At 58.4% G+C, this 115343-nt stretch carries 103 protein-coding genes, 1 tRNA gene, 1 pseudogene and 1 CRISPR repeat array (1 of these 106 running past the window's edge); of the genes and pseudogenes, 40 read left to right on the top strand and 65 right to left on the bottom strand.

Going from position 1 to position 115343, the window contains the following annotated elements; translation table 11 throughout:
- The 8 genes from IPJ12_15070 to rpe form a co-directional block, all read right to left on the bottom strand.
- Nucleotides 1-230, bottom strand: partial view of a sensor histidine kinase gene (locus tag IPJ12_15070; protein ID MBK7648428.1) — the beginning only. Its footprint begins 1636 nt before the window's first position; only the first 230 of its 1866 coding nucleotides appear in the window; its start codon is at nt 228-230; its stop codon lies off the left edge, out of view.
- Nucleotides 231-412: 182 nt separating this feature from the next.
- Complete coding sequence (locus IPJ12_15065; GenBank protein ID MBK7648427.1) at nt 413-1141, bottom strand: amino acid ABC transporter ATP-binding protein; 729 nt, start codon at nt 1139-1141, stop codon at nt 413-415.
- Nucleotides 1142-1164: 23 nt separating this feature from the next.
- Nucleotides 1165-1848 carry a glutamate/aspartate ABC transporter permease GltK gene (gene gltK, locus IPJ12_15060; GenBank protein MBK7648426.1) on the bottom strand — a complete coding sequence of 228 codons (684 nt, stop codon included), beginning with the start codon at nt 1846-1848 and terminating at the stop codon, nt 1165-1167.
- The gene (locus IPJ12_15055) at nt 1848-2585 is read right to left on the bottom strand and encodes an amino acid ABC transporter permease (GenBank protein MBK7648425.1); all 738 of its coding nucleotides are present in this window, start codon (nt 2583-2585) and stop codon (nt 1848-1850) included. The genes gltK and IPJ12_15055 overlap by 1 nt, the downstream gene beginning before the upstream one ends.
- A 63-nt stretch (nt 2586-2648) precedes the next feature.
- Nucleotides 2649-3551, bottom strand: a complete 903-nt coding sequence (locus IPJ12_15050; protein MBK7648424.1) for a glutamate/aspartate ABC transporter substrate-binding protein — start codon at nt 3549-3551, stop codon at nt 2649-2651.
- A 266-nt stretch (nt 3552-3817) separates the two neighbouring features.
- A complete protein-coding gene (locus IPJ12_15045) occupies nt 3818-5293 on the bottom strand; it encodes an anthranilate synthase component I (protein ID MBK7648423.1) in 1476 nt (491 codons plus the stop codon).
- Nucleotides 5294-5415: 122 nt separating this feature from the next.
- Nucleotides 5416-6096, bottom strand: a complete 681-nt coding sequence (locus IPJ12_15040) for a phosphoglycolate phosphatase (protein ID MBK7648422.1) — start codon at nt 6094-6096, stop codon at nt 5416-5418.
- Nucleotides 6096-6797, bottom strand: a complete 702-nt coding sequence (gene rpe, locus IPJ12_15035; protein MBK7648421.1) for a ribulose-phosphate 3-epimerase — start codon at nt 6795-6797, stop codon at nt 6096-6098. Before rpe ends, IPJ12_15040 begins: the two co-directional genes overlap by 1 nt.
- A gap of 40 nt (nt 6798-6837) precedes the next feature.
- On the opposite strand from rpe, the gene apaG reads away from it, so the two are divergent.
- Nucleotides 6838-7221, top strand: a complete 384-nt coding sequence (gene apaG, locus IPJ12_15030) for a Co2+/Mg2+ efflux protein ApaG (protein ID MBK7648420.1) — start codon at nt 6838-6840, stop codon at nt 7219-7221.
- Nucleotides 7218-7811 (top strand): methyltransferase domain-containing protein, encoded by a 594-nt coding sequence (locus tag IPJ12_15025; protein MBK7648419.1) that lies wholly within the window; start codon nt 7218-7220, stop codon nt 7809-7811. The genes apaG and IPJ12_15025 overlap by 4 nt, the downstream gene beginning before the upstream one ends.
- On the opposite strand, the gene ydiK is transcribed toward IPJ12_15025, so the two are convergent.
- The 4 genes from ydiK to IPJ12_15005 form a co-directional block, all read right to left on the bottom strand.
- Nucleotides 7808-8872: an AI-2E family transporter YdiK gene (gene ydiK, locus IPJ12_15020; protein MBK7648418.1), complete on the bottom strand. Its 1065-nt coding sequence runs from the start codon at nt 8870-8872 to the stop codon at nt 7808-7810. The two genes, IPJ12_15025 and ydiK, sit on opposite strands and share 4 nt — an antisense overlap.
- Nucleotides 8872-10098, bottom strand: coding sequence for a bifunctional glutamate N-acetyltransferase/amino-acid acetyltransferase ArgJ (gene argJ / locus IPJ12_15015; protein MBK7648417.1), 1227 nt, complete (start codon nt 10096-10098; stop codon nt 8872-8874). The genes ydiK and argJ overlap by 1 nt, the downstream gene beginning before the upstream one ends.
- Nucleotides 10099-10146: 48 nt before the next feature.
- The gene (gene secA, locus IPJ12_15010; protein ID MBK7648416.1) at nt 10147-12855 is read right to left on the bottom strand and encodes a preprotein translocase subunit SecA; all 2709 of its coding nucleotides are present in this window, start codon (nt 12853-12855) and stop codon (nt 10147-10149) included.
- A 100-nt stretch (nt 12856-12955) separates the two neighbouring features.
- Nucleotides 12956-13822 (bottom strand): M23 family metallopeptidase, encoded by an 867-nt coding sequence (locus IPJ12_15005; protein MBK7648415.1) that lies wholly within the window; start codon nt 13820-13822, stop codon nt 12956-12958.
- A 52-nt stretch (nt 13823-13874) separates the two neighbouring features.
- On the opposite strand from IPJ12_15005, the gene IPJ12_15000 reads away from it, so the two are divergent.
- Entirely contained in the window at nt 13875-14321 is a 447-nt protein-coding gene (locus IPJ12_15000; GenBank protein MBK7648414.1) for a DUF721 domain-containing protein, read from the top strand.
- Between the two features lie 166 nt (nt 14322-14487).
- Here IPJ12_15000 and IPJ12_14995 read toward each other — a convergent pair whose 3' ends face one another.
- The 19 genes from IPJ12_14995 to IPJ12_14905 all read right to left on the bottom strand — a co-directional run bounded on the left by IPJ12_14995 (nt 14488) and on the right by IPJ12_14905 (nt 36195).
- The gene (locus tag IPJ12_14995; GenBank protein MBK7648413.1) at nt 14488-15405 is read right to left on the bottom strand and encodes a UDP-3-O-acyl-N-acetylglucosamine deacetylase; all 918 of its coding nucleotides are present in this window, start codon (nt 15403-15405) and stop codon (nt 14488-14490) included.
- Between the two features lie 83 nt (nt 15406-15488).
- On the bottom strand, nt 15489-16667 hold the full coding sequence (gene ftsZ / locus IPJ12_14990; GenBank protein MBK7648412.1) for a cell division protein FtsZ: 1179 nt from the start codon (nt 16665-16667) through the stop codon (nt 15489-15491).
- Nucleotides 16668-16702: 35 nt separating this feature from the next.
- Nucleotides 16703-17932, bottom strand: a complete 1230-nt coding sequence (ftsA, locus tag IPJ12_14985) for a cell division protein FtsA (GenBank protein MBK7648411.1) — start codon at nt 17930-17932, stop codon at nt 16703-16705.
- A gap of 4 nt (nt 17933-17936) precedes the next feature.
- The gene (locus IPJ12_14980) at nt 17937-18677 is read right to left on the bottom strand and encodes a cell division protein FtsQ/DivIB (protein ID MBK7648410.1); all 741 of its coding nucleotides are present in this window, start codon (nt 18675-18677) and stop codon (nt 17937-17939) included.
- A gap of 8 nt (nt 18678-18685) precedes the next feature.
- Complete coding sequence (locus tag IPJ12_14975; protein MBK7648409.1) at nt 18686-19591, bottom strand: D-alanine--D-alanine ligase; 906 nt, start codon at nt 19589-19591, stop codon at nt 18686-18688.
- Nucleotides 19592-19675: 84 nt separating this feature from the next.
- Nucleotides 19676-21067 (bottom strand): UDP-N-acetylmuramate--L-alanine ligase, encoded by a 1392-nt coding sequence (locus IPJ12_14970; protein MBK7648408.1) that lies wholly within the window; start codon nt 21065-21067, stop codon nt 19676-19678.
- Nucleotides 21068-22126, bottom strand: coding sequence for an undecaprenyldiphospho-muramoylpentapeptide beta-N-acetylglucosaminyltransferase (murG, locus tag IPJ12_14965; protein MBK7648407.1), 1059 nt, complete (start codon nt 22124-22126; stop codon nt 21068-21070).
- Entirely contained in the window at nt 22123-23286 is a 1164-nt protein-coding gene (gene ftsW, locus IPJ12_14960; protein ID MBK7648406.1) for a putative lipid II flippase FtsW, read from the bottom strand. Before ftsW ends, murG begins: the two co-directional genes overlap by 4 nt.
- Nucleotides 23283-24635, bottom strand: coding sequence for a UDP-N-acetylmuramoyl-L-alanine--D-glutamate ligase (gene murD, locus IPJ12_14955; GenBank protein MBK7648405.1), 1353 nt, complete (start codon nt 24633-24635; stop codon nt 23283-23285). Before murD ends, ftsW begins: the two co-directional genes overlap by 4 nt.
- A gap of 3 nt (nt 24636-24638) precedes the next feature.
- On the bottom strand, nt 24639-25742 hold the full coding sequence (locus IPJ12_14950; GenBank protein MBK7648404.1) for a phospho-N-acetylmuramoyl-pentapeptide-transferase: 1104 nt from the start codon (nt 25740-25742) through the stop codon (nt 24639-24641).
- A complete protein-coding gene (locus tag IPJ12_14945) occupies nt 25742-27115 on the bottom strand; it encodes a UDP-N-acetylmuramoyl-tripeptide--D-alanyl-D-alanine ligase (GenBank protein MBK7648403.1) in 1374 nt (457 codons plus the stop codon). The genes IPJ12_14950 and IPJ12_14945 overlap by 1 nt, the downstream gene beginning before the upstream one ends.
- Complete coding sequence (locus tag IPJ12_14940; GenBank protein ID MBK7648402.1) at nt 27112-28599, bottom strand: UDP-N-acetylmuramoyl-L-alanyl-D-glutamate--2,6-diaminopimelate ligase; 1488 nt, start codon at nt 28597-28599, stop codon at nt 27112-27114. Before IPJ12_14940 ends, IPJ12_14945 begins: the two co-directional genes overlap by 4 nt.
- Nucleotides 28596-30347 (bottom strand): penicillin-binding protein 2, encoded by a 1752-nt coding sequence (locus tag IPJ12_14935; protein ID MBK7648401.1) that lies wholly within the window; start codon nt 30345-30347, stop codon nt 28596-28598. Before IPJ12_14935 ends, IPJ12_14940 begins: the two co-directional genes overlap by 4 nt.
- Entirely contained in the window at nt 30347-30631 is a 285-nt protein-coding gene (gene ftsL, locus IPJ12_14930) for a cell division protein FtsL (GenBank protein ID MBK7648400.1), read from the bottom strand. Before ftsL ends, IPJ12_14935 begins: the two co-directional genes overlap by 1 nt.
- The gene (gene rsmH, locus IPJ12_14925) at nt 30631-31557 is read right to left on the bottom strand and encodes a 16S rRNA (cytosine(1402)-N(4))-methyltransferase RsmH (protein ID MBK7648399.1); all 927 of its coding nucleotides are present in this window, start codon (nt 31555-31557) and stop codon (nt 30631-30633) included. Before rsmH ends, ftsL begins: the two co-directional genes overlap by 1 nt.
- Complete coding sequence (gene mraZ / locus IPJ12_14920; GenBank protein MBK7648398.1) at nt 31554-32000, bottom strand: division/cell wall cluster transcriptional repressor MraZ; 447 nt, start codon at nt 31998-32000, stop codon at nt 31554-31556. The genes rsmH and mraZ overlap by 4 nt, the downstream gene beginning before the upstream one ends.
- Nucleotides 32001-32280: 280 nt before the next feature.
- Nucleotides 32281-34158, bottom strand: coding sequence for a diguanylate cyclase (locus IPJ12_14915; protein ID MBK7648397.1), 1878 nt, complete (start codon nt 34156-34158; stop codon nt 32281-32283).
- A 159-nt stretch (nt 34159-34317) separates the two neighbouring features.
- Complete coding sequence (locus IPJ12_14910) at nt 34318-35022, bottom strand: DsbC family protein (protein MBK7648396.1); 705 nt, start codon at nt 35020-35022, stop codon at nt 34318-34320.
- A 9-nt stretch (nt 35023-35031) separates the two neighbouring features.
- Nucleotides 35032-36195, bottom strand: coding sequence for a UbiH/UbiF family hydroxylase (locus tag IPJ12_14905; protein ID MBK7648395.1), 1164 nt, complete (start codon nt 36193-36195; stop codon nt 35032-35034).
- On the opposite strand from IPJ12_14905, the gene IPJ12_14900 reads away from it, so the two are divergent.
- Complete coding sequence (locus IPJ12_14900; GenBank protein ID MBK7648394.1) at nt 36194-36520, top strand: hypothetical protein; 327 nt, start codon at nt 36194-36196, stop codon at nt 36518-36520. The two genes, IPJ12_14905 and IPJ12_14900, sit on opposite strands and share 2 nt — an antisense overlap.
- A gap of 148 nt (nt 36521-36668) precedes the next feature.
- Here the strand turns inward: IPJ12_14900 and IPJ12_14895 are convergent, their stop codons facing one another.
- The 5 genes from IPJ12_14895 to IPJ12_14875 form a co-directional block, all read right to left on the bottom strand.
- Nucleotides 36669-36980, bottom strand: coding sequence for an HU family DNA-binding protein (locus IPJ12_14895; GenBank protein MBK7648393.1), 312 nt, complete (start codon nt 36978-36980; stop codon nt 36669-36671).
- 223 nt (nt 36981-37203) lie between these two features.
- On the bottom strand, nt 37204-37851 hold the full coding sequence (locus IPJ12_14890; GenBank protein ID MBK7648392.1) for a NapC/NirT family cytochrome c: 648 nt from the start codon (nt 37849-37851) through the stop codon (nt 37204-37206).
- Nucleotides 37851-38294, bottom strand: coding sequence for a nitrate reductase cytochrome c-type subunit (locus tag IPJ12_14885; protein ID MBK7648391.1), 444 nt, complete (start codon nt 38292-38294; stop codon nt 37851-37853). Before IPJ12_14885 ends, IPJ12_14890 begins: the two co-directional genes overlap by 1 nt.
- 103 nt (nt 38295-38397) lie before the next feature.
- Nucleotides 38398-40914 carry a nitrate reductase catalytic subunit NapA gene (gene napA / locus IPJ12_14880; GenBank protein MBK7648390.1) on the bottom strand — a complete coding sequence of 839 codons (2517 nt, stop codon included), beginning with the start codon at nt 40912-40914 and terminating at the stop codon, nt 38398-38400.
- Nucleotides 40911-41171, bottom strand: coding sequence for a chaperone NapD (locus IPJ12_14875; protein MBK7648389.1), 261 nt, complete (start codon nt 41169-41171; stop codon nt 40911-40913). The genes napA and IPJ12_14875 overlap by 4 nt, the downstream gene beginning before the upstream one ends.
- On the opposite strand from IPJ12_14875, the gene IPJ12_14870 reads away from it, so the two are divergent.
- The 3 genes from IPJ12_14870 (at nt 41079) to ahpF (ending at nt 43714) form a co-directional block, all read left to right on the top strand.
- The gene (locus tag IPJ12_14870) at nt 41079-41312 is read left to right on the top strand and encodes a hypothetical protein (GenBank protein ID MBK7648388.1); all 234 of its coding nucleotides are present in this window, start codon (nt 41079-41081) and stop codon (nt 41310-41312) included. The genes IPJ12_14875 and IPJ12_14870 overlap by 93 nt on opposite strands.
- 149 nt (nt 41313-41461) lie before the next feature.
- Nucleotides 41462-42025 (top strand): peroxiredoxin, encoded by a 564-nt coding sequence (ahpC, locus tag IPJ12_14865; protein MBK7648387.1) that lies wholly within the window; start codon nt 41462-41464, stop codon nt 42023-42025.
- Nucleotides 42026-42160: 135 nt separating this feature from the next.
- On the top strand, nt 42161-43714 hold the full coding sequence (gene ahpF / locus IPJ12_14860) for an alkyl hydroperoxide reductase subunit F (GenBank protein ID MBK7648386.1): 1554 nt from the start codon (nt 42161-42163) through the stop codon (nt 43712-43714).
- Between the two features lie 122 nt (nt 43715-43836).
- Here the strand turns inward: ahpF and IPJ12_14855 are convergent.
- The 3 genes and pseudogenes from IPJ12_14855 to IPJ12_14845 all read right to left on the bottom strand — a co-directional run bounded on the left by IPJ12_14855 (nt 43837) and on the right by IPJ12_14845 (nt 45340).
- Nucleotides 43837-44505, bottom strand: a pseudogene (locus IPJ12_14855) (IS21 family transposase).
- A 99-nt stretch (nt 44506-44604) separates the two neighbouring features.
- Nucleotides 44605-45087: an integrase arm-type DNA-binding domain-containing protein gene (locus tag IPJ12_14850; GenBank protein ID MBK7648385.1), complete on the bottom strand. Its 483-nt coding sequence runs from the start codon at nt 45085-45087 to the stop codon at nt 44605-44607.
- Between the two features lie 176 nt (nt 45088-45263).
- Nucleotides 45264-45340, bottom strand: a tRNA-Met gene (locus IPJ12_14845).
- 129 nt (nt 45341-45469) lie between these two features.
- Between IPJ12_14845 and miaB the strand changes: the two genes are divergently transcribed.
- The 7 genes from miaB to IPJ12_14810 all read left to right on the top strand — a co-directional run bounded on the left by miaB (nt 45470) and on the right by IPJ12_14810 (nt 53445).
- The gene (gene miaB / locus IPJ12_14840) at nt 45470-46807 is read left to right on the top strand and encodes a tRNA (N6-isopentenyl adenosine(37)-C2)-methylthiotransferase MiaB (protein ID MBK7648384.1); all 1338 of its coding nucleotides are present in this window, start codon (nt 45470-45472) and stop codon (nt 46805-46807) included.
- Nucleotides 46788-47810 carry a PhoH family protein gene (locus IPJ12_14835; protein MBK7648383.1) on the top strand — a complete coding sequence of 341 codons (1023 nt, stop codon included), beginning with the start codon at nt 46788-46790 and terminating at the stop codon, nt 47808-47810. The genes miaB and IPJ12_14835 overlap by 20 nt, the downstream gene beginning before the upstream one ends.
- Nucleotides 47782-48243: an rRNA maturation RNase YbeY gene (gene ybeY / locus IPJ12_14830; GenBank protein MBK7648382.1), complete on the top strand. Its 462-nt coding sequence runs from the start codon at nt 47782-47784 to the stop codon at nt 48241-48243. Before IPJ12_14835 ends, ybeY begins: the two co-directional genes overlap by 29 nt.
- Nucleotides 48244-48248: 5 nt before the next feature.
- On the top strand, nt 48249-49100 hold the full coding sequence (locus IPJ12_14825) for a CBS domain-containing protein (GenBank protein MBK7648381.1): 852 nt from the start codon (nt 48249-48251) through the stop codon (nt 49098-49100).
- On the top strand, nt 49078-50553 hold the full coding sequence (gene lnt, locus IPJ12_14820; protein MBK7648380.1) for an apolipoprotein N-acyltransferase: 1476 nt from the start codon (nt 49078-49080) through the stop codon (nt 50551-50553). Before IPJ12_14825 ends, lnt begins: the two co-directional genes overlap by 23 nt.
- Nucleotides 50554-50705: 152 nt before the next feature.
- A complete protein-coding gene (locus IPJ12_14815) occupies nt 50706-52454 on the top strand; it encodes a diguanylate cyclase (protein ID MBK7648379.1) in 1749 nt (582 codons plus the stop codon).
- A 109-nt stretch (nt 52455-52563) separates the two neighbouring features.
- Entirely contained in the window at nt 52564-53445 is an 882-nt protein-coding gene (locus IPJ12_14810; GenBank protein MBK7648378.1) for a pirin family protein, read from the top strand.
- A gap of 204 nt (nt 53446-53649) precedes the next feature.
- On the opposite strand, the gene IPJ12_14805 is transcribed toward IPJ12_14810, so the two are convergent.
- Nucleotides 53650-54843 carry a hypothetical protein gene (locus IPJ12_14805; GenBank protein MBK7648377.1) on the bottom strand — a complete coding sequence of 398 codons (1194 nt, stop codon included), beginning with the start codon at nt 54841-54843 and terminating at the stop codon, nt 53650-53652.
- A gap of 335 nt (nt 54844-55178) precedes the next feature.
- Between IPJ12_14805 and IPJ12_14800 the strand changes: the two genes are divergently transcribed.
- Nucleotides 55179-55934 (top strand): hypothetical protein, encoded by a 756-nt coding sequence (locus IPJ12_14800; GenBank protein MBK7648376.1) that lies wholly within the window; start codon nt 55179-55181, stop codon nt 55932-55934.
- Between the two features lie 83 nt (nt 55935-56017).
- Here IPJ12_14800 and IPJ12_14795 read toward each other — a convergent pair whose 3' ends face one another.
- The 3 genes from IPJ12_14795 to IPJ12_14785 form a co-directional block, all read right to left on the bottom strand.
- A complete protein-coding gene (locus IPJ12_14795) occupies nt 56018-56275 on the bottom strand; it encodes a MoaD/ThiS family protein (GenBank protein MBK7648375.1) in 258 nt (85 codons plus the stop codon).
- Nucleotides 56276-56287: 12 nt separating this feature from the next.
- Nucleotides 56288-57418, bottom strand: a complete 1131-nt coding sequence (locus IPJ12_14790; GenBank protein MBK7648374.1) for a glycosyl hydrolase — start codon at nt 57416-57418, stop codon at nt 56288-56290.
- A 242-nt stretch (nt 57419-57660) separates the two neighbouring features.
- Complete coding sequence (locus tag IPJ12_14785; GenBank protein MBK7648373.1) at nt 57661-58605, bottom strand: MBL fold metallo-hydrolase; 945 nt, start codon at nt 58603-58605, stop codon at nt 57661-57663.
- A gap of 67 nt (nt 58606-58672) precedes the next feature.
- On the opposite strand from IPJ12_14785, the gene IPJ12_14780 reads away from it, so the two are divergent.
- A complete protein-coding gene (locus tag IPJ12_14780) occupies nt 58673-59509 on the top strand; it encodes an alpha/beta hydrolase (protein ID MBK7648372.1) in 837 nt (278 codons plus the stop codon).
- 9 nt (nt 59510-59518) lie between these two features.
- Here IPJ12_14780 and IPJ12_14775 read toward each other — a convergent pair whose 3' ends face one another.
- Both IPJ12_14775 and msrA read right to left on the bottom strand, forming a co-directional pair.
- On the bottom strand, nt 59519-60208 hold the full coding sequence (locus IPJ12_14775) for a transglycosylase SLT domain-containing protein (GenBank protein ID MBK7648371.1): 690 nt from the start codon (nt 60206-60208) through the stop codon (nt 59519-59521).
- A gap of 366 nt (nt 60209-60574) precedes the next feature.
- A complete protein-coding gene (msrA, locus tag IPJ12_14770; protein MBK7648370.1) occupies nt 60575-61126 on the bottom strand; it encodes a peptide-methionine (S)-S-oxide reductase MsrA in 552 nt (183 codons plus the stop codon).
- 119 nt (nt 61127-61245) lie between these two features.
- On the opposite strand from msrA, the gene glyQ reads away from it, so the two are divergent.
- From glyQ to IPJ12_14730, 8 genes are all read left to right on the top strand, one after another.
- Complete coding sequence (glyQ, locus tag IPJ12_14765) at nt 61246-62178, top strand: glycine--tRNA ligase subunit alpha (protein ID MBK7648369.1); 933 nt, start codon at nt 61246-61248, stop codon at nt 62176-62178.
- Between the two features lies 1 nt (nt 62179).
- Nucleotides 62180-64288 carry a glycine--tRNA ligase subunit beta gene (locus IPJ12_14760; GenBank protein MBK7648368.1) on the top strand — a complete coding sequence of 703 codons (2109 nt, stop codon included), beginning with the start codon at nt 62180-62182 and terminating at the stop codon, nt 64286-64288.
- A gap of 16 nt (nt 64289-64304) precedes the next feature.
- Nucleotides 64305-64856, top strand: coding sequence for a D-glycero-beta-D-manno-heptose 1,7-bisphosphate 7-phosphatase (gmhB, locus tag IPJ12_14755; GenBank protein MBK7648367.1), 552 nt, complete (start codon nt 64305-64307; stop codon nt 64854-64856).
- Nucleotides 64853-65605, top strand: a complete 753-nt coding sequence (locus IPJ12_14750; protein MBK7648366.1) for a 1-acyl-sn-glycerol-3-phosphate acyltransferase — start codon at nt 64853-64855, stop codon at nt 65603-65605. Before gmhB ends, IPJ12_14750 begins: the two co-directional genes overlap by 4 nt.
- Nucleotides 65583-66302: a M48 family metallopeptidase gene (locus IPJ12_14745; GenBank protein ID MBK7648365.1), complete on the top strand. Its 720-nt coding sequence runs from the start codon at nt 65583-65585 to the stop codon at nt 66300-66302. Before IPJ12_14750 ends, IPJ12_14745 begins: the two co-directional genes overlap by 23 nt.
- 194 nt (nt 66303-66496) lie before the next feature.
- Nucleotides 66497-68644, top strand: a complete 2148-nt coding sequence (locus IPJ12_14740; protein MBK7648364.1) for a type I secretion system permease/ATPase — start codon at nt 66497-66499, stop codon at nt 68642-68644.
- Nucleotides 68641-69960, top strand: a complete 1320-nt coding sequence (locus IPJ12_14735) for an HlyD family type I secretion periplasmic adaptor subunit (GenBank protein MBK7648363.1) — start codon at nt 68641-68643, stop codon at nt 69958-69960. The genes IPJ12_14740 and IPJ12_14735 overlap by 4 nt, the downstream gene beginning before the upstream one ends.
- A complete protein-coding gene (locus IPJ12_14730) occupies nt 69957-71741 on the top strand; it encodes a TolC family protein (protein MBK7648362.1) in 1785 nt (594 codons plus the stop codon). The genes IPJ12_14735 and IPJ12_14730 overlap by 4 nt, the downstream gene beginning before the upstream one ends.
- On the opposite strand, the gene IPJ12_14725 is transcribed toward IPJ12_14730, so the two are convergent.
- From IPJ12_14725 to IPJ12_14715, 3 genes are all read right to left on the bottom strand, one after another.
- Nucleotides 71738-73705: a tetratricopeptide repeat protein gene (locus IPJ12_14725; protein ID MBK7648361.1), complete on the bottom strand. Its 1968-nt coding sequence runs from the start codon at nt 73703-73705 to the stop codon at nt 71738-71740. The two genes, IPJ12_14730 and IPJ12_14725, sit on opposite strands and share 4 nt — an antisense overlap.
- Nucleotides 73623-74258: a PEP-CTERM sorting domain-containing protein gene (locus IPJ12_14720; GenBank protein MBK7648360.1), complete on the bottom strand. Its 636-nt coding sequence runs from the start codon at nt 74256-74258 to the stop codon at nt 73623-73625. The genes IPJ12_14725 and IPJ12_14720 overlap by 83 nt, the downstream gene beginning before the upstream one ends.
- A 77-nt stretch (nt 74259-74335) precedes the next feature.
- The gene (locus IPJ12_14715) at nt 74336-80296 is read right to left on the bottom strand and encodes a carboxypeptidase regulatory-like domain-containing protein (protein ID MBK7648359.1); all 5961 of its coding nucleotides are present in this window, start codon (nt 80294-80296) and stop codon (nt 74336-74338) included.
- On the opposite strand from IPJ12_14715, the gene IPJ12_14710 reads away from it, so the two are divergent.
- The gene (locus IPJ12_14710) at nt 80291-80530 is read left to right on the top strand and encodes a hypothetical protein (protein ID MBK7648358.1); all 240 of its coding nucleotides are present in this window, start codon (nt 80291-80293) and stop codon (nt 80528-80530) included. The two genes, IPJ12_14715 and IPJ12_14710, sit on opposite strands and share 6 nt — an antisense overlap.
- Here IPJ12_14710 and IPJ12_14705 read toward each other — a convergent pair.
- Both IPJ12_14705 and IPJ12_14700 read right to left on the bottom strand, forming a co-directional pair.
- Nucleotides 80467-80682, bottom strand: coding sequence for a hypothetical protein (locus IPJ12_14705; GenBank protein MBK7648357.1), 216 nt, complete (start codon nt 80680-80682; stop codon nt 80467-80469). The genes IPJ12_14710 and IPJ12_14705 overlap by 64 nt on opposite strands.
- A complete protein-coding gene (locus IPJ12_14700; GenBank protein MBK7648356.1) occupies nt 80589-83390 on the bottom strand; it encodes a carboxypeptidase regulatory-like domain-containing protein in 2802 nt (933 codons plus the stop codon). The genes IPJ12_14705 and IPJ12_14700 overlap by 94 nt, the downstream gene beginning before the upstream one ends.
- Before the next feature lie 464 nt (nt 83391-83854).
- Between IPJ12_14700 and gloA the strand changes: the two genes are divergently transcribed.
- Nucleotides 83855-84238: a lactoylglutathione lyase gene (gene gloA / locus IPJ12_14695; protein ID MBK7648355.1), complete on the top strand. Its 384-nt coding sequence runs from the start codon at nt 83855-83857 to the stop codon at nt 84236-84238.
- A gap of 282 nt (nt 84239-84520) precedes the next feature.
- Here gloA and IPJ12_14690 read toward each other — a convergent pair whose 3' ends face one another.
- Both IPJ12_14690 and IPJ12_14685 read right to left on the bottom strand, forming a co-directional pair.
- Nucleotides 84521-85651, bottom strand: a complete 1131-nt coding sequence (locus IPJ12_14690) for a glycosyltransferase family 1 protein (GenBank protein MBK7648354.1) — start codon at nt 85649-85651, stop codon at nt 84521-84523.
- The gene (locus IPJ12_14685) at nt 85651-86067 is read right to left on the bottom strand and encodes a diacylglycerol kinase (protein ID MBK7648353.1); all 417 of its coding nucleotides are present in this window, start codon (nt 86065-86067) and stop codon (nt 85651-85653) included. Before IPJ12_14685 ends, IPJ12_14690 begins: the two co-directional genes overlap by 1 nt.
- A gap of 107 nt (nt 86068-86174) precedes the next feature.
- On the opposite strand from IPJ12_14685, the gene IPJ12_14680 reads away from it, so the two are divergent.
- Together IPJ12_14680 and IPJ12_14675 are read left to right on the top strand one after the other, a co-directional pair.
- Nucleotides 86175-86858, top strand: a complete 684-nt coding sequence (locus IPJ12_14680; GenBank protein MBK7648352.1) for a hypothetical protein — start codon at nt 86175-86177, stop codon at nt 86856-86858.
- 91 nt (nt 86859-86949) lie between these two features.
- A complete protein-coding gene (locus tag IPJ12_14675) occupies nt 86950-87324 on the top strand; it encodes a cyclic nucleotide-binding domain-containing protein (protein ID MBK7648351.1) in 375 nt (124 codons plus the stop codon).
- 203 nt (nt 87325-87527) lie between these two features.
- On the opposite strand, the gene IPJ12_14670 is transcribed toward IPJ12_14675, so the two are convergent.
- A complete protein-coding gene (locus IPJ12_14670; GenBank protein ID MBK7648350.1) occupies nt 87528-88709 on the bottom strand; it encodes a glycosyltransferase in 1182 nt (393 codons plus the stop codon).
- Between the two features lies 1 nt (nt 88710).
- Nucleotides 88711-89511 carry a UDP-2,3-diacylglucosamine diphosphatase gene (locus IPJ12_14665; protein ID MBK7648349.1) on the bottom strand — a complete coding sequence of 267 codons (801 nt, stop codon included), beginning with the start codon at nt 89509-89511 and terminating at the stop codon, nt 88711-88713.
- A gap of 244 nt (nt 89512-89755) precedes the next feature.
- On the opposite strand from IPJ12_14665, the gene IPJ12_14660 reads away from it, so the two are divergent.
- Nucleotides 89756-90574, top strand: a complete 819-nt coding sequence (locus IPJ12_14660; protein ID MBK7648348.1) for a PEP-CTERM sorting domain-containing protein — start codon at nt 89756-89758, stop codon at nt 90572-90574.
- Nucleotides 90575-90588: 14 nt separating this feature from the next.
- Nucleotides 90589-91164, top strand: a complete 576-nt coding sequence (locus IPJ12_14655; GenBank protein ID MBK7648347.1) for a hypothetical protein — start codon at nt 90589-90591, stop codon at nt 91162-91164.
- 723 nt (nt 91165-91887) lie between these two features.
- On the opposite strand, the gene IPJ12_14650 is transcribed toward IPJ12_14655, so the two are convergent.
- Complete coding sequence (locus IPJ12_14650) at nt 91888-92730, bottom strand: phosphatase PAP2 family protein (GenBank protein ID MBK7648346.1); 843 nt, start codon at nt 92728-92730, stop codon at nt 91888-91890.
- Nucleotides 92727-94394 (bottom strand): glycosyltransferase family 39 protein, encoded by a 1668-nt coding sequence (locus IPJ12_14645; protein MBK7648345.1) that lies wholly within the window; start codon nt 94392-94394, stop codon nt 92727-92729. The genes IPJ12_14650 and IPJ12_14645 overlap by 4 nt, the downstream gene beginning before the upstream one ends.
- Before the next feature lie 78 nt (nt 94395-94472).
- On the opposite strand from IPJ12_14645, the gene purT reads away from it, so the two are divergent.
- From purT to IPJ12_14620, 5 genes are all read left to right on the top strand, one after another.
- Nucleotides 94473-95672, top strand: coding sequence for a formate-dependent phosphoribosylglycinamide formyltransferase (gene purT / locus IPJ12_14640; protein ID MBK7648344.1), 1200 nt, complete (start codon nt 94473-94475; stop codon nt 95670-95672).
- A 191-nt stretch (nt 95673-95863) separates the two neighbouring features.
- Nucleotides 95864-99235 carry a type II CRISPR RNA-guided endonuclease Cas9 gene (cas9, locus tag IPJ12_14635; GenBank protein MBK7648343.1) on the top strand — a complete coding sequence of 1124 codons (3372 nt, stop codon included), beginning with the start codon at nt 95864-95866 and terminating at the stop codon, nt 99233-99235.
- A gap of 4 nt (nt 99236-99239) precedes the next feature.
- On the top strand, nt 99240-100124 hold the full coding sequence (gene cas1, locus IPJ12_14630) for a type II CRISPR-associated endonuclease Cas1 (protein ID MBK7648342.1): 885 nt from the start codon (nt 99240-99242) through the stop codon (nt 100122-100124).
- Nucleotides 100125-100151: 27 nt separating this feature from the next.
- Complete coding sequence (cas2, locus tag IPJ12_14625) at nt 100152-100460, top strand: CRISPR-associated endonuclease Cas2 (GenBank protein MBK7648341.1); 309 nt, start codon at nt 100152-100154, stop codon at nt 100458-100460.
- A gap of 243 nt (nt 100461-100703) precedes the next feature.
- Nucleotides 100704-101675: direct repeats of the CRISPR family, unit length 36 nt; unit sequence ATTGTAGCCTTCCGGGGTGAGAGAGGGAGCTACAAC.
- A gap of 190 nt (nt 101676-101865) precedes the next feature.
- The gene (locus IPJ12_14620; GenBank protein MBK7648340.1) at nt 101866-102345 is read left to right on the top strand and encodes a bacteriohemerythrin; all 480 of its coding nucleotides are present in this window, start codon (nt 101866-101868) and stop codon (nt 102343-102345) included.
- A 13-nt stretch (nt 102346-102358) separates the two neighbouring features.
- Here the strand turns inward: IPJ12_14620 and phoR are convergent, their stop codons facing one another.
- From phoR to IPJ12_14580, 8 genes are all read right to left on the bottom strand, one after another.
- Nucleotides 102359-103651 carry a phosphate regulon sensor histidine kinase PhoR gene (gene phoR / locus IPJ12_14615; protein MBK7648339.1) on the bottom strand — a complete coding sequence of 431 codons (1293 nt, stop codon included), beginning with the start codon at nt 103649-103651 and terminating at the stop codon, nt 102359-102361.
- A gap of 4 nt (nt 103652-103655) precedes the next feature.
- Entirely contained in the window at nt 103656-104342 is a 687-nt protein-coding gene (phoB, locus tag IPJ12_14610) for a phosphate regulon transcriptional regulator PhoB (protein ID MBK7648338.1), read from the bottom strand.
- Entirely contained in the window at nt 104339-105028 is a 690-nt protein-coding gene (gene phoU / locus IPJ12_14605; GenBank protein ID MBK7648337.1) for a phosphate signaling complex protein PhoU, read from the bottom strand. The genes phoB and phoU overlap by 4 nt, the downstream gene beginning before the upstream one ends.
- Nucleotides 105029-105040: 12 nt before the next feature.
- On the bottom strand, nt 105041-105850 hold the full coding sequence (gene pstB, locus IPJ12_14600) for a phosphate ABC transporter ATP-binding protein PstB (protein ID MBK7648336.1): 810 nt from the start codon (nt 105848-105850) through the stop codon (nt 105041-105043).
- An 11-nt stretch (nt 105851-105861) separates the two neighbouring features.
- Nucleotides 105862-106704: a phosphate ABC transporter permease PstA gene (gene pstA, locus IPJ12_14595; GenBank protein MBK7648335.1), complete on the bottom strand. Its 843-nt coding sequence runs from the start codon at nt 106702-106704 to the stop codon at nt 105862-105864.
- 10 nt (nt 106705-106714) lie between these two features.
- Nucleotides 106715-107668: a phosphate ABC transporter permease PstC gene (pstC, locus tag IPJ12_14590; GenBank protein MBK7648334.1), complete on the bottom strand. Its 954-nt coding sequence runs from the start codon at nt 107666-107668 to the stop codon at nt 106715-106717.
- Nucleotides 107669-107782: 114 nt separating this feature from the next.
- Nucleotides 107783-108829 (bottom strand): phosphate ABC transporter substrate-binding protein PstS, encoded by a 1047-nt coding sequence (pstS, locus tag IPJ12_14585; GenBank protein MBK7648333.1) that lies wholly within the window; start codon nt 108827-108829, stop codon nt 107783-107785.
- Nucleotides 108830-108953: 124 nt separating this feature from the next.
- Entirely contained in the window at nt 108954-109532 is a 579-nt protein-coding gene (locus IPJ12_14580) for a hypothetical protein (protein ID MBK7648332.1), read from the bottom strand.
- A 127-nt stretch (nt 109533-109659) separates the two neighbouring features.
- Between IPJ12_14580 and rpiA the strand changes: the two genes are divergently transcribed.
- From rpiA to IPJ12_14560, 4 genes are all read left to right on the top strand, one after another.
- Complete coding sequence (rpiA, locus tag IPJ12_14575) at nt 109660-110328, top strand: ribose-5-phosphate isomerase RpiA (protein MBK7648331.1); 669 nt, start codon at nt 109660-109662, stop codon at nt 110326-110328.
- A 174-nt stretch (nt 110329-110502) separates the two neighbouring features.
- Nucleotides 110503-111066, top strand: a complete 564-nt coding sequence (locus IPJ12_14570) for a hypothetical protein (protein MBK7648330.1) — start codon at nt 110503-110505, stop codon at nt 111064-111066.
- Nucleotides 111067-111216: 150 nt separating this feature from the next.
- On the top strand, nt 111217-111993 hold the full coding sequence (locus tag IPJ12_14565) for a DUF4239 domain-containing protein (GenBank protein MBK7648329.1): 777 nt from the start codon (nt 111217-111219) through the stop codon (nt 111991-111993).
- Between the two features lie 48 nt (nt 111994-112041).
- On the top strand, nt 112042-113067 hold the full coding sequence (locus tag IPJ12_14560) for a patatin-like phospholipase family protein (GenBank protein ID MBK7648328.1): 1026 nt from the start codon (nt 112042-112044) through the stop codon (nt 113065-113067).
- Between the two features lie 121 nt (nt 113068-113188).
- On the opposite strand, the gene IPJ12_14555 is transcribed toward IPJ12_14560, so the two are convergent.
- Nucleotides 113189-115024: a GGDEF domain-containing protein gene (locus IPJ12_14555; protein ID MBK7648327.1), complete on the bottom strand. Its 1836-nt coding sequence runs from the start codon at nt 115022-115024 to the stop codon at nt 113189-113191.
- 151 nt (nt 115025-115175) lie between these two features.
- On the opposite strand from IPJ12_14555, the gene IPJ12_14550 reads away from it, so the two are divergent.
- Nucleotides 115176-115343: hypothetical protein (locus IPJ12_14550; protein MBK7648326.1), on the top strand; the 168-nt coding region annotated here is incomplete at its 3' end.

Below are 115343 nucleotides of genomic sequence, written 5' to 3'. Positions count from 1 at the left end.
TGCAACGCTGCCTGTTGCCCGGGCGGCGCACGCAGCAGGGCCAGGACATCCGGATTGAGCTCGACGGCACTGGGAATGGAGGCGTGCCGCGTCACCTCGCTGTCGATGGCGGCCGCCAGAATGTCCAGTTGATGGCTTGCCTCGTCGCGCATCTGGTCGAACCCCTGTTTCTCCGACACGCGGTAGGCCAGCAATGCGGTAATCAGGATCAGTGCCAGCATGGCCACCATCACCAGCGGGTGATGGGGCCGGGGCAGGGAAACCGGAATGGGTTGGCGGGTCTCGGGCATGGTCAGCAGTGCCGCAAATGCGTCAGGGAAAAAAGACCCTGACTGCATGGAAGCAGGCCGGAACGGCAGCCTGGCCGGGTCAGTCGGCCATTAGGCATAATCGACAGGCCCCCGGCCGATGCTCAATGGTGCAATATTTTGGCGAGAAACTGCTGCGCCCGCGGGGTACGCGGATTGGCAAAGAAAGCCTCCTTGCCGTCATCCTCGACGATGGCGCCCTGATCCATGAAGATCACACGATCGGCAACGCGCCTGGCAAAGCCCATTTCGTGCGTGACACACATCATGGTCATGCCTTCGTGGGCCAGTTCGGTCATCACGTCGAGCACCTCGTTGACCATTTCCGGGTCAAGAGCCGAGGTGGGCTCGTCGAACAACATGCAGATCGGATCCATGGCCAATGCCCGGGCAATCGCCACGCGCTGCTGCTGACCGCCGGACAGCTGACCGGGGAACTTGTCGGCCTGCGCCTTGAGGCCGACCCGCTCGAGCAACTTGAGGCCCTTCTCTATCGCCTCGTCCTGACTGCGGCCAAGCACCTTGACCTGGGCGATGGCCAGGTTCTGGGTGATGCTCATGTGCGGGAACAGTTCGAAATTCTGGAAAACCATGCCGACCTGGGCGCGCAGCTTGGAGAGGTTGGTTTTCGGATCGCCGACCGAGATGCCATTAACAATGATTTCGCCGGACTGAAAAGGCTCCAGCCCATTGACGCACTTGATCAGCGTCGACTTGCCCGAACCGGAGGGGCCGCAGACGACGATGACTTCGCCCTTGCTGACCGAGGTGGTGCAATCCTTGAGCACCTGGAAGCTGCCGTAATGCTTGCTGACGTTGGCAATCTGAATCATGGGATTTCTCCTGGCGGCGGCCATCAGGCCGTGGTGTATTTATTCTGGAGGCGCTTGACGATCTGCGAAGCGCTGAAGCAGATGACGAAATAGACAGCACCGGCGAAGAGCAGCATTTCAACGAGGCGGCCGTCACGATCACCGACCTTGTAGGCGGCACCGAAGAAGTCGGCGAGCGCAGAGACATAGACCAGCGAGGTATCCTGAAAAAGGATGATGGCCTGCGTCAGCAGCAATGGCACCATGTTGCGGAAGGCCTGCGGCAGTACCACCAGACGCATCGCCTGCGCGTAGTTCATGCCAAGTGCCGAGGCGGCGGAAATCTGCCCCTTCGGCACGCTCTGGATGCCGGCGCGAATGATTTCCGAGTAATAGGCCGCCTCGAACAGCGCGAAGCCCATCATCGCCGAACTCAGACGCAGGTCGCTGCCCGGCGGAAAGTCGAGCAGTGTTTCGATAAAGCGGGGCACGATGAGGAAGAACCAGAGCAGCACCATGACCAGCGGCACAGCACGGAACAGGTTGACATAGCCGGCGGCAAACCATGACAGTGGCTTGATCGACGACAGGCGCATCATAGCCAGTAGTGTTCCCCAGACAACACCGATGACCACTGCCTGCGCGGTGATGACCAGCGAAATCTTCATGCCGTCCCAGAGGAAGGGCAAGGCACCGGGAATGGAGGACCAGTCGAATTCGTAAGTCATTATTTGCCTCCAATGTAGCCAGGAACAGCAATACGCTTTTCGAAGCGGTGCATCAGGGTCATCACGGTGACGTTGATGATGATGTAGGAGAGCGTCACGGCGATGAAGGACTCGTAGGGCTGCGCCGTGTAATCGACCAACTGACGGCCCTGGGCGGCGAGCTCAAGGAGGCCGATGGTCGAGCAGACGGCAGAGTTCTTGAAAATATTGAGGAACTCCGAAGTCAGCGGCGGTACGACCAGGCGGAAGGCCATCGGCAACATCACGAAGCGATAGGTCTGCGCCAGCGTGAAGCCGAGGGCCAGACCGGCATTCTTCTGGCCCTTGGGCAGCGAATTGATGCCGGCCCGGACCTGCTCGGCGACACGGGCGCTGGTAAACAGTCCGAGACAGACCATCGAGGCAAGGAACTGCTGGAACACCGGATTGGACTGCTTGTAGGCATCGCCGATGCTGGCCGGCAACAGTTCCGGCAGCACGAAATACCAGATGAACAATTGCACCAGCAGCGGCACGTTGCGGAACAGTTCGACATAGGCGGTAGCAATGCCGGCTAATGTCTTGTTCGGTACCGTACGCAGGACGCCCATCAGCGCGCCGAGCAACAGGGCCAGCACCCAGGCTGACAGGGACAGCGCGATGGTCATTTTGAAGCCGGTGAACATCCAGCCCAGATAGGTGTCATCGCCGCTCGCGCTCGGCTGCAGGAAGACGCCCCAGTTCCATTGGTAACCCATGATTACTCCTCAGCGACAGTTCACTTTGCTCCCCCCCGGCAAGCAGGGGAGAGATCAGACCTGTTATTCGAAAGGCTTGTCGTTCGGTGCCTTGAAGGCGGCTTTCATTTCATCGGATAGCGGCATGTTGAGGTTCAGGCCCTTGGGCGGAATCGGGTTCATGAACCACTTGGTATAGATTTTCTGAGCTTCGCCCGAGGTCATTGCCTTGGTCAGCGCTGCATCGACCACCTTCTTGAAGGCCGGGTCGTCCTTGCGCACCATGCAGCCATAGGCTTCCTCGGACTGGGCAGTACCGGTGACAATCCAGTCGCCCGGCTTGCGAGCCTTGGCCATCTCACCGTAGAGCAGCGCATCGTCCATCATGAAGGCGACGGCACGGCCGGTTTCCAGCGTCAGGAAGGCTTCGCCGTGATCCTTGGCAGAGATGATATTCATACCAAGCTTCTTGTCTTCGTTCATCTTGCGAATCAGGCGCTCGGAGGTCGTCCCGGCGGTCGTCACCACATTCTTGCCGGCCAGATCGGCGAAATCCTTGATGCCGGAGGTCTTCTTGGTCAGCAGCTTGGTGCCGATGACAAAGATGGTGGTCGAGAAGCCGACCTGCTTCTGGCGTTCAAGGTTGTTGGTGGTCGAACCACATTCGATGTCGACCGTACCATTCTGAATCAGGGTAATGCGATTAGCCGACGTAACCGGCATCAAGCGGGTGTCGATTTTCGCCATCTTCAACTCGCTCTTGATGCCATCGACAACCTTGAGCATCAGTTCATGCGAGTAGCCAATGACTTGCTGCTTGTCGTCGTAATATGAAAACGGAATCGATGACTCGCGATGTCCCAAGGTAATGCTGCCAGTTTCCTTTATCTTTTTAAGCGTAGCGGATTCGTCGGCCTGGACAGGGAAAGTAGCGAGCGCGCCAAAGGCGGTGGCGAGGGCGGCAGCAGTAAAGGCAAAGCGGTTCATGTCATCTCCTGGATCGAAAGAAGCCGTTCCTTGGCTCCGATGACCTCTACTATGCAGCTAGCGTGCCAGAAAAGCGAGGAAGGCGGAAAATCACAGAAGACTGATTTAGCGACTATTTTTTTGTACAACAGTCGAGACGCTGCCGGATTTCCGTCAAGCAGCCGCCAATGACCGTCGGAATTCCGATAGTTTGACTACCTTTGTCTTTCACACAAAAAAGCCGCCTGATTTCAGGCGGCTTCTTCTGGAAGGCAGAGCAATGAGGCTCAGTCTATTCGTGTATCAAGCCCCTGCTCGGCGAGTTCTGCCGCTCGCAACACGGCGCGTGCCTTGTTCTGGGTTTCATCCCATTCCGACTGTGGATTGGAGTCGGCAACGATGCCAGCGCCCGCCTGAACGTAAAGCTGCTGATTCTTGACCACGGCGGTCCGAATAGCGATGGCCAAATCCATGTCGCCCTGGAAGCCCAGATAGCCGACCGCTCCGGCGTAGATCCCGCGTTTGAGGGGCTCCAGTTCGTCGATGATCTCCATCGCCCGCACCTTGGGCGCGCCGGACACGGTGCCGGCCGGGAAGGTGGCTTTCAGTACATCCAGCGCATCCAGTCCCTCCTGCAGCTTGCCTTCGACGTTGGACACGATGTGCATCACGTGCGAGTAACGCTCGACGATCATGTTTTCGGTGAGCTTGACAGTGCCCACCTTGGCCACGCGGCCACAGTCGTTGCGGCCGAGATCGAGTAGCTGAGTGTGTTCTGCGCGCTCCTTGTCGTCGGCCAGCAGTTCGGCGGCCAGCGCGGCATCCTCTTCCGGCGAGGCGCCACGTTTGCGGGTACCGGCGATCGGGCGCACGGTGACGCGATCACACTCCAAGCGCACGAGGATTTCCGGTGAAGCGCCGACGACATGAAAATCCTCGAAGTCGAAGTAGAACATGTAGGGCGACGGGTTCAGGCTGCGCAGGGTGCGATAGAGCGCCATCGGGCTGGCCTTGAAGGGTTTGGTCATGCGCTGCGAGAGCACGACCTGCATGACGTCGCCTTCGGTAATGTAGTCCTTGGCCCGGAGCACGGCATTCTTGAATGCCTCTTCTCCCACCAGAGAAACCGCGGGCTCCGACAGGACCGGCTTTTCTGCAGGAAGCACCACCGGCGTACGCAATTTGGACAACAGCTCCTTTAGTCGCGCCTTGGCCTTCTGGTAAGCGCCAGGGAAACCGGGTTCGGCATAGACAATCAGCATCAGCTTGCCGGAGAGATTGTCGACCACGGCAATCTCTTCGGAGAGCAGCAGACCGATGTCCGGCGTGCCGATGTCATCCTGCTTTTCCGTGCGGCTCAGTTTGGATTCGACGTAACGGATCGTATCGTAGCCGAAGCAGCCGACCAGACCACCGCAAAAACGCGGCAGGCCAGAGCTGGGTGGCGCGCGGAAGCGATCCATGAACTTGCCGATGAAATCGAGTGGATTGGTTTGGTCGTCACGCTCGGCAATGCGGTTGCCGGTCAGCACCAGCACCTGATTGCCATTGACGACAATCCGGGTCTGGGCCGCCAGCCCGATGATGGAATAGCGGCCAAAACGCTCGCCGCCCTGCACGGATTCGAGCAGGTAGGTGTAAGGTGCGTTGGCGAGTTTGAGATAGATCGACAGCGGCGTGTCGAGATCGGCAAACGTTTCCAGCGTCACGGGAATACGGTTATAGCCTTGCGCGGCAAGCGCATTGAATTCGATTTCAGTCATGGGGGAGCCTCGAAAATGACAGGTATTTGCGGTCTGGGTGCGCCGAATTGGCGCAAATGCGGAATGGAATTACCGACGCCAGGGGCGCCAACCTTGCCATTCGTTCCAGAGTCGCTGTGTCGTCATTTGAGATTGAGGTCTTTAAAAGTAAGGGCTTGCTGATAGGCAGCAAGCAGATCGGATACTAGCGCATCGCAATCAGCACTGTCCACCGGCTGCCCTTCGTTGTAGCCGTAGGGCACGGCGTAAGCCTGACAGCCGGCAGCATGAGCCGCGTGGATGTCGTTTTGGGAGTCGCCAATGTGCAGACTGCGATCGGGACGGACGTTGAACAAGCGACAGGCGTGCAGGATCGGTTCGGGGTGCGGCTTTTTGTGGGCGGTCGTATCGCCCGAAACGACGACGTCGAAATAGTCGCTAAGGCCCATGCGTTCAAGCAACACTTCGGTAAACATGCCCGGCTTGTTGGTGACGACGCCCATTTTCACGCCACTGGCTTTCCAGGCATCAAGCCCTTCGATGACGCCTTCGTAAATCTGGCAATATTTCCCGTTGACCGCAGCATAGTGTCGCTTGAAGGATTCGATCGCCTCATGGAGTTTTTCGGCGGTTGGCGGATGCTCGTGGGTCAAACAACGCTCGACGAGTACCGCCATGCCTTTGCCGACGAAGCTGTGCACCTCGGCAGGGGAGCGCGCCGGGGCGCCAATTTCGTCTAGCATCAAACGACACCCTTCGGCGAGATCGGCAATGGTGTCGAGCAGCGTCCCGTCGAGGTCAAAGGTAACGGATTCGAAATACATCAGACTTTGGCCAGTTCGCTACGCAGCGCGCCGATAATCGAATCATAACGATAGTGATCGGTATCCTTGCCGGCGCCATAGACGGCTGAACCGGCGACAAAGGCATCGACGCCGGCACGGGCGATATCGGCGATGTTGGCGACGTTCACGCCACCGTCAATTTCGAGACGGATACGCCGACCACTTTCCCTTTCGTAGGCGTCGAGTTTGGCGCGCGCCTGCCGGGCCTTGGCCAGGGTGCTGGGTATGAATTTCTGGCCGCCGAAACCCGGATTGACGCTCATCAGCAGGATGACGTCGATCTTGTCGAGCACATAATCCATGTAATCCAGCGGCGTCGCCGGGTTGAAGACCAGCCCGCCTTGGCAGCCGGCATCGCGAATCAGCGACAGGCTGCGGTCGACATGATCGGAAGCTTCCGGGTGAAACGTGATGATATTGGCCCCGGCCTTGGCAAAATCGGGGATGATGCGGTCTACCGGTTTGACCATCAGATGAACGTCGATCGGCGCCGCGGTACACGGGCGAATCGCCTCGCAAACCAGCGGCCCGATGGTCAGGTTGGGAACGTAATGATTGTCCATCACGTCAAAGTGAATCCAGTCTGCACCCGAGGCAATGACATTGGCCACCTCTTCGCCTAGCTTGGCGAAATTGGCGGACAGAATGCTTGGCGCGATGACGTAATCTATGACTGACATGAAGTTTCCCTGAACAAGAACAGACAAACGAAATTATCCCATGCCCGACACAGACAAATACCAAATTGAGATTCAACCGATGCCGCAGTTCATTCCGGAGCAGTCCGACCCGGACAACGACCGCTACATTTTCGCCTACACCGTCACCATCAAAAATATCGGCAGCGTGCCGGCGCAGCTGGTTTCACGGCACTGGATCATCACCGACGGCCACAACGAGGTTCAGGAAGTGCGCGGGTTGGGCGTGGTCGGCAAACAGCCACTGCTACAGCCGGGTGAGAGCTTCCAGTACACCAGCGGCTCGTCGCTAACCACACCGATCGGCACAATGAAAGGCACCTATCAGATGGTGGCCGAGGATGGCACACATTTCGAAGCGGAAATTCCCGAATTCGTTCTGGCCAGCCCGCGCGCCCTGCATTGAGCCTCAAGCATACTTACACGCTGATCGCGCCGTTCTACGACGCGGCCATCGACCGCGCCACCCGGGCCTCACGAAAGCGCAGCCTCTCGGCGCTTGGCGAGGTACCTGGCCGTGTGCTGCTGGCGGGCGTCGGTACAGGTCTGGACCTGCCGCACTTGCCACCCACGCATCATTACGTCGGACTGGATTTGAATCAGGCCATGCTGCGCCGCGCCCTGCCACGAGTCGGCAATATTGAATTTCTGCCGATTCAGGGTGACGCACAACACCTGCCTCTGGCTGACAACAGTTTTGATGCAGCCGTCCTGCACCTGATCCTTGCCGTTGTCCCGGAGCCGGCCCGGTGCTTTTCTGAAATCGCCCGGGTCGTCAAACCCGGCGGCCAAGTGCTGGTTTTTGACAAGTTCCTGCGACGTGGCCAGACGGCCTTAGTACGAAGACTGGTCAACCCACTGGTCCGCCGCATCGCGACGCGGCTGGATGTCGTGTTTGAAGACCTGCTTGCCGAAGCTCCCGGCCTTGTTCTTGAACATGACCAGCCAGCATTGGTCGGCGGCTGGTTCAGAATGATCCGCCTGCGAAAACTCTAAACTTCGACATCCTTACCCAGCTCGTCCTCGATCCAGGCCAGTGTCAGTGTGTAAGTCACAGCAAGCACGACCGGGCCGACAAAAATACCAATCAGGCCGAAACTGAGCATGCCGCCGATGACACCGGCAAAGATAAGCAAGAGGGGCAAATCGGCGCCGCGCTTGATCAATATCGGTCTCAGGAAGCTATCCAGGCTGCCAACAATCACGCTCCAGACCAGCAAGGCGGTTGCCCAGCCGGTGTCGCCTGTCCAGTACATCCACCCCACCGCCGGTAACAAAATCAGCATGGGCCCGATCTGCGCGATGCACAACATTAGCATCACCGCCGACAGCAATGAGGCGAACGGCACGCCGGCCAAGGCCAGTCCGACACCACCAAGCACCGTCTGGACGATGGCAGTGACGCCGACGCCCAAGGCTACCCCGCGTATCGCCTGACCAGCCAGAATAATACTGTTTTCACCGCGATCTCCGGCCAGCCGACGGCCGAAACGGCGGGCCAGACGGGCGCCACTTTCGCCACCTGAATAGAGGATGGCGGCGATGGTAACGACCAGCAGAAACTGGATCAACATCCCGCCGATACCACCCACTTGTCCAAGCACCCACTTGCCGGTATCGGCCGCATACGGCGTGACCTTGGCAAAAATTTCCGCCGTTCCTGCGGCATCCAATTGTGCCCACAGAGCAGCCAGGCGCTCACCAACCAGTGGCAGCGTCTTTACCCATTCCGGCGCCGGCGGCAGACCGTCGACCGCGAAAGATTTGCCGGCCGCGGTCAACTGGCCGGAATGCTCAAAAATGGTATCGATCGCCAGCCACAAGGGCAGCACCAACAACAGGAGCATGCCCACCGACATTATCATCACGGCCAGCACGCGCCGATTACCCAGCCGGGCCTCAAGCGATTTGAACAACGGCCAGGTAGCAACCACAATCATCGTCGCCCACACTGCCGCCGCCAAAAAAGGCAGCAACACCCAGACCGACAGGCCAATTAGCCCGACGATGCAGATAATGGCCAGCGTGCTGCGTGCCAGGTCGCGGCGAATGTCCATCAAGACCGGTAGTCTGCGTTGATCTTCACGTAGTCATAGGAAAAATCGCAGGTGTACACACTCGCCTGGGCAGCTCCACGGCCAAGATCGACACGCACGGTGATTTCGGCCTGAGCCATCACTCGGGCACCGTCCTCTTCCTTGTAGGCGGCAGCACGACCACCCTTTTCGGCCACCAACACGTTATCGAGCCAGACCCTGACGCCGTCGACATCAAGATCGCCAATACCGGCGTAGCCTACTGCTGCCAGAATACGTCCCAAATTGGGGTCGGAGGCAAAGAACGCAGTCTTGACCAACGGTGAGTGACCAATGGCGTAACCAACCTGACGGCACTCTTCGATGGTTTTACCGCCCTCGACGGCCACCGTAATGAACTTGGTAGCACCTTCACCGTCACGGACAATCGCCTGCGCCAGCTCTACCGAGACGGCAATGATGGCTGCCTTGACTTCGGGCCACCCAGCATCGGACTCGTTCGCAAATGCTGCGCCGGACTGCCCGGTGGCAACCATCACGTAGGAATCGTTGGTCGACGTGTCGCCATCAACGGTAATGCAGTTGAAGGATGCATCGGCTGCTTCCTTGACCAGTTTATCGAGTAGCGACTGGGCGATCCCGGCATCGGTAGCCAGGAAGCCAAGCATGGTTGCCATGTTCGGCCGGATCATGCCGGCGCCCTTGGAAACTCCGGAAATTGTCACTTTTTTGCCGTTGACCGTGACAATGCGCGATGCGGCCTTGGCAACCGTATCGGTGGTCATGATGCCATGTGCCGCAGCATGCCAGTTATCCGCCTTGAGATCGGCGAACACGGCGGGCAACCCAGCCTTGATCCTGTCGACAGGCAAAAGCTCAAGAATGACGCCGGTGGAAAACGGCAGGACCTGTTCGGCGCCAACGCCTAGCAGTTCACCCACGGCCTCGCAGGTTGCTTGCGCGGCCTGGCGGCCCGGTTCACCGGTACCGGCGTTGGCAATGCCGGTGTTCACCACCAAGGCACGGATTTCCGTGCCGGCGGCTAAATGCTTGCGACAAATCTGAACCGGCGCGGCGCAAAAACGGTTCTGGGTAAACACACCCGCCACCGTGCAGCCGGCATCCAGCGCAACCAAAGTCAGGTCGCGGCGATTTTTCTTGCGGATTTCGGCCTCGGCCACACCGAGACGGACGCCTGCCACCGGAAATAATTGGTCGGCAGCGGGGGTTGCATAATTGACAGGCATTCTCATGGCTCCAAAAGCATCAAGGCACCTCGTGGGTGCCTTGGGGTGTCAGGAAAGTTTTCCGTGGCAGTGTTTGTATTTTTTGCCTGACCCGCAGGGACACGGGTCATTGCGCCCGACCTTGGGCCCGGCGTCTGCAGGCTGTTGCGGCTGCGCCTCGTCATCATCACCCGGCACTTCGTCAAGACCGGCATGCTGATATTGAACGTTGTGCACGTCGGCATGCGGTGCCGTTTCCTCGACATCTTCCGGCGTACGGATTTGCACGGTGAAGACGATTTTGGTCACTTCCTTGCGTACCAAGTCGAGCAGCCCCTCGAACAGCTCGAACGCTTCGCGCTTGTATTCCTGTTTCGGATTCTTTTGGGCGTAGCCACGCAGATGGATACCCTGACGCAGATGATCCAGGGCAGCCAGATGCTCTCGCCAGTGGGAATCAAGGCTCTGCAACATGACATTGCGCTCGAACTGCTGGAAGGACTCGGCGCCGACCAGATCGATCTTTGCCTGGTAAGCGGCATCAGCCTCTTTGGTGATGCGTTCGAGAATTTCCTCGTCAGACAGCGTCGGCTCGTTCTTGAACCACTCGGCAACCGGCGCATTGATCTGCAACTCGGTGGACAATGCTCTCTCCAGCCCTTCCATGTCCCACTGTTCTTCAACTGACTCAGCCGGCACATAAGTACGGAATACGTCGGCGATGACGCTCTGCCGCATGGCAGTGATGGTCTCGGAAATATCATCCGTTTCCAGCAGTTCATTACGTTGCTGGTAGATTACCTTGCGCTGGTCGTTCGAAACATCATCATATTCAAGCAACTGCTTTCGGATATCGAAGTTGCGCGCCTCAACCTTGCGCTGCGCGGACTCCAGCGAACGGGTAACCAGCGGGTGCTCGATCGCTTCGCCTTCCGGCATTTTCAGCTTGTCCATGATGGCGCGCAGACGCTCGCCAGCAAAGATGCGAAGAAGCGGATCGTCCAGCGATAGGTAGAAGCGAGACGAACCAGCGTCGCCCTGACGACCGGCGCGACCACGCAGCTGGTTGTCGATACGGCGGGATTCATGGCGCTCGGAGCCGATGATGTGCAGACCGCCGGAGGCGAGAACCTGGTCGTGTGCTTTCTGCCATTCAGCACGCATTTCGGCGACTTTCGCCGCGCGCTCGGCTTCCGGTAACGATTCGTCGTATTTGATGGCCGAGGAGGCCTTTTCAATACTGCCACCGAGAACAATATCGGTGCCGCGACCAGCCATGTTGGTGGCGATGGTGATAACGCCCGGGCGCCCGGCCTCAATCACAATTTCAGCCTCGCGGGCATGCTGCTTGGCATTGAGCACGTTGTGCGCAAGGCCTTCCTTATCGAGCAGACCGGACAAAAGTTCGGACGCCTCGATGGAGGTAGTACCAACCAGCACCGGCTGCCCGCGTTTGGCGCATTCCCTGATATCGGCAATGATCGCCGTATGTTTTTCGTCTACCGTTTTGTAGACCAGATCGTTCATGTCCTTGCGAACCATCGGGCGATGGGTCGGAATGACCACCGTTTCAAGCCCGTAGATCTGCTGAAATTCGTAGGCTTCGGTATCGGCCGTGCCAGTCATGCCGGCCAGCTTGTTGTACATCCGGAAGTAATTCTGGAAGGTGATCGAGGCCAGCGTCTGATTTTCGGCCTGGATCTGTACACCTTCCTTGGCTTCAACCGCCTGGTGCAGGCCATCGGACCAGCGACGCCCCGTCATCAGTCGACCGGTGAATTCGTCAACAATGACCACTTCACCGTTCTGGACCACGTAATGCTGATCCTTGTGGAACAGCGTCATGCCACGCAGCGCGGCATTCAGATGGTGCATCAACGTGATATTGGCAGCATCGTAAAGACTGGTGCCCTCCTTGAGGAGGCCATACTCGGCAAGCAGTTGCTCGGCGTGCTCATAGCCTGTTTCAGACAGGTGAACCTGATGCCCCTTTTCGTCAACCCAGTAGTCGCCCTCGTCCGTTTCCTCCATCGCACGAGACAAGTTGGGGACGACATCCTTCATGCGCAGATACATATCGGTATGATCTTCGGCCTGACCGGAAATGATCAGCGGCGTACGCGCCTCGTCGATCAGGATTGAATCCACTTCGTCCACGATGGCGAAGTTCAGCGTGCGCTGTACGCGCTCGCCGGCCGTGTAGACCATGTTGTCGCGCAGATAGTCGAAGCCGAACTCGTTGTTGGTGCCGTAGGTTATATCGGCCGCGTAGGCAGCCTGTTTGGCCTCATGGTCCATCTGCGACAAATTGACACCGACGGTCAGACCAAGGAAACGATGCAGACGCCCCATCCAGTCCGAGTCGCGGGTCGCTAGATAATCGTTGACCGTAATGACATGGACCCCTTGGCCGGAAATGGCATTGAGGTACGCCGGCAATGTGCCAACCAGTGTCTTGCCTTCACCCGTGCGCATTTCGGCAATCTTGCCGTCATGCAACACCATGCCACCTATCATCTGGACATCAAAATGACGCATGCCCAGCGCTCGCACGCCAGCTTCACGAACAACGGCGAAAGCTTCCGGCAACAGGGCATCCAGCGTTTCGCCTTGAGCGAAGCGTTGACGAAACTCGTCCGTCTTGGCACGTAATGCCTCGTCGCTCAAGGCCTGCATGGACGGCTCAAGCACGTTGATGCGCTTGACTGCCTGGGAATATTGTTTGATCAGCCGGTCGTTGCGGCTGCCGAAAATCTTTTTGAGTAGGCCGGAAATCATCGCGTTGGAGTGTAAGGTGCGCAGTGCAGCAAAGCGCCGATTCTAACACGCCACCATGACCCGATGATGACGACCCAGATCAAGGGATTGATCAGAACGGTCAGCGAAGCTTTACCGAGGCATATTCATCGCCGCGCTTCAGAAAGTGCGCCGGATTTTGTGCGACACCCAGCATCCGCACCTCAAAATGCAGATGAGGCCCGGTAGACCTGCCGGTGCTGCCCACCGCGCCAATTGTTTCACCGCGCTTGACCAGCGCGCCTGGCGTCACGTCAATTCGCGACATGTGCGCATAGCGCGAGGTCAATCCGCCGCCATGATCAACGTCCACAACATTGCCATAGTCAGGATGGTGACTCGCTGAAAGCACGACACCGTCCGCCGCCACCACTACTGGCGTACCGGTCTCGGCAGCAAAATCTAGCCCTTCGTGCATGGAGCGCAACCCGGCAATCGGGTCGGCACGATAACCGAAGGCAGAGCCCACCACAGCATTCTTGACCGGCAAGGTAGTTGGCATCAGGCGCTCCTTGGCTCGACTTTCAAGCAACCTGAACTCCATGAAAGCGAAATCGTCGCTTCTCTGCTCAACCTGAGCGGAAAGACGATCAATTTCACGCTGCAGTTCATCGGTCGACATGGGCGCCGCCAAGTACGGCCCCCCCTGCCCCGGCGCACCACGCTCGGAGACCCGTTCACGCTTGACGCCGACTAGACCGGATACGCGCTCACCCAGGGTATCCAGCTGCATGACGCGCCCCTGCAACTCGCCGAGCCTCGTGGCCATCAATTGCAAGTTGTTGTTCAGATGATTCTGCGCCTTTGTGGCCTCCTGTTGCTGCAGGGAAACCATCAGATCCTCGACCAGCGGCAGACGAAGATGAACCGACAACCATGAGAACAGCGCCGAGGTTGAAAACACCAGTGCCAGAAAGACGAGAGCCGCAGCCATCAGATGACGAGGCATAATGGTGATTGTCTTCGCTGCCTTCAAATGGCGCGAAACCAGAATAATCTGCATGGAACCTCCTATGTACAACGGGCCTGAGCACTATCTTGACAAAGACGCCGCCGCCGGCAGGGTCATGGCCCATGCACGACTGTTACTCAAGCTTTCGCGTCGCTTCGAAGCGGTTGCCCCGGCAGGGCTGCGCCACTCGGCTCACGTTGCCAATTACAAGTTGGGTACTGTCATTATCCACGCCGATAACGGCGCGGTCGCCGCCAAGATTCGCCAGTTAAGCCAGCGATTGAGCGACGAGTTATCGAAAGGAGGGACGGAGTGTAACGGCATCGAGGTAAAAGTTCAACCCCGCCAAATCCCTTCCCAATCAATGAGTTCAACTCAGAAGCCTCTATCAGGCAAGGCTATCGGGGTCTTGCGCTCGGCCACTGACAGCTTGCCGCAAGGCCCACTCCGGGATGCACTGGACAAGCTGCTGAAGCGAGCAGCTAGCGTGGAATGACGACCAGGCGCTCGAGAAACATCAGCAAGATAATGCGGGGGCGGTCTTGAAAAGGCGTCAGCTCGGTGCCTAATCAAGATTGCCGCTAACGGCGCAGATCAATTAACCGGCAGCTATCGCGACGAAAACAACTGCTGCCAGCAGTCCCAGCGACCACCCGGAAAAGTTACGCGGCCACCTGAGCAAGCCAGCGGGTCACACCGCTCGGCGCATACTCTGCTTGCTCAAAAGTGGCGAACTCCCAAGAATCCTGGTGATTTAGCAGGGCACGCGCCAGTTGATTGTTCATTGCGTGGCCGCCCTTGTGCGAGGAATAAGCAGCCAGCAGCGGATGACCAAGCAAATAGAGATCGCCGATGGCGTCGAGAATCTTGTGTTTGACGAACTCGTCGCCATAACGCAGGCCATCCTGATTCAGGACACGAAATTCGTCGAGAACGATGGCATTTTCAAGCCCGCCACCAAGGGCGAGGCCATTTTCACGCAGATATTCAACTTCCTGCATAAAACCAAAGGTCCGGGCGCGCGCCACTTCGCGAACGTAGGATTGTTCAGCAAAATCGATTTCGGCCGCCTGGGCTGACTTGTCGATGGCCGGATGGTTGAAAACAATGGAAAAAGCCAGCTTGTAGCCCTCGTAAGGCTCGAATCGCGCCCACTTGTCGCCATCCTTGACTTCGATGGTCTTGGTCACGCGAATGAATTTTTTGGCGGCATTCTGTTCCTCGATGCCAGCGGACTGGATCAGAAAAACAAACGGCGCAGCCGAACCATCGAGAATGGGCACTTCGGGCGCATCTAGATCGATCCAGGCGTTGTCGATGCCGAGGCCGGCGAGGGCCGACATCAGGTGTTCGATGGTACCAACCTTCACTCCGTCTTTTTCCAGACAGGAGCACATGCGTGTATCGCCCACCATGAAGGCTTTGGCGGGAATGTCCATCGGCTCAGGTAGATCAACACGACGGAAGACAATACCTGTATCCGGGGCTGCCGGGCGCAGGGCCATGTTGACCTTGACTCCGCCGTGCAGGCCGACGCCGGAGGCGCGAATGACAGTCTTCAACGTGCGTTGCTTGAGCATGCTAAGTGCTTGAATGATTGGGGAAGGTAGCGAATTGTAGCACAATCCGCCACCACCCTTTTTCAGAGAGAGCTTTTGTTACCTCAATCCGCCTGCTTGCGCAGGAAAGCCGGAATGTCGTAACGATCAACACCGCTGTTGGCCAGTGCCTCGACGGTCACATTGCGCTTGCGCACGACGGCCGGCACATCCAGATGAGAGTAATCCGGGGCGCCACCGAAAGCGACAGCATCGTGGGTACCCGTGGCCTGTGCCTGGACCAGAACTGGCTGCGTAAACACTTCTGCTTGACGGTTGCGTGCCGCGGCGACCTGGCCAAGGCCGGTAGCTACCACGGTAACGCGCAGGGCATCGCCCATCAACTCGTCGTAAACCGCACCGAAGATGATGTGTGCGTCATCGGCAGCGAAGGCCTTGACTGTGTTCATCACTTCGTTAACTTCCTTCATCTTCAGGCCACCCTTGGCTGCCGTGATGTTAACCAGCACGCCACGAGCGCCGGACAGGTTGATTCCCTCAAGCAGCGGCGAAGCAACAGCCTGCTCGGCAGCGATACGCGCACGATCAACGCCAGCAGCAGCGGCAGAGCCCATCATGGCACGACCCATTTCACCCATGACCGTGCGGACGTCTTCAAAGTCGACGTTAACCAGGCCTGGATAGGTAATGATTTCGGCGATACCACCGACGGCGTTCTTCAGCACGTCGTCAGCGGCCTTGAAACAGTCGTCGACATCGGCATCTTCACCCATGACTTCCATCAACTTGTCATTGAGGATGACAATCAGCGAGTCGACATGCTTGGCGAACTCGGCGATACCGGCTTCAGCCGACTTCATCCGCTTGCCACCTTCGAAGCTGAATGGCTTGGTCACGACACCAACCGTGAGAATGCCCATTTCGCGGGCGATTTCGGCGACCACCGGGGCCGCGCCGGTACCCGTGCCACCACCCATGCCGGCAGTAATGAAGGCCATATGGGCACCTTCCAGACTGGCACGGATTTCGTCGCGATGGGCCTGAGCAGCTTCCTGACCCTTTTCCGGCTTGGCGCCAGCGCCCAGACCGGTCTTGCCGAGCGACAGCTTGCTCGATGCAGCATTGCGGCTAAGCGCCTGTGCGTCAGTATTGGCAGCTATGAACTCAACACCGCTGACGCCTTCGTGAATCATGTGTTCAATGGCGTTGCCACCGGCACCGCCAACACCGAACACTTTGATGATCGTACCTGCTTCTTCGTCTTTCTCGATGATCTCAAACATGACTACCTCCTCTGAAAAAACTGTTCACAAACAAATCAAAAATTCTTGGCAAACCACGAGCGCATGCCGTCAAAAACATCCTTGAAGCCTTGCTTTTCCTGGATCTTCTGCCCGCGCTTGCGTTGCGCCTGCGCTTCGAGCAACAAGCCATAGGCGGTTGAAAAGCGTGGGTTTTGAACGACATCGGCCAAGCTGCCGGTATATTTCGGATTACCGAGGCGAACCGGCATATGGAAAATTTCCTCGCCCAGTTCGACCATGCCGGGCATGACGCTGGCGCCGCCGGTCAGCACGATGCCGGACGAAAGCACTTCTTCGAAGCCGGCACGACGCAACTCGTTCTGGATCAATTCGTAGAGCTCCTCGACCCGTGGCTGGATGACATCGGCCAGGGCACGACGGCTCAACTTGCGACTCGGGCGATCATCGACGCCGGCAACCTCCATGTCCTTGGCAGCATCGGACAGTTGAGACAGTGCACAGCCGAACTTGCACTTGATGTCCTCGGCTTCACGGGTCGGCGTACGCAACGCCATGGCAATGTCGTTGGTAATCTGGTCGCCGGCGATAGGGATCACCGAGGTGTGGCGGATGGCGCCCTGCGTCCAGACGGCGATATCGGTGGTACCGCCACCGATATCGATCAGGCAGACGCCGAGATCCTTCTCGTCTTCAGACAGTACGGCAAAGCTGGAGGCCAGCGGCTGCAACACCAGATCATTCACTTCCAGACCGCAACGCCGAACGCACTTGACGATATTCTGGGCGGCCGACACCGCACCGGTCACGATATGCGTCTTCACTTCAAGCCGCATGCCGCTCATGCCGATCGGCTCGCGGATGCCATCCTGGCCGTCGATGACGAATTCCTGCGTCAGGATGTGCAGGATTTCCTGATCGGCCGGAATCGGCATGGCGCGGGCGGTTTCGATGACGCGCTCGACGTCGCTCGGCGTCACTTCCTTGTCCTTGATCGCCACCATGCCGTTCGAGTTGAAGCTTTTGATATGGCTGCCGGCGATGCCCGTGTACACATTGCTCACCTTGCAGTCGGCCATCAGCTCGACTTCCTGAATGACGCGGCTAATGGTGTGCACCGTATCTTCGATGTTCACCACGACGCCCTTCTTCAAGCCGCGCGAATCCTGCGAGCCCATGCCGATCACGTTCAGGTTGCCCTCGTTGTTGATTTCGGCCACCAGCGCGACGATCTTCGACGTACCGATGTCCAACCCGACGACCAGATCCTTGTTGTCCCTGCTCATATTCTTACTTTCCCTTCCCCTCGCCCGCCACTCGCATGGCGAAACCATTCGGATACCGCAAATCCACGACTGCCGGCCGTACCGCCTGTCTGGCGACCGTTTCCGGATAAATCTCGATAAACCGCTGCAGACGCACGCCAACCGGCGCCTTCGTCTGCTCGCGACCGATGTCCACCAACATGCCGTTCTGCAATTTCAATTGCCAAGCCAGACGTGGCGACAAAGTCACCTGCACCGGCGTCTCGCCGACGGTCTTGAAGGCCTGTACAAAATTGCCGTAATGGGTCAACACTTCCTGCGCAGTACCATTGGGCCCGAACAGCAAGGGCAAACCGACGCCCTCCTCTTCCGGCAACTGTGCCGCGAAAACCTCGCCGAAGCTGTTGACCAGCTCGCTGCGCCCCTCGCCCCAGCGCGCCACCGGCTTGTGCTCCTCGATACTGATTTCCAGTTTGTCCGGCCAGATCCGACGCACATCCACTTTGCGCACCCAAGGCAAGGTTTGCAGCGAGGCGCGAACGACATCCAGATTCAGGCTGAAGAAATTGCCCTTCAACGAGGCCGGCAAGACCTGTTCGACTTCGCCCCGACGGGTGTGCGGCAACGCCTCGGCAAACATCACCTGCTTGATCGGCAACGCCGGCACGCGCACCAGCCAGACCGCTCCGGCGGCCAGCAACGCAGCCGCAGCGACCAGTACCAGCAGGTCGGCAAGCGCGTTCAGCAGGTGCGGTTTGTTCCACATTCATCGCCTCAGTCGTTGGCGGCCAGTTCGAGCACGCGCCGCACCAGCGTCGGGTAATCCATGCCATTGACACGGGCCGCCATCGGCACCAGCGAATGGTCGGTCATGCCCGGTGCCGTGTTCACTTCAAGGAAGTAGTAATTGCCTGCTTCATCCATCAGAAAATCGACGCGGCCCCAGCCACGGCCACCCAGCACACGGAAGGCTTCCAGCGCGCCCTTGCGGATTTCCATTTCCTTGGCTTCAGGCAGACCGCAGGGGCACAGGTAACGGGTGTCGTCGCGGTTGTACTTGGCTTCGTAGTCGTACCACTCGGTGGCCGGCTCGATCTTGATGATCGGCATCGCTTCGTCGCCGATGATGCCGACCGTGTACTCGCCACCGAGCACGCCCTTTTCGGCGATGACCAGCGGATCGAGTTGGGCTGCAATTTCGTAGGCGGCCTTCAGCGCGCCGCGTTCCTTGACCTTGGTGATGCCAATCGAAGAACCTTCATGGGCCGGCTTGACGAAGAGCGGCAGGCCGAGTTCTTCCTCAATATCGGCGAAGTCGGAATTGGCGGTGAGCAGCGCGTATTCAGGAATAGCCAGGCCGGCAGCCTGCCACATCAGCTTGGTGCGGAACTTGTCCATGGCCAGCGCCGAGGCGAGCACGCCGGAGCCGGTGTAGGGAATGCGCATGACTTCCAGCGCGCCCTGGATGGTGCCGTCTTCGCCATGGCGGCCGTGCAGCGCGATGAAGGCACGGTCATATCCTTTCAGTGCATCGAGGGGCTGCGATGCCGGGTCGAAGGCATGGGCATCAATGCCCTGCCCTTGCAGCGCCGCAAGCACGCGCGAACCACTGTTGAGGGAAACCTCACGTTCGGCGGAGGTTCCACCAAACAGGACGGCGACTTTGCCAAAATCAGACATGCTTTGCTCCAGACAGCTTTTCATTTTTGGGCATTTTTTCCGGTTGACCGTGGGGCCAGCTCTTGTATCTATGGTCGTGGATGTTCATACCTGCCCCGCCACTTTCCCGGGAACGGCGCCAATCGAGCCGGCCCCCATGCACAACACCACGTCACCATCGCGGGCGACATCCATAATCGTTTGCGGCATATCCGCAATATCCTCGATGAACACCGGCTCCACCTTGCCGGCAACCCGCAGCGCACGCGCCATTGAGCGGCCGTCGGCGGCAACGATGGGGGCCTCGCCGGCGGCATAGATCTCGGCCAGCAACAGCGCATCGACCGTGGACAGGATTTTCACGAAATCCTCGAAACAATCGCGCGTCCGTGTATAGCGGTGCGGCTGGAAGGCAAGGACCAGGCGGCGCCCGGGAAAGGCGCCCCGAGCGGCAGCCAGCGTGGCCGCCATTTCGACCGGGTGATGGCCATAGTCATCGACCAGCGTAAAGGAGCCACCGGCCGGCAGCGCCACTTCGCCGTAACGCTGGAAGCGGCGACCAACGCCCTTGAATTCGGCCAGCGCCTTGACGATGGCGGCATCCGGCACCTGCACTTCGGTCGCCACGGCTATCGCCGCCAGCGCATTCAGTACGTTATGCATGCCCGGCGTGTTGAGCGTGATCGCCAAACGCGACGTCGTGCCATTGACGCGGACACAGTCGAAGCGCATCTGTCCATCGGCGGCCACGACGTTTTCGGCGTAGAAATTGCAATTCGGCGACAGGCCGTAGGTGATGATCTGCTTCGGCACCCGCGGCATGATGGCGCGGACGTTAGCATCGTCACCGCAGAGCACGGCTACACCATAGAACGGCAGGCGATTCAAAAACTCGACGAACGCACTCTTCAGGCGCTCGAAGTCATGTCCGTAGGTTTCCATATGGTCGGCGTCGATATTGGTGACGACCGAAATGACCGGGGACAGGAAGAGGAATGATGCATCGGACTCATCGGCCTCGGCCACCAGAAAATCCCCACTGCCTAGTCGCGCGTTGGCGCCGGCTGCATTCAAACGGCCACCGATAACGAAAGTCGGGTCGATACCGCCTTCGGCCAGAATGCTGGCCACCAAGCTGGTCGTCGTCGTCTTGCCGTGGGTGCCGGCGATGGCGATACCGTGCTTCAGGCGCATCAGCTCAGCCAACATCTGGGCACGCGGCACGACCGGAATATGGCGCTCACGGGCGGCCATCACCTCCGGATTATCTTCCTTGACGGCGGTCGACACGACCACGGCATCCGCCCGTGCAATGTTGTCGGCAGCGTGGCCGATCATGACCTTGACGCCCTCGCCCTCAAGCCGGCGCGTCGTCGCACTGGCTGCGATGTCCGAGCCAGTGACGCCGTAACCGAGGTGGGCCAGCACTTCGGCAATACCGCTCATGCCGGAGCCGCCGACGCCGACGAAATGGATGTTTTTGACTTTATGTTTCATTTACTTCGCGCTCTCCGCACAAATATTGGCCACTTCTGCGGTGGCATCGGGCTTGGCCAGGCTGCGCGCCTTTTCGGCCATTTCCAGCAGTTGCCCGCGGGAATAGTTCCGGATCAGCGCAAGGGCTTCCGGCGTCAAGTCTTCTTGAGGCATCAGGAAGGCACCGCCGACATTGACCAGAAATCTGGCATTGCCTGTCTGGTGGTCATCCACCGCGTACGGAAAAGGCACCAGAATGCTGGCCACGCCGGTGGCAGCCAACTCAGCCACCGTCAGGGCACCGGCACGACAGATGACCAGATCAGCCCACTCGTAGGCGCCGGCCATGTCTTCGATGAACGACACGCAATGTGCCTGAACGCCGACCGCGGCGTAATTGGCCTTGAGCAAATCAATATGCTTTTCACCGGCCTGATGGACGATTTGCGGTTGATCGCTTTCAGCCAGCAGGGCCATGCCCTTGGGCACCATTTCATTCAGCGCATGGGCTCCCAGGCTGCCGCCAATGACGAGAATGCGTAGCGCGCCAGTACGCCCGGCAAAACGCTCGGCCGGCGGGGCTATCTTTGCAATCTCCGGACGCACCGGATTGCCAGCCCAAACCCCTTTTTTGAGCACATCCGGGAAGCCGGTGACGATGCGGTCAGCCACCCCGGCCAGCACACGATTGGCCATTCCGGCGACTGAGTTCTGCTCATGCAGCACCAGCGGCACGCCGGTCAGGGCTGCCATCATGCCACCCGGGAAAGTAATGTAGCCGCCCATGCCCAGCACAACATCCGGCTTGGTCTGGCGAATCGCCTTCAAGCCTTGCCAGAATCCGCGCAACAAGTTCATGGGCAAAAGGAGCTTGCGGATCAGGCCCTTGCCGCGCACTGCGCCAAATTTGACCCAGACCATCTCGAACCTGTGCTGCGGCACCAGGCGAGCCTCCATGCCCTCCGGATTGCCCAGCCAGACAACGCGCCAGCCGGCATCGCGCATTGCGTGAGCAACCGCCAGTGCCGGGAAGATGTGACCACCGGTGCCGCCGGCCATGATCATGATGGTCTTGCTCATAGTTTTCCTCCACGCATCAACTGTCTGTTCTCCCAGTCGACGCGAAGAAGAATCGCCAAAGCGACGCAGTTGGCGAAAACACCGGAGCCGCCGAAGCTCATTAGCGGCAGGGTCAGGCCCTTGGTCGGCAACAAACCCATATTGACGCCCATGTTGATGAAAGACTGAACGCCAAACCAGATGCCCATACCCATGGCGACCAGCGCCGGGTAGAGGCGGTCTAGCTGCACGGCCTGACGACCGATGGCAAAGGCGCGCTGAACAAGCAGCGCAAACAAGGCGATGATCGCCACCACGCCGAAGAAACCGAGTTCTTCGGCCACGACGGCGAGCAGAAAGTCGGTATGGGCTTCCGGCAAATAGAACAGCTTTTCAACGCTGGCACCGAGGCCGACGCCAAACAACTCGCCGCGACCAAAGGCAATTAGCGAATGCGACAATTGGTAACCGCGACCATAAGCATCAGCCCACGGGTCCATGAAACCGAACACCCGGTCACGCCGGTAGGGCGAGACGATGATCATCACCGCAAAGGCAATCAGCAGGCCAACAATCAGCAGCGCGAAGAGGCGGGCTTTCAGACCACCCAGGAAGAGAATCCCCATGGCGATCGAAATGATGACCACAAAAGCACCGAAGTCCGGCTCCTTGAGCAGCAGCATGCCGACGATGGCCATGGCACCGAACATCGGCAGGAAAGCCTGCTTCAGGTCATGCATCACGTTGATCTTGCGCACCGTGTAGTCGGCCGCGTAAAGCACGGCAAACATCTTCATCAGTTCGGATGGCTGCAGATTGGCAAAGCCGAGCGACAGCCAGCGGCGGGCACCATTGACGTCGCGACCGATGCCGGGGATCAGCACGAAGGCCAGCAGCGCGACGCCGATCATGAACAGGTAAGGCGCATTCTTCTGCCAAAGCGACAGCGGCACCTGGAAAGTCACCGCGGCGGCGACCAGGCCGATGCACAGGAATACACCGTGGCGCACCAGGTAGTAGGCTGGCTGATGCCCGGTAAAGCGACCACCTTCGGCAATGGCGATCGAGGCCGAATAGACCATGACCAGCCCGGCAAAGAGCAGGATCAAGATGCTCCAAAGCAGCGCGTAGTCGATCTCGGCGACCTGGCGACGTGGGGAGTCGAGGGCGCCGAGCATCATGATGACAAGCCCCTCACCGCGTCAATGAAAGCCTGGGCGCGGTGAGCGTAGTTGCGATACATGTCGAGGCTGGCGCAGGCTGGCGACAGCAGCACGCAATCACCAGATTGAGCCTGGGCAGCCAGCCAGCAGACGGCAGCCTCCATGTCGCCGACGATGCGCGTCGGTACGCCGCTGCCTTCGAGCGCCATGCCGATGGCGGCGGCATCGCGACCAATCAGCGCCACGGCGCGGCCATGTTTTTCCAGCGCTGGCTTGAGCGGCGAAAAATCCTGTCCCTTGCCGTCGCCGCCGAGAACGATGGCAACCTTGCGGCCCATACCTTCGATGGCGGCCAGCGTGGCGCCGACGTTGGTGCCCTTGGAATCATCGACGTAAAGTACGCCGCCGATGTCGGCGACCGTTTCAACGCGATGCGGCAGGCCAGCGAATGATTTGAGCGGCTCAATCAGGCGGGCCGGCTCGATGCCGATGGCTTCGCACAGGGCCAGCGCGGCCATGGCATTGGCGGCATTGTGCAACCCGGAGAGTTTGAGGTCAGCCAGTGCAACGAGTTTTACCTTGCCACGGCAGATGGCTCCGTCGGCAAAGCCATAATCGACGCCGCGCGGCGCTGCGGTCAGGCCAAACGTCACCATTGCGCGACCGCAACGGCCATTGGCCATCGAGTAATCGTCGTCACGATTGAGCACCATGATGCCCTTGCCCTTGAAGACGCGCGATTTGGCGGCGGCATAGTTGGCCAGACTGCCATCGTAACGATCGAGGTGATCTTCCGACACGTTGAGCACGGTCGCAGCTTCGGCATTCAGGTGGTGTGTCGTTTCGAGCTGGAAGCTGGACAGTTCGACCACCCAGACTTGCGGCAAAGTGCCGGCGTCCTGCGCATCCATCAGGGCATCGAGGGCGGACGGTGAAATGTTGCCACAGGCGATGGCCGGCACGCCGGCGCCATTCAGAATGTGCGCGGTCAGCGCCGTGGTCGTCGTCTTGCCATTGCTGCCGGTGATTGCGATGATCTTCGAACCCGGTACCTGCTCACGAACACCGGCGGCAAAAAATTCGATTTCCGACACAATTTTCCGGTCGACCGCAGTAATCACCGGCGTTGCCTTGGGTACCCCCGGTGACAGTGCCACGAGGTCGGCACTGGCAAACGGTGCCTCGGTAAACGGCCCAGCGATCAGTTCGGCACCCGGTGCGACACGTTGCAGGGCATCAACATTCGGCGGGTTGTCGCGCGAATCGGCGACACCAACCAGCGCGCCCTGGCGATGCAGCCACTTGGCCATCGCCAGTCCGGACTCACCAAGTCCGACCACCAGAACGCGTTTCCCCTGAAGTTCCATGTCTTAGCGCAACTTCAACGAAGAAAGCCCGACCAGCACGAGCATGATGGTGATGATCCAGAAGCGGACGACGACCTGCGTCTCCTTCCAGCCGGTTTGTTCAAAATGGTGATGTAGCGGCGCCATGCGCAGAATGCGACGGCCCTCGCCGAATTTCTTCTTGGTGTATTTGAAGTAGCCGACCTGGAGCATGACCGACAGCGTTTCGACGACGAAGACGCCGCCCATGATCAGCAGCACGATTTCCTGACGCAGGATGACCGCCACCGTACCCAGCGCAGCGCCGAGCGAGAGCGCACCGACGTCGCCCATGAAGACTTCGGCCGGATAGGCGTTGAACCACAGGAAGCCGAGACCCGCACCGGCAATGGCGCCGAGCAGGATGCACAACTCGCCAGCACCCGGCACGTGCGGGATAAACAGGTACTTGGCCAGCACAACGTGGCCGGTGACGTAGGCAAAAATCGCAAAGGCCGCTGCGATCATCACGGTCGGCATGATGGCCAGGCCATCGAGACCATCCGTCAGGTTCACCGCGTTGCTGGTGCCGACAATCACGAAGTAGGTCAGCGTGATGAAGCCGACAATGCCCAGCGGGTAGGCGATGGTCTTGAAGAAAGGAACAATCAGTTCGGTCTGCGCACCGGACTTGGCCGAGAAGGCGAGGAACAGGGCGGCGCCAAGGCCGAGCACGGATTGCCACAGGTATTTCCAGCCGGCCGACAGCCCCTTGGGGTCGCGATAGACCACCTTCTTCCAGTCGTCGTACCAGCCGACGATGCCGAAACCGAGCGTCACGATTAGCACGGTCCACACGTATTTGTTGGTCAAGTCGCCCCACAGAAGGGTCGTGATACCAATGGAAATCAGGATCAGCACGCCACCCATGGTCGGCGTGCCCGATTTGATCAAGTGCGTTTGCGGCCCGTCGCTACGCACCGCCTGACCAATCTTCTTGGCAGCCAGCCAGCGAATGACGCTGGGGCCGGCGGCAAACGAAATGAGCAGCGCAGTCATCGTCGCCAGCACCGTGCGCAGCGTGATGTAGTTGAAGACGTTGAAGAAACGAACGTCCTGGGCGAGCCATTGGGCAAGAGCCAGCAGCATCAGTTTTTCTCCTCGACGCTGGCTGGTGCCGCAAGGGCATCCACCACACGTTCCATTTTCATAAAGCGGGAGCCCTTCACCAGAACGGTGGTATCCGGCCCCAATTCCTTGTCGACCGCAGCGATCAGTTTTTCGATGTTGCAGTAATGCTTGGCACCTTCACCAAAGTTGCGCACCGCTTGCTGCGCGGCATCGCCAAAAGCGAACAGCCGATCAATGCCCTGGCTCTTGGCATAGCCACCGACTTCGTCATGAAACTGACCGCTCGCTTCGCCGATTTCACCCATGTCGCCAAGGACCATCAATTTGCGCCCGATCGTTGCGGCCAGCACATCGATACCGGCACGAACCGAGTCCGGATTGGCGTTATAGGTATCGTCGAGAATTTCCGCACCCTTGTTGCCGGCACGGCGCTGCAAGCGCCCTTTGACGCCGGAAAACGCCTCCAGCCCAGCAGCGACGTCGGCCATCGTTACGCCAGCAGCAAGACAGGCGGCGGCCGCAGCGACGGCATTGCGCGCATTGTGACGACCTGGAATATGCAAGGTAATTGCCGCGGCGCCCTCGGCGGCCGACAATTCAATGGCGATTTCGAGACCATGCTGACGAACGGCACCGCGTACATCGGCAGCATGATCGATACCGAAAGTCCGCACGGCATGCACACCGGCCATGCCCCGCCAGAAGTCCGCATAGGTGTCGTCGGCATTGATGATGGCCACACCATTCGGCAGCAAGCCACCAAAAATACTGCCTTTTTCGCGCGCCACTTCTTCCAGATCACCCATGCCTTCGAGGTGGGCACGCTGGGCGTTGGTGACCAGCGCCACCGTCGGCGAACCGATCTGTGCCAGATAGGCGATTTCGCCAGGATGGTTCATGCCCATTTCGATGACAGCGGCGCGATGCGTTGGGCGCAGGCCGAGCAGCGTCAGAGGCAGGCCAATGTCGTTGTTCAGGTTGCCGCGAGTAGACAGTACGGAGGTGCCGAAGGCGACCTTGAGGATAGCTGCAACCATTTCCTTGGTCGTCGTCTTGCCGTTGGAACCGGTCACCGCAATCACCGGCAGCGAGAAGCGAGCCCGCCAGGCAGCAGCCAGGCGACCTAGCGCCAGACGGGTATCGTCACCAACCACAACGGCCGAACATCCTGCCGGCAGCTTGCTCTCGTCTGAAACCAGCAGCGCGGTGGCGCCAGCGGTGATGGCCTGGTCAAGAAAATCATGCGCATCAAAACGTTCGCCGCTGAGGGCGATAAATAATTGCCCATCGGCCACAGTGCGTGTATCGGTCGACACGCCGGTCACTTCGACGTCATTGCCGATCAGTCGACCTTGTGTCGCGTCAGCGACTTGCGAAAGCAGCCACTTCATGCCGCAAACTCCTTGTTTTCCGGACGACGCAAAGCGAGGGCGGCGCCGGCCTGCTCGACATCCGAAAACGGGTAACGAACGCCGGAAATTTCCTGATAGGACTCATGACCCTTGCCGGCAAGCAGGATCACGTCATGCTCGTCAGCTTCGACGACTGCACGACGAATGGCAGCCGCCCGATCCATCTCCACATCGGCGCGCGTCATGCCGGCAACGATGGCATCGACAATGGCTGCCGGCTGTTCGCTGCGCGGGTTGTCGCTGGTGACAATGGCGCGGTCGGCCAGACGCTCGGCCGCCTGGCCCATCTGCGGGCGCTTGCCCGGATCGCGGTCGCCACCACAACCAAAAACAACACTCAAACGACCGCCGCGCGAGGCAGCCACGGCACGCAGCGCAGCCAAGGCATTCTCCAGCGCATCCGGCGTGTGGGCATAGTCGACCACGACCAGAGGCTCACCATTGCCGCCGACCCGCTCCATGCGTCCCGGCGGTGGCGTCAGTTCGGACAGACGATTCGCCACGTCAACGGCCGGCAAGCCGGCATCGTGCAGCACGCCAGCCACGGCCAGCAGATTGGAAATATTGTAGCGACCGACCAACGCCGTATCGACGGTCGCCCGACCATTCGGCAGCACCAGACTAAAGCGCTGGCCGAACGGGGTATCGACCAGATTCTCGGCGCGAATCAGCGCCGGAAAATCTCGTCGCTGCTCGCCGATGCAATAGCCAAGGACGCGCATCGCCGTGGTATCGCGGAGCAACTGGCTACCAAATTCGTCATCCAGATTGATGATCGCGGTACGCAGGCGCGGCCAGAGGAAGAGCTTTCTCTTGGCTTCGGCATAGGACTCCATCGTGCCGTGGTAGTCGAGATGGTCACGCGTAAAGTTGGTGAACACGGCAACATCGACGCGCGCGCCGTTCATCCGTCCCTCTTCGATGCCGATCGAACTAGCCTCCAGCGCACAGGCAGCAGCCTTGGCGGCGCGGAAGCCAGCCAGATAGCGCATCAGCGTCGTTGCTTCAGGCGTCGTGAAGCCGGTTTCAACCAGCGCATCGGGAAAGCCGGCGCCCAAAGTGCCGATAATGGCGCAAGGCTTGGGATAGGCGCTGGCAATGCACTGACTGATTGTCGTCTTGCCGTTGGTACCGGTAATGGCGATCAGCGACAAGCCTTCGCTCGGATAACCATACACAGCATGCGCCAGGGGGCCGGCCAGCGGACGCAGCGACTCCACCGGCAGGTTTGCCACGGTCAACGGGAAATTTTGACCAAAATCGAAATTTTCACCCGGCTGCCAGAGCACAGCGATAGCGCCACGTTCCAGCGCATCACCGATAAAGCGACGGCCGTCGGCCAGATCACCCGGATAGGCCAGAAAAATATCACCCGGCAACACTTGGCGGCTGTCATCGGCAACGCCGGTGGCTTGAATACCCATGGTTTCCAGGTGATTCAGAATTTCGCGCGGCGATGTCACAGCTTCCCCTTTCCGGCAGAAGCAGTCTCAGCCACCTGCAGCGGCGCATCCGGCGGCACACCCAGCGTCCGCAAGGCGCCGCCGACGATCTGCGAAAAAGCCGGACCGGCCACATCGCCACCGTAGTGGGCGCCGCCGGAGGGTTCGTCGATCATGACGGCGACGATCAGACGCGGTTCACTGATCGGGGCGACGCCGACAAATGAAGCAACATATTTGCGGGCATATACCCCACCCTCGACCTTGTAGGCCGTACCCGTCTTGCCGCCCACGCGATAGCCGGCCACGCGCGCCTTGGGTGCCGTCCCTTCCGGCTGGACAGCCATCTCAAGCATTGCTCGCACCTCCCGGATGGTCTCCGGCGAAAAGACGCGAACGCCGTGCGGCGCGGCATCGTCAATCTTGATCAGCGACAGGGGCATCAATTCGCCGTCATGGGCAAAAACCGTATAAGCGCGAGCCAACTGCATCAGGCTGACCGCAATGCCATGACCGTAAGACATCGTCGCCTGCTCGATCGGTCGCCAGCTTTTCCACGGACGCAGACGGCCATTCACTTCACCGGGGAACCCAAGATTCGGCGCCTGGCCAAAGCCGACGCTGTCAAACATTTCCCACATTTCCTTCGGCGAAAAGCCGAGGGCGATCTTGGCGGTGCCGACGTTCGAGGATTTCTGGATGACCTCGGCCACGGTCAGCGCGCCATGCGGATGGGCATCGGAAATCGTCGCGCTGCCAATGGTCATCCGACCCGGGGCGCAGTTGATGACTGTATCAAAACGGACCTTTCCTCTTTCCAGCGCCAGCGCCGCGGTAAACGGCTTCATCACCGACCCCGGCTCAAAAGTATCGGTGATGGCACGGTTGCGCAATTGCGCGCCGGAAAGCCCCTGGCGGTTATTCGGGTTGTAGGTTGGCCAATTGGCCAGGGCCAGAATTTCACCAGTCCGCGCGTCGACAACAATGGCGCCGCCAGCCTTGGCCTTGTTCGCCTCGACTGCCAATTTGAGCTGACTGAAAGCCAGGTATTGGATCTTGGAGTCGAGCGCCAGATGAACATCCTTACCATCCCGCGGTGGCTTGGTGGCGCCAACATCCTCGACAATGCTGCCGCGCCGGTCACGAATCACGGTACGACTGCCCGGATGACCAAACAAGCTGTTCTGGAAGGCCAACTCGACGCCCTCCAGACCTTTGTCATCCACGCCGGTGAAACCCACGATGTGCGCTGTCATGTCGCCGGTTGGATAGAAACGGCGATATTCTTTTTCCTGGTGAATCCCGGGAAACTTCATGGCCGCAATCCGGTCCGCACTTTCCGGTGAAACCTGGCGCTTGACGAACGTAAACGTCTTGTCGGAGGCCAGCTTGCCATCAAGTTCGCGCACACTCTGGTCCAGCAAGGCAGCCAGCTGGCGCTTCTGCTCGGCACTCATCGTCCGCGCATCACCCGGAATCGCCCATATCGTCTTCATCGGCGTGGATACTGCCAACATGTCACCGTTGCGGTCGACGATCTTGCCGCGCGACGCAGAAATCTCGATGTCGCGCAGATAACGCGAATCACCCTTTTGCTGCAGAAAGTCGTTATTGATCACCTGCAGATAAAAGCTCCGGCCAACCAACGCAAGGAAGGCCGCCATCAATAACAACCCGACGGTGCGCGAGCGCCAGCCCTGCAAAGCAAGCTGAAGCAAGGGGCTTTCGGTGAAGCGATGCCCACGCTGCGGGCGGCGACGAACGACCATCAGCGCACCCCCTTGTGTACCGCGGCAGCACCCACCGACGCACGAACGGTCGAGTCCGGCGTCAGCATATGCAAACGCTCGCGGGCAATTTTTTCAATACGGGGATGATTCGCCCAAGTAGACATCTCAAGCTGCAGTTGCCCGTACTCGACATCCAGCTGACGCGCCCGCTCCTGCTCGGCTTCCAGCCCCTGAAACAACTTCCGCGCGCGATGCTGCGAGGTCACCACGCCGAGCGCGCAAATCACCACAACCATAAGGAGGATCACGTTGAAACGGAGCATTACAACTTCTCTGCCACGCGCATCACTGCGCTGCGTGCGCGCGGATTCGCCGCAATTTCCGCTGCTGACGGCTTAAGCATCTTGCCAATCAGGCGCAGCTTCGGCTTCGGCAACTGATCTGCACGCAAAGGCAAGCCCTTGGGCAAATCATCTGCAGCAGATTGCGTACGCATGAAATTCTTGACGATTCTATCTTCCAGCGAATGGAAGGAAATCACCACCAGTCGGCCACCCGGCTTCAGCAAGTCGAGCGCCTGCGGCAGCGCTACCTCCAGCTGGCGGAGTTCTTGATTGATATGAATCCGTAGAGCTTGAAAGCTGCGCGTCGCCGGGTCCTGCCCTGGCTCACGGGTGCGCACGGCCTCGCGTACGATGGCCGCGAACTGACCTGTTGTGACAATTGGTTGTTCGCCCCGAGCAGCCACAACCTTCTTTGCAATCTGGAAAGCAAACCGTTCTTCGCCATAGTTTCTAATGACCTCCGTTATGTCTCTTATTTCGGCCTGCGCCAGCCACTCGGCCGCCGTCTCGCCCTGCGTCGTATCCATACGCATGTCAAGCGGCGCGTCGTAGCGAAAGCTGAAGCCGCGCCCCCAGTCATCGATTTGCGGCGACGACACCCCTACATCAAACAAAACCCCATCCACCGATCCAACACCCGCCTCCGCAGCCGCCTCAGCAAGCTCACCAAACGCGCGATGCACCAACAAAAAACGGGAGTCATGCAGCTCCGCCCCAGCCACAATGGCCTGCGGATCACGGTCGAGCGCTACCAAGCAGCCCTTTTCACCGAGATTGGCAAGAATTCGGCGGCTATGGCCACCCCGCCCGAAGGTGGCATCCATGTAAATGCCATCGGCTTGAATCGCCAGAGCACCCACCGCCTCCTCGAGCAGCACCGTCACATGGGCGGCACCACCGGTCACAGAACAAGGTCTCCGAAGCCCGGGGGAAGATCGCCAGACAGCGCCTCCGCAGCCAGATCGTTTTGCTGCTTCCAGCCAGCCTCACTCCATATCTCGAAGTGCGTTCCCATGCCAACCAGATAGACCGTCTTTTGGAATTGAGCGTATTCACGAAGCTCGGGTGCAATCAGGATACGCCCAGCAGAATCCGGCTCTTCAGTACGTGCATTACCCACCAGAACTCGCTTGATCGACGCAGCACGCGGATCGAGGCTTGACGCCTTCAGGATCTGATCCCGAATGGGCTGCCAGGCAGGTGAAGGATAGAGAAGCAGGCAACGATGCGGATGCGCAGTCAACACCAAACCACCCTCAGCCGCGGCGAGCAGGGACTCGCGGTGTCTTGCCGGTATGGCAAGCCGCCCCTTCGCATCCAGACTGAGTGCAGCTGCGCCCTCAAACATTCCTCTCCACCCCCGTTTACCCACTTTTAGACACGTTTTCCCACTTTAGAACAACAAGTGCTTAGCGTCAATAGAGAAATTCCGATTTTTTCTTATGCAACAAGGACTTACGGACGATTTATTCACTAATTTTTGACGAGTTTTTCCCTTAAAAATCAATGCAAGAACATTGAAACTTAAAGTGACTTGTAAGGAGTGGGGAAAACAGAAGGGAATTCGGCAGCACGCATGCCGACGTGGTAACGACAGCTATCGCCAAGCACCGACTGGCGCCGGCGGATCAGCCGATAAATACGGCGACCTGGTTACGGCCTTCGTGCTTGGCGCGATAGAGCGCCTGATCGGCACACCGGGTCAGGTCGTCCGGTGTCTTGCCATGCTCAGGATAGGCGGCAACCCCAAGGGAAATGGTAAAAGTAATGTTGAAATCGCCCATCGTGACTGACAATTCCTCAACAGCGCTCCGCCATACCTCGGCACGCTGAATGGCAGCGCCCAGCGGCATATTGGGCAAGAGGATGAGAAATTCCTCGCCACCATAACGACAGGCAACATCTTCCGCACGAATATTGGCGAGCAATATCGACGCCAGCATTTTCAAAGCCTGATCGCCCACTTGGTGACCATAGGTATCGTTCACCCGCTTGAAATGGTCAATATCCAGCATGACCAACGATAGGGGAATACCCTCTCTGCGTGCTCGGGAAACCTCGCGCTCCAGCGTTTCATCCAGATAACGCCGGTTATACAGCCCGGTCAAACTATCGCGCACAGCCAACTCCTGAAGCGCAACCTGCAGGCGACCGATTTCTTCGATGCGGGCATACAGCTGTCGATTCGTCTCATGGAGCGCGGCCTCAGCAGCCTTCCTTTCACTCACATTGCGGGTGATCCCGAGTATCGTGTGCGCCACACCGTCAGCGTTCAGCAGATAGGTCGAAACAATCTCAGTCGAGATCACCTGCCCGTTTTTGCAGATTTGCTCCAGCTCATTAACCAGAACATTGGCCGTTTTGTCGCCTGCTGCAATTCTTCGCAGACGCTGATCAACATCTCGCGCAATGCGAGCGGCGGATTCCGGGGTCAAGCGCGAATCCAGCACTTGCCCAACCACCTCCTCCGGCTGATATCCACACATACCAACAATCGAAGGGCTGACGTAGGTATAGCAGCGAGTAGCTATATCGAGGGTCCAGATGACATCGTGACTATTCTCCGCCAACATTCGATAGCGGGCTTCGCTCTCCGCCAGCTTGGCCGCTGTCACCCGCTCGTCCTTTTCTGCACGGAGCAGGCGAACGAGCACCAAAGAAAGCGACAGGAACAGCAGCAGTGCAGACATACCCGCCATCGCCAGCGTTTTCCGCCATTCGGCAAGATAGTCCGCAGTCGCCAGCCCAGCCGCCACATAAAGAGGGAACTCCTCGATACGCTGAAAGGCGTAAATACGTTCGATGCCATCGATGGTCGCCCGAAAACGAATTGTTCCCTGCCGTTCTCCTGACTCCAATCGCATATGCAATGGATTGTTCGTCACCGCATGATTGACCAAGTCCGGCCTTAAGGGTCGGCGAAAAATCAAGCGCGCATCATCAGTCCGCCGCAGGGCAATAACGCCATTCGGCCCAACATTGGTGGTTTCAAAGGCTTGCTCAAGATGAGCAATATCCAGCAACGCAACGATAGCCCCCTGCAAACCACCCTGAGCATCTCGCACAGCAATAGAAACAGGTAACAGTGATCGTCCGGAGCGCCTTTCAATCTCCACTTGGCCAAAATACAGTGAGTGGCTCGCGCTTTCTGAAAGCGCAGATAAATACGAGCGGTCATCAACACTCGCCGTATCTAGCACAGGACTAGAGGCATAGAGGAAAGCACCTGTCGCATCCATGACACGAAAGCCAGCAAGCTCAGGAAAATACCCTCCGTAAAGCGCCAGCTCGCCCACAACCGCCTCACCATATTGTCCAACCATCCCACGCTTGAACGCAGCTCGCGGAAGCGTTGCCACCAAATGATTTAGGTCGCCTTGAACTCGCCGAATCGTTGCAGCCAGCCTTGCCTCAAGCATCCGGGAAATACCAAGCGCCTCGGACTGCGCTGTTCGTTCGGCCTCACGCCGCCCCTCGTTCAGTAGAAAGGCCAGCAAAATCGCCACGCCCAGCCAAGTCAAAGCAAAAAAGAGGACGAGCCGAACACGCGGCGCAAAAACACGAGCAATCCGCTGGCTGGACGAATTACCCATTACAGCATCATATTTTCATGGATTGGAAAGTAGAGATACTGGCGCCGAGGGAAGCGTCCAGCATCATCTGTCTTACCGGACTTGATTCAGCTTTTGCTCGATGCGAGCCAAAGGCACGGCACCAGGAACACGCTCACCATCGGCAAAAAATATAGTCGGCGTCCCTGTAATGTTCAATTTACGGCCAAATTCCTGATTCTTTGTGACAGCACTGACATCACAATCTTCGCGACCAGATGGCGTCTTGGCATCTACCATCCAGTCAGACCATGCCTTGGCGCGATCGGAAGAACACCATATTTGCTTTGACTTATGAACCGAGTCCTCTGAAAGGATCGGCAACAAAAAAGTATATATTGTCACGTTATCCAGCTTTTGCAGCTCCTTGGCCAGACGCTTGCAATAACCGCAGTTGGGGTCTTCGAAAGTCGCCATGACGCGCTTGCCATCGCCACGTACCTGCTTGATGGCACGATCCAGCGGCAATTCGTTGAATTTGATCGCCGTCAGCTTTCTCATTCGTTCGTCGGTAACGTTTTTCATCGTTTTGGCATCGATGAGCTGACCGCCAACCAGAATCGCCGTCATTTTTTCATCAGTATAGAAAATATTGCCATCGGCATAGACTTCATAGAGCCCCAGATAGCCGGACTTGTTCACACTTTCAACCTTGGTGCCAAGCTTCGATTCCATTGATTTCCGGATATCAGCTTCATCCGCCACTGCATTCAGACAAAACGCCGCCAGCAGGGTGAGGGGTAATAATTTCTTCAACACGCGATTCTCCTATAGGACGCCGAGAGCATATCGCACCAAGGCATTTTTCATTAACGGTATACGGTTGCCGAGACTCAGCCCTAGGTTGCGCATCGGGCGCAAGCCCGGCGAAGACGCCCTGAACAAACGACGAAGTGTATCGGTCGTCGTCTGCATCAAGAATGTTTCCTCACGACGCGCGCGCTGATACCGCTGCAAAAAACTTAATTGACCGATATCGTGCCACGGCTTTGTGGCACCTAATTGACTCGCGAGCGCCATTGCATCCTGAAAACCAAGATTAATCCCATGCCCCGAAAGCGGGTGGATTCCATGTGCCGCATCACCAACCAGCGCCAAACGAGGCGCCACAGTCTGTGGAACACGAATGAGCCGCAAAGGAAAGGCAGCGGGGGCGGTAATCAACTCAAGTTGCCCAAGCGCAAAATCTCCAGCTTCGGCAACTCGATGACACAGCGCGCCAGAAGCAAGCGAACACAACTCATCGGCGTTGGCATCTGGCGTAGCCCACACAATGGAAATGCGGTTATCAGGCAACGGTAGATAGGCAAGAACACCATCATCCCTGAACCACTGAAAAGCTGTGTTGTTATGAGGCTTCTCGGCTGAAAAATTGGCGACCACGCCATTTTCACCGTAAGGCGTAGTGATCGACGTCAGGCCAGCAGCCTCTCGCACCCATGAGTCCCTTCCGTCGGCTCCAACCAGCAGCCTAGCCGACAAAACCACGCCATCAGTCAACTGGAGGACAGCAGCATCCTGGCGGAACTCCAGCGACTCTGGCCTAGCCGGGCAAAAAAGCGTGAAGTTACTCTGGCGCTTGGCACTCTCCCAGAATTCACAAGCCATTTGCGAGGATTCAAGAATCCAGCCCAGCTCCGAAACGCCGGTCTCAAATGCGGAAAAATCCAGTTGGCCGGTGCCATCACCATAAATCTGCATCGCGCGAATTGGCGCCATGCGTGATACGTCCAGATGCCTCCAGGCTCCGATTGACTCGAGAAAGCTCGCATTGGCTGGGCTAATTGCGTAAACGCGAGCATCCCAGCCGTCTGGACGACGTGGGGGCTGATTCTCGACCAGGGCGATACGAAGCGGCGTGTCTCGCAACGCAAGCGCCAAACTGGCGCCAGCTAGCCCGCCACCAACGATGATTAGATCAAACTGCTGCATGACGGCAATTATGCCGCTTCAGGAGAATGAAACAAGCAAATCAGGCAGGCGTACCGCCACCACCGGATTGACCACCTCCGGATTGCGGCTTGTTTTGACGTGGGCGGCGATTGTTATTCGTGCGAGGGCGATTTTTCTTTTGCTGCTGGCCAATGCCACCGCCAGCATTGCCACCACTCGACTTGCCGTGCGACATGACATTGTTGCGTCCGGGATTCCCGCCAAGCGGCTCATTGCTCGACATTCGGTTTCCGGGAGCAAGCTGGATTTCCAGCTCGATGATTTCGTCCCACTGCTCATCCGTTCGATCACGCTCGGGGATTGAAAGCAATTCACGCAGGCGTCGACGGTTATCCGGCGGCTGAACGACAGCAACTGGATTCTCAGGCGGATTTTCTGGATTCGGATTGTTCATTGCAACTTAAAAAAAGCGGAGCTTATCAAGGACAAACCCCGCATTCGATAACACCGGATTACTTCTTGGCAGCGGTCTTCTTGGCAGCGGTCTTCTTGGCAGCGACCGAAGCCTTGAAAGCCGTACCAGCAGTAAATTTCGGAACGGTAGTGGCAGGAATCTTCAGCGTAGCACCTGTCTTCGGATTCTTGCCGGTGCGCGCTGCGCGCTGCGCGGACTTGAAGGTACCAAAACCAACGAGAGTAACAGACTCTCCCTGGGTTACGGTCTTTACTACCGCTCCGATAATGGCGGACAGCGCCTTGTCGGCAGCGGCCTTGGTAATACCAGCTTCTTTTGCAGCAACTTCGACCAGCTCGGATTTATTCATCTAAGTGCCTCCTGTTACCCACTAATAGTTTAAGAAAACTGGCCGTTGGAACGGCAGCTCAGTAAAAGTAGCATACCTTTTTGAATAAGTCTTGGCCGAAAAGCGCCTATTTGCAAGCCATCGGGTGAATATTTGTAATTTCTGCACACGCAACAGGCCGGACAGTCAATACAATGACGAACCCGGCGTAGCGCCGGGTTCGTCGTCATACCGTCAACCTAGGTTACTTGCTGGCGGGCTTCGTCTCTTCTGTGGCTGGCTCAGCCGGTTTTTCACCATGAGAAATTGCAACGGCACCATCATTCTGCTTGCCAATATGCTGATCGATCGCTGGTAGCTGATGGGCAATTCCCTTGTGACAATCAATACATGTCTTGCCATCGATGAATGCCTGCGGATGCATGCGTGCGGCACGATTACCCTGCTCCGTGTAATCCATGTAATCGTAGCGATGGCAATTGCGGCACTCCTGAGAGTCATTTGCCTTCATGCGCCGCCACTCGTTCTGCGCCAGCTGCGGACGTTTGGCATTGAATTTCGCTGGCGTATCGATTGTCCCCAAAATCTTGTGCAGCACTTCATTGGAAGCCTGGATCTTGCGAATAATCTTGGGCACCCATTCCTTAGGTACGTGGCAATCCGGACAGGTGGCACGCACCCCGGTGCGGTTCGTGTAGTGGATCGTGTTTTGGTATTCACGGAAGACGTTCTCCTCCATTTCATGACACGAAATGCAGAACGCCTCTTTGTTGGTGGATTCCAGCGCCCAGTTGAAGCCCCCCCAGAAAACGACACCAGCGACAAACAGGCCCAATACAGTGACCAACCCGATACGCTTGACCCATGCGGGCGTGAATTTATCCAGACTCATCATTCCCCCCTCTTGGCGGCCGGCTTATAGGTATTGGCGACGAGCGGCTTTGCGTCGAATTGCGGCACATGGCACTGCATGCAGAAATAGCGGCGCGGAGAAATATTCGCCTGCTTCTTGTCTTCGCGGTCCAGATAGTGCGACTTTGCTACCTTGGTTGCACCGGTTTCTTCGGCACGATCCTTGGCATGACAATCCATGCACTTATTGAAGTTCTGGGTAATGTTGTAACCCTTGATACTGTGAGGAATCAAGGGCGGCTGTTTTTGAAAATTACGCGGAATGACCGTTTGCTCCTTTTCGGGCCGGAACATATCGACTTTCGAGGTGCCTTCGATCGACTCCACGCCGATCTCATTTACTCGAAACTCCTGCGCGGCAACGCCGCCAACTCCCCCGACGAACATGCCGGCGGCCAAGGCCAAGGCAGTGATCAATCTCATATTCATTTCCTCCGATGAACGGCCGGAGACTCACCACCGGCCGCTTTTTCGCTTATTTATTTTGTCGTCGGCCCCTGCGCCAACGATTGTTCCCATGATGGCATCAGGCTCGAGTAACCTTGACTGCGCACTTTTTGTAGTCCGTTTCCTTGGAAATCGGGCAGGTTGCATCCAGTGTCAACTTATTGACCAGACGACTGGCGTCGAAGAAGGGGATGAAAACCAGCCCACGTGGCGGCTTGTTGCGACCACGTGTCTCAACACGCAATTTGATTTCACCACGCCGCGACGCAACCTTGACTTCCATGCCGCGCTGCAGACCACGCGCCTTGGCATCGTCCGGATGCATGAAAACGACAGCATCAGGGAAGGCCTTGTACAGCTCGGGAACACGGCGGGTCATCGAGCCGGTATGCCAGTGCTCAAGGACGCGGCCAGTGGACAACCACATATCGAATTCCTTGTCCGGCGACTCAGCAGGCGGCTGATAGGGCAGCGCAAAAATGACCGCCTTGCCATCCTTGTGGCCGTAGAACTTAACGCCCTCACCTTTCTTGACGTAGGGGTCATAGCCCTCGCGGAAGCGCCATAGTGTTTCCTTGCCGCCAACCACCGGCCAGCGCAATCCGCGAGCCTGATGGTAGGAATCGAACGGTGCCAGATCATGGCCATGGCCGCGACCAAAGGAGGCGTACTCCTCGAACAGCCCCTTCTGAATGTAGAAGCCCAGCAGCTTCGAGTCTTCGTTGTCGAAGCCGGCCGCCGTTTCATTCAGCTTGTACTTGTTGACCACGCCATTGGCGTAGAGCACATCAAACAGGGTCTTGCCCTTCAGCTTCGGCGCCTTGGCAACCAGTTCGGCTGGCCACACATCCTCAACCTTGAAGCGCTTGGAAAACTCCATGAGCTGCCACAGGTCGGAACGTGCCTCGCCCGGCGCCTTGACTTGCTGGCGCCAGAACTGGGTACGCCGCTCGGCATTGCCATAGGCGCCCTCCTTCTCGACCCACATAGCCGTCGGCAGGATCAGGTCGGCCGCCATCGCCGAAACTGTCGGATACGGGTCGGAGACAACGATGAAATTCTCCGGCTTGCGCCAACCAGGATAGAGTTCTTCGTTGATGTTCGGACCGGCCTGCATGTTGTTGTTGCACTGCTGCCAGTAGAAATTGACCTTACCATCCTTCAGGGCGCGCGCCATGGCGACAGCGTGGAAACCCACCTTGTCGGGAATCGTGCCTTCCGGTAGCCCCCACAACTCTTCTGAATGCTTGCGGTGATCCGGATTGGTCACCACCATATCCGCCGGCAGGCGGTGCGAGAAGGTGCCAACTTCACGTGCTGTCCCACAAGCAGATGGCTGGCCAGTCAGCGAGAACGGGCTGTTGCCCGGCTCGGAAATTTTGCCGGTCAGCAAGTGAATGTTGTAACAGAGGTTATTCGCCCAGGTCCCACGGGTATGCTGGTTGAAGCCCATGGTCCAGAACGACACGACCTTGATCTTCGGATCTGCGTAAAGCTCAGCGAGCTCATTGAGTTTCACCACCGGGACGCCGGAGAGCTTGGAAACCTTCTCGGCGGTGTATTCGGCGACAAATTTTTTGTATTCGTCGAAGGTAATGCCTTCTGATTTGCCGGTATCGCCCTTTGGCTTGCCGTCGGCGCCCGGATAACCGTTGCTGGTCGCATCTTTTTCAAGGGCATGGGTCGGACGCAGGCCGTAACCGATGTCGGTCGCACTCTTCTTGAAATTGACATTCCGGTCGACAAAAGCCTGGTTCACTTTGCCGTTCTGGATAATGTAATTTGCGATGAAATTGAGAATTGCCAAATCCGTCTGCGGCGTGAAGATCATCGGGAGGTCGGCCAGCTCGTAGGAGCGGTGCTCGAAAGTCGAGAGTACAGCCACCCTGACGCCCTTGTTGGAAAGCTTGCGGTCGGTGACGCGCGTCCACAGGATAGGGTGCATCTCGGCCATGTTCGAGCCCCACAGCACGAAGGCGTCGGCATGCTCGATGTCGTCATAGCAGCCCATCGGCTCGTCGATACCAAAGGTGCGCATGAAGCCGGCAACCGCCGACGCCATGCAGTGACGGGCATTGGGGTCGAGATTATTGGTACGGAAGCCAGCCTTCATCAGCTTTGCGGCCGCGTAGCCTTCCCAGACCGTCCACTGGCCCGAGCCGAACATGGCAAGACCATTTGGCCCCTTGGCCTTCAGCGTGGCCTTGACCTTCTCTTCCATGATATCGAAGGCCTGCTTCCAAGAGATCGGCGTGAACTCACCATTCTTATCGAACTTACCATCCTTCATGCGCAACAGCGGCGTCTTCAGGCGATCCGCACCGTACATGATCTTGGACAGGAAGTAGCCCTTGATGCAGTTCAGGCCGCGATTAACTGGCGCATCCGGGTCGCCCTGAGTGGCCACAACGCGTCCTTCTTGCGTCCCGACCAGAACACCACAGCCGGTGCCACAAAAACGACAGGCCGCCTTGTCCCAGCGAATTTCGTCCTTGCCTTGCGCCACGGCTGCCGTCGGTGCTGCGGTCAAGCCTGCTGCAGAAATCGCCGCCGCTGCTGCGTTGGCCTTGATGAAATCCCGTCGATTGAGCTTCACGCCTCTACCTCCTCGGTATCTACTGATTCGTCGTCGCTATATTGATAAACCATGGCCACCGATGCGACGCCGGGTACACCATGCAGGGCCACGTATTTGTCTGCAGCCGAATTGACGTTGTCGTCCTCCAGGGTCACGACAACCTTTCCTTCAGGGCTTCGCGCATGAATTTCCACGCCGCCCAATTGAAGAAGTGCCTTACAGGCCTCGTCGAGGCGCTCTGGCGCTATGTACAAAATGGCACTGGATATGTTCATCCGGCCAGTCTCCTAAAGGATCGGCAGCCCAATGCCGCCATGGGAGTCATGATCCCGATCCTGGCGAATATTCAATTGATTTGTATCAATTACATACCGCCGGATGGCGCAAACCACTCCCAACGGCCGAGCAGCACCTAATACTTTAGGACTACCCCGCCCGCAACGCCGACCCAAGCCAGCATAGCCACACCCTATCGCCCATATACCTTCAATCAATTGGCACGATGGACAACCATTCCCTAATATGGCGTTGTGTTCAATTTCCAACACCCACTCAGGAGAAACCAATGTCCCTCATCAATACCCAGGTTCAACCGTTCAAAGTCCAGGCTTTCCACAATGGCAAGTTCATCGAAGTCACCGAAGCCAGCCTGAAGGGCAAGTGGTCTGTGATGATCTTCATGCCGGCTGCCTTCACCTTCAACTGCCCGACTGAAATTGAAGATGCCGCCAACAACTACGCCGAATTTCAGAAGGCTGGCGCCGAGGTTTACATCGTCACCACCGACACCCATTTCTCGCACAAGGTCTGGCACGAAACCTCGCCAGCCGTCGGCAAGGCCCAGTTCCCGCTGATTGGCGACCCGACCCACCAACTGACGCGCGCCTTCGACGTGCATATCGATGCAGAAGGCCTGGCCCTGCGTGGCACCTTCGTGATCAACCCGGACGGCATGATCAAGACCGTTGAAGTGCACTCCAACGAAATCGCCCGTGACGTCTCCGAAACCCTGCGCAAGCTGCAGGCCGCCCAATACACCGCCGCCCATCCGAACGAAGTCTGCCCGGCCAAGTGGCACGAAGGTGATGCCACGCTGGCCCCGTCGCTCGATCTGGTCGGCAAGATCTAAGGCCACGCAAACGATGCCGCTCCCGATCCCGGGAGCGGTTTCCAGAAATTTGGATTTCAGCGGTTTTTTCCGGTTGACCGTGGCAGACACGTCGCCCGCCAAAAACCAGTGCAATTCAGCTCAGAGAGAACAGCCATGCTCGATACCAATATCAAGGCCCAATTGAAGGCCTACCTCGAAAAACTCCAGCGCCCGATCGAACTGGTCGCCTCGCTCGACGACAGCGCCAAGGCGCAGGAAATGCGCGGCCTGCTGGTCGACATCGCCGAACTATCCGACAAGGTCAGCCTGCGCGAAGACGGCACCGCCGCCTTGCGCCCGTCCTTCGCCATCGGGCAGCCCGGCGAAGCTGCGCGCATTACCTTCGCCGGCATCCCGATGGGCCACGAATTCACCTCGCTGGTCCTCGCCCTGCTGCAAACCGGCGGCCATCCGCCCAAGGTTGACGCGTCAGTCATCGAAGCGATCAAGGCCCTGCCTGGCACCTTCAATTTCGAAACCTTCGTCTCGCTGTCCTGCCACAACTGCCCGGACGTCGTACAGGCGCTCAACCTGATGGCAGTGCTCAACCCCGGCGTGACCAGCACGATGATCGACGGCGGCATGTTCCAGGGCGAAGTCGAGCGCCGCAAGATCATGGCCGTACCGACCATGTTCCTGAACGATGCCGAATTCGGCGCCGGCCGCATGACCATCGAAGAAATCATCGCCAAGGTCGATACCGGCGCCGCTGCCCGCGATGCTGAAAAAATTAACGCCAGAGAAGCCTACGACGTGCTCATCGTTGGCGGCGGCCCGGCCGGCGCTGCGGCAGCCATCTACGCCGCCCGCAAAGGCATTCGCACCGGCTTGCTGGCCGAGCGTTTCGGCGGCCAGGTCATGGACACGCTGGCCATCGAGAACTTCATCTCGGTCAAGGCCACCGATGGCCCCAAGCTGGTCATGGGTCTCGAAGAACACGTCAAGGACTACGACGTCGATGTCATGAACCTGCAACGCGCCACGCAATTGATGCCCGGCGATCTCATCGAGATCAAGCTCGAAAATGGTGCCTCGGTGAAAAGCAAATCCGTCATCCTCGCCACCGGCGCCCGCTGGCGCGAAATGAACGTGCCCGGCGAGCAGGAATACCGCGGCAAGGGCGTCGCCTACTGCCCGCACTGCGACGGCCCGCTGTTCAAGGGCAAGCGCGTCGCGGTGATTGGCGGAGGCAACTCCGGCGTTGAGGCGGCCATCGACCTCGCCGGCATCGTTGGCCATGTCACGCTGCTCGAATTCGACGGCCAGTTGCGTGCTGACGCGGTGCTACAGAAAAAACTGCACAGCCTGCCCAACGTTGCGGTGATCGTCAAAGCGCTATCGACCGAAGTCACCGGCAACGGCGAGAAGGTCAATGGTCTTGTTTACAAGGACCGCGACACCGACGAAGTAAAGCGCATCGAGCTCGAAGGCATCTTCGTGCAAATCGGCCTGTTGCCGAACACGGACTGGCTCAAAGGCACACTCGGCCTGTCCAACCGCGGCGAAATTGAAATCGACGCCAAGGGCCAGACCTCGGTGCCGGGCGTCTTTGCCGCCGGTGACTGCACGACAGTGCCCTACAAGCAGATCATCATCGCCATGGGTGCCGGTGCAACAGCCTCGCTCGCCGCCTTTGATCACCTGATCAGGACATCCGCCCCGGCCTGATTCAAGCTCTGACGTTCGAAGAAAAGGCCCGCCGAAAAATGGCGGGCCTTTGTCATTGTGGTGGAGAATGCCCCCCCCGGCGCCCGCTAACGAATGCGCCGCTTGATCTCCCCATCGCACGAATTCGCCATGGCCGAGAAGCGGGCATTGACGATACGGGACTTGCCCTTCTGCACCTTATCCACGGCCGTCTTCATATTGTCGTAGATGCCGCGCCGAGGAATGCCGCCCAAGGCCGCAAACGAACGGGTATGGGCATCAAACAGCATTTCGTGGCCTTGCGTCGGGTAGGCCTGAACCACAAAGGCCCGACTGGCACAGAACTTCAGATGCGAGGCGAGAATCTTGCGCCAGACACCACCGATCACCAAATGCTCTTCGCTCCAGTCGAACTGGAAGGCTTCGCCTAATTCAAAGTGGAGCGGAACGAAGGCTTTGCTGACCGCCGCGCCACCATCGGAACGCCAGCGCCGGATGAACTCAGTGACCCGGCAGTAGGTGCCCGTAAATCCGGCCGCCTGCAATTCACCAAAGAGTTTCAGCGCCGTACGCCGATCCCGTTTCGGGCGCCGAGCATCCGTTTCCAGCGCCTTGATGAGTCGCGCCGCATAGGGCGCAATCTTGACGTTCGGGTTCTCCCGTTCGTACTTCGGCTCCGTGCCTTCCGGCGTCCGTAACCAACGCTTGACGGTGTTCCGGCTATACCCCGTCTTCCTCGAAATCTCGGATAGCGACACGCCATCCCGGTAAAACAACCGCCGAATCCTTCCCAGATCCTTCATGGTGATCATCTCCTAAAATCCTGCTCAAAAAATGAGCGGACTAGTTAATCACCCTGGTCAATTTTCAGCGCGCACAACCTCGCTTTTCTGGTCAGTTTTCAACGAGCGTCAACATAGGGCCTCCCGGAGAACTGGCGACGTTATTTCCTGAATTGGCATTTTCCCGATGCGCGGATAGAGGTTGCTTTTAAACGCCCCACGAAGTTTCTCCAAGTAGGAGATAGAAACGTTTTTCCCTTTTGCATCTAGCATCGCAGTTGCGACTGCCTCGAAGGTATTTCCGGTAGCAGCATGTAATTTCGCTTTAGCCACTACGCGCTCAGTGACAGGGTCACGGCCGGCCGCTAGGGTTTCGCGAACTCTCTCAGCTTCCTTCCGAGCCTTAGCCAGCGACATTTGCGGATAGATGCCGAGTTGTATCGTACGTTCCTTGCCATCTCGAGCCGAACGCAGTTGCCAGTATCTGGCATCGTTTGGATAGACCACAAGGCGTAGCCCTTTCCCATCCGGCAAAATCGTGGCCTTGTCCGAGTGGGGCTTCGTCTGCTTAATCTGCAAGTCAGTGAGTCGTTCAGCCTGTCTGCGAGTCATGCTTCCCCCTTAAACGGGTGAGGAAAATACGGGTGAAAGATCCTTACCCGTATTACTACCCGTTTCAGTTGGGGATGACAAGGAATGACATGAGACAACCTGAAAACAAAAAAAGCCCGGAAACCTCAACCTAAGAGGATTTCCGGGCTTTCGTGATACGGCGTGAATCATGTTACTGGTGGTGATGGGCAGAATTGAACTGCCGACCTGTGGGTTATGAATCCACCGCTCTAACCAACTGAGCTACATCACCACGCTTGAGGGCGCGGATTATAGGTTGCCGTGCTTCGTCGGTCAACCGAATTTGCGGTCGGGTATAATGCCGAACTTTTCTGCCGCATTTCACCCTAAGCGGCACTCACTGTTTCGCGAAGTATTGCCCATGCCTAAAAAATTGTTCATCCGCACTTTCGGGTGCCAGATGAATGAGTACGATTCGGACAAGATGGCCGACGTGCTCAACGCCTCTGAAGGCGTTGTCAAAACCGACAACGTGGAAGAAGCCGACATCATCCTGTTCAATACCTGCTCGGTGCGCGAAAAAGCGCAGGAGAAGGTTTTTCACGACCTCGGTCGGGTGCGCCACCTGAAGCAGCTCAACCCCAATCTGGTGATTGGCGTGGGTGGTTGCGTCGCCAGCCAGGAGGGCGACGCGATTGTCGCCCGCGCGCCTTACGTCGATATCGTTTTCGGGCCGCAGACGCTACACCGTTTGCCGCAGCTGATTGCCGAGCGCAAGGCCAAGGGCAAGGCTGCCGTCGATATTTCCTTCCCGGAAATCGAGAAATTCGATTCGATGCCGCCAGCTGAAGTAAAAGGCGCCTCGGCTTTCGTGTCGATCATGGAAGGGTGCTCGAAGTTCTGCACCTTCTGCATCGTGCCTTACACCCGAGGCGGTGAAGTGTCGCGACCGTTTGACGATGTGCTGACCGAAGTGGCCGGCCTGGCCGCCAACGGTGTCAAGGAAGTGACACTGCTCGGCCAGAACGTCAATGCCTACCGTGGCGACATGGCGGAGACCGAGGAGAAGGCCGATCTGGCGTTGTTGATCGAGTACATCGCCGAAGTGCCAGGCATCGAGCGCATTCGTTACACGACCTCGCATCCGCGTGAAATGTCGGATCGCCTGATCGAAACCTACCGCAATGTGCCGAAGCTGGTGTCGCACCTGCATCTGCCGGTTCAGGCCGGCTCGGACCGCATTCTGGCGGCGATGAAACGCGGCTACATGGCGATCGAGTACAAGTCGATCATTCGCAAGCTGCGCGCGGCGCGGCCCGATATTTCACTGTCGTCGGATTTCATCATCGGTTTCCCGGGCGAGACGGACGAGGATTTCGAGAAGACCATGAAGCTGATCGACGATGTCGGTTTCGACAGTTCGTTCTCCTTCATTTACAGCCCACGCCCCGGCACGCCGGCGGTGGAGATGGAGGATTCGACACCGGCCGAGGTGAAATCCGCCCGCTTGCTGCGCCTGCAAAAACGCATCGATGAACAGGCGCAAGTCATCAGCCAGGCCATGGTCGGCAGCATCCAGCGCGTACTGGTTGAAGGCACGTCGAAGAAGGACGTGCTTGAGCTGGCCGGGCGCACCGACAACAACCGCATCGTCAATTTCGCCGGCAATCTCCGCCTGATCAACACCTTTGTCGATGTCCGCATCACGTCGGCCCTGTCGCACAGCCTGAGGGGCGAAATTGTCATCCGAGAAGGCTAATGGCTTGAAAGCAGGAGCGGCCAGCAAGCCGGCAGCGAAAGCCAAGCCAGTGGAAATTGCGCTAGCGCCGGTCGACAATGTTTTATTGGCAAATCTGTGCGGCCCGCTCGATGAAAACATCCGCCAGATCGAAACCGGTTTCGATGTCGTCATCAAGCGCCGCAACGAGCGTTTTTCGATTTTTGGCGAAAAATCCCGGTTGACCGCGGAGGCCCTTCAGCACTTCTATGGCATGTCCCGCGAGATGCTGACGGTCGATGAAATCCAGCTCGGCCTGATTGAAATGCTCAACACCCCGGTGCGCCGCATTTCGCGCAAGGCTGAAGGTCCGGTCGATGGCCCGCAACTCGTCACCCGCAAGACTGAACTGCATGGCCGCACGCCTCGTCAGGTGGAATACCTGAAGTCGATACAGGAACACGACATCACCTTCGGCATCGGACCGGCCGGCACTGGCAAGACGTATCTCGCCGTCGCCAGCGCAGTTGATGCCTTCGAGCGCGACCTGGTCGAACGCATCATCCTGACCCGTCCGGCCGTTGAAGCCGGCGAGCGACTCGGCTTCCTGCCCGGCGATCTGGCACAGAAAGTTGACCCCTACCTGCGCCCGCTTTACGACGCACTGTACGACCTGATGGGCCACGACCGCGTCAGCAAGCTGTTCGAGAAGAATGCCATCGAAATTGCGCCGCTCGCCTTCATGCGCGGCCGCACGCTGAACCACGCCTTCATCATTCTCGACGAGGCGCAGAACACGACGCCAGAGCAGATGAAGATGTTCCTGACCCGCATCGGCATTGGCGCCAAGGCCGTCGTCACCGGCGACCTGACCCAGATCGACCTTCCCAAGGGACACAAGAGCGGACTGCGCGAAGCCCGCGACATCCTGCAAAACGTGCGCGGGCTGGCCTTTACCGAATTTCAGAAAGAAGACGTGGTGCGTCATCCGCTGGTCGCCCGCATCGTTGCCGCCTATGAAGCCAAAGACAAGCAATCGACTTAACCTCTCCGTGCAATACGCTTGTCACCGTGAAGGCTTACCCTTGCGGGCGGATTTCGTGAAGTGGGCGCGTGCCGCGCTGGTTGGCGGTGGCGAAGTGACGATCCGTCTGGTCGATGCCGACGAAGGTCAGACGCTGAACAACGAGTATCGCGGCAAGGACTACGCGACCAACGTGCTGTCCTTTCCGTACGACACCGAGCCGGTGGTGATGGGCGACCTGGTCATCTGCCCGAGCGTCGTGGCTCGGGAAGCAGCCGAGCAGAACAAGCCGCTGGCCGCCCATTACGCGCACCTGACGGTGCATGGTATGCTGCATTTACAGGGTTGGGATCACGAAAATGACGATGATGCCCAAGCCATGGAAAACGAAGAAAAGGAAATTCTTGCTGCGATGGGTTATCCGGATCCTTATCTGGCCAGCTCCGCCGCCTAAATATTATGGATAGTGACAGTAAACCGAGTTTCATCGAACGACTGACCTCCCTGCTGCTGCGCGAGCCTGAAGACCGCGAGCAGCTATTGGAAATTCTGCACGGCGCCTACCAGCGCAACTTGATGGATGCCGACGCGCTGACCATCATCGAAGGCGCCCTGGCCGCCTCAGACACGCGGGTCACTGACGTCATGGTGCCGCGCGCCCAGATGGGCGTGATCGACGTCGACGACCCGATGAGTGAAATAGTCCCCGTCGTGATTGAAGCTGCCCACTCGCGCTTTCCGGTGATCGATGGCGACCGCGACAAGGTGCTGGGCATCCTGCTCGCAAAGGATCTGCTGCGCGTCCAGATCGAACCCGATTTTGACCTGCGCGACTGGCTGCGCCCCGCCGTTTTCATCCCGGAATCCAAGCGCCTAAACGTGCTGCTGCGCGAATTCCGCGTTTCGCGCAATCACATGGCCATTGTCGTCAATGAATATGGCGGCGTCGCCGGCCTGGTCACCATTGAGGACGTACTGGAGCAGATCGTTGGCGACATCGAGGACGAATACGACTTCGACGAAGCGCACGACAATATCCGCCTCGATTCAAGCGGCCGCTACCGGGTCAAGGCGCGTACCGAAATCGAAGATTTCAACGAAGCTTTCGCTACCACCTTCTCCGACGAGGAGTTCGACACCGTTGGCGGTTTGGTGCTGCGCCATCTCGGGCGCGTGCCGAAGCGCAACGAGGTGATGGATATCGACGGCGTTCGCATCCAAGTGCTGCGCGCCGACAGTCGCCGACTCTACACCTTGCTGGTAACGCCGCCGCCCAAGCCACACGTCAGTGCCGAAGCGCTTACTGGCTAACGGCGGGCTGGCGCACTATGCAATCGCGGCGACCATCGGGGTCGTCGGCGTTGCCTGCTTTGCCCCGTTCGGCCTTTACTGGCTGGCACCGCTGGTCTGGTTCGGCCTGTTTCAATTGCTGCGCCAGGCCGCGACGACGCGCCAAGCCACGCTCACCGGACTCAGCTTCGGCCTCGGCTTCTTTCTGACCGGCGTCTCGTGGGTTTATGTCAGCCTCTCGGTATTCGGCGGCATGCCATGGTGGCTGGCCGGGCCGGCGGCTTTTCTGTTCTGTACGGTGATGGCGCTGTTTCCGATGCTCGCCAGCTATCTTTTCAAACGCTGGCAGCCGGATGCGCACTGGCGACAGGCCCTGCTCTTCGCGACGTTGATTGCGTCGGCCGACTGGATAAAAAGCTGGCTTTTCACCGGTTTTCCCTGGCTCACCGTCGGCTACTCGCAAGCCGCCCCCAGTCCGTTGGCCGGTTTTGCCCCCGTCTTCGGCGTCCATGGCCTGTCGCTGCTGGTGGCTTTGAGCGGCGCGCTTCTGGTGCGCTGGCGGATCGGGATCCCCTTTGCTGCGCTACTCGCCGTCGGCGGCTTCGGCCTGCAGCAGGTGGCGTGGACAACGCCGTTCGGCGAACCCATCAGCGTTGCGCTGGTGCAGGGCAACGTCCCGCAGGAAATGAAATTCCGGCCGGAAGCGTTTTTCCGCACGCTCGACCTCTATCGTGAACTGATCACGCAGAACCCGGCGCACCTGACCGTGCTGCCGGAAACGGCTATCCCCGTTTTTATCGACCAGATCCCCAGCGAATTCCTCGATGACCTGAAAGCCTTGGCCAAACGGCAGAATGGCGACATCATTTTCGGCACGCTGACCGGCGATGGCGAGCATTACTACAACAGCGCCGTCAGCCTCGGCACGTCGCCGCTACAGGTTTACAGCAAGAATCATCTGGTGCCCTTCGGCGAATTCATTCCGGCCGGCTTCGCCTGGTTCATGGCGTACGCCCACATTCCCATGTCGTCGTTCACGCGTGGCCCGGAAGTGCAGACGGCGCTGGCTGTCGCCGGCCAGCACGTGGCGGCCAACATCTGCTATGAAGACGTGTTCGGCGAAGAAATCATTCGCGCCCTGCCTCAGGCCGGCATCCTGGCCAACCTGTCCAACACCGCATGGTTCGGCCATTCGCTGGCGCAGCCGCAGCATTTGCAAATCGCCCAGATGCGCGCCGCCGAAACCGGCCGGCCAATGTTGCGCGCCACCAACACCGGCATGACCGCCATCATCGACGTCCAAGGCCATGTCAGCGCCGCTTTGCCCGCGTTCCAGACCGGTGTTCTGCGTGGCGAAATCCGCGCCTACGAGGGCATCACGCCCTACGTTCGCTTCGGTAACTGGCTGGCGCTGGCGATGATGCTGGGGACGGGATTGCTCGGCTTGTCGGGCAAGCGACCTGCCAAGCGCTGACCGGGCAGTGCCGACCCGCCAGTCGTATCCGGATTTCTGATTTTGACGATTTTTTCCGGTTGACCGCGGTCATGCTGCACCGCGTCCCCCGGCAGGCGCCCGCCGCGCTATGATGCTTAAAATAATAATTTGGGAGAGTCGGCCAGATGCACATGAGCGTCCACAGCCGTATCTGGGGCATGGTTGGACTTTTCGTCTTTTCCCTGCTCTTGACCGGCATTCTCTATGTCGCGAGCGAACGCCAGACGCTGCTCGCCGAGAAAAAGCTCAAGACCCGCCAGCTCGTCGAACTGGCCGTCAGTAGCGCACGCCACTACTACCAGCTCGGCCAGTCCGGCCGGATGAGCGACAGCGATGCCAAGGCTGCCGCGCTGCAAAGCATTCGCGCCATGCGCTACGGCGGGGGCGAATACTTCTGGATTCAGGATGCAAACACGCCGGTCATGATCATGCATGGCACCCAGCCAAAACTGGATGGCCAACGACTCGACGTTCCACAGATGCCCTTTATTTCTGCCATGCAGGCCGGCACCGAGGCCAATGGCGCGCTACAGACGGATGAGCGCAGGCCGGCATTGGTCACTGCCGCAAACCAGTTGGCCAACACCGCCGGCGGCGGATTTATTACCTACGACTGGCCGCGCATGACGGCCAATGGCCCCACCGAGGAGCGCTACCCGAAACTATCCTTCGTCGAAAAATTCGAGCCCTGGCACTGGGTCATCGGCACCGGCATTTTCATTGATGACATCGACGCCGCAGTCAAGGAGTCGGCCCTGCATCATCTTGGCCTGTTGGCCGTCATCGGCTGCATTCTCGCCATCGTCGCGGCGTTTTTGGCCAACAGCGTCGTTCGCCCATTGCGCCAGGCAACTGCCCGCTTGCGAGCCATGAGCCGGGATACTGCGAAACTCGCCCCCTTGCCCAGCGAACGAAATGACGAAATCGGCGCGCTGATCGCCGGCTACAACCAGTTGCAGGCAGCCCTGCACAAGCATGAAGAAGAACTTCGCCTAGCAGCCAGCGTCTTTGACAATGCGCAGGAAGGCATCTTGATTACCGATGCCCAGGCCAACATCATCCAGGTGAACCCCTCCTTCAGTCGCCTGACCGGCTATTCGGCGGCGGAGGTCATTGGCAGGAATCCACGCTTGCTTGCCTCTGGCAAAACGCCCCCGGAGACCTATAGAGAGATGTGGTCAGCCCTCAAACAGGGCCAAGCGTGGCATGGTGAGCTCATCAACCTGCGCAAGGATCGCAGCGAATTCGTCCAGATGGAGTCCATCGCGCCGGTTCTCGGTTCCGACAATAAAGTCAGTCACTTCATTGGCGTCATTCAGGACATCACCGAGCAAAAAGCGCTGGCGAGGCAGCTTGAAGAAGAAGCGCATCGCGACTACCTGACCGGGCTGGCCAACCGGCGCTATTTCATCGCGCAAGCGGCGCTTGAGCTGGCGCGCGCCCGACGCTACAACCATCCATTTTCCGTGGCGATGCTCGACCTCGATCACTTCAAAGCAGTCAATGACAACTACGGCCATGAAACCGGCGATCAACTCCTGCAGCTCATGGCCACCAAATGCCTGGAGGTATTACGCGACTCTGATCTGATCGGTCGCTATGGCGGAGAGGAATTCGCCATTCTCTTCCTGCACCTGTCGGCAGAAGAAGCCCTTGAAGCGGCCGAACGTCTGCGTGAAGAAATCAGCCATATCGAGGTCAGCGGTCCGAACGGTGAGCGCATCCATATCACCGCCTCAATTGGTGTCGCTGAACTATCGCCAGGCGACCGCAACATTGACGCCTTGCTGAGCCGCGCCGACCAGGCGCTCTACGAGGCCAAGAATGCCGGGCGCAACCAGAGCTGTCTCGCCCTGATCAATGAAGGGCCCAAATGTTAGGCATCAACACATTGCGAATGACTGACGCCAGCCCGATGCCTCGACTTCACGCCCACCAGTTTTGCAACCCCACCACGTTGACTACACGAAATACCAGAGGAGGCAAGCCATGAGCCCCATCGTCCGCACCGAGGCGCGTAGCGCCGACCTTGGCGAAGGCATGCTGGTTCGCCGAACGCTGCCCACCCGCCAGCAGCGCATGATTGGCGCCTGGTGTTTTCTCGACCACGCCGGCCCGATCAGCTTCGCCCCGGGCAAGGGCATGCATGTCGGCGCCCATCCGCACATTGGCCTGCAAACCTTTACCTGGCTGATCGATGGTGAAGTACTGCATCGCGACAGCCTGGGCAACGAACAGATCATCCGCCCCGGCCAGGTCAACCTGATGACTGCCGGGCGAGGCATCGTTCATACCGAAGACTCGCTCGCCGATGGACAACGGCTGCATGCGGCGCAACTATGGATCGCTCTCCCGCCGGACGAGCAGGAATGCGCCCCGGATTTCGCGCACTATCCCGATCTGCCGCAATGGCAGATCAATGGCGCCTACTGCACGCTACTGGCTGGCAGCTACGGCGAACACACCGCCCCCGCCCGCTTGTATTCGCCACTCATGGGCCTGGACATTCGCAGCGACACCGCAAGCGAGGTCACGCTGGCGCTCGACCCCGCATTCGAATACGGACTGCTACCGCTGGAAGGGGAGGTCGGCATCGATGGCGAACGCTTCCAGATCGACCAGTTCGCCTACCTCGGCCGCGACCGGAGCAGCCTGAACATGCAACTGGCTGCGGGCACTAAAGTGCTGCTGCTCGGCGGACTACCGTTCGAACAGCCGGTGCTGATGTGGTGGAATTTCGTCAGCTTTAGCAAGGCGACCATTGCAGAAGCGCAAAGCCAGTGGGAAAGCGGCGATCCCCGCTTTGGCGAGGTCGGCGACCGCCCCGGCCCGCGCTTGGCGGCCCCGCCATTACCTTGGCGCGGCGAATAACGGTCAAGACCGCTTCTCGCTGCCCGCTCTGGATGGACGATATGGGCGCGCAAGCTGACTGCACTGGAGCGCTGAAAGGCGTCAATAACGAAATTTCAAAATCGGGCAATTTTTCCGGTTGACCGCGGCAAGGCGTTTTTTTGCCTTGAACCGTCGTCCATACTAGCCGCACGTGGTGGTTGCCTTAGGCGACCGATGGCGCATTTATTGGAGCTTGCGCAGCTCGGCGGCAAACATTTGGCGGGAAGCATCCAGCATGTCCCCGCTGCGACGGTAATAGGTCTCCATGTCAAACTGGTCTACGCCACGGACACTGGTATCGGTTTGAGTGGTTTGAACCGCCATGCCGGTAGTGTTGAAGGTTTGGGTACTGGTCTGGCCTTTGACGGTGGCCGTTTCTGCCACCAATCGCACATCAGACACCAAAGGCTGTTTGAGCTTGATGACCATGAGCTCGGGCTGGGTGGTACTGACGAAACGGTACGAGGTGTCATTGGCGTGCAGATGGTGCAGATTGGCCCCGCGGGTAGACGCCACCGACAGGAAACTGCGGCCTGACGTTTTGAGCGCGGCAAAATCCACCACCATGTTGACCGACACCAGATGCACCTCCTGATTGAGGTCATACGTCATCATGACCTCCTTCATGCGGGTGTTGGTGCCAAAGGTAAAGCCCAGCCCCTTCAAAAAATCAGCCCGATCAGGATTATCCATGTACAGCGGCATGCCGGTTGGCGCAATGAACACGGACTGGGAATCACTGGTGTCTGTTAGCCAAGGGGAGGCATGCTGGGCAGGCGCCAACTCGCCATAATTCTTGGTGGCCTTGAGGCGCTCAAAAGGCACCACTTCGATCCCCATCGCGGCGAAATCCTCCGCAGTTTGGGTGTAGAGTTTGTCGACCACCTGCTGCAGGCGCGCCACATCGGGCTGGGGGATTTTCATCGACTTGGTGGCATCGCGTGCTGTGCCGTGGTACTGGCTCCCCCCCATGGCGGTGACTTCCTTGAATAAAGCGAATTCAACACTGAAATTGACGATACCAATTTTCTTGATGTTCTTGAAATTGCTGCCCCGCACCGCCTCCACATACCGGACGGACTGGCTGGCAGCGGGGGCTGCGAACTGATACGGCGGAAACTTGTTGCTGGTGTCTTCTTCGAATGCAGCATCCTGCTTCGCATCGGCTTTGGCCCTGCCCTCGCTGACGGCTTTGCTCAGGTCGCTTATCGCATCGAACAACCCGGCCTGCGCCGGAAACGACAGGGCTGCGCCCTGCACTACCGCAACTATCAAGAGTGCACGGCGGCTTGACCGGCGCGCAGCAGCGCGCCGCGTCGATGAGATAGAAGCTTGAAACATGCAAACGACTCCTGTGTTGAGGTTACGTGCGACCAAGCCTATAGCGAGCCGCTTGAATGAGGGCTGGCCAATATTTTTCCATAATTTTTGGGTACTGAGTTCACGCCCGCCACTGCAGCCCAAGCGCAATGCGGAACACCTGTCTTGGCCTTGTGTCTTCGGCACCAATCAACGCGCTGAATGCCGTCAGGATAGTGACAGCATGCTCATATATCATCACTCACTTGCTTCATTGATTCCCTCCTCCAAAGGGCTTTTCCCCATCGGGTCACCCGATGGGGATTTCTTTTGGCCTTGCATTGATCCGGCGAGGTAAATGGCAGTCAGCCATGCTGCCGGCTACTGACGGGGCATAGGACAGGAGACAGTTCTTGTATCAACGAAAACCGGCCAACTACCTCCTGCCCATCTTGCTGTCGATAGCATGCGGCGCCATGGCCGACAGTTCACCGCCAGGTGCTGCCGAGGCAGCCAGCGAAGAAGGCTGGGCCTTCAAACTGACCCCCAGTTACTACAGTACGACGCATGAGGCTGCGGCAACCGATCTCAACTTGCGCGCAAACCATGGCCCACACGCGCTCTGGCTGGGCTACTACAAGCGCAGCAACGACTTCGAACAAACGCGAACCGGTTATGAATACACGGCCCAATATTCGTTGCTACAGATTGTCCCCTCGTTGCAACTAGCCTCACACGGCTTTGCCGGCGGCTCGCTCAATCTCAAAATAGGCGATTCGGTCTATGGGTTGCTCGGTTTTGGGCGGACCAACACGAAGGATTACTACAACCTGAATTTCGACCCCAACGATTCCATCGTCTTTGGTCTGGGCACATGCCTGCTGCCCAACACCGATCTCTCCTTGTTTTCAGTCGCGGATGACCGCCTGCATACCGGCCAGAAAGTCACCCATCTGGTCTGGCGTCTGACACCGGGCAGCGGGGAGCGCTGGACAGTGGATCTTTCAAGCAAACGCGGACGACTCACGCCCGACGACAATGTGGTCTCCGGAAAAGCAATATCACTGACCTACGACCACAAGGCGGTGTTCGTCAGATTGGCTTATGACCGCAAGGTGAATTTCAGCAACGATGATCAGACCCGTGTTTCGCTGGGGCTACGATTTTAATCCTGCGCGCCGCAAGGTATTAATCCGCCGGATGATGCCGTTACAGGCAGGCCGATGCGGAGCAGAAAAGCGTAACTCGCACCCTAGCCGCCACTCAGCGCCTGAACGATGACCACCTCGTCGCCGGACTGCATCGCCAGCACCAACGAATCCGCCGACACCCCGTTAACGAAAATGCGAATATGGCGGCGCACCCTCTGTTGCTCGTCGATCACGCGAAAGCGAATACCGGGATACTGCCGATCCAGATCGAGCAGCACCTCATCCAGCGTTGATCCGCCAGCCTCGGCCTGGCTGCTTTGGGTATACGAGCGCAAAGCGCTCGGGATCAGCACTTTCATGAGCTTGTCCGGTTAGATAACGACCGCTTCCACCGCGTAGATTTCCGGCAGATGTTGGGCGATGCACGCCCAATTTTGGCCCTCGTCACGGCTCATCCACAGCTCGCCGCTGGTCGTGCCAAAGTAGAGACCCACCGGATCATGGCTGTCGCAGCCCATCGCCTGTCGCTTGACGGTCCACCACGCCTGCTGTCTGGGCATGCCGGCATCCTGACGTTGCCAGGTTTCGCCGCCGTCTTGCGTCATGTAGACCGCCGGTTTGCCGTCAGGACTGGTGCGCGGCCATACCTGCGTGCCATCCATCGGAAAGACCCAGGCCGTCTTGTCGTCACGCGGGTGCACCGTCATCGTAAAACCAATGTCGCCGACGTCTGCGGGCATGTTTCTGCCGATGCGAACCCAGGTCTCCGAAGGACGGTCCAGGCGATAAATGCCGCAATGGTTTTGCTGGTAGATACGATCGGGATTGCTCGGACACATGCGCAGACAATGTGGATCGTGAAACATCGGGTTTGCGGCATCGAAACCGTAACCCTCCACCACGTTCATGCCCGCGATGAGCACCCGCCACCTCTCGCCGCCGTCCACGGATTCGTGCACGCCGCCGCCTGACATGCCGAAGTACAGATGCCGCGGATCACGCGGATCGACGATGATGGAATGCAGCTTGGGGCCATCGGGGGTGCCGTCCTTCTCGCTCCCCATCCACTCGCGATATTGCGGATCGTCATTGATACTTGAGAACGCGGCCCAGGTCGCGCCGCCATCCGCCGAACGGAACAGCCCTTGCGGCGAAGTGCCGGCGTACCAGACCTTGGGTTCAATGCTGTGCGCAGGGGTCAGCCAGAAGGTGTGATCCACCGTGCGGCCTGTTTCGCTCTCGGGTGCCTTGGCAAAAGCAGGTGGCTGCGCCGCTTCCTGCCAGGTTCGCCCCCAATCGATGGAGCGGAATATGGTCGGCCCCAGGTGGCCGGTTTTTGCCGCGGCCAGCAAGGTCGTTTTATCACGCGGATCGAGCACCAGATGGCTGATGATATGGCCGAGAAAATGCGGGCCATCGACCGCCCAGCTTGCCCGCATCGCGTCAGCACGAAATATCCAGGCACCTTTGCGCGTCGATACCAGCAGTGCAGTCGTCGTCATTGCTTTTCTCCTTTGGTCGGCTCCAGTTAAAGAAAAACCTTGCTACCGAACTTCGACTGTTTGCGTGGCGTTGGTTCCCGCCTTGAAAGCCAATTTTTACCGTGCTCTTTTCGATGGCAGGGGAGCGCGAGGACGCCATCACGTCGATGCGGAAATGTCGATTTTGGCCATTTTTTCCGGTTGACCGCGGAATCGGGAATCCAGCCGGCGCCGAGCCTCGATCAAGGCCCGGCAAACGGCCATCAGTCCCGGTGATCCAGCCACCAGGTCATCCCCTGCACATTGAGTTCAAGATCGGTGGCAAGGATGTCGAGGATGGTCGTTTCCGGCAGCGTGCAGCCGTGAGTGCGGAGTTCGGCCAGCAGGTAGGCGGTGAGTGCCTGCTTGGCCGCTTCGTGGCGGGTTTCGCCATCGTTGGCATGGGCTTCAGCGATGGCGACATGAGCGTCGAGGCGGCGATGCAGGTCGGCACCGCGCGCCGGCACGTCGTGCACTTGCGCGTAGTGGGTCAGGTACATGGCATGCAGGCCGTAGCCCAGCAGGCGGTCGATGGAGGCGCGCATTTCGACCGGGTCAAATTGCGTCGGGCTGGTGGTCGGCATGATGAACTGACGGCCATCGACATCGAATTCACGGTAGGAGAGGCCAAACATGTCACCGGTAAAGATGGCGTCGCCCTTGCGGTCGATGATGCAGATGTGGTGCTTGGCGTGTCCCGGGGTGTCGATCATCAGCAGTTCGCGACTGCCGAGTTGCAGGGTCAGGCCTTCGTGGGCGTCGATAATGCGCTCGGCGGCGATGGGCAGAATGTCGCCATAGACCGTATCGACGTATTCCTTGCCATAAACGGCGGTGACGCCGGCAACCAGCTTGGATGGCTCGGCCATGTGGCGGGAGCCGCGCGGATGCACGACCAGCTTGGCATTGGGGAATTCGCGCATTAACGCGCCGGCGCCACCGGCGTGGTCGAGGTGGATGTGGGTGAGAATGACGTAATCGACGGCATCGCGGCCCAGACCAAGCTTGTCGAGCGCAGCGACGACATTGGGCAGCGAATCGTTGCTGCCAGTGTCGATGAAAGCCACGCGACCGTCATCGACAATCATGTGGATCGCAGCCAGGATGGGGCGCACGTAGCCGGCGTCGAACGCGATGATGCCGTTGCCGTATTCTCTCCAGTCGAACATTTCCATACTCCTCCGTATTGATGCAGGCGATTATACTGGCGACTTTGCGATTTCAAAGGGCATAGCCATGACGCATTTCCTGGCCGACGATGGCGAGAAGATCCACGTCAAGATTTCGGGCGAAGGATCGCCGCTGATCCTGCTCCATGGCTGGACGTCCAGCAGCGATGAATGGTTCCCCTTCATGGCCGAACTGAATGCGAAACACCGCGTTTATCGCTGGGACGCCCGTGGCCACGGTGGCCACACGCTGGCCCACCCCGGCTCGGCGACCGTTGAGCGCATGGCACGCGACCTGCGGAACCTGATCGACCATTACCAAATAGCCCATGCCACCGCCACCGGCCACTCAATGGGCGCGCTGACGCTGTGGCAATACCTGCGCGACCACGGCACGCACGGTCTGGGCAAGCTGTGCCTGATCGACCAGTCGCCCAAGCTGTTGACGGCCGACGACTGGGAACATGGTATTTACGGGGATTTTGGGGCCGATCGCAACAGCGAATTGGTCTCTTGGCTGCGTGACGACTTTGCCGAAGGCGTGCTCAAGCTGACGGCACATGGCCTCAACAAGCGAGCCGAAGAGAAATACCTGCAGAATGCTTCGGGCTGGCAACGCTCGCGCGCTGCGCTGCAGTCACAGAATCCGGAACCGCTGATCAATTGCTGGCTGAGCCTGACGGCTGCCGACTATCGCGATGTGCTGGCCAATATTCCGCTACCAACCCTGCTGGTCTATGGCGGCGAGAGCAATTTTTATCATTCGTCGACCGCGCAGTATGTGGCTGACAACATCCCGAATGCCGTGCTGCGCATTTACGAGGGTACTGACCATTCGCCGCACCAGTGGCAGCGCGAGCGATTTGTCCGGGAGTTGATAGCGTTCATCAACGCCCCGGACTGAAGGTTTGGATCAGGTCGTCCGCACGTGCTGGACGGCTTGCTCCAGACGTTGCTTCTCGGCCAGAACCTTGTTGGCGTAGCGGCGTGCCGGATCGGTGATCGCCCCGCCGAACTGTTGCAGGCCGTTTTCCAGCCCGCCATTGCGACGAATCGATTCCTGCAGGACCTTGGCACCAACCTGAACGTTGATCACCGGGTTAAGGAAGGCCGATTGATCGGCGTCTTCCGGCAACTTGTCCTGGTGGTAGCGCGGCATGACCTGCATCAAGCCCTTGGCGCCAACGACGCTTTCCGAGAACGGATTGAAGCGCGATTCGATACCGATAACGGCAATGATCAACAGCGGATCAAGGTGCAACTGGCGTCCGGCCGTCTGCGCCGTGGCGAAAATTGGCTGGAGCGCGTCGGGAGCAACGTGATAGCGGCGCGAAACGTAATTCATCGCGGTACGCATGCGGGCACTGAGCGCCTCGGAGGTCGGATCGATCTCGTCGACATCTGCTTCCGCGTCGAGCACCACGTCTTCGCTCTCCGGCATCAGCAACTTCAAACCGTCGAGCATGGTGGGATTGCCACTCTGCACACCGACCAAAGCCAGCACAAAAAACACGCCGGCAAACATCAGGAACTTCTGAAACATTGAAGACGCAGCAGCGGAAAGCCGCAACATCGATGAGGGAAAAACTGTTGAGGTAAACATGCGACCTCCTTCACTGTTGCCACTGTCAAAAAGCATCTTCGACAGCGAACGGTTACAGGGGGTACGACATCGGTGATGGCCAGACTTTCAGCTCATCAAACTCCAAAGCCAGACTGCAAGATTGCTCAGGAAACCGATGCTGCACCGCAGCAATAACCACAGTCTATTGATTTATATGGCCTTTGTCAATCGAGACCCAAACAGACAAGGACTAGAGTGTTGCATCGCCGCAACACCCCCTCATCCGCGACAGGGCGCAAAGCCGCTAAAAACCGGGCTATTTCGCCGGTTTTCGAAATTTCATTTTCGGGTGTTTTTTCCGGTTGACCGTGGGACCGTTCACCGCAGCCCCAGGCACCGATATTTCTATGGCATCTTCAGATGGTTGCCAAAAACCTGTCGCAATTTCTTCGCTTTGGGTGCGACCACGGCAACGCAATAACCCTGCTCCGGATTCCGGCGAAAATACTGGTGGTGATAGTCCTCGGCAACAAAGAAGGTGGAAGCGGGGGTGATTTCAGTCACGATGGGGGCGCCCCAGATGCCCTCGCCGTTGAGGCGGGCAATCACCGCCTGCGCCACGGCCTGCTGGTCAGCATTGTGAAAAAAGATGGCCGAGCGGTATTGCGTGCCGGTGTCGTGGCCCTGCCGGTTGAGCGTCGTGGGGTCATGAATGGTGAAGAAAGCCGCGAGCAATGTCTCAAAATCGATGACAGCCGGGTCAAACTCGACTTGTACCACTTCGGCGTGTCCGCTGGCACCGCTGCACACCGACTCGTAAGTCGGCTGCGGACCCTGTCCGCCCATGTAGCCTGGCAGCACCGAAATGACGCCGGCCAATTGTTCGAATGCGGCTTCAGTACACCAAAAGCAACCACCCGCCAGGGTGACTTTTTGTGTGATGGTCGTTTCGTGCATGCTTGTTCCCGTTAATTATCCAGATACCCTGAAGACAGTATGCCGCAGCCTTCGTTCCGCGCCATCAGTAGCAAAAGCAAGTAAAATCATGAGTCTCCGAACATCACCGATTGCATCCGATGAGCACCGCCAAAAAACCAAGCTTTCAGGAAATCATCCTGCGCCTGCAGCAATACTGGAGCGGCAAGGGCTGCGCCCTGCTCCAGCCTTACGACATGGAAGTCGGTGCCGGCACCAGCCACACCGCCACCTTCCTGCGCGCCATCGGCCCGGAACCGTGGAAAGCCGCCTACGTGCAGCCGTCGCGCCGCCCGAAGGATGGACGCTACGGCGAAAACCCGAACCGGATGCAGCATTACTACCAGTTCCAGGTCGTCCTCAAGCCGGCCCCGGACAACATCCTGGAACTTTACCTCGGCTCGCTCGAAGCCCTCGGTTTCGACCTGAAGAAAAACGACGTCCGTTTCGTCGAAGACGACTGGGAAAACCCGACGCTGGGTGCCTGGGGCCTGGGCTGGGAAGTCTGGATGAACGGCATGGAAGTGACGCAATTCACCTACTTCCAGCAGGTCGGCGGCATCGACTGCAAGCCGATCACCGGCGAAATCACCTACGGCATCGAACGCCTCGCCATGTACCTGCAAGGCGTCGAGAACGTCTATGACCTCACGTGGACGGAAGGCCTGACCTATGGCGACGTCTATCACCAGAACGAAGTCGAGCAATCGACCTACAACTTCGAGCATTCCGATGTGGAATTCCTGTTCCATGCATTCGGCGCGCACGAGAAGCAGGCCCAGCACCTGATGGGCGCCCAATTGGCCCTGCCGGCTTACGAACAGGTGCTGAAAGCCGCACACACCTTCAACCTGCTCGACGCCCGCGGTGCCATTTCAGTCACCGAGCGCGCTGCTTATATCGGCCGCATCCGCAATCTCGCCCGCGCCGTAGCGCAAGCCTACCTCGACAGCCGCGCCCGCCTCGGCTTCCCGATGGCCCCTCAGGCATGGGCAGCCGAAGTCCTCGCCCAGATTGAAAAGAAAGCTGCCTGATATGTCGTCCAAGAATTTGCTCGTTGAACTGTTCGTCGAGGAACTGCCGCCCAAGGCGCTGAAAAAGCTGGGTGAAGTCTTTGCCCAGACGCTGGCCCAACATTTGAAAAACGCCGGTTTATCCGGGTTGACCGCAGCGGTCACCGCTTTTGCCTCGCCGCGCCGCCTGGCCGCGCACGTCACCGACGTTGCTGCTGTCGCCGCCGACAAGGCGGTCGTCCAGAAGCTGATGCCGGTTGCTGTTGGCCTCGATACCGCCGGTAACGCCACCCCGGCCCTGCTCAAGAAGCTCGCCGCCCTCGGCGCTGATGCCTCCTGTGTGCCAAACCTGCGCCGCGAAAACGACGGCAAAGCCGACATCCTGTTCTACGACAGCATGGCCAAGGGCGCCACGTTAGCCGAAGGCTTGCAAAAAGCCCTGGAAGCTGCGCTCGCCGCACTGCCGATTCCCAAGGTCATGACCTATCAGTTGCAGGACGGCTGGAGCAGCGTCAATTTCGTCCGCCCAGCGCATGGCCTCGTCGCCCTGCACGGCAGCGACGTTGTGCCGCTCGCCATCCTCGGCCTGACCTCTGGCCGCGAAACGCATGGCCACCGCTTTGAAGCGGCGGTTGATCCAGTCGTCTTCGCCCATGCCGACGAATACGCCGCCAAGCTGGCGACTGACGGCGCCGTGATTGCCTCGTTTGCCGAGCGCCGCGCCGAAATCGCCCGCCAGCTCGAAGCCGCAGCCGCCAAGGCCGGCGGCAAGCCGATCGACGACGACGCCCTGCTTGATGAAGTGACCGCGCTGGTCGAACGCCCGAACGTGCTGATCGGCCAGTTTGAAGAAGAATTCCTCGCCGTGCCGCAGGAATGCCTGATTCTGACCATGAAGGCGAACCAGAAATACTTCCCGCTGCTCGATGCGGCCGGCAAGCTGACCAACAAGTTCCTCGTCGTCAGCAACATCAGCCCGGAAGATGCCTCGGCCGTGATCGGTGGCAACGAGCGCGTGGTCCGGCCGCGTCTAGCCGACGCCAAGTTCTTCTTCGACCAGGACCGCAAGAAATCACTGGAAAGCCGCGTCGCCGGCCTCGGCAAGGTCGTTTATCACAACAAGCTGGGCACGCAAGGCGAGCGCGTACAGCGTGTGGCTGCGATTGCCCGTGCCATTGGCCAGCAACTCGGTGGCGAAGGCTTGGCCATGCAGGCCGAAAAGGCGGCGGTTTTGGCCAAGGCCGACCTCGTCACCGACATGGTTGGCGAGTTCCCCGAGCTGCAAGGCATCATGGGCCGCTACTACGCGCTGCATGACGGCCTCGCCGCTGAAGTGGCCGACGCCATTGAAGACCACTACAAGCCACGCTTTGCCGGTGATAGCCTGCCGCGCGGGCAAGTCGGCACCGTCGTCGCGCTGGCCGACAAGCTGGAAACGCTGGTCGGCATGTTCGGCATCGGCCAGATTCCGACCGGCGACCGCGACCCCTTCGCGCTGCGTCGCCATGCGCTAGGCACCATCCGCATGCTGGCCGAAGGAAATTTGGATTTACCGCTAAATTCCCTGTTGACCGTAGCAAGCAGCGCCTTTGCTGCCATTGAAGGCTTCAATGGCGCGGAAGCAGCGCTGGCCGATTTCATTTACGACCGCTTGGCCGGCAGCCTGCGCGAGCAAGGCTACACGGCACAGGAAGTCGATGCCGTCGTCTCGCAACGGCCGCAGCGACTGGGTGACATTCCGAAGCGCCTCGCCGCTGTCCGCGCCTTTGCAGCGCTGCCGGAATCCGCTGCACTGGCCGCCGCCAACAAGCGCGTCAGCAACATCCTGAAGAAGGTTGAAGACAGCGTCGATGCCTGGGTTGATACCGCCCTGCTCAAGGAAGCAGCCGAAGTTGCATTGCACGCCGCGCTGGTTGATGTCGTACCGCAAGCTGACGCGGCCTTCGACACCGGTGATTACACCGAATCGTTGCAGGCCCTGGCCGCTTTGCGCGCGCCGGTCGATGCATTTTTCGATGGCGTCATGGTCAATGCCGACGATCCCGCCCTGCGCGCCAACCGTCTCGGCCTGCTCGCCAAACTGCATGCGGCGATGAACAAGGTCGCAGACATTTCCAAGTTGTCCGCTTAAAACCGGAAAGGCCGCCATGCCCAACAAGCTCGTCATCCTCGACCGCGATGGTGTCATCAACTTCGACTCGGCCCAGTTCATCAAGAACCCGGCCGAATGGAAGCCGATCCCCGGCAGCCTGGAAGCCATCGCCCGCCTCACCCAGTGCGGCTACAAGGTGGTTGTGGCGACCAATCAGTCAGGCGTCGGACGCGGGCTGTTCGACATGGAAATGCTGAACCATATCCACACCAAGATGCACAAGGCCGTGGTCGCACTGGGCGGGCGGATCGACGCCATCTTTTATTGCCCACACCCCGCCGACTCCAAGTGTGAATGCCGCAAGCCCAAGCCGGGCATGTTCAAGCGGATCTCCGAGACATTGAACGTCGACCTCAATGGGGTGCCGGCCATCGGCGATTCGCTGCGCGATCTGCAGGCATGTGCCGCCTATGGCTGTCAGCCGATGCTGGTGATGACCGGCAAGGGCGAAAAAACCAAGGCTGACGGCGATCTGCCGGAAGGCACGCAGGAGTTTAAGGATCTGTCTGCGGCGGTCGATGCCATCCTCCAGGAAACGACACCATGAAGGCCGTTCGCTCCACGCTGTTCATGGCCTATGCCATCGTCTGGTCGATTTTGACCGCACCGCTCGTGGTCATTGCTGCGCTGGCCCTGCGTGGCCTGTGGGGCTACCGCTTCGGCAAACTGTGGCGCCTTGGTATCCAGTTCGGTGTCGAGAACATTCTCGGCATCCGCCCCAAGGTGATCGGTCTTGAAAACATGCCGAAAGAGCCCTGCGTCATTCTCGCCAAACACCAGTCGGCGTGGGAGACCATGACATTGCAGGACACCGTGCCGAGCGGCGCCTACTGTGTTTTCGTGCTGAAAAAGGAACTGCTCAAGGTGCCGCTCGTTGGCTGGGGGCTGGCCGCGATGAAAATGATTTCCATTGACCGCGCGGCCGGCAAGGATGCGCTGGATCAGGTCGTCATCCAGGGCCGCGAGCGTCTCAAGCAAGGCTTCTACGTCATTCTCTTTCCGGAAGGCACGCGCGTTGCGCCAGGCCAAAAGAAACGTTTCAAGCCGGGCGGCGCCTATCTCGCCACGCATGTTGGCTGCAAGGTCGTGCCAATTGCCCACAATGCCGGCGAGTTGTGGCCACGTCAGGCTTTCCTGAAGACCCCGGGCACCATCACGATCAGCATCGGCCCGGCTTTCGATGCGACCGGCATGACCGAGGCGGAAGTCAATCAGCGCGCCGAAGCATGGATCGAAGACGAGATGCATCGCATGTCGCCGCACCGCTATTCGGATGCCCAGCACAACGCTACCTGAGTCCGCTCGCAGCATCGTCATTGCTGGCCAGGCTGTAGCCTACCAGCTCAAGCGCAGCCAGCGACGCACCATCGGCCTGGCCATCGATCACCGCGGCCTGCGGGTGGGCGCACCGACCCGTGCCCGCATCGGCGATATCGAAAATCTGATTCATCAGCATGGCCAATGGGTGCTCGACAAGCTGGCCGCCTGGCGCGACCGCCCAAGCCCAGACAAGCTCGACATCACCGATGGCACAGTCATTTTTGTTCTGGGCGAAGCGCTGACTGTGGCCATTACCGACCTCGGCCGGGCGCACTGGCAATTCGGCCCCGGCACGATTTACCTGCGCCCGGATGCGAAACACCATGCCAGTCAGTTGCTGGAACGCGCCTTGCGCGACAAGGCTCGCGACATCTTTGCGGAACGTCTGGCCATCCATGCGCCGCTACTCGGCGTTGCCATGCCGGTGCTCCGCCTGTCCTCTGCCCGCACGCGCTGGGGCAGTTGCAATCATCGAGGCGACATTTCCCTGAACTGGCGGCTGATCCTGATGCCGCTGGCGATCATTGATTATGTCGTTGCCCACGAACTGTCCCATATCCGGGAAATGAACCACAGCCCACGCTTCTGGGCCGTCGTTGAACAACTCTGCCCGGACTGGCGCCATCGCCGCCTTGAACTTCGGCGACTCGCCCGCAGCCTTCCACACTTCTGACAGCGCTCGCCGGGCTAACGGAAGCAGCCGGAATCCCGTAAAATTATGCAATTCGAAAATTTTCACCCGGCTTTTTTTCACCGGTCGTGAATTACTTATCCATTGTCCGTCGATAGTTGTGCCAGCATCTTTTCTTGCTTGCCACACGGCGAGAACAAGACCACGCTCACCCACTCCGGATATGCCATTTGCCCATGTTTGAATCTTCTTCTGCCGACATAGAGACAATTCCGGCAACCGGACTTATCGACCAACTGATTTTCCTGGCCCACTTCTTCGGCAAACGGGCGGATCGGGTTCAATTACTGGCCGATACGCCCATCGTCGATGACCGGATCAGTGAACCGCAAATCCACGAATGTGCCGCCCGCGCCGGCCTCGCCCTGACCCGTTCGGAAAGCGGCCTGCGCGAATTCAAGGATTCCGAACTCCCCGTCCTGCTCACCTCACCCGGCGGCCAATCGCTCGTTATTCTGAGCCGCAACGGCGAGCAATGGGAATGTGTACTGGCCGGCATCAAGGGCAGCAAAAAAATGTCGCTCGGCGAGATTCGGCGCGACTTTGACGGAACAGCCTACTTTGCCCGCCCGATGGTGTTCTTCGACACCCGCAGCCTGCTTTACCATCTGCAACGACCGCGCCGCTGGTTCTGGGACACCCTGCTCAAGAACAAGGCAATCTATGGCTGGGCCTTGCTGGCCACCGTGCTGGTCAATGTTTTCGCGGCGGTCATCCCCTTCTACACCATGTCTGTCTATGACCGCGTCGTTCCCAACAACGCGCTCGACAGCCTCTGGGTGCTGACGTCGGCCGTCGTCGTCGTTGCCCTGTTCGACATCGTCATCAAGATGCTGCGCAGCTATTTGCTCGAATCTGCTGCACGCAAAGCCGACATCGCGATTTCATCGCACATTTTCGCGCACACCCTGCGCCTGCGCGCCGCCTCACGGCCGGCCTCCGGCGGCGTACTGGCCAATATCGTCCGCGACTTCGAGTCAGTGCGCGACTTCGTCACTTCGTCGACACTGACACTGCTCGGCGACGTGCCCTTCATGCTGTTCTTCCTGGTTGTCATTGCGCTGATCGGTCATTGGCTGGTCCTTGTGCCGCTGATCCTGATCCCGATAACCATCGGTGTATCGATGCTGATCCGGCGTCCGCTCTCGCGGATTCTCGGCAGCAACATGAAGGAATCCGCCCAACGTACCGCCCATTTGTTCGAGGTCATGAACGGCATTGACACCATCAAGTCGATAGGCGCCGAAGTCTGGGCTCGTCGTCAATGGGAAATGCTGACCGTTAAAATTTCCGAAAACTCGGTGCATCTGCGTGAGTGGTCGGCCTTCGGCACCCAGTTTTCGCTGTTGATGACCAGCCTCTCCTCTATTCTTCTTGTTATGTTTGGCGCCATGCTGATTGTCGACAGCACGATCACGATGGGCCAGTTGATCGCAGTCACCATGCTGGCCGGACGCGCCATTGCCCCGGCGACTCAGATCGCCGCACTGATTGTCCGCTACGAACAGACCAAGCAGGCACTCGATGCACTCGACAAGATTATGGAGTCGCCCATCGACGAGCCGGCCGACAGCCTGCATCTGCCACAGCTTCAGGGCCGTATCGATTTTCGTGACGTGCATTTTTCTTACCCGAATTCGTCACCATTGCTCAAAGGCCTCAACCTGAGCATTCAAGCCGGCGAGAAGGTAGGCTTCATTGGCCGCATCGGTTCCGGCAAGAGTACGCTGTTCCGACTTATTTTGAACCTTTATGGTCCGGATCAAGGCAACGTACTGATTGATGGCGTCGCCGCCAACCAGATCGAACCTCAGAGCTTGCGCCGGCAGATTGGCTATGTGCCGCAGGATATAACCCTGTTCCACGGCGATATCCGCGAAAACATCCTGCTCAGCGGCACCCAGGTCAGTGATCAGCAGCTTCTCGAAGCCGTCCGCCTGGCCTGCCTCGACGACACATTGACGCAGTTGGCGCAGGGTCTTGGCACCCAGGTTGGCGAAGGCGGCAGCCGACTGTCCGGTGGCCAGCGCCAGGCCGTCGCCATTGCCCGCGCCCTGGTCCAGCAGCCGCAAATGCTGTTGCTGGACGAGCCAACCAGCATGATGGACCCCGGTACAGAACAAAAGCTGATTGAAAACCTGCGCTCAATCAAGGACAGGACCATCCTGCTCGTCACCCACCGCATGGCCATGCTGCCGCTGGTCGATCGGCTGATTGTCGTCGAGCAGGGCCGGGTTGTGCTCGACGGCCCCCGCAATGAAGTGCTGCGTACCCTGCAGGGTGGAAACAAGACGCCAGCCACCCACTCGGAGGCATCGGCATGAAATCAACGCCTACACAGCTTGAACAGCTATCCTCGCACCACGATTACGACCGCGGACCGCACAAGGCGGTGCAATATCTGGTGGGTACGACAGCGCTGTTTTTCGTTCTGCTGCTGGCATGGATGAGCTTTGCCAAGCTCGACATTTCGGTCAATGCGATTGGCGCGATCGTTCCATCGAGCCGTGTACAGCAAATTCAAAGCATGGAGGGCGGCATTCTCCAGTCCATCGCCGCTCGCGAGGGGTCGCATGTCAAAAAGGGGGATTTGCTGGCCACGGTGCAGAACCTCCAATTCAACTCGGAACTGGGCGAAAGCCAGCAAACCTACTGGGGCACCCAAGCTGCGCTGGTTCGATTGCAGGCTGAAGCCCAAAGCCGTCCGCCCGTGTTCCCCGCCGATCTGGAAGCAAGCGCCCCGGAGCTGGTACGCGAGCAGCGTACGCTGTGGCAGGCTCGCCGCCAGGAGCGTGAAAACACGCTGGACACATTGAGCAAACAACTCGCCCAGCGCCAGCAGGAACTGGCCGAAGCCAAGGCAAAAAACCAAGCCTTGAACGATGCCATCGGCCCAGCCCGGGACGCACTAGCCATCGAGGAAAAACTGGCTGCAGCCGGCGCCGGCGCTCGTGCCGATCTGCTTGCTGCACAGCAACGCTATACCGCACAAAAGGGCGAACAGGAGACGACGCGCATTGCCATTGGCCGAATTCAGTCGGCGGTCCAGGAAGCGCAGGCGCGTTTGATTGAAACGAAATCCCGCTTCGCAACAGAGACCAGCAAGGAAAAAAACGATCTCGAATTGCGCGCCGCTACGGTTAACCAGCAATTGACCAGCCGAAATGACAAGGTAGCGCGCCGCGACCTGCACGCACCGATGGATGGAACGGTCAATCGAGTGCTGTTAAATACCGTGGGTGGCGTGGTCAAAGCAGGCGAAACGATCATGGAAATCGTCCCAGCCGAAGACAAACTGCTGATCGCCGCGCGCGTCAAACCGACGGATATTGCCTTCATCAAAATCGGACAGCCCGCAAAAATTCGTATCAGCGCCTACGATTCGTCCATTTTCGGCACCCTGTCGGGCAAGGTGGTTCGGGTCGGCGCCGACGCCATTGTGGATAACGAACGCAAGGAGAGTTATTTCGAGGTCTTTCTGGAGGCAGAGCGCAACTTTCTTGGCTTGCCGGAAGAACGACTGACCATTTCACCGGGTATGGGCGCCGATGCCAGCATCAAGACCGGCAAGCGAACGATGATGGATTACATGCTAAAACCTGTGATCAAAACCCTCGACAAATCGCTGCGCGAACGATGAACCCGCAGCTTAACGCGCTATTCAAAATCACGCTGCTGTGCGGCCTGCTGTCGGCATTTGGCACGTCGGCAATGGCCGATACCGAAACGCTGCCGGCCGTAGTCGAACGCGTCTTGTTGCAACAGCCCAGCGTCAGGTCCGCCCAAGCCTTGCTGAATGCCGCTGACTCACAGGTTTCACAAGTTCGCTCCGATTATCTGCCGACCGCCAGCCTGGGCTATCGCAGCGGCAAATCGCGCGATGAAACCCAGGGCATCCCCTTTGACAGAACCGTGCGGCGCAGCGATGCCAGTTTGCGCTGGAACCTGTTCAATGGCGGGACTGACTTCTATCGCCTAAGATCGAGCCAGTTTGCCCGGGATGCAGCCGAAACCGATCTGGATGATGCGCTTGAACGCGTCGCAGCCGAAATCACCGAAAATTACGCTGATGTCGTTCGACTTCGCCAAACGATCAGCAGTCTGAATGAAACGATTACGCGCCAGGAACGCCTCGAGAAACAGGTGACCGAACGCGTCAATGCGGGTCGTATTCCACCGGCCGAACTCGATTTGATGAGCGTCCGACTGATCCAGAGCCGCACATTACTCGGTCAATTGCGAACCCAATTGACCACCGCCGAGTACCGTTATCGCCTGCTTACCGGCACGCCTCCCGAACAATTGGTACTGCCGGCCATTACAGCTGCTGCGCACGAGAGCAGGCCTGAGTTGCTGATCGAAAATCTGCGCGAACGCAATCCCCGTCTGCGCGCCGCCTTGCAGCGTGTTTCTGCACGGCAAGCAGATATTGGTGCCGCTCGCGGCGGTCTTTTGCCCAGCATAGACCTTGAGCTAAGCAAGCGCCTGAACAACAACACCGACCCGGTACCGGTCACCGACAGCGATCACGGCGGGCTGGTCCGCATCAATCTCGACATTCCACTAGGCGGGAGGACCATTGCCAGGCACAACGAAGCCATCGAGCGCCACGAGGCCGCACAAGCCGACGCCGATCAACTGAGCAACGACCTCGCCCGGGAAATTGCCGACCTCTACGGTCAACTGGAAGAATTGGCCAAAATCGATAATTCACTTGAGCAGCGAGTACTCTCAGCGCAGCGCGTCGCCGCCGCCTATGAACTCCATTTCGAAGCCGGCCGTCGCTCGCTAAACGACGTATCCATCGCCCACGATGATCTATTCGAAGCGCAGCGGAATCTGATCGAAGCCCGCGCCCGGACAACCGTGCTGAGAGCACGCCTGCTCAGCATGACCGGCGAACTGCGCGACGCCCTGCGCACGCGCTACCATCCTGCCCCCATTGCGCCAGAACTGCTGGGCAGCAAGCCGGCCGTCCCGGCCAGCGCTATCGCCATCTCCGACGAGACTGCATATGCCGGCGCCGACACGGCATCGTCCGTTTCTGATCCGATTACCAAACTGGAATCACGGCTCGGCCAATGGCTGGAAGCATGGTCCCAGAAGAACTTCGAGCAGTATCGAGCTCACTACACGCCCGACTTCACCGCTGCCGGACTCGGCTCGACCGCCGCGTGGGAAAACGAACGCCGCCGGCGTATCAATCAGGCCGTCTCGCCATCGATTCGCATTGAATCGCTGAAATCCGAGGTGAACGGCGAAGACCGGGCCACCAGCCAATTTACTCAGCACTACACTTCGGGAAACTTCAGTGACACCGTGATAAAGCAAATTGACTGGATCCGATACAACGGACAGTGGCTCATTGCTGGCGAAACCGCGCACCCACTGCCCTCCGTAAAAGCTGCGTCAAGCCACTAGCGCGGACCTTCGCTGCGAATCCGCCACTCGTTGCCTTCCTTGACCCACTCCAGTCGCTTGCCGCCAGCATCGCTAAAATTGCTCGACTGATACTGCTGCTCGAACACTACCGTGGCCACGTTCCCGGAAAGCATGAAAAATGGGTTGAGAACTCGAACCTTGATCTCGCCCTTCTTTTCAAGCTTTACGCGACGATCTGCTGCCCACGCTGCAGTGGATTTTCTGGCTGGCGGCACGAAATCCTTGCTGTAAAACGATAGATAACGATCGACATCCTTGGCCTCCCAAGCTTGGCGCCACCCCTCCAGTCGAGGTCCGATGACCTTGGCTGGGTCGTCTGCAACCTCCTTGGCCGGTGCCGGCGCAACTGCCGCAGCCGGTTTCATTTCGGCCACTGTCAGAGCTGCAACCACCTTCACGGGTGGGGCGGGTGCCGGCGTTGGCTCCTTAAGTGCGGCTGCTGAAACAGCTGGTTTCGACGCCGTACCTGTGGAAGCTAGGGAGAGATGTTCACGGTATTTCGCATTACCCGGATTTAGAGCCAGCGCTTTCTCAAACGACTTATGAGCAGAAGCACCATCGCCTCGTGCCAACTGCGCCATGCCCAAGGTATCGTGATAGCCAGCAACCGCTGGATTCGCTGCAACTGCCCGCTGCGCGAGGGAGAGAGCCTCGTCAAGCTTGAATTTTCGCTGGACAAGCAAGTAGGCAAGATTATTCATTACCAGGGCATATTCCGGCTCGGCCTTCAAGGCCTCCCGGTAAGCAGACTCTGCTTCGTCTGAACGTTTCTGGCGCTCAAGAAGCTGCGCTCGCATGGCATGTGGCAAGGCGCTCTGGGGAGAAAGCCGTGCAGCCCCTAGGTAAGCCTCTATGGCTTTGTCTGTTTTACCAAGTGCCGCCAGCGCATCGCCACGCCCGATAGCCGCACCGGCGAAGTCCGCTCGCAGCGCCAGCGCCTTGTCAAAGGCCTCCAGTGCCCGGTCGGGCGCACCCTGCCTCAAGGCAAGCAAACCCAGCGCGTGGAAGATAAAAGGATTCGATGAGTCCAGCTTTGCAGCATCGCTCAAGGCCCGTATGGATTCGTCCAGCTTGCCATCAGCAGAAAAAGCAAGCCCCAAAGCCAGATGGCCCGCTGCGAAGTTCGGGTTACGACTAATGAGATCGCGCAATACATTGATTGCCTCGCCCGGCTTTCTAATCTTTTCAAGATAGAGATTGGCCAAATCAAGGCGAAGCTGCGAGTTATCAGGAAAAGTTGAAATAGCCTTGCGATATCGGGTAGCCGCAATATCCAGATTACCCTGGTCGGCATAGAGGCGTGCCTCTGCCTGATGTATCTCCGGACGTTTGGGGGCTGTAGAAACCGCTCTCGCCATCCATTCGCGTGCCTTTTCGGCTTTACCCTCGAGCTGTGCCACCATGGCAAGACCGAGTAACGCCTCGACGGCGGTGGGGTTTAATCGATTTGCTTCAAGAAACGCCTTTTCTGCCATCCCTGCCTGCTGAGCACGCAATGCAGCGTAGCCCTCATTAATCTTGATCTGAACTTCATCGGTGGCCATCAGTTCACTTTTGGGCACGCCGGAAGCCTCGAGCACGAGCGCCTGAGCAGTAGCATTCCAGCCGGCAAAACCGAAAACAATAAGCAAATAGCAGTAACAGCGGCGGGGAGACATTCCGTACCTCACAAAAATAGCGCGACCATTTTCATGGCAAATCATCAGAAAAATTCGAGATGTTATGGGAGCCAACCATCCAGATTGAATTATCGACCGGACGAGCAAAAAGAATCCACCAATAAAAATTGGGGCCTCAGCCCCAATTTCCAATCGATCAATCGATCGAAACCAAATAATGGAGACGAAGCAAATCGCCCTGTTATTTGGCCTTGCGACGCCGAGCCAAGGCCAAGCCAGCCAAGCCAAGCGCTGCCAAGGCTGAGGTAGCGGGCTCAGGAACATTGTTGCCTCTACCGGGAGTAGCCTGAACGATATCCTGATACGTATCTACCGTCCATGCGGTCAGGACGTGGGGCGTGATCGGAGCTAATGGATCATTCAATTTCACCAGCAGGCTGCTGGCAAAATCTAAGGCAGCCTGATCAACGCTCCAACCTTTCAGATTTCCTGTGGTCAGGTTGCTGTCGTCTTCAGTTTCCCACAAGGCAATCTGAAAGCCGGCGGCTTCAGTTGATGAGAAGCTCTCGGAATAGCTTTGATCAAAGAGCCGCTGCGTGGACGAACTGAAGGTATTTGTCGCGGTGTAATTCGCAGGTATGAAGGCAAGTTGCTGACCAATCTCAAAGCAAAACGCAAGGAAGCTTGAGTTACCGCTGGTTACATTGATGTAACCAGCTGAGTCAGTTAGTGTTCCGGCCAGAGTAGACACTGAAAATACCAATTGATTGGGATCTGGCATGACATCCAGTGTATCGGCTTGTGCCGCCGAACCTGCAAAAAGGCCAGCAACCATGACGGCTGCTACGGTCGACCTGAAAAAGCTGTGTTTTTTCATATGAATCTCCTACCTAAAAAATCTCAAGACAATTGCCTGTTTCGGATACCCCCGCCGGCGAAGGCGGGAGACCGGACTTATGCTGCTATCAAATCGTGTTGCTGCTGATCGTAAAGACTTACCATCTGATTCAAAGTAGCGACAGACGAATCAGGTGCCAAAACATCATTCGCTAGAGCTACAGGTGCAACGCTCTTGCCCAGCAGCGCATCAAGTGAAGTATCGTCACCCAGCAAGGCAGAGATACTGGGCAAAACAACACCCGCTGACTCGGCATCGGCCACTGAGATATTGAAGTAGACATCGGCCATATCCACCGTGCTGCCATCGGCCATCACAGCGCCACTGCGCTCCAGATGCAGGTTGCCTTGAGCATCAACCGCGGGCAGCTCAACGAAATCAGTCTTCAAGCTAACCACGCCCGCATCAGCAAGGCTGCGCAATTCGCCAGCATCACTCTGGTGATTGCCATTCAAATCCTGCCAGACCAGCAGATCGGCAAAGCCGGCGTCCTTGGCGTCAACCATCCCGTCGCCATTGGTATCGAAGCTGGCAAGCTTGGCAAAGCCCTGCCCCTTGTTGAGACCGCCGAAAAGCTCACTCAAATTGTCGATGCTGCCGTTGTGGTTAGCATCGATCGCGAGGAAAGCATCGCCAGCAGAAATCCATCCGCTATTAATGCCCTTACCGGTTCCCAGCAAATCAAACTGCCCCGTTGAGGCTTCACGCCCAATGGTCTGAATGCCGTCACCGTTGAGATCAAGAACAATCGGAGTAATGGCGGCATCCCAAGTCATGTCAGCCTCACCGGAAACAAGCGTGGTATAGGCTGTCGTGGCCACATCTGTCGTACTGTAGGCGTCTGAATCTATGGCGTCGTTAGCTCCAACATCTTTCTGCCCCCAATACCAGTAGGACATATCAATGCCCTTGTAGATCGTTGCACTCTTGTCAAACACCACGCGGTAGCTACCCGGATCGAGATTGGTGAAGCTATAGTTGCCGGATGCATTGGTGTAGGTCGTACCGACCGTAGCACCAGTCGCATCCTGCAATTTGACCAACACATTGGCAATCCCGGCTTCACCAGCGTCCTGGAGATTGTTGTGGTTGACGTCCTCCCACACTCTGTCGCCAATACTAGCCTTGCGGTACAAACCAGCATCCCAGCTCAAATCGTTCTCACCGGCTGACAACGTTGTGACGATGGTGGTCCCGGTAGCATCGACATCGGAGTCTGTGGCATCGTTACCGCCCATATCCTTGCTGGAATAATAGTAGCCGGTCGGCTTGACGACCTGAACCTTGAAATCTCCCGGCGTCAGGTCGCTGAACAGATAATTGCCACTGGCATTGGTCGTCGTGGTGGCAACCACCGCACCGGCAGCACTCAGCAATTTGACTGTTACTCCGGCAATTCCAGCTTCGCCGGCATCCTGAATGCCATTGGCGTTCAAGTCTTCCCATACGCGGTCGCCAATGCTTGCAGTAGTCGGCACGGAAGAAACACAAGTTGTCGCAGATACAACAAGATTCTGAATCTTGAAATAATCATTCGACTGACCCGGAGCAGCCGAAACAATCAGCATATTGCCTTCGATATTGCCGGCATTGAGATCAGCCCAACGTGCGCTGGTCAGCGTAGTGCTATTGACTTCGGTAAAGCCCATACTCGTCAGGACGGCATCACTCAGTGTCACGTGACTTGTGAATGCATTACTGGACGTACCAATCCAGATTTTCATGTCGCTATCGCCGATCACGTAGCCAAGATAGGCCTTGTCGACCGTCACCAATGTCGAAAACTCGAACTGGACGTAATTGTCCCGGCCATAGTTATCAAGCGTGTGGTCATTGTTTGCCGAGCCATTTCCTTCACTGCTATCGGTTACACCCAAACCGCCTGCGTAGGTGCCGAGCCATGCGCTGGCCCATGCACCCGTACTCTTGTCGCGGCTGAATGCGCTGGCATTTACTGAAATACCATTCGCGGTGTAACTGCGAATGTTGCCATCCGTTCCATCCGTCGCCGAATTTCCATTGAAGTCAAACGTTGCAGTAACTCGGGCACCACGCAGGCCGGCATCCCACGAAAGATCATTCTCACCGGACTCAAGGGTGGTCAGTACCGACTTGCCCGTAACGGTATCCACGTCGGAGTCAAGTGCGTCATTGCCGCCCTGATCCTTGTTGGCGAAGGTAGTACCGTTCGGAGCAACAACCTGAATTGCATAATCGCCAGGCATCAGGTTCTTGAACAGATAATTACCATTGGCATCGGTAACGGTCGACGCCAGTACCGCACCGGCTACGTTCAGCAGCTTGACGACGACACCGCCAACACCAGCCTCATTTGCATCTTGAACACCATTCGAATTGCAATCGCTCCACACCTTGTCGCCAATTGAGGCCAATTTGTACAAACCGGCATCCCAGGACAGGTCGTTTTCACCTGCAGAGAGGTTCGTAACAATCGTCTTGCCGGTCAGCGGATCAACGTCGCTATCGGTTGCATCGTTTCCGCCAAGATCCTTGCCGGTAATCACGTAACCTGATGGCGCGACGATCTGTACCGAGTAGTCACCCGGATTCAGATTACTGAACAGATAATTGCCGTTGGCATCTGTGTTGGCAGACCCAACCACTGCCCCCGTCGCGTCGAGCAGTTTGACCGCAACTCCCGCAATACCTGTTTCGCCAGCATCCTGAACACCGTTGGCATTTTTATCGAGCCAGACCCGATCACCGATCGAAGCAGGCTTTTGATAGAGACCTGCGTCCCAGCTCAAATCGTTCTCACCGGAATCAAGCGTGGTCACCATGGTTTTGCCCGTCACGCTATCGACATCACTGTCGGTCGCATCATTGGCACCAAGATCCTTGCCGGTAATGACGTAGCCGGAAGGCGCAACTACCTGGACCGCATAGTTACCGGGTGTCAGCCCTTGGAACAAGTAATTTCCGTTGGCGTCTGTCGCAGAGGTCGCAACAACAGTTCCTGCAGCATTCAGCAAATTAACGGTGACACCAGCAATACCGGACTCACCGGCATCCTGAATACCGTTCTTGTTCGCATCCAACCAGACTCGATCGCCGATGGAAGCACTTTTGTACAAACCTGCATCCCACGAAAGATCGTTCTCGCCAGCAGACAAGGTCGTCAGGATCGTCTTGCCAGTCGCCGGATCGATATCGCTGTCAGTGGCATCGTTTCCACCAAGATCCTTGCCGCTCACCAGGTAACCAGCAGGCACAACCACCTGGACGGCATAATCCCCGGGCGAAAGGTTATTGAACAGGTAGTTGCCGCTCGCATCCGTCGTCAAGGTGTTGACCGTAGCGCCGTTCGAGTCGAGCAACTTGACCTTGACACCGGCCAGACCCAGCTCGCCTGCGTCCTGAACACCGTTCGCGTTGGTGTCCAGCCACACACGGTCACCCAGCGTGGCGGTGCGTTCGTCGACAAAGTCATTACCAGCACTGGTCTGGCCCGGATTGAGGGTGACCGCAATGCTGTTCGGGTTGCCGCCGTCGATGTCGCTGACGTCGAGGTAGCCCGGTTTGTTGGTTTCAACAACGGTGTAGGTGCCTGCCGGCAGGTTGTTGAAGGCGTAGTTGCCGTTGGCGTCGGTGATGGCCGTGCCAACAATGTTGCCATTAGCATCCTTGAGGGTGACGGTGACGCCACCAATCGGGCTATCGCCGCTGTCGTTGTTGTCCAGGTCTTCACGCACGGTGCCGGTGATGGTGCCCGGGTTGGCGACAATGCCGGCATCCCAGGTTTTGTCGGATTCGCCGGAGTCCAGCACGGTCTGGATGGTCTTGCCATCCGCCGGGTTGGCGTCGGAGTCCGTGGCGTCTGCGCCGCTGTCTTTGGTGGTGAAGCTGTAGCCGGCCGGTAGCGTGGCTTTGTCGAACTGGACGCTGTAGGTGCCCGGCTTGAGGTTGGTGAAGAGGTAGTTGCCGTTGCTGTCGGTGGTCAGCGGGCTGCCGACGGCGACGCCGTTGGCATCAAGCAGGGTGACCTTGACGCCTTGCACACCGGCTTCGCCGTTGTCTTGTTGGCCGTTGCCGTTGGTGTCGTACCAGACGCGGTCGCCAAGTTGGGCGAGCTGGTAGAGACCGGCGTCAACGTCGGGGTTGTTCTGGCCAGCGGCCAGGGTGACCGGGGCGCTTTGACCGGCCGCGTTGATGTCGCTGTCGGTGGCTTCTACGCCGCCGAGGTCCTGACCGGTGACGACGTAGCCGGCGGGGGCAACGACGGATACGCTGTAGGTGCCCGGGGCGACGGTGAAGCCGTAGTTGCCGTTGGCGTCCGTGGTCATGCTCTGGACTACAACACCGTTGTTGTCCTTGAGTTCAACCTTGACACCGGCCAGACCCAGCTCGCCTGCGTCCTGAACACCGTTCGCGTTGTTGTCGAGCCACACGCGGTCACCCAGGGTGGCGGTGCGTTCGTCGACAAAGTCATTACCAGCACTGGTCTGGCCCGGATTGAGGGTGACCGCAATGCTGTTCGGGTTGCCGCCGTCGATGTCGCTGACGTCGAGGTAGCCCGGTTTGTTGGTTTCAACAACGGTGTAGGTGCCTGCCGGCAGGTTGTTGAAGGCGTAGTTGCCGTTGGCGTCGGTGATGGCCGTGCCAACAATGTTGCCATTAGCATCCTTGAGGGTGACGGTGACGCCACCAATCGGGCTATCGCCGCTGTCGTTGTTGTCCAGGTCTTCACGCACGGTGCCGGTGATGGTGCCCGGGTTGGCGACAATGCCGGCATCCCAGGTTTTGTCGGATTCGCCGGAGTCCAGCACGGTCTGGATGGTCTTGCCATCCGCCGGGTTGGCGTCGGAGTCCGTGGCGTCTGCGCCGCTGTCTTTGGTGGTGAAGCTGTAGCCGGCCGGTAGCGTGGCTTTGTCGAACTGGACGCTGTAGGTGCCCGGCTTGAGGTTGGTGAAGAGGTAGTTGCCGTTGCTGTCGGTGGTCAGCGGGCTGCCGACGGCGACGCCGTTGGCATCAAGCAGGGTGACCTTGACGCCTTGCACACCGGCTTCGCCGTTGTCTTGTTGGCCGTTGCCGTTGGTGTCGTACCAGACGCGGTCGCCAAGTTGGGCGAGCTGGTAGAGACCGGCGTCAACGTCGGGGTTGTTCTGGCCAGCGGCCAGGGTGACCAGGGCGCTTTGACCGGCCGCGTTGATGTCGCTGTCGGTGGCTTCTACGCCGCCGAGGTCCTGACCGGTGACGACGTAGCCGGCGGGGGCAACGACGGATACGCTGTAGGTGCCCGGGGCGACGGTGAAGCCGTAGTTGCCGTTGGCGTCCGTGGTCATGCTCTGGACTACAACACCGTTGTTGTCCTTGAGTTCAACCTTGACACCGGCCAGACCCAGCTCGCCTGCGTCCTGAACACCGTTCGCGTTGGTGTCCAGCCACACACGGTCACCCAGCGTGGCGGTGCGTTCGTCGACAAAGTCATTACCAGCACTGGTCTGGCCCGGATTGAGGGTGACCGCAATGCTGTTCGGGTTGCCGCCGTCGATGTCGCTGACGTCGAGGTAGCCCGGTTTGTTGGTTTCAACAACGGTGTAGGTGCCTGCCGGCAGGTTGTTGAAGGCGTAGTTGCCGTTGGCGTCGGTGATGGCCGTGCCAACAATGTTGCCATTAGCATCCTTGAGGGTGACGGTGACGCCACCAATCGGGCTATCGCCGCTGTCGTTGTTGTCCAGGTCTTCACGCACGGTGCCGGTGATGGTGCCCGGGTTGGCGACAATGCCGGCATCCCAGGTTTTGTCGGATTCGCCGGAGTCCAGCACGGTCTGGATGGTCTTGCCATCCGCCGGGTTGGCGTCGGAGTCCGTGGCGTCTGCGCCGCTGTCTTTGGTGGTGAAGCTGTAGCCGGCCGGTAGCGTGGCTTTGTCGAACTGGACGCTGTAGGTGCCCGGCTTGAGGTTGGTGAAGAGGTAGTTGCCGTTGCTGTCGGTGGTCAGCGGGCTGCCGACGGCGACGCCGTTGGCATCAAGCAGGGTGACCTTGACGCCTTGCACACCGGCTTCGCCGTTGTCTTGTTGGCCGTTGCCGTTGGTGTCGTACCAGACGCGGTCGCCAAGTTGGGCGAGCTGGTAGAGACCGGCGTCAACGTCGGGGTTGTTCTGGCCAGCGGCCAGGGTGACCAGAGCGCTTTGACCGGCCGCGTTGATGTCGCTGTCGGTGGCTTCTACGCCGCCGAGGTCCTGACCGGTGACGACGTAGCCGGCGGGGCAACGACGGATACGCTGTAGGTGCCCGGGGCGACGGTGAAGCCGTAGTTGCCGTTGGCGTCCGTGGTCATGCTCTGGACTACAACACCGTTGTTGTCCTTGAGTTCAACCTGACATCGGCCAGACCCAGCTCGCCTGCGTCCTGAACACCGTTCGCGTTGGTGTCCAGCCACACACGGTCACCCAGCGTGGCGGTGCGTTCGTCGACAAAGTCATTACCAGCACTGGTCTGGCCCGGATTGAGGGTGACCGCAATGCTGTTCGGGTTGCCGCCGTCGATGTCGCTGACGTCGAGGTAGCCCGGTTTGTTGGTTTCAACAACGGTGTAGGTGCCTGCCGGCAGGTTGTTGAAGGCGTAGTTGCCGTTGGCGTCGGTGATGGCCGTGCCAACAATGTTGCCATTAGCATCCTTGAGGGTGACGGTGACGCCACCAATCGGGCTATCGCCGCTGTCGTTGTTGTCCAGGTCTTCACGCACGGTGCCGGTGATGGTGCCCGGGTTGGCGACAATGCCGGCATCCCAGGTTTTGTCGGATTCGCCGGAGTCCAGCACGGTCTGGATGGTCTTGCCATCCGCCGGGTTGGCGTCGGAGTCCGTGGCGTCTGCGCCGCTGTCTTTGGTGGTGAAGCTGTAGCCGGCCGGTAGCGTGGCTTTGTCGAACTGGACGCTGTAGGTGCCCGGCTTGAGGTTGGTGAAGAGGTAGTTGCCGTTGCTGTCGGTGGTCAGCGGGCTGCCGACGGCGACGCCGTTGGCATCAAGCAGGGTGACCTTGACGCCTTGCACACCGGCTTCGCCGTTGTCTTGTTGGCCGTTGCCGTTGGTGTCGTACCAGACGCGGTCGCCAAGTTGGGCGAGCTGGTAGAGACCGGCGTCAACGTCGGGGTTGTTCTGGCCAGCGGCCAGGGTGACCGGGGCGCTTTGACCGGCCGCGTTGATGTCGCTGTCGGTGGCTTCTACGCCGCCGAGGTCCTGACCGGTGACGACGTAGCCGGCGGGGGCAACGACGGATACGCTGTAGGTGCCCGGGGCGACGGTGAAGCCGTAGTTGCCGTTGGCGTCCGTGGTCATGCTCTGGACTACAACACCGTTGTTGTCCTTGAGTTCAACCTTGACACCGGCCAGACCCAGCTCGCCTGCGTCCTGAACACCGTTCGCGTTGGTGTCCAGCCACACACGGTCACCCAGCGTGGCGGTGCGTTCGTCGACAAAGTCATTACCAGCACTGGTCTGGCCCGGATTGAGGGTGACCGCAATGCTGTTCGGGTTGCCGCCGTCGATGTCGCTGACGTCGAGGTAGCCCGGTTTGTTGGTTTCAACAACGGTGTAGGTGCCTGCCGGCAGGTTGTTGAAGGCGTAGTTGCCGTTGGCGTCGGTGATGGCCGTGCCAACAATGTTGCCATTAGCATCCTTGAGGGTGACGGTGACGCCACCAATCGGGCTATCGCCGCTGTCGTTGTTGTCCAGGTCTTCACGCACGGTGCCGGTGATGGTGCCCGGGTTGGCGACAATGCCGGCATCCCAGGTTTTGTCGGATTCGCCGGAGTCCAGCACGGTCTGGATGGTCTTGCCATCCGCCGGGTTGGCGTCGGAGTCCGTGGCGTCTGCGCCGCTGTCTTTGGTGGTGAAGCTGTAGCCGGCCGGTAGCGTGGCTTTGTCGAACTGGACGCTGTAGGTGCCCGGCTTGAGGTTGGTGAAGAGGTAGTTGCCGTTGCTGTCGGTGGTCAGCGGGCTGCCGACGGCGACGCCGTTGGCATCAAGCAGGGTGACCTTGACGCCTTGCACACCGGCTTCGCCGTTGTCTTGTTGGCCGTTGCCGTTGGTGTCGTACCAGACGCGGTCGCCAAGTTGGGCGAGCTGGTAGAGACCGGCGTCAACGTCGGGGTTGTTCTGGCCAGCGGCCAGGGTGACCGGGGCGCTTTGACCGGCCGCGTTGATGTCGCTGTCGGTGGCTTCTACGCCGCCGAGGTCCTGACCGGTGACGACGTAGCCGGCGGGGGCAACGACGGATACGCTGTAGGTGCCCGGGGCGACGGTGAAGCCGTAGTTGCCGTTGGCGTCCGTGGTCATGCTCTGGACTACAACACCGTTGTTGTCCTTGAGTTCAACCTTGACACCGGCCAGACCCAGCTCGCCTGCGTCCTGAACACCGTTCGCGTTGGTGTCCAGCCACACACGGTCACCCAGCGTGGCATTGGGAATTTCCGGGAGAGGCACATGAAAAGTAATTGTATTGGGCGTCAGATCGAGATCGTTACCACCGCAACCATCGGTGCCACCGGTATCACGTACCTGAAAATCAAATCCAATGACGCCACCGGAATTCAATGGCGCGACATAAGCCAGCTTGCCTGCAACGATATCCGCAGCAAGAATCTCTTGCCCAGCAATAACCGGAACGCCACCCAATGTCAGCAGGCCGCTGGCAGGAAGCGACGAAACAATGACTGATTTCATCGCATCGCCCTCAACCGGGTCGGTGAAACCAAAATCAGCAAGACCAAACAGGTAGGTGTCGCCATTTGCCAGCGACAGGCTTTCGTCCGCGCCGGACGGCGCATCATTTACCGGGGTAACGTTGACATCAATATCAAGGAAGTAAGCCGCGCCCGTACCATCGGTACCATAGACACGAACCTTTAACAGCCCATTGAAATTAGGTAATTGGCTCACATCCACCGTGAAGGTATCTTTATCCAGCGCGGTGAAAAACCCGGTGGTCGTCTCGACATATTTGGTGCCATCGTACACATACACCCGGCGACTCGATGGGTCAGTTGCGGCGTAGGAGGGATCGGCCTGAAGGAGAAGATCAAGAAGCTCAAAGTTCTTGCTTGTGTCTTCACAAATAGTGACGCTGGTCGAATAGTTCGAGACTGCCATGAAAAGCCTCCATTATTGGTTTGATGTCTTGCACCTCAGGAAAAGGCGCAATAATTCCAAGGAATTGCTAAAAGGAGGCAAGCTTTGATCCAGAAAGCACCAAATTCACGTAAAGATTTGTAATCCATCCATTGCTCAGACACTTAGCTCGCTATTACCTATTCCATCGCAGTCACGGGCAAAGGCAGCAATTATGAAGATGTAAAAAAACCCGACACAAAAATTCGATCGTCATTATTAAATATGGATTTTTTGGGCAAATCAACAAAACGATCATTTTCGTCTTTAGGGCGATAGCAAACAGATAAAATGCGTCGCGCCGGCAATCTTGAAGCTATGCTCCCAAGATCACTGCCCCCAATCACTTATTCAAATAATTTTTGATCCCGGCCGAGTTGCTCAGCGCTTTGTACACCGGATTAGAAACTAGCCCATTTCCCGAAACCCTGACCAAAGGACCACACATGCGTATTCTTCACACCATGATTCGCGTCGGAAATCTCGACCGTTCAATTGCCTTTTATACGGAAATCCTTGGCATGCAATTGCTGCGCCGGCAGGATTACACGGAGGGCCGCTTCACGCTGGCCTTTGTCGGTTACGGCGACGAAGACAAGGAAGCCGTCCTAGAGCTGACGCACAACTGGGATACGCCAAGCTACGAGCTAGGCAATGGCTATGGCCACGTCGCGCTAGCCGTTCCTGACGCGGCTGCCGCCTGTGCCGAAATCAACAAGCGGGGTGGCAAGGTGGTCCGTGAAGCCGGCCCGATGAAACATGGCAAGACGATCATTGCCTTTGTTGAAGACCCGGATGGCTACAAGATTGAGTTGATTCAACGCGCCTGACTGATATCAAAGCCATCCTCCCTGCGCCCACATTGACTGCGGCACCTAGGCGATAAATTGCCGAACGGGGAAATGTCAGTGCAGCCGCCGATGGCCGCCTGAAGGGACTAGGCGGACAATATGTTCGACACGGACTGCTGAGGTTTGGCTTGAGGATCTGTGCCGGCAAGGGAATTACGCTGCTCGCACGAATGCCGCGGTCAACCGCAATTTTCGTCCAAATCTGAAATCTTCTATCCACGATTGAATGCGTTGCTACTGAAGCGATCAGACACGTCTTGCTCAGACCTGGTTGCCGATCGCCTCGCGTGCCACCTTTTCAAACGTTTCCACCACCCCTCTCCAACTGCGCGGCAACATGGTCTGTCGTGCCGCCAGCGCCATATCGCTGAGGCGGGCCGACTCTTCAAGCAGCCACAAGGCCCCCTCGATATAGCCTCGCTCGTCACCCGGCGATGCGACCATGCCGTTTTGCTGCTGCACGATCAGTTCTGCGGCGGCTGCGCTGCGGTAGGCCATCACGGGCAGGCCGCTGGCCATCGCCTCGGCAACGACATTGCCGTAGGTCTCGGTCAAACTGGGGAACAGGAAAAGATCAGCACTGGCGTAATGAGCAGCCAGATCGTCGCCGATTCGCATGCCCGCAAAATAGTGATCCGGATGATCTATAGCCAGTTGCTTGGCCGATGGCCCGTCACCCACCCAGACCATCTTTGCTCCGGGGTGCCAGACCTGAATGGCCGCAAACGTCTTCCGCACCAGCGCCAGATTCTTCTCCGCTGCAATGCGGCCCACGTAAAGACAGACCGGCCCCTCCCCTTCGACCCCCCAAATTTCTCGCAGCCGATTGCTGCATCGAGTCGGATTATAGAGATCGGTATCGACGCCCCGCCCCACCACACGCACCCCGGTCAAGCCTTCGCCAGCCAGCTCGGCGGCCAGTGCCGCCGTCGGCACCATGGTCGCCAACGTTCGTCGATGCAAGGTTCTGAGGTAGGCAGCCACAGCCGGACGCATCCAGCCCAGCCCGTAGTGAACACTGTAGCGATCAAAATTGGTATGAAAGCCCGAAGTGACCGGGATGCCCATTTTTCGGGCAACACTCACCGCCGACCAGCCGAGCGGGCCCTCCGTCACCACATGAACGATATCCGGCCGCTGCTGACGCCACTGACGCACCAGGCGTCGACCGGCCGGCAACCCGAATTTGAGGCCTGGATAACCGGGTAGCGGAAGGCCGGGCAAGGCCAGTTCGTGCTCGCTGCCAGCATCGCCCCTGCCCTGTCGCGGCCGGACCACGCTGACCTGGTGGCCGCGCGCACGCAAGCCACCAACCAGGCGGCCTACCGTCATCGCCACGCCATTGACCTCCGGCGGAAAGGTTTCGGTGACGAAGGCAATGGACAACGACATCAGGCAATTCCCAGCAGAACGCAGGTCCAGACGACAATCACTTGAACTAGCGAAATAAGCACGGCTGCACTGCCGATATCCTTGGCGCGCTTGGCCAGTCGATGATTTTCCAGGCTGACGCGGTCGACCACCGCTTCGATGGCTGAATTGAGAAGCTCGACGATCAGCACCAGCAGCACGCTGGCGATCATCACACCGCGCCCCAGCCAGGGCACCGGCAGCAGGAAAGTCGCCGGAATCAGCAGCAGTGCAAGCAGTACCTCCTGGCGAAATGCGTCCTCGCAAAGATAGGCCGCCTTCAGGCCGGCCAGCGAGTAATTGAGCGCATTCCAGACGCGGCGCAGACCGGTCTTGCCCTTGAAGGGCGATTCATTGGCCGGATCGAGGCCCAGTTCATTTGGCGAAGGTTCCTGCATGAGATCTCCACGAAAGCACCCACGTTAATCAGGCTTCGCTAAGTTTTGATGACAGCAACAGTCATCTGGATGTCACAATCCGCCACTACGCTTTCGAGAATTTGCCCATGCGACTGCTTTCAGTGCCCCTCATGCTGCTCGTCGGCGCATCCAGCGCTCACGCCGCTCGCCCGATGATTACCGACGACGCCCGGCTGACTGATGCGGGCGCCTGCCAGGTGGAGTCCTGGGTGCACATTCATGGCAACCAGCACGAGTTCTGGGCCTTACCTGCCTGCAATCCGGGCGGCAACCTCGAACTCACGCTTGGCGGCGCCCTCGCCTACGACGGCAACCGTTCGGAAAGCGGGGCCGCGGTCATCCAGTTGAAGACCCTGTTCACGCCGCTGGAAACCAATGGCTATGGCGTCGGCCTTGCGGTCGGCTACGCGACGCAACCCGGCAGCGCACATAGCGGTAACCCCTATTTCTACGTGCCCGTCAGTTTTTCGCTGATTGACGACCGAGTGGTCCTCCACACCAACCTCGGCTACACTCGAGAACGGGAAAATCAGGAAAATCGTCTGACTTGGGGTCTCGGCAGCGAAACACAGCTCACCGAGCAGACCTGGCTGATCGCCGAGAGCTACGGTCAGGACAAAGGCCACCCTTTTTTCCAGGTCGGCATTCGCCACTGGATTATTCCGAATCGGATGCAGATCGACACCACCTACGGCAGCCAATTCGGCGCCATCAGCGATCAGCATTGGTTCTCCGTCGGCCTGCGCCTGATTTCACCCAGTTTTTTTTAAGCTGCCGCCAGATACCTGTCACATCTTTGACATAAACCCAGACAGCCGGCCGTGATAAAACGCGAAGCTATCTCCCCTGAAAGCTTCAAGCATGGTTTTCTTCGAACTGTTTTCTCACAATCCGACCATTATCAAGATCAAGGCTGGCGTCGCGCTGTTCCAGGAAGGAGACGAGGGTCGCATGATGTATGTGCTGGCCACGGGTAACGCCGACGTTTTCGTCGGCAACCGGGTCGTCGAAAAATTGCAGCACGGCAGCATTGTCGGTGAAATCAGCATTGTGCTGCCCGGGCCACGTTCAGCCAGCGTGGTCGCCAGTACCGATTGCGAATTCGTGGAGGTCGACGAAAAGCGCTTCCAGTTTCTCGTTCAGCAGACGCCTTTTTTCGCCATTCAAGTCATGCGCGTCATGGCCGAACGCCTGCGCCGGACGAATCAGATGGTCACGCCACTCGACGACGTCTGATCAACCGGCCTGATCCAGAACTCACCGCACCAGCCGTGCGAACCGACGCTCGGATGGCGCCAGTGATGTGATTCACGCGGTGAGCTGTCGCCGGAAAAAACCGGCGGATAGCGGTGACACAGACCACTCGTGGCATCGACAGCCCTAAAATAGTGGCAACGACTGCAGCATGGCTCGGTGGATTCGTTCATGTCCGCTTTTTATCACGCGGCTGCGGTCAACGGCAATTTTTGGCCAATTTTCAAATCTGCCAATTGGCGATAAAGCCGCGCCAGCCGCTCGGCCATGGCCACATCGCTCCATTCCCGGGCGTAGATGGGTGCCTCGTCCTTCAAATGGCGCCACACTTCGGGCTGAGCCAGAAAATGTCCCAGCATCTCACCAAAGGCTTGCTGGTTGGCAGGTGGCGAAAACGCACCCCGCCCAGGTGCCAGAATATCCGTCGTCCCCATTTCCGAAAGCGCAATGACCGGCACACCGGCTGCCATCGCCTCCAGCAGGACCAAGCCCTGCGTCTCGGTACGCGAAGCAAAGACAAAGACATCAGCCGCGGCATAGCAGTCCGGCAAGGCCTGCTTGCGATCGAGATAGCCAATGAATTGCACCGATGCCTCGACGCCGAGCGCCACCGTCTGTGCTTTCAAATCCGCCATCGCCGGGCCTTCGCCGGCGATCACCAGCAAAGTATCGGGCCGCGCTTTCAGCGCATGCACCAGCGCTTCGAGCAGGAAGCCGATATTTTTTTCATGGGCGACACGCCCTACAAAAAGCGCCATCGGCCGTGCTTCGGCAATGCCGAACTGCCGGCGAAACCGTGCGCCATCGCCACCGGCGAACTGGACCATCGGAATACCCGTTGGCAGCACATGCAGCGGTGACGTCACGCCATACGAATCCAGACGCTCGCGCATCGCGGTCGATGGCACGACCACCGCATCCAGCGCATTGCACTGCCGGCGCGAGAAGCCACGAGCCTGACCGCGCAACCAGCTGGCCGGAATCAATTTGGCGTAGTGCTGCAAGTATTCCTCGAACAAGGTGTGATACGTCGCCACCACAGGCAGGCCCAGCGTGCGCGCCGCCTTCAGACCGGCATAGTGTGCAATGAACGGCGTCTGGATGTGGACCAGATCGCACTCCCGCGCAACCTCCAGCGCGGCGTGATGCATAGCTCGCCAGCCAACCAGCCTGTCCTCGCGATCGCCAGGCACCGGCCGACCGGCCACGCGGACAATGCCCGCTTCATCGGGCTCATCACCATAGCGTGGCACGACCAGCGTGACCTCGACCCCGTGCGCCGAGAGCGTACGACGGAAGGTCTCGATTGAGGTGGAAACGCCATTGACGCGCGGAAAATAAACATCGGAAACCATCATGACACGCATCTCACACCTCCATTGTTTCAGTCGCCTCCAAGGCGGGTGCTGGCGCAGCCAGCAAGGGGACCGGCGCCTGATCGCCCCAGGCGACCAGCTCCAGACGCCCATCGAAATGCTCGACGATGGCGGTACATGAATCGACCCAGTCGCCGCAATTCACGTAAGTCAGGCCATCGATCTCGCGGATCTGCGCCCAATGAATATGGCCGCAAATCACACCGTCCAGCCCGCGCTCTCTGGCGTGGTGGACGGCTGACTCTTCGAAATCAAAAATGAAACTGAGGGCCGTTTTCACCTTGCGCTTGGCATAGCCAGCGAGCGACCAGTAACCAGAAATTCCCAGCTTGCGCCGCCCCCAGGACAGCAGCAGGTTGATGCGCACCAGCAATTCGTACGCCTTGTCGCCGAGCACGGCGACCCAGCGATGGTGACGCGTCACCTGATCGAACTGGTCGCCATGAATGAGCAGGAAACGCCGGCCGTCGGCGGTATCATGAACCAGCTCGTTGATCACCTCGACCTCGCCAAAAACAATACCGCAGTAATCACGCAGCACTTCGTCGTGGTTGCCGGGAATGAACACCACTCGGTCACCATGCCGCGCCCGCCGCAACAACTTCTGGACCACCGTGTTCTGCGCTGGCGTCCAGGCAATGCTGCGACTCATCGCCCAGAAATCGACGATATCGCCGATCAGAAAAGTGTTTTCGGCCGGATGCTCACGCAGAAAATCGAGGAGTCGATCCGCCTGGCACGCCCGCGTGCCAAGGTGGATATCGGATAAAAAGACAGATCTGACCTTGGACATGACCGCACGATACTGCCGGCCAGTGACCAGAAGATTACGGCCGCGTTACGCTTTCATTGCAAAAATTGTGGCTTCAAAGCGAAAAGCCGGGGAACCCCATCCCCCACATTTAGCGCGCACCAAATCATGATCATCTTTTGTAAATCAATGATTTTATTTAAAAAAAAATTTAAATAAAATTCAGGGGAATATTTATTTGTTGTGTGCTAATGTCATTACCTACTTATCAACAGTGAAGCAAAAAATGACATCCAATAAATTTATCTTCCCGGGGATAGCAGCTGCACTACTACTGTCACCGGTCTGGGCCGAGGCAGTGACCATCGACAAGACTATCGACATCGCCGTTTACCAACTGTGCAACGGTACTGGCACCGAGTGTGCCAGCACAGGGCCGGCCGGCAATGACTACTACGCTGCCGAGACCAATAAAATCTGGGCACAGGCGGGAATCAGCGTCACCTTCTCGTTCAAACAGCAATTGATGAGCGATACCTTCTATAACGTCGACGACAACACACCTGGTCACACTTTTGACAATCTCTATGATTCGGTATTCGGTACTGGCACGGCCGGCACCAATACGACCAGCGTCGCCATGTTCCTGATCAACGATTATGGCGGTGCCTATGGCGTCGGCTACAGCGGCTATGGCGGCCTGATTATGTCGATGAAGGCCATCTCCGAATTCACCTGCGACGGAGCCCTTGGCTGTACCGGTCGTGTCGACACCTTGGCCCACGAACTTGGTCACAACCTGGGCTTGATCCCGGAAACTTTTGCTGACTATGGCATCACCGGCGACGAGGGCCATTCAACCAACATCAACTCTTTAATGGCAAGCGGCACCGAGCGCAATGTGCCAGTTACTATGAGTGACATTGCCCCCAGCGGACTGGGGTATGACTATTTGCCACAGACTCACATCGACTTTGCCCGCAACAGCACGCTGCTGACATCGATTAGTCCGGTCCCTGAGCCTACCTCGGCCTTGATGTTCAGCGTCGGCCTGGTTGTCGTCGGCGCAATGCGTCGTCGTCGCCAAGCGACCCAGCAGGCCTGAGCCAGGGAAAATCATTGTCTCGTCGCCAGTTCAATCGCCTGGTCGCTGGCAGCTTGCTTGCTCTTGCCCTGCCGGCCACCGGGCGAGCCGAGCAGCCAGCCCACATGGCTGACCGCATTTCGCTGCCGCCAGAACACCGTGTTTTCGATTCACCGTCGGGACGCTTCCGGCTGGAAATCAGCACCGCTGACCATTGGAAAACCCGCAGCGCTACCGGCGAACTACGTGACCAGAAGTCCCCTGCAACCCCCTGCTGGCGGCAAGTCCTGCCGCAAACTCAGGGGCCACGCCATGTACTGGTTACCGACCAGGGCATGGTGCTAATGATCGATAGCTGGATCAATTCACCGTCACCGCACGCATTGATTTTGTTGGACATTAATGGTCAGCAGCGAGCCAGCTATTCAATCGACGCAGTGATCTCCATCCTCGGCGTTGCGCGGCGGACCGTAACAGAGCACGCCCGCCTGGGCATCTGGCTTAGTGCTACACCAGCCTTGTCGGCGGATGGCAGCAGTATCCTGCTGGCCTCCAGCGGGCGCAAACTGACCCTGAAGCTGGCTGACGGCTCTCTGTTGGTAGCTGATTAAGGGCCAAACGAGCACTTGATTCGCTTGAGGCGGGCGCAGGGCGATTGCTACGGTCGACCGGAAAAAAGGCTGAAAACGACGCTGATCAAAGCCGCGTTTTTTTTGATCTGAAAAATTGACGAAGGAACCCGAGCCTCAGGTTGTGGCTGCTCGCTGTCAGCTTCAAGCGATATGCCGTGGCGTAGCAATTTTCCTTTCTCGGCCATGGCTTTCCGGAGACGTTTCCGATTGAATTCCCGAACTCATGCACCTCAGCCTGTCTACACGCAGAAATTGTCCATTGGCGATTCTAAAACTTGAGTCTCCTGCGTAGGATTGAATATGAGCAAACTCAAGTAACTCCACAATTTCGCAATGTCCGACGGCGCATATTCGTCCTTGAGCGGAAAGTAATTTCTTTCTCCCGAAACTTTGCTTCTTCTCGACAAGTCTTGATGGCGCTCTGGTGAACCTCATCACGGTTGTTCATAATTGCAATGTCGTCACACTTGAAGCTTCGATAGCAACACAAGGAGGCAGCGCGCCCCGTAGCAGTCAAGCTAAACCAGTGGTGTTATCGTACAGAGGCAATGTTCGCCAAGGAGCCGATTCTTTAGAGAGCCTCCTGAGCGATGCTGTTGGAAAACCCGTTTTGTTTTTTTAACAGCATTAGCCGAATTGAACCTCATGACAAATGCCTTAACAGCACTGGCCTGCCGTTAGACCAAGCAGATCTGGGATTACTTAAGGTTCGGTTGAGTGATGTTCGGCAGCAATTCCGGCCAACGGCCGACTTGCGGCCTGCCATCCGCCCCGCAGCAAGGGCAGCAGATAGCGCAGCGCGAAGCCGCCGAGGCCCCAGGCACAGGCCACGATGCGCCACGGTTGGGTATCAGGGTAGCCTTGGCCGTCAAAAGGCAAGGTCGCGACGGCGATGACGGCGATGCTCACCAATGCCCAGTGAGGGCCGATGCCCAGCCCCCATCGAAAATGACGGCTCAGGCGCAAGCCGGCCCAGCCGCCAACGAGTCCGATCAAGGCGCCGGCCAGTACGTCGACCGGCCAGTGCGCGCCGACTGCGATCCGCGAAAATCCGGCCAAGGCTGCCAGCGTCACGATGGGCAGCGCCCGCCACCAGCCGAGCAAGGCCAGCCAGGCGACGACGAATGAAAAGGCCGACACGGTATGCCCGGATGGAAAGCTAAGCGAAGTCATGCGAGCGCCGAGGATGGTGATCTGGCTGGCCGCCAGCACCGCCGCCGGGCGCGGCAACTCGAACCAGACCTTGAGGCCGCGGCTCATCATCCCGGCCAGCAGCGCGCCGACCACCAGCGCCCAGAATACGCGCGGATAACGCAGGCAGAAGGGGAGCATCAGGGCCAGCTGGACGCGGCCATCGCCGAGGGTGGTCAGCGACTCCCATAACCAGCCGGGCAGCACACTGCTGGCCGCCTGCGCCGGGACAAAGCCGGCATACCAGTCCCCGCCCAGCGCCAAGGCGCCCAGCGCCAGGGCAAACAGCAGGCACATGGCGAGGATGGAGGCATCGAAAACCGGATTACGGTCATGCAAGCCCCGGTCGTTCACCGCTTTTCCTCGCGCTCGACGCGAGCCAGCGTGACGAAGCTGCGTTGATAAACGTCGCGCAGCACCAGACCGGGTGGCAACAGCGCCTGCACTTCGGGTTTACGGTCAGTACGGGTGAAGACGAGCTGGCCGAGTTCGGGCACGCGGGTTGGCGTCGCGGCATGACGATAGACGCTGAAACTCGGCATGATAATGCGCCAGGCCACCACCGGCTCGCCGCTCTGTTTGGCCACCATCGCCGCTTCGCGCACCGGCCCCTGGGTGACGCCAATGACTCGCGGCGCGATGATAAATGCCACTGTCAGCGCCTGCAGCATGCCGGCCAGCACCAAACCTTGCCAGACCGGCAAACGGCGCCAGAATGCCAGCCCGATGACTGCGATAGCGAGCAAAGGCAGCAGCCAGCGTGCCTCATCGGCGAATGCCGCGGTCAACCCGGATAAAAGCGCCAATTCGAAAGGTCGTGTCACCTTGCTGGTGGCAAACACCAGCACTTCCGGCAACACCGCCAGCAACAGCGCGAAGAGAATGATCGGCACGAAGGCCAGCCAGCGCCGCTCGAAATCGAGCCGGTGGCGAGCGAGCAAAATGAAAACCGGGGTGCAGCCGTAGAGCAGGTAATGCGGCAACTGAGTGCCCGACGTCGAGAAAAACGCAAATACAACGACGAACCAGATGATCAGGAAGCGCTCGAACAGCGCCTCGCTGGCGCTTTGACGCAAGGCGCTGGCCAGCTTGCCGACAATGGCAAACAGCCAGCCGGTGAACGGCAGCATGATCAGGGGCAGCACCGCGAAGTAGTACCACCAGCGCCCACCATGCCCCTCGAAGGTATCGGCATAACGATTGATGTTGTGCTTGAGATAGAAACCGCGGAAGAAGGCATCACCCTGGTCGAGATAAACCAGCACATGCCAGGGCACGACGATGACCAGGAAAAGCAGCCAACCCGGCCAGAAGAAGATTGCTTTCAGCCAGTGGCGCCAGGCGCCGGCCGAGGCGAAGAACAAGCCGCTGATCACCAGCGGGAAGAATACCGCCACCGGACCCTTGGCCAAAAAACCCAGGCCGAGGGCTGCGTAAATTCCAAACAACAGGCGGCGTGTCTCTGCCGGCCCCTTGCCCTCACGGCAGGCGCAAAAGAAATCGTAGATGCCGAACATGGCCAGCGCGATCAACAGATTGAGCAGCGCGTCGGCAATCGCTGCCTTGGCCACAATGCCAACGACCAGCGTCAGGGCCATGACCAGTGCCGCCACCTGCGCCGTCATCTGGTTGCCGTGGCGGTGGCAAAAGCGATAGAGCGCCAGCATCCAGAGCACGGAAAAAATGATCGACGGCAAGCGAAAGCCGATTTCACTGACTCCCAGCACACTGACCGAAGCAGCCTGCGCCCAGTAGATCAGGATGGGTTTATCGTGGCGCGGCGCATCGTTGAGCGTTGGCGAGATCAGGTTGCCGCGCGCCATCATTTCGCGCGTCGCTTCCGAGAACGCGCCCTCGTCCACGTCGGTCAACGGCAGGCTGTAGGCGTTCAGGAAGAAGGCAATGAGCAACGCCAGCAACAGGCTGAATGGCGACAGCAGAAAGCGCTCAATGGACTGGATAGGGCGGGAATGCATCTCGGCATTATAAAGCAGCGCGCCGCCCTCGCCCGGCGCCACTAAACTTCCAGCTTGACGCTGCCACGGTCAACCGGAAAAAATGGCCGAAATTCAAATCTCCCCACTCAAGGATATTCCATGCAAATCGGCACCCCGCTCTCCCCGTCCGCCACCCGCGTCATGCTGCTCGGTGCCGGCGAACTCGGCAAGGAAGTCATCATCGCGCTGCAACGTCTGGGGGTTGAAGTGATTGCGGTCGACCGCTATGAAAACGCCCCCGGCCATCAGGTCGCCCATCGCGCCCACGTCATTTCAATGACCGATGGCGCCGCCCTGCGCCAACTGGTTGAGCTGGAAAAACCGCAGCTGATCGTGCCGGAAATCGAGGCCATCGCCACCGACATGCTGGTCGAAATCGAAGCCGCCGGGCTGGCCGAAGTCATCCCCACCGCCCGCGCCGCCAAGCTGACCATGAACCGCGAAGGCATCCGCCGCCTCGCTGCCGAAGAACTCAGCCTGCCCACTTCGCAGTACCAATTTGCCGACTCGCTCGAAGAATTGCAGGCTGCCATCGACGCTTGCATCGGCTACCCGTGCATCGTCAAGCCCACCATGTCATCTTCCGGGAAGGGCCAGTCGCTGCTGCGCGGCGCGGACGACGTGCAAAAAGCATGGGATTACGCGGCGAGCGGCGGCCGGGTCAATCAGGGCCGCGTCATCGTTGAAGGCTTCATCGACTTCGATTACGAAATCACCCTGCTCACCGTCCGTGCCCGCGACGCCAGCGGCGAAGTCGTCACCCACTTCTGCGAGCCGATCGGCCACGTGCAAGTCTCCGGCGACTACGTCGAATCATGGCAGCCGCAGGCAATGACGCCGGCTGCGCTCAAGCGCTCGCAGGAAATCGCCGCTGCTGTTACCGCCAATCTGGGTGGCCGTGGCCTGTTTGGCGTCGAGCTCTTCGTCAAGGGCGACATGGTGTGGTTCTCCGAAGTCAGCCCGCGCCCGCACGACACCGGTCTGGTGACATTGTGTTCGCAGCGCTTCTCCGAATTCGAACTGCACGCCCGCGCCATCCTTGGCCTGCCGGTCGACACCGCCCTGAGCGAACCGGGCGCCTCGGCCGTCATCTACGGCGGCATGGAAGCCACCGGCATTGCCTTCAAGGGCGTAGCCGATGCCCTGGCCGTGCCACGCAGCGACCTGCGCCTGTTCGGCAAGCCGGAATCCTTCAAAAAACGTCGCATGGGCGTCGCCGTGGCCAACGGCGACAACACCGACCAGGCCCGCGAACGGGCCAAACTCGCCGCCAGCAAGGTGCGCCCGATCAAGGGCTGAGCCAGGGAGCCGCCAAGACCGTTGCTACGGTCAACGGCAAAAATAGGTCATAAATAAGAAAGCCCGGCAGGTTTCCCTGCCGGGCCGGATTCGGTCGTCACCCGAAGGTGACACCTTATTGCAGCAACGGCTCTCACCCCGGAAAGCTACATGGCGTTATTCTACGCACTTTGAATAACAAACCGCAAATCATGAGTGCGACATATACCATCGGGTTGGACATCGGCATCGCCTCGGTTGGCTGGTGCGCTTTCGGCGAGACTCACATCCTGGACTTGGGCGTTCGAGCTTTTGACAAAGCCGAAACCGCCAAGGAAGGTGAATCCCTGAATCTTGCCCGGCGTAGTGCTCGCCTGATGCGGCGCCGCCTGTTCCGCCGGGCATGGCGCCTGAAAAAACTGGCTCGCCTGCTGAAAAGCGAAGGTCTGATCGCCGATGCGAAACTGTTCAAACCCGAACAGACATTCTCAACCTCGCTCTGGCAATTGCGCGTCGAAGGACTCAACCGTCGCCTAAACCATGAAGAGTGGGAACGGGTCATTTATCACCTGTGCAAGCATCGTGGTTTTCACTGGATCAGCCGTGCCGAAGCCAAGCAGGCTGAAGGCGACAGCAAGAGCGAAGGCGGCAAGGTAAAGCAAGGTTTGGCCGGAACGGCCAAGCTGATGGACGAAAAGGGTTATCGCAGCGCGGCCGAAATGGTTCTGGCTGAGTTTCCGAATGCCCAGCGCAACAAGCAAGGCGAATACACCAAAGCACTGTCGCGGGAACTGCTCGCCAAGGAACTGGCACTGCTTTTTGCCAATCAACGTGAATACGGCAATCCGCATGCGCCGGTTTCTCTGGAAACCGCCATCCTCGGCAATGGCGATAAAAAGAGCGGTTTGTTCTGGCAGCAAAAACCAGCTTTGGCTGGCGCTGATCTGCTCAAGATGCTCGGCACCTGCACGTTTGAAAAAACAGAATACCGCGCTCCCAAAGCCAGCTTTACCGCCGAACGCCATGTCTGGCTGACGCGTCTAAACAATCTTCGTATTGTCACCGACGGCATCACCCGCCAACTCACAGAACAGGAACGCTCGCTCGCCCTGCCTTTACCTTACCGGCAAGCTGGCGACCTGACCTACAAACAGCTTGGCGCAGCGCTCACCCAAGCCGGGCTGCTGGAAGCCGGCAGTTTCAAATTCATCGGGCTCGCCTACCCAACCGAGGCGCAAAAAGCCGAAGGCAAGGCCAAAGACCCGGAATCGGCCACGCTGGTCAAAATCCCGGCTTGGCATGAATTGCGGCAAACACTCACCAAGGCCGGCCTCACCGACGAATGGGAAAAGATTTCGGGAACGGCGCTCTGCGGTCAACCGGAAATTTTCGACCAAATCGCATGGGTGCTCAGCGTTTATAAAGACGATGACGAAGTCCGCGCCGAACTCGCCAAGCTGCCCCTGCCCAACCCGGAAGCGCTGACCGAAGCCCTGCTCAACATCCGTTTCGACAAGTTCCACGCCCTGTCGCTCAAGGCCTTGAGCGCCATCGTGCCGCATATGGAAAAAGGCCTGCGCTACGACGAAGCCTGCGTAGAGGCTGGCTATCACCACAGCCAGTTGCACAAGGTTGGCGAAGGCGAACACAAGTATCTGCCGCCGCTCTACGACGGGCGCGACAAGGACGGCCGAATGATCTTCGCCGAGGATGCCGACATTCCACGCAACCCCGTCGTGCTGCGTTCGCTGAACCAGGCGCGCAAGGTGGTCAATGCCATCATCCGCCGCTATGGCTCGCCGACAGCGGTTCATATTGAAATGGCGCGAGACCTGTCCAGACCATTTGACGAGCGCAACAAAATCAAGAAGGATCAGGACGAATACCAAAGCAGAAATCAGCGCGACCGGGAACAATTCATCGAACTTTTCGGCCATTCGCCCAAAGGTCTGGAATTCGAGAAATGGCGCCTGTACCGGGAACAGAACGGCCAGTGCGCTTACTCGCAAAACCCACTTGCAGCCTCGGGCAATGTCGCCGAAATTTTCCTCGACGGATCGACGGAAATCGACCATGCGCTGCCCTATTCCCGCAGTTTCGACGACAGCAAAAACAACAAGGTTCTGGTACTGACCCGCGAAAACCGGGACAAGGGCAACCGCACTCCCTACGAATACCTGGGCGGCGTCGAGAACAGCGAACGCTGGCAACGCTACGTTGCCTTCGTCGAAGCCAACAAAGCCTATCGGCTGGCCAAGCGCACTCGCCTGCTGCGCAAGGATTTCAGCGCTAAGGAAGCCGAGGAATTCCGCGCACGCAATCTGAACGATACGCGCTACATCTGCAAATTTTTCAAGAACTACGTTGAGCATCACCTCAAACTTGCCGAAGGCAGCGAAACCAAGCGCTGCGTTGTTCTCAGCGGCCAACTCACCAATTTCCTGCGTGCGCGCTGGGGCTTGCTCAAGGTGCGTTCCGACAGCGACCGCCATCATGCCCTGGACGCCGCCGTCGTCGCGGCATGCAGCCACAGCATGGTTCAGCGCCTGTCCAACTATTCACGCACCCGCGAACTGGAGCAGGTGCGCGATGGCTTCGTCGATATCGAAACCGGTGAAATCATCAATCCGGCCATGCATCAGCAACTGCGCGAACACTTCCCTGACCCGTGGCCCTACTTCCGGCATGAACTGGAAGCACGCTTGAAAATTGACTCACCAGAACTGCTACGCGAGGAAATGGCGCGTTTGGGCAGTTACTCGGCGGAAGAACTCGCTGCGCTGAAACCGCTGTTCGTTTCCCGCGCACCGCAACGCCGTAACGGTGGTGCCGCACACAAGGACACTATCTACGGTCAACCGGAAAGATTGAAGAAAAACGGCAGCGTCACGCAGAAAGTCGTACTCGCAAATCTCAGCCTGAGCGATTTGGGAGAAGAAGATGACGAGCGAAATCCATGCAAGCTGGTGGATGAAAACCGGAACAAAAAACTCTATGCGGCTATCCGAAAGCGCCTTAAAGACCACGGAGGCAAGGGTGACAAAGCCTTCCCGGCAACAAATCCACTGCGCAAACCGGACAAGGAAGGCAACCCGACCGGCCCCATTGTTCGCACCGTGACCAAGCTTATCGACAAACTGTCCGGCATTCCTGTGCGCGGCGGCATCGCCAAGAACGACACCATGTTGCGGGTGGATGTCTTTACCAAGGCCGGCAAGTTCCATCTGGTGCCGGTTTACGTGCATCACCGGGTAACAGGGCTGCCGAATCGGGCAATTGTGGCGTTCAAGGACGAAGAGGAATGGACGCTGATCAATGAAAGCTTTGACTGGTGTTTTTCGCTGTATCCAAATGACTTGGTTCAGGTAAAACTGAAAAGCGAGTGTTATCAGGGTTATTACGCAGGTAGCGACCGCGCAACGGGCGCTATCGGATTGTGGGCGCATGACCGCAGCGCCAATGTCGGCAAGGATGGGCTAATGCGAATTGGGGTTAAAACAGCTTTCTCTATCGAAAAACTCCACGTCGACGTTCTCGGCAACATCTACCCCGCTCTACCGGAGAAACGTCGTGGGCTGGCGTAGCGTGATGATTTCCCGGCCAGCCAAACTGCGCAGGGAACATTTCTCCCTTGCTATCGAGCAGGAACAAACAGCCTTCGTTCCCTTCGAGGACATTGCCATCATTGTCCTCAACCACCGCGAAATCCAGCTTACCCATCCGGTACTCTCTGCCTGCGCCGACTACGGTATCGGCCTTTACGCCACGGGCGACAACCATCAACCCAATGGTGTCTTTCTCCCCTTTCTCGCACACTCTCGCACGACTCGCCTGATGCGCAAGCAAATGGACATTACCCGCCCGTTGGCCAAGCAGGCATGGGCCAATATCGTCCGGCGCAAAATTGAAAACCAGACGGCCGTTCTCCGTTTTTGCGCCAAAAATGGCGTTGAGCGTATGGATTCGTATGCCCGCCGCGTGCGCTCCGGCGATCAGGAAAACCTTGAGGGGCAAGCCGCAGCCTTCTATTTCACGCAACTGTTCGGCCAAGGGTTTTACCGTGCCGAAGAACGCTGGGCCAATGCGGCGCTCGATTACGGCTACGCCGTGCTGCGCGGCGCCATTGCCCGAGGACTGGTCGCCCATGGCATGCACCCACCCATCGGGCTGTTCCACGCCAGCGAACAAAACGCATTCAATCTTGCTGACGATTTGATTGAACCCTTCCGACCTTTGGTCGACCTGCACGTCGCCAAGCACCCTGCCATGACGGAAGGCGATTTGTCCTCGCAAGACAAGGCCGCTTTGGTTGCATTGCTCAATGTGGACGTCGGTATGCCGCAAGGCAAGATGTCTGCGCTGTCCGCCATCGAATACGCGGTCGAAAGCCTTGCACGCCTGTTTGAGCAGGGCGACAGCGAGCTGGAACTTCCTACCTTGATCGGCTTGCAAGCGCACAGGCTGGAATGCTGAGGAATGGGACAGGAGACCCGACGCTTCATGCGACTCATCGTCTTCTTCGATTTACCCATGGTCACCAAGGCCGAGAAACGTGCCTACGTCCAGTTTCGGCGCTTCCTGCTCAACGATGGCTACGACATGATTCAGTGGTCGGTCTACGCCCGACTACTGAATGGCAATGACGACCATGAAAAGCACTTGAAACGTCTTGTCGACAGCCTTCCTCCTGCTGGCTCAATTCGCTGCATGACCGTCACTGAAAAACAATTTGCCGGCATCAAGCTACTGGTCGGCATGCCGCTTTTTCAGGAAAAAAAGGTGCCGGCAAATCAAATGCTGCTGTTCTGACGCAGATTTTCGTCAAAAAAATTCCCGCCCAGCTATGCCGGGCGGGAATTTGGAGTCAGTCAGGATTGTAGCCTTCCGGGGTGAGAGAGGGAGCTACAACAACATCAATGCTGGTCAGCCGACACTCAACTAGGGATTGTAGCCTTCCGGGGTGAGAGAGGGAGCTACAACTTCGGGAGCTCAACCGGGCGCGCTTGTAGCCTTCCGGAGGGCTACAACTCGCAGTCGGCCAGTCTCGCCTGGATTGTAGCCTTCCGGGGTGAGAGAGGGAGCTACAACAGCAGCGGTCGGCTTCGTCGGCGGCTTTCTATTGTAGCCTTCCGGGGTGAGAGAGGGAGCTACAACGTACCGGCGGCGACGGGTGTTCCGGCGATGGGATTGTAGCCTTCCGGGGTGAGAGAGGGAGCTACAACCATTGCGCGAACAGCGTATTCGCAGCAGGCGGATTGTAGCCTTCCGGGGTGAGAGAGGGAGCTACAACTCGGATTGATTGCGGCCATCCTGATTTCGTATTGTAGCCTTCCGGGGTGAGAGAGGGAGCTACAACTGGTTATTCGCTTTATAGTAAAGTGAAGAAATTGTAGCCTTCCGGGGTGAGAGAGGGAGCTACAACCGATCTGGCGGGGGAACCAGAACCGATATTGGATTGTAGCCTTCCGGGGTGAGAGAGGGAGCTACAACCGAAGCCCGGCCGGAACTGCTTGATGCCGCGGATTGTAGCCTTCCGGGGTGAGAGAGGGAGCTACAACTGGCGTCGAACAGGATCTGGGCAGAAGCGCATTGTAGCCTTCCGGGGTGAGAGAGGGAGCTACAACTCAGTTCGGATTGGTTCATGGTGGTGCTTTGGATTGTAGCCTTCCGGGGTGAGAGAGGGAGCTACAACTCATGTCAGATCAGAGAAGTGTATATTTAGGATTGTAGCTTTCCGGGGTGAGAGAGGGAGCTACAACCTGAACGGTGGCGCCAGTGTCGCCAGGATTATAGCTTTCCGGGGTGAGAGAGGGAGCTACAACTACCGGACGCGTGTTTGCGCAGCTTGAGCGGATTGTAGCTTTCCGGGGTGAGAGAGGGAGCTACAACCCTTTCCCCGTCGCATAATATCGTGCAGGAATTGTAGCCTTCCGGGGTGAGAGAGGGAGCTACAACACTGGATTGACGGTTATTTGAGGGCAGAAGGGATTGTAGCCTTCCGGGGTGAGAGAGGGAGCTACAACAGCGGAAGCTGGAACCCTGCTGCGGTCAACCGGAAAATTTGGCCAAAATTGAAAACTCTTGTTGCTGCATACATGTGCCAGAAATTCACACTTGGCCGCCGCAACGTCACATTCGATTGACACACGTCAACAGTGTTAGGCCAAAAGTACTATTTACTCTCCTGCCCAACAGAATTGTCAGGAGCCTCGCCATGCCCATCATCTGGGAAAGCAAGCTGGATACCGGAATCGATGTGATCGATGCGCAGCATCGACGCATTGTCGAGTACATCAATGATCTCGAAGTCGCCAAGATGAAGCTGGACAAGCGGATGGTCAACGATGTGATCGAGCAGCTGATCGATTACACGCAGTCGCATTTCGGCTTTGAGGAAGAAATGTTGGCCGAGGCCGGGTACAAGTTTCTGAAGCCGCACAAGAAGGTGCATGAACTCTTTATCCGACGGGTGACTGACTTCACACTGCGTTCGGCGCGGGGCGAGGATATCGCCGACGAGTTGCACTCGATGCTGTCGAAATGGCTGCTGAATCACATTGCCAACGAAGACCGCGATTACGCAGATACGGTGAAGGTGATGATGGGCGACCCAGCGGGTGCAGCCGCTGTACCGGAAGAAAAGCAAGCCAGCCGGGGTTTCATCAGCGGCTTGCTGGGTCGTTTCTTTCGCTAGGTCCGGCGACTGATCAAACCCCGGCTACCCGATTGGCCGGGAATTTGGCGGCAAAGCGGCTACCGACACCGGGCGTGCTGCTGATATCGAGCTGTCCCTGGTGGCGATTGAGCGAATGCTTGACGATCGCCAGTCCAAGGCCCGTTCCGCCAGCGTCGCGGGAACGACCGCGGTCCACGCGATAGAAGCGCTCGGTCAGTCGCGGGATATGGCTGGCTTCGATACCGATGCCGGTATCCTGAACCGAGAACTCGCCCCCCTGCTTGCCTGCTTTCCAGCCGATGCGAATCGTGCCTCCCTCCGGCGTGTATCGCACGGCGTTGGAAACCAGGTTACCAAAGGCGCTGACCAGTTCAGGTTCGGAACCACGCAAGTCACCCTTGCCATCGGTTTCAACAACTATCTGATGACGACCGCCCGACAAGGCTTCGGCATCACGCTGCAGCTTCTTGACCATACTCACCATGTCGACGACATCGTTTTCAGGCGGCGGCGCCGACTCGATGGAAGACAGGGTCAGCAAGTCCTGAACAATTGACTGCATGCGCTTGGACTGCTCGGTCATCATGTCAAAATAGCGCTTCCGCTCGTCGGGTTCGACATCGAACTCCTGCAAGGTCTCCAGAAAGCCGGACAACACCGTCAATGGCGTGCGCAACTCGTGCGAGACGTTAGCGACGAAATCGCGTCGCATTCGGTCGAGACGGTCCGTCTGCGTGACGTCCTTGATCTGCATGAGTCGCCGATTGTTGCCGTAAGGAATGACGTGGACCGAATAGACCCGGTCATCGCGACGTTCAGAGCGTAGCGACAAGGGGCGTTCGAATTCCCCGGCTTCCAGATAACTCACGAACTCCGGTTGCCGGACGAGGTTGGAGATATGTTGGCCGCGATCCGTGCGTATCACCAGTCCGAGTTGCGACTCTGCCATGGTGTTGCAGAACAGGATGTGGCCGTGGCTATCGAGTAGTACCACGCCATCGGTCAGGGCCTGGCCAGCCGCCGTGAGGAGCGCAATCTCACCCTCCCGCTCGGCGATACGGGTGCGCAGCTCCTTTTCGTGCCGGTAGAGACGACCAAAGATGCCATTCCACGCGCCCTGTCCTTCCAGCGTGTCATCGACGACCGGCGCCTGCGTCCAGCGTTCAAGACGGGCAAAGTTGCGAAAGTGAAAGGCCATTTGCAGCACTAGACCCAGGCAGAAGATCATCCACCCGGCGCCGGCACCCGAGAAATAACCAACGGGCACCGCGATTGCAGCCGTCAGCAAGGCGTAGAGCAAGGCCTGAAAAAGATGGGTAGTCACCCGGTTATGCTCCCCGGAAGCGATACCCCGTACCACGAACGGTTTCGACCCGTTCATGGTTGCCGGACCCCTCCAGTGCCGCCCGCAAACGGCGGATATGGACATCGACTGTTCTTTCCTCGATGAACACATGGTCGCCCCATACCTCGTCGAGCAACTGGGCTCGCGTGTAGACACGTTCCGCATGGGTCATGAAGAAAAACAGCAGGCGAAACTCTGTCGGCCCCAGTTCAATCGGCTGGCCGCTGGCCAGCACGCGATGGGTGGCCGGATTGAGCGCCAGCGTGCCGATTTCAACTGCTTCGCCGGCAAGGTGTGGCGAGCGCCGGCGCAATACCGCACGGACGCGAGCCACAAGCTCTTTTGGAGAAAACGGTTTGGTTACATAGTCATCCGCACCGGCCTCCAGGCCTTGAACCTTGTCTTCTTCATGAACGCGGGCCGTCAGCATGATGATCGGCAATTCGCGGGTACGCTCGTCGCCACGAATTTTTTTGGCCAAGGCCACGCCCGACTGCCCTGGCAGCATCCAGTCGAGGACGATCAGGTCCGGCAAGGCGGCCCGAATAGCGGAGTCGGCTTCTTCTGCACTGCTGGCGCGAACGACCAGAAATCCGGCGTGCTTCAGATTGATGGTGACTAGCTCCTGAATGGCCGGCTCATCCTCCACCACCAGAATGGTCGGTGTCACTTGTTCGCCTCTTTGGAATGACGAATGTCGCGCCCTTCGCTGATGAAAATCACCTGCTCGGAAATGTTCTTGGCATGATCACCGATCCGCTCGATAGCGCGAGCAATCCAGATGATATCGATGGCCGTGGTAATGGTGCGGGGGTCTTCCATCATGTGGGTAATCAGCTGGCGAATGATTGACTTGAACTCGACATCGACATCGATATCGGCCCGGATCACCGCGTTTGCCTGGTCAGAATCCAGCCGCGCAAAGGCATCCAGCGCCTGACGAACCATGACGAGAGCGGCTTCGGCGATATGGCGGATGCCGATACCGTACTGGACCGGGAAATGGCCGTTTTCGTAAATTCGGCGAACACCCTTGGCAATTTTTTTCGCTTCGTCGCCGGCGCGCTCCAGGTCGGTGACAATTTTGCTGATCCCCAGGACCAGACGCAGGTCAGAGGCAGTCGGCTGGCGCTTCGCGATGATGTGGGCGCAATCGTCGTCAATCGCTTTTTCGAGTTCGTTAACTTTACGATCGGTTTCAACGATGGTCTTGACACTGGCGATCTCACCAGTCGTGTAGGCATCGATGGCCGCTGAAATCTGTGTCTCGACCAGGCCACCCATTTGCAGGACATGAGTACGCAGGCCACTCAAGTCTTCGTCGAACTGGCTGGAAACGTGGTTTGTCGCGTTCATTATTTTTCCTGGTTAGCCCATACGGCCGGTGATGTAGTCTTCTGTGCGCTTGTCCTGCGGCTTGATGAATATCTCGTCGGTCTTGCCAAACTCGACCAACTCACCAAGATACATATAAGCAGTGTAGTCGGACACCCGCGCTGCCTGCTGCATGTTGTGAGTCACGATGGCAATGGTGAAATCTGCCTTCAATTCGTGAATCAGCTCTTCAATCCGCATCGTCGAGATCGGATCAAGCGCCGATGTCGGTTCGTCAAGAAGTAGCACCTGGGGTTTGACCGCCACGCCACGCGCAATGCACAGACGTTGCTGCTGACCGCCAGACAGGCCAGTACCCGGCTGGTTCAGCTTGTCCTTCACCTCACCCCATAGCGCCGCCTTGGTCAAGGCCCATTCAACCCGGTCATCCATCTGGTTACGGGTCAGCCTTTCATGCATGCGGACGCCAAAAGCGATGTTGTCATAAATCGACATCGGGAAAGGAGTGGGCTTCTGGAAGACCATGCCGACCTTGGCCCTCAACTCGATGGTATCTACACCCTTTTCGAGAATATTCTTTCCATCAACGATCAGTTCGCCGTCAGCATGCTGTCCGGGATAAAGGTCGTACATCCGGTTGATGGTGCGCAGCAGGGTCGATTTTCCGCAACCGGACGGGCCGATGAAGGCTGTCACTTTGCCTTTGTAGACTTCGAGGTTGATGCCCTTCAGGGCAATCGCCTTGCCATAGTAAAAATTGAGATTCCGGATACTGATCTGCGAGATCATTTCTTGGAGTGGTTTTTCGACAGGCATCATTGAGTTGTCCCGGTGCAATTTCATCGTAAATTAGGTTAGTGCTGGGCGGCAGTCTTGCGGAACACAACTCGAGCGAGGATGTTCAGCACCAAGACAGTCAGGGTGATGATGAAGACCCCGGCCCAGGCGAGTCCCTGCCAGTCAGCAAACGGACTCATCGCAAATTTGAAAATGGTCACCGGCAGATTCGCCATTGGCTCACCGAGATCAACGCTCCAGAACTGGTTGGAGAGTGCGGTGAACAGCAACGGCGCGGTCTCACCTGAAATCCGTGCCAAAGCCAGCAGAATACCGGTGATCACCCCCGTCTTTGCGGCACGCAAGGAGATCATCATGATCACCTTCCACTTCGGCGCTCCCAGCGCAAATGCGGCTTCACGCAGCGCGTTGGGCACAAGAATAAGCATGTCCTCGGTTGTTCGGACAACGACTGGAATAACAAGCAGGGCTAGTGCCACCGCCCCGGAAAAACCAGAGAATTTGCCGACCTGGGCCACATAGACCGCATAGACAAAAAGACCGATGACGATAGACGGCGCCGACAGCAGGATATCGTTGACGAAGCGTGTGATCTGGCCAAGCCATGTACGGCGGCCGTATTCGGCCAGGTAAATGCCGGCCATGATGGCCACCGGCGTGGCCATCAGCATAGCCAGACCGACCATGATGGCACTGCCGACAATGGCATTTTTCAAACCACCGGCACTGCCCGGCGGCGGCGTGTTTTCTGTCAGCAGTGTCCATGACAGCGAACTAACGCCCTGCGCGAACACCATCCACAGGATCCAGATCAGCCAGAACAGGCCGAAAACCATGGCGGCAAGCGACAGGACCATCGCAATGGCGTTGATAATTTTTCGTTGGGTACGCAGATTCATGGTCCGGACCTTATTGTTTGCCGCTCTGCTTCTCAAGCGAGAGCAGCAACAGTTTGGACATCGAGAGAACGATGAAAGTAATCACGAAAAGGATCAGGCCCAATTCGATCAGCGCTGAGGTGTAAAGACCCGGCGTAGCTTCGCCAAACTCGTTGGCCAGCGCCGACGTAATACTGTTACCCGGCAGGAAAAGCGAGAAATTGGACAGCAGGCTGGCATTACCGATAACAAACGTCACTGCCATCGTCTCGCCGAGCGCACGCCCCAGTCCGAGCATGACGCCACCAATGACACCAACCCGGGTATAGGGCAGCACCACTTTCCAGACCACCTCCCAGGTTGTACCGCCCAGTCCGTAGCACGACTCCTTGTACATCGGCGGCACGAGCTCGAAAACATCGCGCATCACCGAGGTCACAAAGGGGATGATCATGATGGCCAGAATGATGCCAGCCGCGAGAATGCCGATACCGAGCGGCGCACCGCTGAACAACGAGCCAATCAAGGGCAGGCGGCCCAGCGTGTTGGCGAGGAAGGGTTGAACGTACTCGCCAAAAATGGGCGCGAAGACCAGCAAGCCCCAAATACCATAAACGATACTGGGAATACCGGCGAGCAGTTCAATGGCGATGCCTAGCGGACGACGCAGCCAGCCCGGTGAAAGTTCGGTCAGAAACAAGGCAATGCCGAAACTGATTGGCAAGGCAACAACCAGTGCGATCAGCGAGGTGACAATCGTGCCATACATCGGCACCAGCGCACCGAAACGCTCGGCCGGGGGATTCCACTCCGAGCTGGTCAGAAAGCCAAATCCGAATTTGGTAATTGATGGCATCGCACTCCAGGTGAGCGAGATGACAATACCCACCAACAGGGCAAGCGTAATGATCGCAAAGATTCGGGTCAGGTTGAAGAACACCCAGTCACCGAGTTTGCCTTTTGTGTGTGATGCGCTCATGGCCATGTCCGTTAATGGTCAGTCCGACGGATAAAACATCCATCGCCGACACGAAAAGAGCGACCTCCACCAGTCGGCGAAGGTCGCATCGGGTCAAGCCCGAGTTTTTATTATTCTAGATTATTTAGCGGAAACTACCGGCTTGCCAGAAGCGTCCTTCACTTCGCCCCAAGCCGCAGAAATCGACTTAACAAGGCTGTCCGGCAACGGAACGTAATTCAGCTTGGAAGCCAGAGCGTCACCATTCTTGTAGGACCACTCGAAGAACTTCAGCACTTCGACGGCTTGAGCCGGCTTGTCCTGAACCTTGTGTATCAGGATAAAGGTAGCGCCGGTGATCGGCCAGGAATCCTTGCCCGGTTCGTTGGTCAGGATTTCGTAGAACTTTGCCTTGTTCCAGTCAGCATGAGCAGCCGCTGCCTTGAAGCTGGCTTCGTTCGGAACCGGCCATGCGCCATCAGCATTTTGCAGCATGGCGTAGGGCATCTTGTTTTCAAGTGCGTAGGCGTACTCAACATAACCAATGGAACCCGGAATGCGCTGGACGAATGCGGAAACACCTTCGTTACCCTTGCCACCCAAACCAACCGGCCACTGCACTGCCGTACCTTCGCCAACCTTGCTCTTCCATTCCGGGCTGACCTTGGACAGGTAGTTGGTGAAGATGAAGGTGGTGCCCGAGCCGTCAGCGCGACGAACAACAGCAATGGCCTGATCCGGCAGCGCCAGCTTCGGATTCAGTTCGGCAATTGCCTTGTCATTCCACTTGACGATCTTGCCCAGGTAAATATCGGCCAACACGGTTGGCGTCAGGCGCAACTCACCGGACTTGATACCTGCAACGTTGAAAACCAGCACTTCGCCGCCGATCACGGTCGGGAACTGCATCAAACCACTTTTCTCGAGGACTTCCGGCGTTAGCGGCATGTCCGAGGCACCAAAATCAACGGTCTTGGCGTTGATCTGCTTGATGCCGCCACCAGAACCGATGGACTGATAGTTCATTTTGTTGCCGGTAGCCTTTTGATAGGCTTCAGCCCACTTGGCGTAGATCGGTGCGGGAAAGGATGCACCAGCACCGGTAATTTCAGCAGCCATGACGGAACCAGCCATAGAACCAATGGAAATAGCCAGTATCGTGGCGCGGAAAATACGGGATTGCGACATGTCGTGTCCTCGGGTGAGTTGTAAGAGCCAGCACAGTCTACGGCGCATTTATTACAGTGCGATGACAATAGCCGTTACAAAAAAACGGACGCCTCGGCGCCCGTTTCCCTCCCAAAGAAAGACCTTATTTGGCTGGCCGCCCAGTCTTGATACGCTCGACCCGCGCCATCATTTCTTTCAGTGCCGCATCATCCAGTGTGACCAGTGCGACAATTCCGCCGCGCAGCAATTCGCTCTTCTTGACCTCGTTGCCGAGCGCAGCAAGGCGTTTCTTGAGGGCGCCAATTTGGGCATACTCGCTTTCAGGCATGGCATAGCTGTCACGAACCAGCTTCACCTTCCTGGCCTTAGCAGGCTTGGCCGCCACTGCCTTCGCCACCTTGGGCTGATCGTAATTTATCGCCTGCGCCATGACCAAGGCATCGGCGAGCTCCTTCTGATGCTTGGCTACGGTTTCTTCAACCTGACTCACCTTGCGCGCACGTTTGGCCGGAGCGGCCTTGGCGGTTGGGACGTTTGCTGAAAGCTTTGGTGCAATGGCCGCCACAGAGGCTGCCTCAGGCGCAACTGACACAGTGCCGGTCTGTATCTCTGCATCCGATGTTGGCATGGCGCTGGGCGCCGTGCGCGGCACCAGCTTTTTTGGCAGTTTTGCCCTTGATACTGCCTTGGCAGCCGGCGCATTCTTGATTTTTTGACTCATTATTCTCTCCATTAAACAGCATGGCCAGTTTAGCGAATATGAATCCATCGTTAGGTTAAGTTTTCATGACCGTTTTCAAGCTCCGAAGCGCGGTTAAAATGCGCACCAACCCTTTCAGGAGCAAGCCATGACCCAGGACGAACTCAAGCAGGCAGTCGCACAGGCCGCCGCCGACTATGTCGCACAAACCGCCCCCGCCGGCAGCATCATTGGGGTCGGCACCGGGTCCACGGCGAATTTCTTTATCGATGCACTGGCCCCGCTGAAAGACCGATACAAAGGTGCCGTTGCCAGCTCCGAAGCCACGCGCAAACGGCTGGAAGGCCATGGCATCACGGTTTTCGACCTCAATGAAGTGGACGACATCCCGGTGTACGTGGATGGAGCCGACGAAATCGATGCCGGCCTCAACATGATCAAGGGCGGAGGCGGCGCGCTTACGCGCGAGAAAATTGTCGCCGCGGTCGCCCGGACATTCGTCTGTATTTGCGATGGGTCCAAACTGGTCGACACCATGGGCAAATTCCCGCTGCCGGTTGAGGTGATTCCCATGGCCTGCGCCCATGTCGCCCGCGAACTGGCCAAACTTGGCGGCACCCCGGTGCTCCGCGAAGGCTTTATCACCGACAACGGCAACCTGATTCTCGACGTCAAGGGCCTGAGCATCACCGATCCAAAGGCGCTGGAAGCAAAAATCAACCAGATCACCGGCGTTGTCACCAACGGCCTGTTCGCATTACGCCCGGCCAACCTGCTGCTGCTCGGCACCGCCGACGGGGTCAGGACGATCCGCTAAATGGTTTTCTTCAGACCGCACAACAAACTGGCTGCGTTATCCGTGGCCAGTTTCAATGTGTCTGCATGGAACACCGGGCCGATGATCAACGAGCCCATCGCAATTCGATTGCGTCATTATTTCGTCACAACAAAGCGCTAATCTAGTGCGCTCCAACGTCACCGGGAGCGCGCCATGTTTTTGTCTGCCCACGAAATTGCCCATAGCCGCGAACACGCGCTAAGCAATTTTCTCAGCCTGTCTGCGACCTATTTCAACGCGAGTCAGCGCCTTTCCGAACTCCTGTCCACAGCTGGGCGAGAAGCCATCGAGTACGGTGGCAAGCAGCTGTCGAGCCTGGACCAGTCCCGACTGGCATCGCCACCCGACATCACCAGCACGCTCTGGATAGACAACGCCACTCGCGCGGCCCGGATGCTGGAACAAGCCCTGGAAATCATCAGCGAAGTCCACAAGGCGATGATCCGCAGCGCTGAAGCCCAGGCGTGTGTCTTCGACGAAATGGCCTTTGCCGCGCTGCGCCGCGCGACCAAAACAAGCCCCTGGGAAGCAGAGTTGGCATTGAAAGCAATGAAAACCACTCTGGAAGGCGCCGAACAGACGCTGCATGGCATGAGTGACGCAGCGATCCAGACGATTGACCTGGCCGAACGGGAAGTTCAGCAAGTCACAACAGGCATTGCCGAAAGCAAGCCGGCGCCACGCAAACGCCAGGTAAAGCGTAAATTGCCGGCCTGATTAGCACCCGCCGCCTTTACGAGCGAGTGTTTCTCTCCATTTTGCCCGGTTCTGCCGGGCTTTTTTTATCGTATGTCGGGGTGACGATTGACGCGGAGCGCTGCCATCGCCCAGACTCCGTGGTTGATGTCATAACCGGATTTACGAAACATGCCCCAAAGCAACTGGCACAATTACGATCACTACGGCTACGCTTTCATGGCCTTAGCCGGCACATTCGCCGCCGTTGCCTGCATCCAGTGGGTCCTCAACCGGCCGCGCCATTCGGCCTGGCTGGCCTCGCTGCAGGGTGTGGCACCGCCATTCATCAATATCATCGGCGTACTCTTCGGCCTGACGCTTGCCTTTCTCGCCAACGACACCTGGAGCGCCCATGATCGGGCGATGAATGCCGTTTTCAAAGAAGCGGACTCATTGCGCAGCATTGTCGTTCTGTCACAGCAACTGGCTGAACCGGCGCGCGGCGAAGTGCTCGATGCCGTCTCCCACTATGGGCAAGCCAGTGCCGGGGAATGGCCCATGCTGGCGGCCCGTCAGTCAAGCACGGAAGTGGCAGCCCTCGCTGACGCCCTGCTCAACCTGCTCGCCAGTCCGACAATCGCGGCCGGCACCAGTAATAGCGTGCAGGCACTGATGCTGCGCAAAGCCGTCGAAATCCGCGACGAGCGCGACCTGCGCATCAGCCTGACCCAGACCCATGTCAATCCGCTCAAGTGGCTGGGCATGGCTTTTCTCGGCTTCCTGACCCTGCTGTCGATTTCTGTCGTACATCTCGACAAACCGCGTGCGGCGATGGTCGCGGTCATTCTCTTTGCCCTTGCGGCGGCGCCGACGGCGGCGATTGTGCTGATTCAGGGCAACCCGTTCCAGCAGCCTACCTCGGTGACGCCGGCGCCCATCATCGATGCCGTTGTCAAACGACATTAAGTCCATATGAAAATTTCATTTTTGGGCAATTTTTGGGGTTGACCGCAGATGCTCTCCCGTAAAGTCGATCCAGACCTTATCAACCTCGCCTTGCAGGGCGGTGGTGCCCATGGCGCGTTTACCTGGGGCGTGCTCGACGCCCTGCTGGAAGATGGCCAATACAATTTCGAAGGCATCAGCGGCACCAGCGCCGGCGCGATGAACGCGCTCTGCCTCGGCCACGGCCTGATGACCGGTGGCCGGGACGGCGCGCGCGAAACGCTGAATAATTTCTGGACCAGTGTCGCCGCCAGCGCACCATTCTCGTCCGGTGGCGAAAATAACCACGGCATGGCGCAGGCAATGAAACTGATGCTGCAATGGACCAATCATTTGAGTCCCGAGCAACTCAACCCCTTCGACCTGAATCCCTTGCGCGATATTCTGGCAGAGCAGTTTGACTTCACCCGATTGCGCCGTGAGTGCCCGGTGAAACTTTTCATCGCGGCCACCCACGCCAACTCCGGCAAGCTGCGCATATTCCGCGACGATGAGTTGACGGTCGACGCCCTGCTTGCTTCGGCATGCCTGCCGACCATCCACCGCAGCATCATCATTGACGGCGAACCTTATTGGGACGGTGGCTACAGTGCCAATCCGGCGGTTTTCCCGCTGGTCTACCAATGCACATCGGCGGACATTCTGCTCATTTTGCTCACCCCGCTGCGCTACGCCGAGACGCCGGATTCGGCAGCGGACATCCGCCAGCGCCTGCTCGAACTGTCCTTCAACGCCACGTTCCTGCGTGAAATGCGGATGTTCGCCCACCTGCGTGAAGCAGTCGGCGGCACCTGGTGGCCAAAATGGCTACCGGGCAGCGGTTTTGAACGCCGAATAGAAGCCTTGCGCTTTCACGCCATTACCGCCGACAGCCTGCTCGGCGACTTGCCGCCCGGCAGCAAGTTGACGGTCAACCTGCCATTCTTCGAACGGCTGCGCGACAGCGGCCGCGAACATGCCTGGCAATGGATGGCAGAAAATCGAAGCAGTGTCGGCCAGCAGGCCAGTCTCGACCTGGGAAAACTCTTCTACTGAATCAGGATTTCGACGACGCGCCAAGAGCGCTTCAAATGACTCGCCGTTTGACGGGCGTCTGAATTTTCAATTTCGGCGGTTTTTTCCGGTTGACCGTGGAAATGCCCGAAAACAGGCGCCGTCAGTTGAATACCCGCCCGAATGACTGAGACGTGTCGAAGCTTCCCACCCGGCGACGTTCGACGAACAGGCTGCCGCCCAGCGGCTCGTTGGCCGCATTCCTGGCCCTTTTCTTGGCCTGTTTTTTTGCTGCTGAAGCGGCTGCGGCCACTTCGCGGTGCGATTCGCAATCGCCCTGCACGAGCCTGACGGCACCGATGGAAAGCGTCGGCAAGGCCTGGAAGCCGAATTCGCCACGCCGGTTCTCGGCCATGTAGCCGCCGCGCAAGCGCTCCTCGACGCCGAGCAAGTTGCCCATCGCCTCGGCAAAGGTACTGATCATCTGCCAGCAGCGCATTTCCCAGTCGCCGCTGCGAAAAACCACGAAAAAGTCATCGCCGCCAATGTGGCCGACGAAATCCATCCGCTCATCACTGGCGTCGCAGATCAATCTGGCCAGAATCTGGATCACGTCGTCGCCACGCCGGTAGCCAAACGCATCGTTGTAGGGCTTGAAGTTATCGATGTCGATATAGGCGGCGACGAAGGGATCTGACCCCTCCAGCATGCGGTCGACGTGTTCATTGATCGGCACATTTCCTGGCAACTGGGTCAGGGGATTGGCGTAGCGCGCCGCGCTGATCTGCATTTCGGTAATCTTGGCCATCAGATCGTGGCTGCTGCCAACACCCAGATATTTGCCGTCAGCGGTGACCACAAAACCGTCGAAAAGATAATGCTTGGGCGCCAGCGACAACATCATCGCCAGCTCCTGAATGGTGGCGTGCTGGTCAACGATGAGCGGTGCATGATCCATGAAAAGTTCGCAGCTCTTGCGGCCGAACAACTCCTTGCGAAAAGGTCGGGCAAAACGGTCGATCATGCTGTGCCGGTTGATCATGCCGACCGGCTGCCCGCCCTGCACCACCGGCAGAACATCCAGACCGGGATCGGACTCGAAGCGGGCAAACACCGATTCATTGGTGGCATTGGCCGGCACCGGATCAATCGGCCGTGCCAGGCTGCGGGCCGTTGGCAGGCGCCCCGGCCCGCCGGTCAGCGGCGACAACGCCGGCGACTGCTGGTCGAGCGCAGTCAGGGTTTGCACCGTCAGCTGGCGAATCGGCCGGGTTTCAGGCCGGGCGATGAAATACCCCTGGCCACAGGCAATACCCATGTCACGAATGCAAATGAAATCTTCGCTGCGTTCAATCCCTTCGGCGACCAGCGAAGCATTGCAGATCTCCGCCAGATCCTGCATGGCGCGCGCAAAATGAAACTTGATGCGGTCATCGGCAATGCCGTTGATGAAATGCTTGTCGATCTTGACGAACTCCGGCCGCAACTCGGACCACATGCGCAGGTTGGCGAAGCCCTCGCCAAGATCGTCGATAGCGATCTGGAAGCCGCGCCCACGGTAATGCAGCAAGGCCTCCTGAATGCCCGGCATGTCCGTGATCTGCTGGTTTTCGGTCAGCTCCAGGACGATCCGGTTTGGCGCGATGGCGAGCTCACCGAGCAAGGCGCGGGTGTGGCCGTTCATCAGGCGATCATCCAGCAAACAGCCTGGCGTGACGTTCAGGAATAATCGGCCCGGCAGACGCTGCGCAGCAAAGGCGCGCAGACTGGCTTCGCGGCAGGCATGCTCCAGATCCTGCGTCAGGCCATGCCGGGCGGCTGTCGCGAAGAGATTGACCGGCCAATGCAGCTTGCTGCTTTCCGGCCCGCGAATCAGCGATTCGTAACCCAGAACAGCGCGTACCCGAAAATCCAGGATCGGCTGAAAAACAGGAAACAGGAAACCCTCGGCCATGATCCGCCGGAGTTCCACCACTGCATCATCGTCCAGGACGTTCATCAGGCTGAATCCAAAGTAACAATCTAGCCAGTTTAAAAAGCAGTTATTTCATCGCGATGACACACAAGGCCGTCAGCACCAACGATTTCCGTCATCTTCCCGAAATATCGCGGGCACAAGCTACATCCCATCTTCAACTCCCGAGCTTGCGATGACCGAAACAGTGTTTTGCTATTGCTGCCGCGTCCATCACGACAAAAATGTGATGCGTCTTTTCCCGACCCGCCAAGGCTATCGCTGGCGCTGTCTGCGCAGCATCGAGGCGGCCACGCGGACGCGCCGCGAACGCGACGAATTTGGCAAACAGCAATCCGACATA

The sequence above is a fragment of the Betaproteobacteria bacterium genome, assembly GCA_016709965.1.
Classification (GTDB): domain Bacteria; phylum Pseudomonadota; class Gammaproteobacteria; order Burkholderiales; family Rhodocyclaceae; genus Azonexus; species Azonexus amarohabitans.
This window is presented reverse-complemented; position numbering and strand designations above follow the sequence as displayed.

Coding starts and splice junctions, on each gene's coding strand:
- purT (MBK7648344.1), top strand. CDS start 94,473: ATGCAAATCGGCACCCCGCTCTCCCCGTCCGCCACCCGCGTCATGCTG.
- IPJ12_14555 (MBK7648327.1), bottom strand. CDS start 115,024: ATGAACGTCCTGGACGATGATGCAGTGGTGGAACTCCGGCGGATCATG.
- IPJ12_14620 (MBK7648340.1), top strand. CDS start 101,866: ATGCCCATCATCTGGGAAAGCAAGCTGGATACCGGAATCGATGTGATC.
- IPJ12_14980 (MBK7648410.1), bottom strand. CDS start 18,677: ATGTGGAACAAACCGCACCTGCTGAACGCGCTTGCCGACCTGCTGGTA.
- IPJ12_14890 (MBK7648392.1), bottom strand. CDS start 37,851: ATGAGTCTGGATAAATTCACGCCCGCATGGGTCAAGCGTATCGGGTTG.
- IPJ12_15045 (MBK7648423.1), bottom strand. CDS start 5,293: ATGACTGAAATCGAATTCAATGCGCTTGCCGCGCAAGGCTATAACCGT.
- pstA (MBK7648335.1), bottom strand. CDS start 106,704: ATGAATCTGCGTACCCAACGAAAAATTATCAACGCCATTGCGATGGTC.
- IPJ12_14870 (MBK7648388.1), top strand. CDS start 41,079: ATGAATTTCCACGCCGCCCAATTGAAGAAGTGCCTTACAGGCCTCGTC.
- secA (MBK7648416.1), bottom strand. CDS start 12,855: ATGATTTCCGGCCTACTCAAAAAGATTTTCGGCAGCCGCAACGACCGG.
- gloA (MBK7648355.1), top strand. CDS start 83,855: ATGCGTATTCTTCACACCATGATTCGCGTCGGAAATCTCGACCGTTCA.
- IPJ12_14685 (MBK7648353.1), bottom strand. CDS start 86,067: ATGCAGGAACCTTCGCCAAATGAACTGGGCCTCGATCCGGCCAATGAA.
- rpe (MBK7648421.1), bottom strand. CDS start 6,797: ATGTCAGTCATAGATTACGTCATCGCGCCAAGCATTCTGTCCGCCAAT.
- IPJ12_14745 (MBK7648365.1), top strand. CDS start 65,583: ATGCCCAGCACAACGCTACCTGAGTCCGCTCGCAGCATCGTCATTGCT.
- glyQ (MBK7648369.1), top strand. CDS start 61,246: ATGAGCACCGCCAAAAAACCAAGCTTTCAGGAAATCATCCTGCGCCTG.
- IPJ12_14740 (MBK7648364.1), top strand. CDS start 66,497: ATGTTTGAATCTTCTTCTGCCGACATAGAGACAATTCCGGCAACCGGA.
- IPJ12_14885 (MBK7648391.1), bottom strand. CDS start 38,294: ATGAGATTGATCACTGCCTTGGCCTTGGCCGCCGGCATGTTCGTCGGG.
- IPJ12_14690 (MBK7648354.1), bottom strand. CDS start 85,651: ATGTCGTTGTCCATTGCCTTCGTCACCGAAACCTTTCCGCCGGAGGTC.
- pstS (MBK7648333.1), bottom strand. CDS start 108,829: ATGTCGCAATCCCGTATTTTCCGCGCCACGATACTGGCTATTTCCATT.
- IPJ12_14580 (MBK7648332.1), bottom strand. CDS start 109,532: ATGAGTCAAAAAATCAAGAATGCGCCGGCTGCCAAGGCAGTATCAAGG.
- IPJ12_14780 (MBK7648372.1), top strand. CDS start 58,673: ATGACGCATTTCCTGGCCGACGATGGCGAGAAGATCCACGTCAAGATT.
- murG (MBK7648407.1), bottom strand. CDS start 22,126: ATGAGCAAGACCATCATGATCATGGCCGGCGGCACCGGTGGTCACATC.
- IPJ12_14810 (MBK7648378.1), top strand. CDS start 52,564: ATGAGCCCCATCGTCCGCACCGAGGCGCGTAGCGCCGACCTTGGCGAA.
- IPJ12_14735 (MBK7648363.1), top strand. CDS start 68,641: ATGAAATCAACGCCTACACAGCTTGAACAGCTATCCTCGCACCACGAT.
- murD (MBK7648405.1), bottom strand. CDS start 24,635: ATGGAACTTCAGGGGAAACGCGTTCTGGTGGTCGGACTTGGTGAGTCC.
- IPJ12_14565 (MBK7648329.1), top strand. CDS start 111,217: ATGCCCCAAAGCAACTGGCACAATTACGATCACTACGGCTACGCTTTC.
- IPJ12_14790 (MBK7648374.1), bottom strand. CDS start 57,418: ATGACGACGACTGCACTGCTGGTATCGACGCGCAAAGGTGCCTGGATA.
- IPJ12_14675 (MBK7648351.1), top strand. CDS start 86,950: ATGGTTTTCTTCGAACTGTTTTCTCACAATCCGACCATTATCAAGATC.
- IPJ12_14945 (MBK7648403.1), bottom strand. CDS start 27,115: ATGAAGTGGCTGCTTTCGCAAGTCGCTGACGCGACACAAGGTCGACTG.
- ahpF (MBK7648386.1), top strand. CDS start 42,161: ATGCTCGATACCAATATCAAGGCCCAATTGAAGGCCTACCTCGAAAAA.
- apaG (MBK7648420.1), top strand. CDS start 6,838: ATGCCCGACACAGACAAATACCAAATTGAGATTCAACCGATGCCGCAG.
- ahpC (MBK7648387.1), top strand. CDS start 41,462: ATGTCCCTCATCAATACCCAGGTTCAACCGTTCAAAGTCCAGGCTTTC.
- ybeY (MBK7648382.1), top strand. CDS start 47,782: ATGAAGCCAAAGACAAGCAATCGACTTAACCTCTCCGTGCAATACGCT.
- IPJ12_14750 (MBK7648366.1), top strand. CDS start 64,853: ATGAAGGCCGTTCGCTCCACGCTGTTCATGGCCTATGCCATCGTCTGG.
- ydiK (MBK7648418.1), bottom strand. CDS start 8,872: ATGGACATTCGCCGCGACCTGGCACGCAGCACGCTGGCCATTATCTGC.
- cas1 (MBK7648342.1), top strand. CDS start 99,240: ATGATTTCCCGGCCAGCCAAACTGCGCAGGGAACATTTCTCCCTTGCT.
- gltK (MBK7648426.1), bottom strand. CDS start 1,848: ATGACTTACGAATTCGACTGGTCCTCCATTCCCGGTGCCTTGCCCTTC.
- mraZ (MBK7648398.1), bottom strand. CDS start 32,000: ATGTTTGAGGGCGCAGCTGCACTCAGTCTGGATGCGAAGGGGCGGCTT.
- IPJ12_15000 (MBK7648414.1), top strand. CDS start 13,875: ATGGAACCTCCTATGTACAACGGGCCTGAGCACTATCTTGACAAAGAC.
- gmhB (MBK7648367.1), top strand. CDS start 64,305: ATGCCCAACAAGCTCGTCATCCTCGACCGCGATGGTGTCATCAACTTC.
- rpiA (MBK7648331.1), top strand. CDS start 109,660: ATGACCCAGGACGAACTCAAGCAGGCAGTCGCACAGGCCGCCGCCGAC.
- pstB (MBK7648336.1), bottom strand. CDS start 105,850: ATGAAATTGCACCGGGACAACTCAATGATGCCTGTCGAAAAACCACTC.
- IPJ12_14760 (MBK7648368.1), top strand. CDS start 62,180: ATGTCGTCCAAGAATTTGCTCGTTGAACTGTTCGTCGAGGAACTGCCG.
- IPJ12_14900 (MBK7648394.1), top strand. CDS start 36,194: ATGACGGCAATTATGCCGCTTCAGGAGAATGAAACAAGCAAATCAGGC.
- IPJ12_14950 (MBK7648404.1), bottom strand. CDS start 25,742: ATGCTGCTGGCTCTTGCCCAATGGCTCGCCCAGGACGTTCGTTTCTTC.
- IPJ12_15040 (MBK7648422.1), bottom strand. CDS start 6,096: ATGTATTTCGAATCCGTTACCTTTGACCTCGACGGGACGCTGCTCGAC.
- IPJ12_14825 (MBK7648381.1), top strand. CDS start 48,249: ATGGATAGTGACAGTAAACCGAGTTTCATCGAACGACTGACCTCCCTG.
- ftsZ (MBK7648412.1), bottom strand. CDS start 16,667: ATGTTTGAGATCATCGAGAAAGACGAAGAAGCAGGTACGATCATCAAA.
- IPJ12_15005 (MBK7648415.1), bottom strand. CDS start 13,822: ATGCCTCGTCATCTGATGGCTGCGGCTCTCGTCTTTCTGGCACTGGTG.
- IPJ12_14970 (MBK7648408.1), bottom strand. CDS start 21,067: ATGAAACATAAAGTCAAAAACATCCATTTCGTCGGCGTCGGCGGCTCC.
- IPJ12_14785 (MBK7648373.1), bottom strand. CDS start 58,605: ATGTTCGACTGGAGAGAATACGGCAACGGCATCATCGCGTTCGACGCC.
- miaB (MBK7648384.1), top strand. CDS start 45,470: ATGCCTAAAAAATTGTTCATCCGCACTTTCGGGTGCCAGATGAATGAG.
- IPJ12_14670 (MBK7648350.1), bottom strand. CDS start 88,709: ATGCGTGTCATGATGGTTTCCGATGTTTATTTTCCGCGCGTCAATGGC.
- IPJ12_14895 (MBK7648393.1), bottom strand. CDS start 36,980: ATGAATAAATCCGAGCTGGTCGAAGTTGCTGCAAAAGAAGCTGGTATT.
- IPJ12_15055 (MBK7648425.1), bottom strand. CDS start 2,585: ATGGGTTACCAATGGAACTGGGGCGTCTTCCTGCAGCCGAGCGCGAGC.
- IPJ12_14795 (MBK7648375.1), bottom strand. CDS start 56,275: ATGAAAGTGCTGATCCCGAGCGCTTTGCGCTCGTATACCCAAAGCAGC.
- IPJ12_14725 (MBK7648361.1), bottom strand. CDS start 73,705: ATGTTCCTGAGCCCGCTACCTCAGCCTTGGCAGCGCTTGGCTTGGCTG.
- IPJ12_14875 (MBK7648389.1), bottom strand. CDS start 41,171: ATGAACATATCCAGTGCCATTTTGTACATAGCGCCAGAGCGCCTCGAC.
- IPJ12_15050 (MBK7648424.1), bottom strand. CDS start 3,551: ATGAACCGCTTTGCCTTTACTGCTGCCGCCCTCGCCACCGCCTTTGGC.
- IPJ12_14700 (MBK7648356.1), bottom strand. CDS start 83,390: ATGGCAGTCTCGAACTATTCGACCAGCGTCACTATTTGTGAAGACACA.
- ftsL (MBK7648400.1), bottom strand. CDS start 30,631: ATGCTCCGTTTCAACGTGATCCTCCTTATGGTTGTGGTGATTTGCGCG.
- IPJ12_14680 (MBK7648352.1), top strand. CDS start 86,175: ATGCGACTGCTTTCAGTGCCCCTCATGCTGCTCGTCGGCGCATCCAGC.
- IPJ12_15065 (MBK7648427.1), bottom strand. CDS start 1,141: ATGATTCAGATTGCCAACGTCAGCAAGCATTACGGCAGCTTCCAGGTG.
- IPJ12_14815 (MBK7648379.1), top strand. CDS start 50,706: ATGAGCGTCCACAGCCGTATCTGGGGCATGGTTGGACTTTTCGTCTTT.
- IPJ12_14660 (MBK7648348.1), top strand. CDS start 89,756: ATGACATCCAATAAATTTATCTTCCCGGGGATAGCAGCTGCACTACTA.
- phoU (MBK7648337.1), bottom strand. CDS start 105,028: ATGAACGCGACAAACCACGTTTCCAGCCAGTTCGACGAAGACTTGAGT.
- argJ (MBK7648417.1), bottom strand. CDS start 10,098: ATGCCTGTCAATTATGCAACCCCCGCTGCCGACCAATTATTTCCGGTG.
- ftsA (MBK7648411.1), bottom strand. CDS start 17,932: ATGAGCAGGGACAACAAGGATCTGGTCGTCGGGTTGGACATCGGTACG.
- cas2 (MBK7648341.1), top strand. CDS start 100,152: ATGCGACTCATCGTCTTCTTCGATTTACCCATGGTCACCAAGGCCGAG.
- cas9 (MBK7648343.1), top strand. CDS start 95,864: ATGAGTGCGACATATACCATCGGGTTGGACATCGGCATCGCCTCGGTT.
- IPJ12_14995 (MBK7648413.1), bottom strand. CDS start 15,405: ATGCTCAAGCAACGCACGTTGAAGACTGTCATTCGCGCCTCCGGCGTC.
- IPJ12_14775 (MBK7648371.1), bottom strand. CDS start 60,208: ATGTTTACCTCAACAGTTTTTCCCTCATCGATGTTGCGGCTTTCCGCT.
- IPJ12_14730 (MBK7648362.1), top strand. CDS start 69,957: ATGAACCCGCAGCTTAACGCGCTATTCAAAATCACGCTGCTGTGCGGC.
- pstC (MBK7648334.1), bottom strand. CDS start 107,668: ATGGCCATGAGCGCATCACACACAAAAGGCAAACTCGGTGACTGGGTG.
- IPJ12_14665 (MBK7648349.1), bottom strand. CDS start 89,511: ATGTCCAAGGTCAGATCTGTCTTTTTATCCGATATCCACCTTGGCACG.
- IPJ12_14850 (MBK7648385.1), bottom strand. CDS start 45,087: ATGACTCGCAGACAGGCTGAACGACTCACTGACTTGCAGATTAAGCAG.
- IPJ12_14975 (MBK7648409.1), bottom strand. CDS start 19,591: ATGTCTGATTTTGGCAAAGTCGCCGTCCTGTTTGGTGGAACCTCCGCC.
- ftsW (MBK7648406.1), bottom strand. CDS start 23,286: ATGATGCTCGGCGCCCTCGACTCCCCACGTCGCCAGGTCGCCGAGATC.
- IPJ12_14570 (MBK7648330.1), top strand. CDS start 110,503: ATGTTTTTGTCTGCCCACGAAATTGCCCATAGCCGCGAACACGCGCTA.
- IPJ12_14720 (MBK7648360.1), bottom strand. CDS start 74,258: ATGAAAAAACACAGCTTTTTCAGGTCGACCGTAGCAGCCGTCATGGTT.
- IPJ12_14905 (MBK7648395.1), bottom strand. CDS start 36,195: ATGCAGCAGTTTGATCTAATCATCGTTGGTGGCGGGCTAGCTGGCGCC.
- msrA (MBK7648370.1), bottom strand. CDS start 61,126: ATGCACGAAACGACCATCACACAAAAAGTCACCCTGGCGGGTGGTTGC.
- IPJ12_14935 (MBK7648401.1), bottom strand. CDS start 30,347: ATGGTCGTTCGTCGCCGCCCGCAGCGTGGGCATCGCTTCACCGAAAGC.
- IPJ12_14560 (MBK7648328.1), top strand. CDS start 112,042: ATGCTCTCCCGTAAAGTCGATCCAGACCTTATCAACCTCGCCTTGCAG.